The sequence below is a fragment of the Bradyrhizobium jicamae genome, assembly GCF_018130695.1.
Classification (GTDB): Bacteria; Pseudomonadota; Alphaproteobacteria; order Rhizobiales; family Xanthobacteraceae; genus Bradyrhizobium; species Bradyrhizobium jicamae_B.
The window spans coordinates 1-112,657 of sequence record NZ_JAFCJX010000028.1; the positions used below are offsets into that span (position 1 = coordinate 1).

Here is a 112,657-nt window from a genome sequence, read left to right on the forward strand (position 1 = left end):
CGTATAAGCCGTAAAGCCATCGCGCAGGGAAGGCCGGATGCCTCCGCCGAACCTGTATGCTCGTGCGCGCACTTCTTCTGTGCACAATGCGCACGGGACCGCGGGTGCGGCGCGCACCCGGTCTTCCCTGCGCCCTCGCTATCGAGAGAGGGCGGAACGAGATGAATACCTCGGGCAAATCATGTCGCGAGAATGCGGACACATGTCCGGCTGCCGTAGGGTGGGCAAAGCGATAGCGTGCCCACCATCACGGGCACGTCGTGGATGGTGGGCACGTCGCTATGCTCCTTTGCCCACACTACGGCAAGATCGCACGGGCCACATCAGTCAGACGCACTCACTCCGCCGTTTGCTCCCGCAGCCGCTGCGCGTAGACGTTGATCACCAGCGCCGCGAGCAGGATCAGGCCGCGGATCAGGATCTTCAGGAAGCTGTCGATATTGACGTGGTCGAGACCGTTGTTAAGCACGCCGAGCACGAACAGGCCGACGATGGTGTTGCCGATGCCGCCGCGGCCGCCGAACAGGCTGGTGCCGCCGACCACGACGGCGGCGATGGAGTCGAGCAGGTAGGTGTCGAACTCGTTCTGCTGGGCGCTGCCGAAATGCGCCACCCCGAGCATGCCGCCGATTCCGGAGCAGACCGCCGAGATCACCATCACGCTGCCGAGGATCAGCTTGACGTTCAAGCCGGCGAACTCCGCGGCCTCGCGGTTGCCGCCGACCATATAGACGTAGCGGCCGAAGCGCGTGTAGGTCAGCACCAGATGGCCGCCGAGCAGCATGATCGCCGCGACGATCACGATCCAGGGAATGCCGCCGATCGAGCCGGAGCCGAGCGTCGTGATCAGCGGTGGCACCTTGTAGGCGATCTGGCCGCGCACCAGCAGCGCCGAGATGCCGGCCGCGATCTGCATCATCGCGAGCGTCATGATGAAGGAGGGGATGCCGATCACGGTCAGGCCGAACGCGTTGACCGCGCCGAGCAGCGCGCACAGCGCGATCGCGAGCAGGATCGCCGCGATGCCGGGCAGCGGCACATTGGCGATGTTCACATAGGATTCCTGCAGCGTGAAATAGGCGACCGCGATGCCCGTGACATTGGCGATGCTGGCGATCGACAGGTCGATCTCGGCGCAGAGGATCACGAAGGTGAGGCCAACCGCGATGATGCCGGTGACGGAGACTTGCGTCAGGATGTTGCCGAGATTGTCCAGCGTCGCGAAGGAGGGGCTGGCGACGGCGAAGAACAGGCTCAGGAAGATCAGCGTCAGGAACGGCGCGATGTTGCGCATCTGCGAGCGCAGGAAACTGCCAACGCCGCGCGGCGCCTTGTGATCCGTCCGGGCGGCTGCGCCGTCAGTTGCCATCAATCCACTCCATCATGCCGCTTCCAGAAGGCGGTCCTTGCTGACCGCTTCGCCCTTGAATTCGCGCACGACCTCGCCGCGCTTCAAGACCAGGATCCGGTCGGCCAGCGACAGCACCGTTTCCGGCTCGGTCGACAGCACGATGATCGCCAGTCCCTTGGAGCGGAGATCGCGCACGATGTTGATCACGTCGTTCTTGGCGCCGACATCCATGCCGCGGGTCGGCTCGCACAGCACCAGCACCTTGGGCGGCCAGCTCAGCCATTTCGCCAGCGCCACCTTCTGCTGGTTGCCGCCCGAGAGCATGCCGAGGTCGAGGCCGACGACCGGCGGGCGGATCTGCAATTGCTCGACCTGGCGCTGGGCGATCGCGCGCTCCGTCGCCGGCTTGAGCAGCAGTGCGGAGATACGATCGAGGATGCTGATCGAGATGTTCTTGTAGACGGGCTCCTGGTGGAACAGCATCGCGCGCCGGCTCTCCGGCACCAGCGCCACGCCGGCGCGGCGGGCGGCGGCGGTGCTGCGGAACGCGCGCGTCGTGCCGCCGACGGCAAGCGTTCCGGCATCGGGCTTCAGCTTGCCGAACAGGATGCGCGACAGCTCAAGCTGGCCGCAGCCCATGAAGCCGTAGACGCCGACCACCTCGCCGGCGCGGGCTTCGAAGGAAACATCCCGCAAGCTGCGGCCGAGCGAAAGCTGGTCGACCTTGAGCACGGTCGATCCGTCTTTCGCCGGCGGCAGCATCAGATCCTCGGTGTAGCTGTGCTCCAGCGCCTCGCCGCCGCGGCCGATCATGGCCTCGATCAGCGCGCCCTTGGTGGTCGCGGCAGCCGCCGTCTCCGCGACCTTCCGCCCGTTGCGGAACACGGTCACGGTGTCGGAGACGCGCAGGATGTCCTCGATGAAATGCGAGATGAAGACGATGCTGGTGCCTTGCTCACGCAATTTTCGCAGCGTGGTGAAGAGCCGTTCGACCTCCGGCGGGGACAGCGCGGAGGTCGGCTCGTCCAGAATCACGATGCGCGCGCCGGAGAACAGCACGCGGGCGATCTCGATCAGCTGCTGCAGGCCGATCGGGAGATCGCCGAGCCGCGTCATCGGATCGACGTCGATGCCGAAGCGCGACAGCTGCTCGCCAGCCTCGCGCGCCATCCGCCGCCACTGCACGAGGCCCAGTGCATTGGTCGGCTGGTTGCCGAGGAAGACGTTCTCGGCGACGGTGAGATCAGGGGCGACGCTCAATTCCTGATGCACCATGGCGATGCCGGCCGCATGCGCATCGCGGGCGGAGCGGAAGCGCGTTTCCTTGCCGTCGATCGCGAAGCGGCCGGAGAATTCCGGGTGCACGCCGGCGATGATCTTCATCAGCGTGCTTTTGCCGGCGCCGTTCTCGCCGACGAGACCGTGAATCTCGCCGGGATAGAGCGCAAAGTCGACCCCACGAAGGGCTTCGACACCGCCGAAGGCCTTCGTGATCCCTGTCAACTCGAGGATCGGAGCGCGATCCTGCGACATCGGTTGCGCTCAGATCAGGAAGTGATCCTGCATCCACTGCATTCCCGCCGCATTCGCCTTGGTCACGACCGGACCGTCGGTGACGACGCTCTTCGGAATGCCCTGGCCGCTCTTCTCGCCGCCGACCACGGCCGCGACACCCGCGATGATCGCGCCGCCATGGATGCGGCAGGACGGATTGCGGACGGTCGCGTACATGCGGCCTTCGCTGACCGCCTGGATCGCCGGCGGCATGGCGTCGACGCCGCCGATCAGGATGTTGGTGCGGTTGCGCGCCTTCATGATGTTGTAGGCGGCGAGCGCCATGTCGTCATTGTGGAAGAACGCGGCGTCGATCTGCTGATACTTGGTCAGGTAGGTCTCCCAGAGGCGCGCGGTCTTGGAGACGTCCCAGTCGGCCGGCTGGGTGTCGAGCACCTCGATGTTGGGGAATTGCTTCACGACATTGGTGAAGCCCTTGGCGCGGCCCTGCGCGCCGGTGTGGCCGAGGGCGCCTTGCGTCATGATGATCTTGCCCTTGCCGCCCATCGCGTTGCACAGCGCCTGCGTCACGGAGGCGCCCATGAACTCGTTGTCGGGGGCGAGGAAGGAGTGGACGTTGATCTGGTCGAGCGGCGCAATCAGCGTGTCCATGTCGATCACGGGCGTGCCGGCGTCGATCATCTTCTGCACGGGCTGGGTGAGGGTGCCGATGCCGAAGGCCTGGATCGCGACGAAATCCCATTTCTGCGAGGCCATGTTGTCGATCGCGGCGCGCTGCTTCACCGCATCGAGCTGGCCGTCGAACCAGGTGACTTCGACGTTGAACAGCTTGCCCCAGAATTCCGCGGCCTGCTTGCCCTGCGCGCACCACGTCGCCTGCAGGCCGGCGTTGGAGAAGGCGGCCTTCAGCGGCTTCTCGGAGCGTCCGACTTCGGCTGCGAGCGCGGGGTTGATGCCCATCATGCCGAGCAATGCAGCCGCGGCGCCGCCGGCTGCCGCGCCCTGAAGAAGATCACGCCGTGTTGTCGAGGAATTGTCCGTCCCTGGCATCGTTTGCTCCCTCATTCATTTTTCGCCGTCGGCGTCAGTTGCACGCGCCGCGGATCAAGGGAGTGTGTCACAATCGGAATGCTTGCGCTACGCTTTCGCAGCTGCTGCGCGGCGAAACTATGTCGCGTGTTGCGAAACGACGGAATCGATGTCGCGGAGCAGCTTGTGCCACGCAGCATCGATGTCGTCGGACCAGTCGCTGCCGAGCAATTCGCGCAAGGCATCCCTGATCACGCCGAAGAAAGCGACGAACAATTCGCGCGGCGTGCCGTAGGCATCGTGCGACGACACCTCGCATTCGATCAGACGAAAGTGACCGGAGCGCGCGCCGGCGAAATCGAGCAGCGCTTCGATCGTGAGCGACAGCATCGATCCCTGCACCGTCGCGCTGCCTTCGCTGCGAAACATCGCGCGCGCTTCCGGATGCTCGCGAAACAAACGCGCATAGACGAGCGGTGTCAGGTCATCGCAGCGTTCGCTTGCGAGCTCGAAACTTCTCTCGATTGGATTTGACGATGGAGTCATTGCAAAGAACGATCGCCACATAAAAAAAGAGCAGGGCTCGTAGCCCTGCTCCAAAAATTGTGTCGACCCTGTTTTCCCCAAAAATGCGATTTGATCTTGGTTGATGGGGTGACGCTGCTTGTGCGCGTCGGGCTCCTCCCGAGACTTGGACCACCAGGACACGCCTTGCGGCTGGCCTGAGGCCGAATTGGTAGACCATCTTTTTCGACTTGTCACCATTTTCGGCAACGATTGTTCAAATTTAGAGCTTCCTGCGAAATGATTGGGATTTCACCACTATCGGTTGCAGAAAAGCGCGGAAAACGTGTGGCAGGGTACGGGAATACGGCGTCGTTGGGGCCGGCGTCGCCCGTTCGCCACAGCCGATTTATTCCCGCGATCGGGGCCAAAGTTGCGGAAACGCAATCTCGACTCCGGACTCCCATGGTGATTAGGTCGGATTCGGGACGGGTTTTGCGATGCGCCGGCGGCTCAAGCTCTTTTTGCCAATCTTCCTGGTTGCGCTCTTGGTGCAGATCTTCGCACCGATCGGCGCCTGCTGGGCGGCGAGCCTTGCCGGGTCGGACCCACTGGCCGGGGCGGTTATCTGCCACGGCAACATGGCGGCTGGAACCGGGCAGGGCGACCAGACCGGCCATGCGGCCTATCAGGGCTGCTGCTCCGTCTGCAGCGTCCTGCAAACCGGGGCCCCCGTCGATACGCCCGAGATCGCGGTGGTCGCGGTCGAACGGCAGGCCGTCGAAATGGCCTGGCTCGATTTCGCCCCCGACCTTGCCGGCGCCACGGCGTACTCCCACGCGCAGGCGCGCGGCCCTCCGATCGCTTCCTGACCATCCTCTCGCGGCCGTTAGCGGGCTTGCCCGCGCCGGCCTGTGCCATTGGAAGACCGGCTGCCGTGCCGGTGTTAGGGACGTTTCCCATGTTTCGATATCATGCCCTCGGCGGCGTGAGCGCGATCGCGATTCAGGCGGGCTTGGTGGCCGTGCCTGAGCCGGTCCATGCGCAGACCGGCAAGACCGAAGCGCTGCCGCCCGTCATCGTCGATGCGCCGCAGGCGGCTGCGCATCGTGCCGCGCGCAAACCGTCCCAACAGGCGGCCGCCGCGCGACGGCGAACCATGCCGGTCGTGGCCGCGGAGCAGAACCGGGCGAGGGTCGTCATCCCCACCGATGGTGACCATGCCTCGCTCGGCACGCCGGCTGCGGTGGCGCGGTTCCAGCTGCCGCAGAAGTCCACCAGCATCACGGCGAAACAGATCGAGGAGACCGTCAACCTCAAGGACGCCGAGGATGCGATCAAATACATGCCGAGCCTGTTCGTGCGGAAGCGCAATGACGGCGACAACCAGGCGGTGCTGGCGACGCGCAGCTGGGGCCTCAATTCGAGCGCCCGCTCGCTGATCTATTACGACGACCTGCTGATCTCGGCCCTGATCGGCAACAACAATTCGGGCGCCTCGCCGAAATGGAATCTGATCTCGCCCGAGGCGATCGGCCGGGTCGATTTCCTGAACGGCCCGTTCGCTGCGGCCTATCCCGGCAACTCGATCGGCGGCGTGCTGCTGATCAGCTCGAAGATGCCGGACAAGCCGTTTGCGGTCGCGAAAGAGACGGTCTCGGTGATGCCGTGGAATCAATACGGCACCAAGGACACCTATGTGACCAGCCAGACGAGTGCGGCGGCGGGCAATCGGGATGGGAAGCTGTCATGGCTGGTTAGCGCCAATTATCTCGACAGCTTTCAGCAGCCGCTGACCTATACGACCAACGCGACGATTCCGGCCGGCACCACCGGCGCATTCCCCGCGCTGAACAAGCAGGGCGTCCCGGCCAATGTGGTCGGCACCGGTGCGCTTGCGCATTCGCAGCAGACGTCGGCCAACTTACGTCTCGCCTATGACGTCTCGCCGCTGGTGCAGGCAACCTATTCGCTGGGTGTCTGGAATAACCATCAGGTCTCCGATCCCCAGACCTATCTGCGGTCGACCGCGACCGGCGCGCCGACATTTGCCGGCATCTCCGGCTTTGCGAATGGCAAGTACATCTGGGATCAGACCCATCTGAGCAACGCCGTGGCGCTGAAGAGCGACACCAAGGGCGTGTTCGACTTCGACCTCTCGGTCTCCAGCTACAATTACCTGCAGGACACCCAGCTCAATCCGTTCACGGTGGCTGCAGGTACCGCTTTTTCGCAGAACGGCAAGATCACCCGGATGGACGGCACCAACTGGCAGAATGCCGATGCCAAGGGCATCTGGCGACCGTTCGGTGCTGATGGGGCACACGAGATCAGCTTCGGCATTCACGGCGACCGCTACCGCCTGGAAAATCCCGTCTACGCGTCGGCGGTGTGGAACGCCACATCCTCGACCGGCACCGGCGCGCTTTATTCAAGCGGCATTGGCGAAACGCGGACCGGCGCGCTGTGGCTGCAGGATGCCTGGAAATTCGCGCCCGGTCTGAAGCTGACGCTCGGCGGACGGCTGGAGAACTGGCGCTCGCTCGACGGCTTCAACCTCGCCACCACGACGACGGGCGCTGGCGCCATCACGTCGGTCGCTGCGATCAACCAGCCGAGCCTGGGCTCGACGAACTTCTCGCCGAAGGCCTCGCTGTCGTTTGATCCGAACAAGGAGTGGAATGTCACTGCGAGCTTCGGCGAAGCCTATCGCTATCCGACTGTGACCGAGCTCTATCAGAACCTCACCGTCGGCGGCGTTGCGACCTTCGCAAATCCCTTCCTCAAGCCCGAGCACGATTTCACCGGCGAATTGAGCATCGAGCGGAAATGGACCGATGGTCGGGTGCGGCTGACCTTGTTCGCGGAGCGCACCGACAACGCGATCATCTCGCAGACCAATCTCGTGACCAATCCTGTGACGGGAGCGCAGACGCCGACCACCGTCATCAGCAATGTCGACGCCATCCGTATGCAGGGCGTCGAACTGTCAGCCGAGAAGGACAACGTGTTTGTGAGGCGCCTGCAACTGTTCGGCAGCGTCACCTATGTCGATTCCGAAATCCTGGCTGACGCGAGCTGGGCCGGCGTCAATCCGCTGACCAATGCAAAGACGACCGTCGTCGGCAAGCGTGTCCCTTATGTCCCCGACTGGCGCGCCAAGGTCGGGGCGACCTACCGGCCGAACGAGAGCTGGGCCTATACGGTCGCGGCGCGCTACAGCGGCAAGCAATATTCGACGCTCGATAACACAGATATTATCCCGCATGTGTACGGCGCCTTCGACAATTTCTTCGTCGTGGACATGAAAATCCATTACAACGCGACCAGGAATTTCGCGTTCGATTTCGGCATCGATAATCTCTTCAACCAGCAATACTTCCTGTTCCACCCGTTCCCCGGCCGAACCTACGTTCTCGCCGCGAAGTACACGTTCTAGACGCCAGAATGCGCGACCAGCAAAGACAAGGACAAAACTGATGAACGAACTTTTCCGCATCCTCTCTCTCTCCGCCGTCGCCATCACCGTGCTGGCCGCGCCCGCGCGTGCCGAGGACGTCAAGGCCGGCGATCTCGTGATCACGCAGGCCTGGACTCGCGCGACGCCGAACGGCGCCAAGATCGGCGGCGGCTATGTCACGATCGAGAACAAGGGCACGACGCCGGATCGGCTGGTCGGTGGTGCCGGCGACATCGCCGGCAAGGTCGAGATCCACGAGATGGCGATGGACAATGGCGTGATGAAGATGCGTCCGATCGACAAGGGCCTGACCATCGAGCCCGGCAAGACGGTGAAGCTCGCGCCCGGCGGCTACCATCTGATGATGTTCGACCTGAAGGCGCCGCTGAAGCAGGGCGACAAGGTGCCGGTCACGCTGCAGTTCGAGAAGGCCGGCAAGGTGTCTGTGACGCTCGACGTGCAGGGCGTCGGCGCGCAGGCCCCTGGCGGCGGTGACGATCATTCCGGCCACATGATGAAGAAGATGTGAGGCGGATGATGAGAGCATCCCTCCTCATCGCCGCCGCAGCGACGTTCGCAGCAGCGCCGGCGCTGGCGCATGTCACGCTCGAAGGCAAGCAGGCGACTGTCGGCGCCTCCTACAAGGCGGTGTTCGCCGTGCCGCATGGCTGCGCCGGCTCGCCGACGACAAAAATCCGCGTGCAGATTCCGGAAGGCGTGATCGCGGTGAAACCGATGCCGAAGGCCGGCTGGACGCTCGACACCGTGACCGGCAAATACGCCAGCGAGTATGACTATCACGGCGCCAAGATCACAGAAGGCGTCAAGGAGGTGGCGTGGAGCGGCGGCAAGCTTCTCGACCACAATTACGATGAGTTCGTGATCAGCACTTATCTGACACCCGGCCTGAAGCCGAACACGACGCTGTATTTTCCGGTGGTGCAGGAATGCGAGCAGGGCGTCAGCCGCTGGATCGATATTCCGGCCGAAGGGCAGGGCGGCGGCCATGATCACGGCAGCAAGACGCCGGCGCCCGGCGTCAAGCTGATGCCGAAGCCGTAAGAAGATCGTGATGCGGCTGATCGCGGGCCTGACTGCGCTGCTGCTGACGCTGTGCCTTGCGACCTCGGCCCATGCGCATGCGGTGCTGATCGGCGCCGAGCCGGCCGACGGCAGCGTGCAGGCGGAAGCGCCGAAGACGGTGGTGCTCCGCTTCAATGAGGCGGTGGCGCCGACCGCAGTCAGCCTGCTCGATGCCGCGGGCAAGCCGCGCAACGTCTCGATCCACGCGGTTGATCAATCCGTGATCGTGACGCTGCCAACTGAACTGCCTGAGGGCACGCAGGTCGTCAGCTATCGCGTCGTCTCGCAAGACGGCCATCCGGTCGCGGGCTCGCTGGTGTTCTCGGTGGGCAAGGTCACCGGGGCTGCGGTGCCATCCGGTGGCGGCATCCTCGATGCGTTGATCTGGCTCGCGCGGCTCGGCGTCTATTTCGGTCTGTTCGCCGGCGTCGGCGGTGTGTTCTTCGCGGCCTGGATCAGCCATGGGCCCGCGGGCGAACGGCTGATCATGCGGGCGCTCGCGATCGGCCTCGTCAGCGCGATCGCCTCGCTCGGCCTGCAGGGCGTCGATCTCCTGAACCTGCCGCTGTGGGGCGTCGTAACCTCAGCTGCATGGGCGACCGCGTTCAGCACCAGCCTGTTTCCGGCCATGCTGCTGGCGATCGCCGCCATGGTGATCGCGGCGATTGCCTGGCGCAGCCCGTCGATCGCTTCCTCATGGCGGCGCACGGCGGTCGCGATGATCTGCGTCGGGCTGTCGCTCGCGGTCAGCGGCCACGCCGCCACCGCCTCACCGCAATGGCTGACGCGAACGGCGCTGTTCATCCATGGCATTGGCCTGGCCTATTGGATGGGCGCGCTCGCACCGCTCGCGGTGCTGGCCTGGCTGCGCCATGAATCGCAGCTGCGGGTGCTCCGACGCTTTTCGACGCTTGCGCTGCCTGTCGTCGCCTTGATCGCGCTCTCCGGCCTGACGCTCGCCGTCATTCAACTCGAAAGCGTCAGTGCGCTGATCGACACACGCTACGGCAACATCCTCATTTGGAAGTTCGTACTCGTCTTGCTGTTGCTGTTGTTCGCCGCGCTGAACCGCTGGCTGTTCGTGCCCGAGATCGAGCGCGTGTTCCACCGGACGCGGCCATTGCAGCGATCGATCGCGATGGAATTCGTGCTGATGATCGCGATCCTCGGCCTGGTGTCGCTGTGGCGCTTCACGCCGCCGCCGCGGGCGCTTGCGATGTCGACGGATGTTCCGCTCGCGGTTCACATCCACACCGATGCGGCGATGTTCCAGGTGCTGATCGGGCCCGGCAAGGTCGGACAGAATGAGTTCACGCTGCAGCTGATGAACGGCGACGCCAGCCCCCTGATTGCCAAGGAGGCGACGCTGACCCTGAGCCTGCCGGCGCGCGGCATCGAGCCGATGGAACGCAGCGCCACGCTCGGGTCCGACGGCTACTGGCACGTCCGCAATGTCGCGCTGCCGGCCGCCGGCCGCTGGCACATGCAGATCGACGCGCTCGTCACCGACTTCCAGAAAGTGACGCTGGAGGACGATTTCGACGTGCAATAGTCCGGGATCTTCGATTGCGCGGTCAAATGCCCGAAATTCGGCCGAATTTGCCGGTCATTCAGACGCCGCGGCCTTGTATTTTCGCATCCGATCCGGTTTCACTGCAGCTCATTCCTCGTACCCCCTGATTCTCCGAGAAGCGCCCATGCGATTGTCGCGGTTTTTCCTGCCCATCCTGAAAGAGAACCCGAAAGAGGCGGAGATCGTCTCGCATCGGCTGATGCTGCGCGCGGGCATGATGCGGCAGGAGGCGGCCGGCATCTATGCCTGGCTGCCGCTCGGCTTCCGCGTGCTGAAGAAGATCGAGCAGATCGTGCGCGAGGAGCAGGATCGCGCCGGCGCGCTGGAGCTCTTGATGCCGACCTTGCAGCTCGCCGATCTCTGGCGCGAGAGCGGCCGCTACGACGCCTATGGTCCGGAGATGCTGCGCATCGCCGACCGTCACAAGCGTGAGCTGCTGTACGGGCCGACCAACGAGGAAATGATCACCGAGATATTCCGCGCCTATGTGAAGTCCTACAAGAGCCTGCCGCTCAACCTCTATCACATCCAGTGGAAGTTCCGTGACGAGCAGCGCCCGCGGTTCGGCGTGATGCGCGGCCGCGAATTCCTGATGAAGGATGCGTACTCCTTCGACATCGACGAGGCCGCGGCGCGCCGCGCCTACAACAAGATGTTCGTGGCCTATTTGCGCACCTTCGCGCGGATGGGCCTGAAGGCGATCCCGATGCGCGCCGAGACCGGCCCGATCGGCGGTGACCTCAGCCACGAGTTCATCGTGCTGGCCGAGACCGGCGAATCCGGCGTGTTCATCAATCGCGACGTGCTCGACCTGCCGGTGCCGGCCGAGGACGTCGACTATGACGGCGATCTGACCCCGATCATCAAGCAATGGACCTCGGTCTATGCCGCGACCGAGGACGTGCACGACGCTGCGCGCTTCGAGAGTGAGGTGCCCGCCGACAAGCGCGTCAACACCCGCGGCATCGAGGTCGGCCAGATCTTCTATTTCGGCACCAAATATTCCGACAGCATGAAGGCGCTGGTCGCCGGCGCCGACGGCGTCGACGTGCCGATCCATGGCGGCTCCTACGGCGTCGGCGTCTCGCGTCTGGTCGGCGCGATCATCGAGGCTTGCCATGACGATGCCGGCATCAAATGGCCGGAAGCGGTGGCGCCGTTCCGCGCCGCGATCCTCAACCTGAAGCAGGGCGATGCCGCGGTCGATGGCGCCTGCGAGAAGCTCTATGCCGAGCTCTCCGCGAAGGGCGTCGACGTGCTCTATGACGACACCGACCAGCGCGCCGGCGCAAAGTTCGCCGCCGCCGATCTGATCGGTATTCCCTGGCAGATCCTGGTCGGCCCGAAGGGGCTTGCCGAAGGCAAGGTCGAGGTGAAGCGTCGCAGCGACGGCTCGCGCGAGAACCTGAGCCCTGCCGACGTTGTGGCGAAACTCGCGGGTTAAAGTTTATTCACCACGCGGATATCGGCGGGGGTTTCCGGCCACATTTGGCCCGAATCATGGGATTATCGACAGATGGATGAGACCATGACCGAGCCAGTTGTCCGCACCCCGCCCTTTGCGCCCTTCGAGTGGCTGCTGTCCGGACGCTATCTGCGCGCGCGGCGCAAGGAAGGCTTCATTTCGGTCATCGCCGGCTTCTCGTTCCTCGGCATCATGCTCGGCGTCGCCACGCTGATCGTGGTGATGGCCGTGATGAACGGCTTCCGCAAGGAGCTGCTCGACAAGATCCTCGGCCTCAACGGGCACATCCTGGTGCAGCCGCTGGAATCGCCGCTGACCGACTGGAAAGACGTCGCCGATCGCATCAGCCAGGTCCCGGGCATCCGGCTTGCGGCGCCGGTCGTGGACGGGCAGGGGCTTGGCTCCTCGCCGTTCAACGCCGCCGGCGTGTTCATCCGCGGCATCCGCGCCGAAGACCTCAACAACCTCACCTCGATCGCCAAGAACATCAAGCAGGGCTCGCTCGAGGGCTTTGACGAGGGCCAGGGGGTCGCGATCGGCCGCCGGCTCGCCGACCAGCTCTCGCTGCATGCCGGCGACAGCATCACGCTGGTCTCGCCGAAGGGCGCCGTGACGCCGATGGGCACCACGCCGCGCATCAAGCCCTACAAGATATCAGCCGTGTTCGAGATCGGCATGTCCGAATACGATTCGACCTTCGTGTTCATGCCGCTCGCCGAGGCGCAGGCCTATTTCAACCGCAACAACGACGTCTCCTCGATCGAGGTGTTCACCAACAATCCCGATCGGATCGTGGCCTTCCGCACCTTGGTGACGGAGGCGGCCGGACGTCCGGTGTTCCTGGTCGACTGGCGGCAGCGCAACTCGACCTTCTTCAACGCGCTGCAGGTCGAGCGCAACGTGATGTTCCTGATCCTCACCATGATCGTGCTGGTGGCGGCGCTCAACATCGTCTCCGGCCTGATCATGCTGGTGAAGGACAAGGGGCAGGACATCGCGATTCTGCGCACCATGGGCGCCTCGCAAGGCTCGATCATGCGCATCTTCCTGATCACCGGCGCCTCGATCGGCGTGGTCGGCACGCTGGTCGGCCTGATGGTCGGGCTCCTGATCTGCTTCAACATCGAATCGATCAGGCAATTCCTGTCCTGGCTGACCAATACGGAATTGTTCGACCCGACGCTGTATTTCCTGTCCAAGCTGCCGGCGGAAATCGATTTCGGCGAGACGCTGGCAGTGGTGATCATGGCATTGACGCTATCTTTCCTGGCGACGCTGTATCCGTCGTGGCGCGCCGCGCGCCTCGATCCCGTCGACGCGCTTCGGTACGAGTGAGGCGCGCATGGCGGAGGGGGCGGAAGACACACCGGTCATCTATCTTCACGAGATCAAACGGCAATATCGGCAGGGCGAAGCGACGCTGACGATCCTGGACGGTGCCAAGCTCGCGCTGTGGCCGGGCCAGTCGGTGGCGCTGGTGGCGCCGTCGGGTTCCGGCAAGTCGACGCTGCTGCACATCGCCGGGCTCCTGGAAAGCCCTGACGACGGCGAGGTCTATGTCGCGGGCACGCCGACCTCGCAGCTCGCGGACGTCGATCGCACCCAGATTCGCCGCTCTGACATCGGCTTCGTCTACCAGTCGCACCGCCTGCTGCCGGAATTCTCCGCGCTCGAGAACGTGATGCTGCCGCAGATGATCCGCGGCCTGAAGCGCTCCGAGACGATCAAGCGCTCGACCGAGATCCTGGCCTATCTCGGTCTCGGCGACCGCATCACCCATCGTCCGGCCGAACTCTCCGGCGGCGAGCAGCAGCGCGTGGCGATCGCGCGTGCGGTGGCGAATGCGCCGCGGGCGCTGCTGGCGGACGAGCCGACCGGCAACCTCGATCCGGCCACGGCCGATCACGTCTTCAATGCGCTGATGCAGCTCGTGAAGGCGACGCGGGTTGCGATGCTGATCGCGACCCACAACATGGAGCTGGCGGCGCGCATGGATCGCCGGGTGTCGCTGGCGAACGGCCAGGTCGTCGAGATGGACTGACGGTCAGTAAGACCGGCGCGGCCTGGCCGGCCGCCGCACCGGGCCGACCGACGCATTCGCCGCGTAGGGATTGTTGACGCATATCGCCGACAGGCCCGACGCCGATGCCGCGCATTGCGCGAGCGAGGTGAAGCTGCAGTCGTAATCCTCGCCGCCCCAACGGTAATTGTGCTGACAGACCGGATAGCGCGGATCGAAGGTTTGTGCGTGCGCCGTTGCCGAAGCGGTCAGGGCCAGCATTCCAATGAGCAAAATGCGCATCTGCGGCTCCCGTCCAAACGAATAGATCATTCCGTGTGAATGAACAGGTCGAAGAAGGTCGGCTCGCGCGGCGGACGACGCGGTGCGTTGAGATAGGAGCGCGGGCTCGAGTCGCCGGCGTAATAGGGATTGGCGATGCAGTTCAGCGTGCGGCCCGACGCGGTAGCCAGACACTGCTCATAGGTGGAGTAGCTGCAGTTGCTGAGTCCCGGATAAGCGTCGCCCTGCAGACAGAAGGGATAGCGCACGCCCACGGCATGCGCGGGAGCGACGCAAAACGCTGCGAGTGCGATTGTCGATGCCGCCGCCAGAATCAGTTTGCGCATGTGCGCTCCTTCGTCGCGATGAATTCCTTTGAGATGATCAAAATCGGACAAGCAGGTTCCCGTCAACACGCGTCTCATGCGTCAATTGTGTAAGTGAATACCGCTGACTGTGCGCGCGAAGTTCGATTGTGAAAACATTGCGGCGACGAGGCGGCGGAAATGCAAAAAGCCCTTGTAACGCAACATTAACTTACATTTTCAGTAGAGTCGTTTGGCATCGTCTGTTGCGCTGAGGCTACAGCAATTCCGACGAAGACTGCTATGTCCGTGTCACGGCCTTGGGGGCCAGTAAAAGTTGGAACGGGAAAAAGAATGAAAAAGGTTTTGCTTGTGTCGGCCAGTCTGATTGCGCTCAGCGCAACGGCGCCGGCTTTCGCCGCTGATCTCGCTGCGCGTCCTTACACCAAGGCTCCGCCTCCGATGGTCGCCGCGATCTACGACTGGAGCGGGTTCTACATCGGCGTGAACGGCGGTTGGGGTTCGAGCCACAACAGCTGGGATTCGGTCGCACCGTTCCTGGTTGGTCCGGAAGGCAGCCATGACGCGACCGGCGGCACCGTCGGTGGTCAGATCGGCTATCGCTGGCAGGCCGGCACCTGGGTGTTCGGTCTCGAAGCGCAGGGCAACTGGGCTGACTTCTCGGGCAGCAACACCAGCCTGCTGTTCCCCGGCTTCGTCAACACCTCGAAGATCGACGCGTTCGGTCTCTTCACCGGTCAGATCGGTTACGCCTTCAACAACGCTCTGCTCTACGTCAAGGGCGGTGCGGCTGTGACCTCGAACAAGAACTACATCAACACCGCGGCTGGTGCTCGCTTCGGCACCGCAGGCGACGACACCCTCTGGGGCGGCACCGTCGGCGTCGGTCTCGAATACGCCTTCGCTCCGAACTGGTCGGCCGCGATCGAGTACGATCACCTGTTCATGCAGGATCGCACCGTTAACTTCACCTCGCCGGCCGGCGCGCTGGTCGCCAGCGATCGCATCGGCCAGGACGTCGATCTCGTCACCGTCCGCCTGAACTACAAGTTCGGCGGCCCGGTCGTCGCGCGCTACTGATCGTCTGCCTCCCAAGGCGATTTCGAAGCCCCGGGCGTTGCCCGGGGCTTTTTTATTTGCCCGGCCGTCGGAGAAGGGCAGGCCGCTTACATGTTGTGCTTGGCGAGTCGCTGCCAGCTCCCGCCACGATTAACCAAGGGAGTTCTTTCGGGGGCAGTTTTCAAACGGACCCACGACCATCGCTTGACTCCTGAAACAAAAAGAGAACAATGTTCTTCATATGTTCCGGTTGAGATTCAGTCTTGGGAGACGGTCATGTTGAAGATCTTCGTGGAAGAAGCGGCGGCCCTGGCATCGATCACGCTGTTCGTTGGAATGATCGCGGTCTGGGCTCAGCTGATTCCCCAGCTCTGAGAACTGAGCCTTGGGGAAAAGCAGGACGACTGCTGACAGCGCCGCGTTCCGCGTGGACTCCTCAATCCTGAGGCTCCACCATTGGGCGGCGAGTCGGGCCTGACTTTTCGAACGTCAGGGTTGGCGATCGCACCCATCCCTGATGCAAGTGACCTCCAATCAGCCATGTCGAATGCCGGCTTCGTTCATCTTCACGTTCATTCGGCGTATTCGCTGCTGAAGGGTTCCATCAAGATTGCCAAGCTCGGCGAGCTTGCCAAGAAAGACCACCAGCCCGCGCTGGCGCTCACCGACACCGACAACATGTTCGGTGCGCTGGAATTCTCCGACAAGATGGCGGGCTACGGCATCCAGCCGATCGTCGGCTGCGAGCTCGCGATCGATTTCGGTGATGTCGATCCGACCGCGCGCAACGTGCTCGCGAACGGGCCGGCGCGGATGGTGCTGCTGGCGGCGAAGGAGCGCGGCTATCGCAGCCTGATGCGGCTGAACTCGCGCGCGTTCCTGGAGACGCCGGTCAACCAGACGCCGCACATCAAGATCGACTGGCTGAAGGATGATGCCGAGGACCTGATCGCGCTGACCGGCGGGCCGGACGGGCCGATCGCGCTGGCGCTGCAGGCCGACCAGGCGGCGCTCGCGGCGACGCGCTGCGATCGCCTCGCCGAATTGTTCGGCGATCGCCTCTACATCGAGCTGCAGCGTCATGGCGTCGACAAGGAACGCCGCACCGAAGGCGGCCTGATCGACATCGCCTACGCCAAGGGCCTGCCGCTGGTTGCGACCAACGAGCCGTATTTCGCCAGCAACGACGACTATGAGTCGCACGACGCCCTGCTGTGCATCGCCGGAGGCCATCTGATCGCCGAGACCGACCGCACGCAGCTGACACCCGATCATCGCTTCAAGACCCGCGCCGAGATGGCCGTGCTGTTCGCCGACATTCCGGAAGCGCTGGCCTCGACGGTCGAGATCGCCGAACGCTGCTCGTTCCGGCCGCGGACGCGCAAGCCGATCCTGCCGTTCTTCACCGTCGGCGCCGCAGGCAGCTCGGACGCCGCCGCGGTCGAGGCCGCCGAGCTGAAGCGCCAGGCGGAGGAGGGGCTCGCCAACCGTCTGCGCGTGCACGGCCTATCGCCGCAGACGACGGAAGAGGACTACAACAAGCGCCTGGCGTTCGAGCTCGACGTCATCATGCGCATGAAATACGCGGGCTACTTCCTGATCGTGTCCGACTTCATCAAATGGGCGAAGTCGCAGGGCATTCCGGTCGGACCGGGCCGCGGCTCGGGCGCAGGCTCGCTGGTGGCCTGGGCGCTGACCATCACCGACCTCGATCCGATCCGCTTCGGCTTGCTGTTCGAGCGCTTCCTCAATCCCGAGCGTGTCTCGATGCCGGACTTCGACATCGACTTCTGCCAGGACCGCCGCGGCGAGGTGATCCAGTATGTGCAGCAGCGCTACGGCCGCGATCAGGTGGCGCAGATCATCACCTTTGGTACACTGCAGGCCCGCGGCGTGCTGCGCGACGTCGGTCGCGTGCTGCAGATGCCCTATGGCCAGGTCGACAAGCTGACCAAACTCGTGCCGCAGAATCCGGCCGCACCGGTGACCCTGGCGCAGGCGATCGAGGGCGAGCCGAAGCTGCAGGCGTTCCGTGACGAGGATCCGGTGGTGGCGCGCGCCTTCGACATCGCGCAGCGCCTGGAAGGCCTGACCCGCCACGCCTCGACGCATGCGGCCGGCATCGTGATCGGCGATCGTCCGCTCAGCGAGCTGGTGCCGCTCTATCGCGACCCCAAATCCGACATGCCCGTCACCCAGTTCAACATGAAATGGGTCGAGCCGGCGGGTCTCGTCAAATTCGACTTTCTCGGCCTGAAGACGCTGACCGTGCTCGACGTCGCGGTGAAGCTCTTGAAGCCGCGCGGCATCGACGTCGATCTGGCGACGCTGCCGATCGACGATGCGCCGAGCTATGCGATGCTGGCGCGAGGCGAGGTGGTCGGCGTGTTCCAGGTGGAAAGCCAGGGCATGCGGCGCGCGCTGGTCGACATGCGTCCCGACCGTTTCGAGGACATCATCGCGCTGGTGGCGCTGTATCGTCCGGGCCCGATGGCCAACATCCCGACCTATTGCGCGCGCAAGCACGGCGACGAGGAGCCGGAATATCTGCATCCGGTGCTGGAGCCGATCCTGAAGGAGACGTTCGGCGTCATCATCTATCAGGAACAGGTGATGCAGATCGCGCAGGTGATGTCGGGCTATTCGCTCGGCGACGCCGACCTGTTGCGCCGCGCGATGGGCAAGAAGATCCGCGCCGAGATGGACAAGCAGCGCGACATCTTCGTCGCCGGTGCGGTGAAGAACGGCGTGCCGAAGGGGCAGGCCGAGACCATCTTCGAGCTGCTGGCAAAGTTCGCCGACTACGGCTTCAACAAGAGCCATGCGGCGGCCTACGCGCTGGTGTCCTACCACACCGCCTACATGAAGGCGCATTATCCCGTGGAGTTTCTGGCGGCGTCGATGACGCTCGAGCTCAACAACACGGACAAGCTGTCGGAATTCCGTTCCGAGGCGCAGCGGCTCGGCATCAAGGTCGAGGCGCCCAACATCAACCGTTCCGGTGCGACCTTCGAGGTCGGCGAGAAGACCATCTATTACGCGCTCGCCGCGCTGAAGGGCGTCGGCATCCAGGCCATCGAGCAGATCATCGAGGAGCGCAACAAAAAGGGCGCTTTCACCTCGCTGGCCGATTTCGCTGCGCGCGTCAGCCCGCGCGCGATCAACAAGCGCATCATCGAAAGCCTCGCCGCCGCCGGCGCCTTCGACACGCTCGAGCCGAACCGCGCGCGTGTGTTCGCCGGCGCGGATGCGATCCTGGCCGCCTCGCAGCGCAGCCATGAGGCGGCAACCTCGGGCCAGAACGACATGTTCGGCAGCGCGCCGGATGCGCCGAGCATCATGCTGCCGCAGGTCGAGCCGTGGCTGCCGGCCGACCGGCTGCGCCGAGAGTATGACGCGATCGGATTCTTCCTGTCCGGCCATCCGCTCGACGATTACGCGACCGCCCTGAAGCGGCTGCGCGTGCAGTCCTGGGCGGAGTTCTCGCGCGCGGTGAAGACCGGCGCGACCGCAGGCAAGGTGGCGGCCACCGTGGTGTCGCGCATGGAGCGGCGCACCAAGACCGGCAACAAGATGGGCATCATGGGGCTCTCCGATCCGACCGGCCATTTCGAGGCGGTGCTGTTCTCCGAAGGGCTTGCGCAATACCGCGATGTGCTCGAGCCGGGCGCAGCCGTGCTGCTGCAGCTTGGCGCCGAGTTGCAGGGCGAGGACGTGCGCGCGCGCGTGCTGCATGCCGAGCCGCTCGACCACGCCGCGGCGAAGACGCAGAAGGGCCTGCGCATCTTCGTGCGCGACACCAAGCCGCTCGACTCGATCGCGCGCCGGCTGAACATGCCGGAGGCGGCAGCGCCCGCGCCTGCGAGCAAGCTGCCTGCGGCCAAGCAGGCCCCAGCGCCGGCACCGCTCGCGGGCTCCGACGGCGACGTGACGCTGGTGATGATGCTCGACCTGCAGACCGAGGTCGAGATGAAGCTGCCCGGCCGCTACAAGGTCTCGCCGCAGATCGCCGGCGCGATCAAGGCGGTTGCCGGCGTCGTGGACGTGCAGACGGTGTAGCGCGCGGTTTCATCCAAAGCCCTATTGCAACCGCACCGTGTTCCTCACTATGCTCGCTCCTGGGCATAGGGGACTGGGCATAAATGTTCTTGCGAAGTGTGGGTGCGTTACTCGTGGCCTTGCTACTTGCTGGCTGCGAGACCGAGCGGCATGGATTGGACTATTCGGAGTTCGTGCGGAAGATCGGGCCGCCGAGCGCCGGAAAGGCACGGATCGTCGTGCTTCGCGAAAAGGGCTACGCCGGGATCGCCGATCAAGGCTGGGACGTGAAGCTGGACGGCGGACCGATGGCCGATCTCAAGACCGGCACCTACGTTTTCCTCGATCGTCCGGCAGGCCAGCATCAGATCTCGGCGACTGCGGCGATGTTCCCGGGGACAAGCCAGGTGGACATTTCCGTCCAATCCGGGCGTACCTATTTCTATCTCGCCAGGCCGAGTGAACGGTCGAAGGTTCTCGGCGGGATGGCCGCGGCCGGTGGGGTCGCCGGCCTGCTGGTGGGCGCGGCGCTGACCTCCAACAACGGCAATCAGGGACCGCTGGACTTCTTTCCCCTGGAGGAAGACTCCGCGCGCATGACGATCACCGAGCTGAAGTTGGCAACCTAGGGCCGGTCAGGGCCGCTCTCGGGCCCAAAAGCAGTGTCTGGACGGGGTTTTGGGGCTGAAAACGTCCCCAAAACCGGCCTTATTTCCTTGCTTCTGGCCCAAATCGCGCTATATAGCGCGCCATCTCACACGGAAACATGGCTCTCAAAGGCCGTCCGGTGGCAACCGGGCCGATCAGGCTCGTTTGCTCACACGTTTCCGGAGGAACCAACCGGAGAATTGAACCTATGTCGCTGCCCGATTTCAATATGCGTCAGCTCCTGGAAGCTGGCGTTCACTTTGGCCACCAGGCCCACCGCTGGAACCCGAAGATGGCGGATTACATCTTCGGCGCCCGCAACAACATCCACATCATCGACCTCGCGCAGACCGTGCCGATGATGCACCGCGCGCTGCAGGCCGTCAGCGACACCGTCGCCAAGGGCGGCCGCATCCTGTTCGTCGGTACCAAGCGCTCGGCGCAGGACGGCGTTGCCGAGGCGGCGAAGCGTTCGGCGCAGTATTTCGTCAACTCGCGCTGGCTCGGCGGTACGCTGACCAACTGGAAGACGATCTCGGGCTCGATCAAGCGCCTGCGTCACCTCGACGAGGTGCTGTCCTCGGGCGAGGCCAACTCCTACACCAAGAAGGAGCGCCTGACGCTGCAGCGCGAGCGCGACAAGCTCGATCGCTCGCTCGGCGGCATCAAGGACATGGGCGGTCTTCCCGACATGATCTTCGTGATCGACACCAACAAGGAAGACATCGCGATCCAGGAAGCCCAGCGGCTCAACATCCCGGTCGCCGCGATCGTCGACACCAACTCGGACCCCAAGGGCATCACCTATGTGGTGCCGGGCAATGACGACGCCGGCCGCGCCATCTCGCTGTATTGCGACCTCGTCGCACGCGCCGCGATCGACGGCATTTCGCGCGCCCAGGGCGATTCCGGCATCGACATCGGTGCGTCGGCGACCCCGGTGCAGGAAGAGCTCCCGGCAGCCGCCACCGGCTTCCAGGGTCTCGCCGGTCCCCGCGGCACCGCCGACAACCTCAAGAAGCTCACCGGCGTGTCCGGTACGATCGAGAAGAAGCTGAACGACCTCGGCATCTTCCACTACTGGCAGCTCGCCGAGCTCGACCACGACACCGCCCACAAGATCGGCGAAGAAGTCGGTCTGCCGAGCCGTGCCGACGCCTGGGTGGCCCAGGCCAAGACGCTCGCCGAAGCGGAATAACGGTTACGCGGTGTGGCCGGGAACTCCCGGCCACCGCTTCTGTTCCAAGACAACGATTTCCCTGTCGCGAACCGGCGGCGTCATCAGGCGCCGCGGTTTCATTTCAGGCAAGAAGGACATTGAACGATGGCAACGATCTCTGCAGCGATGGTCAAGGAGCTCCGCGAGTCGACCGGCGCGGGCATGATGGATTGCAAGGCGGCGCTGACCGAGAACAACGGTGACATGCAGGCCGCCCAGGACTGGCTGCGCAAGAAGGGCCTGTCGAAGGCCGCCAAGAAGTCCGGTCGTGTCGCGGCCGAGGGCCTGATCGGCGCGCTGACCCAGGGCACCAAGGGCGTGCTGGTCGAGGTCAACTCCGAGACCGACTTCGTCGCGCGCAACGAGCAGTTCCAGGGGCTGGTCAAGATGGTCGCCCAGGTCGCGCTGCACAACAAGGCCGACGTCGACGTGATCAAGGCCGTCAAGGTCGGCGACGTCACCGTCGAGGCCGCGATCAATGATGCTATCGCCACTATCGGCGAGAACATGACGCTGCGCCGCGCCGCTTCACTCGAGGTCGGCAAGGGCGTGGTGGGCAGCTACGTCCATAACGCGGTGGTCGAAGGCGCCGGCAAGATCGGCGTGATCGTGGCGCTGGAGTCGGTCGGCAAGGCCGACGAGCTCGCCGTGCTCGCCCGTCAGCTCGCGATGCACGTCGCGGCTGCCAAGCCGCTGGCGCTGGATCCGGCCGGCCTCGATCCGGAGACCGTCAAGCGCGAGAAGGACGTGCTGGCCGACAAGTACCGCCAGCAGGGCAAGCCCGCGAACGTCATCGAGAAGATCGTCGATTCCGGCCTGAAGACCTACTACAAGGAAGTCTGCCTGCTGGATCAGGCCTTCATCCACGACAGCGGCAAGTCCGTTGCCCAGGCGGTGAAGGAAGCTGAGGGTAAGGTCGGCGGGCCGATCAAAATTGCCGGCTTTGTGAACTATGCTCTCGGTGAAGGAATCGAGAAGCAGGAGAGCGACTTCGCCGCCGAAGTCGCCGCCGCCAGCGGCAAGAAGTAATCGCTGACGATCAGCTTCCGGTGCAGAGTACCGGAAGCTTTGCCTGCCGCGGGACAAGGAAGCGATCGCATCATGGCTGAGCCGGTCTATCGTCGCGTGGTGATCAAATTGTCCGGCGAATATCTGGCCGGCAGCCATGGGTTCGGGATCGATCAGCCGACCATCGACCGCGTCGCCGACGATCTGATCGCAGCGCGCCAGCTCGGCGTCGAAGTCGCCGTCGTGATCGGCGGCGGCAATATCGTCCGCGGCGTCGAGGTCTCCTCCCGCGGGGTGTCGCGGCCGACCGGCGACACCATGGGCATGCTCGCCACCGTAATGAACTGCCTCGCGCTCGAAGCGGCAATCGAGCGCAAGGGAACCCCGGCGCGGACGCTGTCGGCGTTCGTGATGCCTGAGATTTCCGAGCTGTTCACCCGCAGTGCAACGCACAAATATCTGGCCGAGGGCCGGATCGTGCTGCTCGGTGGCGGAACCGGTAACCCGTACTTCACGACCGACACCACGGCCGTGCTGCGCGCCGCCGAAATCGGCGCCCAGGTGGTGCTGAAGGCCACCAACGTCGATGGCGTCTACAGTGCCGACCCGAAGAAGGACCCCAAGGCCAAGCGTTTCGACCGCCTGACGCATTCGCAGGCGATCGAGGGCGGCTACAAGGTCATGGATGCGACCGCTTTCGCGCTTGCCCGCGAGACGTCGCTGCCTATCATCGTGTTCTCGATCGCCGAACCGGGGTCGATCGGGGCGATTTTGCGCGGCACCGGCCACGGGACGGTGGTCGCCGGTTGACGCTGGCCGCGCAGGCTTCGCGTCGCCGACAGGTTTCTTGTGAAGGGAGAACGTCATGGCCACGCCTGGTTTTGACATCAATGAATTGAAGCGCCGCATGCAGGGCGCCACCGCATCGCTGAAGCACGAGCTCGGGGGCTTGCGCACCGGCCGCGCCGCGGCCTCGATGCTGGAGCCGGTGCAGGTCGAAGCCTACGGCTCGCATATGCCGCTCAACCAGGTCGCGACCATCAGCGTGCCGGAGCCGCGCCTGCTCTCGGTGCAGGTCTGGGACAAGTCCATGGTCAAGGCGGTGGAGAAGGCGATCGTCGATTCCAATCTCGGCCTGTCGCCGGCGACCGAAGGGCAGGTGCTGCGCCTGCGCATTCCTGAGCTGAACCAGGAGCGCCGCAAGGAACTCGTTAAGGTCGCGCACAAATACGCCGAAGCCGCCAAGGTCGCGGTCCGTCACGTCCGCCGCGACGGGCTCGACATCATCAAGAAGCTCGAGAAGAACCACGAGATCTCCGAGGATGATCAGGAGCGCCTCTCGAACGAGGTGCAGAAGGCGACCGACGGCGTGGTCACCGAGATCGATCAGTTGCTTGCCGCCAAGGAAAAGGAAATCCTGACGGTCTGAGTCGGAAATATCAGGATGTCGAAAGCCGCCGCCCCAGCATCAGACGGACCGGATCGCTCCGGTGCTCCCTTGCATGTGGCTGTTATCATGGACGGCAACGGCCGCTGGGCCGCCGCGCGCGGGCTGCCGCGGGCGGAAGGGCATCGCCGCGGCGTCGAGGCGCTGCGCCGCGTGGTGCGTGCCTCCCATGAGCTCGGCATCCAGTATCTGACGATCTTTTCTTTCAGCTCGGAAAACTGGTCGCGGCCGGCGACCGAGATCGGCGATCTCTTCGGCCTGCTGCGCCGCTTCATCCGCAACGATCTGGCGACGCTGCATCGCGACGGGGTGAGGGTGCGCGTGATCGGCGAGCGCGACGGGCTCGAGCCGGACATCTGCTCGCTGCTGAATGAGGCCGAAGAGCTGACGCGCGGCAACACCAAGCTGACGCTGGTGGTCGCCTTCAACTACGGCTCGCGCGCGGAAATCGCGGCTGCAGCGCGACGTCTCGCGCAGGAGGTGGCCGAGGGCAAGCGCGACGCCAGCTCGATCGACGCCGACGCGCTCGGGCAATATCTCGACGCGCCCGACATTCCCGATCCGGACCTGATCATCCGTACCAGCGGTGAGCAGCGGCTGTCGAACTTCCTGATGTGGCAGGCGGCCTATAGCGAATTGGTGTTCGTGCCGATCCATTGGCCTGACTTCGACAAGGCGGCGCTGGAGGGCGCGATCGCGGAATACGCCAGGCGCGAGCGCCGTTTCGGCGGTCTGGTCGCGAAAACCGGATCGTGACCGAGCGCGAAGCCGCGCCTGCGGCAGCCAGCGAGCCGGCGTCCCGCAACCTGTTGCTGCGCGTCGTCGCAGCCTTGGTGCTGGCGCCCGTCGCAATCGCACTGGCCTATGCCGGTGGTGTCGCCTGGACGTTGTTGGTGACACTGGTGGCGATTGGGCTGTTCGTGGAATGGCTTCTCGTCACCGGGCTCGGGCGCGATTTCAGTGTCGCGCTGCCTGGTGTGATCGCGCTGCTGCTTTCCGGCCAATACCTGGTGACCGGCAACCTTGATGCGGCCATGCGCGTCCTCGCCGTCGGCGTAATTGTCGTGGCGCTGACTTCGGGCGTACTGCGCAACTGGGCTGTTGCGGGATGGGCTGTTGCAGGATTGCTCTATGCGGCGGGGGCTGAGATCGCATCGGTGGTGCTGCGCCTCGATCCGGTAAAGGGCTTCGCCGCGCTGATGTTCGTGTTGCTCATCGTGTGGGTTACCGATATCGGCGGCTACTTCGCGGGTCGCAGCATCGGCGGGCCGAAGCTCTGGGAAAGGGTCAGTCCGAAGAAGACCTGGGCCGGCGCGGCTGGCGGCTTCATTGCCAGTCTGCTTGTTGCCGCCGGCTTTGCCGCCTTCGAGATCGGGACTACCGGACCGCTGTTGCTGCTCGGCGCTGCACTGTCGGTGGTTTCGCAGCTCGGCGATCTCTTCGAATCCGCGGTCAAGCGCCGGTTCGGCGTGAAGGATTCGAGCCAGATCATTCCCGGCCATGGCGGCCTGCTGGATCGCCTGGACGGTTTTGTCGCAGCCGTCGTTGTGGCGGCGATTGTTGGTTTTCTCCGTGGCGGTGCCGATGGCGTCGGCCGCGGTCTTATGGTTTGGTGATCAGATGAGCGCAGTTCCATTGCGTAACAACAAGGCCGCCGCCTCAGACGTGCGCGCCGTCACGGTCCTCGGTGCCACCGGCTCGATCGGCGACAGCACCATGGATCTGCTGCGCGGCGCGCCCGGGCGCTACCGCGTCGAAGCCCTGACCGCCAACAGCAATGTCGAGGGATTGGCCAAGCTCGCCAAGGAGTTCGGCGCGCGCTTTGCGGCGGTGGCCGATCCGGCGCGGCTCGCTGAATTGAAAGATGCGCTGGCGGGGACGCGAATCGAATGCGGCGCCGGCGAGAGCGCGATCATCGAGGCGGCGGCGCGGCCTGCGGACTGGGTGATGGCGGCCGTCAGCGGCGCGGCCGGTTTGAAGCCCGCGCTCGCGGCGGTCGATCGCGGCGCCTCAGTCGCGCTCGCCAACAAGGAGTGCCTGGTCTGCGCCGGCGATTTCTTCATGCAGCGCGCGCAAAAGGCCGGCGCCTGCATCCTGCCGGCGGATTCCGAGCACAATGCGCTGTTCCAGGCGCTGGCCTCGGGCAATCGCGAGGAGCTGGTGCGCGTGATCATCACCGCATCTGGCGGTCCGTTCCGCACCTGGGCGCCTGCCGACATCGAGCAGGCGACGCTGGAACAGGCGTTGAAGCATCCGAACTGGAGCATGGGGCAGAAGATCACGATCGATTCGGCCTCGATGATGAACAAGGGCCTCGAGGTGATCGAGGCGTCCTATCTGTTCGCGCTGACGCCGGACGAGATCGACGTGCTGGTGCATCCGCAGTCGATCATCCACGGCATGGTCGAATTCTCCGACCGCTCGGTGATGGCGCAGCTTGGCGCGCCCGACATGCGAATCCCGATCGCGCATTGCCTTGGCTGGCCCGACCGGATCGTCGGCCCGTCGGCCCGGCTCGATCTCGCCAAGATCGGCCAGCTCACTTTCGAGGCGCCGGATTACCAGCGGTTCCCGGGATTGCGGCTGGCCTATGAGGCGCTGCGGACCGGGCAGGGGGCGACCACCGTCTACAACGCCGCCAATGAGGTTGCCGTCGCCGCCTTCATCGGCGGCAAGATCAAGTTCGGTGCCATCGCCCGGCTGGTCGAGGCGACCATGAACGACTGGGTCCGGGCCGGAAATCTCGCGCCGCTGGAATCGGCGGACGATGCGATTTCCGTTGACCATAATGCGCGAAATAAAGCTGCCGCCCTATTGCCTCAAATTGCCTTAAAGGCATCCTAGAGGGTTGGGGGCGGAGCCATTGGCTCTTGCCGAGGGGAATTTGATGCTCGAATTTTTACTCCATAGTTTCAATACGTTGAGCAATGGGCTCATCGGCACCGTCGTCCCCTTCCTGATCGTCCTGACGGTCGTCGTCTTCTTTCACGAGCTCGGTCACTTCCTGGTCGCGCGCTGGGCCGGCGTGAAGGTGTTGACGTTCTCGCTCGGCTTCGGACCTGAGCTGGCCGGCTTCAATGACCGCCACGGCACCCGCTGGCGGGTATCGGCGATTCCGCTCGGCGGCTACGTGAAGTTCTTCGGCGACGACACCGAAGCCTCGACACCATCCACCGAGACCCTCTCGACGATGACGCAGGAGGAGCGCGCCAGCAGCTTCCATCACAAGAGCGTCGGCAAGCGGGCGGCGATCGTCGCGGCCGGGCCGATCGCAAATTTCATCCTTGGCGCCCTGATCTTCGCAGCCATGGCGCTGTATTTCGGCAAGCCGAGCACGGTTGCGCGGGTCGATGGCGTGCAGGCTGAAAGCGCCGCCTCCGCGGCAGGCTTCAAGGTGGGTGACGTCATCACCGCCATTGATGGAACCGAGATTCAGACCTTCAGCGATATGCAGCGAATCGTTGCTTCAAGTGCCGGATCGGCGCTGGTGTTCCAGGTGAAGCGGGACGGCGCGACGATTTCGGTCAACGCGACGCCGGCTCTCAAGGATGTGAAGGACGCGTTCGGCAATAGTCATCGGGTCGGCGTGCTCGGCATCGAGCACAAGCCCCAGACCGGGGAGGCGGTGAGCACGCCGGTCGGGTTCTTCGAGGCCCTGAAGATCGGGGTCGAGCAGGTCTGGTACATCATCTCCGGCACCTTCAAGTTCCTCGGATCGATCTTCACCGGGACCGGCAGCGCCAAGGAAGTCAGCGGCGTCATTGGCATCGCAAAGCTGTCCGGGCAGGCCGCAAGTGCCGGATTTCAGTTCATCGTAAACCTCTGCGCGATACTGTCGGTCTCGATCGGGCTTCTGAACCTGTTTCCAATCCCGCTGCTCGATGGTGGCCATCTTCTGTTCTACGGGGCGGAAGTCGCGCGCGGCCGGCCGCTCTCGGAGCGGACGCAGGAGGTTGGTTTCCGAATCGGTCTCAGTCTGGTGCTGATGTTGATGGTGTTCGCGACCTACAACGACCTCGTACGTTAGGCGCCATCCCAGAAGCGGGCTTTTTTGTGACGTTGCCGATGGGCAACGTCTTGGGATGAAATTGGAATTGCAGCGCGGTAGATCGTTTGCCCCTAGGGGGAAATTGGCTACAAGCTGGGCAGGTTGGGAATCTGTCGGTTCGTTGGGGAACGGTCCGACATCTAAGAGATAAGGGCGCGTTGCGCATGATGTTTGGAATGCGAGTTCGGGGGGGCTTGTTCGCGACCCTGATCATGTTCGCCGTGCCGGTGGCTGCCACCTTGGCGGCTACGCTTGTGTCTGTGCCGGCGGTCGCCCAGACCGTCGAATCGATCGCGGTTGAGGGGAACCGTCGCGTCGAGATCGAAACCATTCGCTCCTATTTCCGGCCCGGTCCGGGCGGGCGGCTGAGCCAGGCCAACATCGACGACGGCCTCAAGGCCCTGATCGAGACCGGCCTGTTCCAGGACGTGCGAATCGACCAGCGCGGCGGTCGCATCGTCGTGGTCGTGGTCGAGAACCCCGTGATCGGCCGCATCGCCTTCGAGGGCAACAAGAAGGTCAAGGACGAGCAGCTCACCGCTGAAATCCAGTCCAAGCCCCGCGGCACCTTCTCGCGCCCGATGGTGCAGTCGGATGCCCAGCGCATCGCCGAAATCTACCGCCGCTCCGGCCGCTATGACGTGCGCGTCAATCCGCAGATCATCGAGCAGCCGAACAACCGCGTCGACCTCGTGTTCGAGATCTCGGAAGGCGTGAAGACCGGCGTGCGCTCGATCGAGTTCGTCGGCAACGTCGCCTATTCGTCCTACCGCCTGCGCGACGTCATCAAGACCCGCGAATCGAATCTGCTGAGCTTCCTCGGCGGCAACGACGTCTACGATCCCGACCGCGTCGAAGCCGACCGCGACCTGATCCGCCGCTTCTACCTCAAGAACGGCTATGCCGACGTGCAGGTGGTCGCAGCCCTCACCGAATATGATCCGGAGAAGAAGGGCTTCCTGGTCACCTTCAAGATCGAGGAAGGCCAGCAGTACCGCGTCGCCTCCGTCAACTATTCCTCATCGATCGCGACCCTCGATCCGAACGCGCTGAGCTCGTACTCGCGTGTCCGCGTCGGCAATGTCTACAACGCCGAGGCGCTGGAGAAGTCGGTCGAGGAAATGCAGATCGAGGCCTCGCGGCGCGGCTACGCGTTCGCGGTGGTGCGGCCGCGCGGCGACCGGAACTTCGAGGCGCACACGGTCTCGATCACCTTCGCGGTGGACGAGGGCCCGCGCACCTATATCGAGCGCATCAACATCCGCGGCAACACCCGCACCCGCGACTATGTGATCCGCCGCGAGTTCGACATCTCGGAAGGCGACGCCTACAACCGCGCTCTCGTCGACCGCGCCGAGCGCCGCCTGAAGAACCTCGACTTCTTCAAGAGCGTGAAGATCGTCACCGAGCCCGGCTCGTCGAGCGACCGCGTCGTCCTGATCGTCGATCTCGAGGAGAAGTCGACCGGCGACTTCTCGATCTCGGGCGGTTACTCGACCACCGACGGTGCGCTGGCCGAAGTCTCGATCTCCGAACGCAACTTCCTCGGCCGCGGCCTGTTCGCCCGCGCATCGGTCACCTACGGCCAGTATGCGCGCGGCTATTCGCTGTCGTTCGTCGAACCCTATCTGCTCGACTATCGCGTCGCGCTCGGTCTCGACTTCTACCAGCGTCAGCAGCTCGCCAACAGCTACATCTCCTACGGCACCAAGACGCTGGGCTTCAGCCCGCGGCTCGGCTTCCAACTGCGTGAAGACCTCTCGCTGCAGCTGCGCTACTCGATCTATCAGCAGGAAATCACCCTGCCGTCGACGCTGGCCAACTGTAACATGAACACCTCGAACTCTCTGCTGGCGTTCAACCCGTCGCCGGCCTGGGTGAACACGCCTGGCAACGTTGTTCCTGCAGGCGTGACCGATGCCTCGGGCCAGGGCCTGTGGTGCTACAGCGACGGCGAAGCCTCGCTGCCGGTCCGCAAGGAGCTGGCAGGCGGCAGGACGCTGACCTCGGCGCTCGGCTACTCGCTGAACTACAACACGCTCGACAACAACAAGAACCCGACCGACGGCCTCTTGATCGACTTCAAGCAGGACTTCGCGGGTGTCGGCGGCGACGTCAGCTACATCAAGACCGCGATCGATGCGAAGTACTACACGCCGCTGGTGTCGGACATCGTCGGCATCATCCGTGGCCAGGCCGGTATCCTGAATCAGTTCGGCAACTCCGAGCTGCGCATGCTCGACCACTTCCAGATGGGCCCGAACCTGGTCCGCGGCTTCGCGCCGAACGGCATCGGTCCGCGCGACATCAATCCGTACGGCACGCAGGACGCGCTCGGCGGCACCAAGTATTGGGGCGTGTCGGCGGAACTGCAGATGCCGTTCTGGTTCCTGCCGAAGGAAGTCGGACTCAAGGGCGCGATCTACGCCGACGCCGGCGGCTTGTACGATTACAAGGGGCCGACCTCGTGGGCGCAGACGGGCGAAGTCAACGTGCCCGGCTGTATCAAGCCGACCAACAACCCGGCCACCCCGGGAACTTGCCTTGGTCTGCAGTATGACGACAGCAAGGTCATTCGCAGCTCGGTCGGTGTCGGCCTGATCTGGGCCTCGCCGTTCGGTCCGCTGCGCTTCGACTACGCAGTGCCGCTGACCAAGGGCCAGTACGATCGCGTGCAGGAATTCAGGTTTGGCGGCGGAACCACGTTCTAAGGTGGTTGCGCGGCCGGACTGCGACGGATGGAATGGCGCAGCCGATCTTCTTCAAGAGTCCTCCTTCGTCGACGCTGGCTGACATCGCCGCGTTGACGAAGGCGAATTTGGTCGACCCGTCACGGGCCGGTCACAGGATCCGGGGACTGGCCTCGCTCGACGAGGCCGGTCCGATGCATCTGGCCTTCTTCGACAACCTCAAATACGCCGACCAACTCGCGGCCACGAAGGCCGGCGCGTGCCTGGTCAGCCCGCGCTTCGAGGCCCAGGTGCCGAAGGGCGTGGCCGTGCTGCGGGCTGCCAAGCCGTTCCACGCCTTCGTCCAGATCGCCCGGGAATGGCACGGCGACGCGCTGCGGCCGCAAACCTGGTTCGGCACCGAGACCATTGCGCCGAGCGCCATCATCGATCCCTCCGCCCAGCTCGAGGACGGAGTTGTCGTCGATCCCCTGGCCGTGATCGGGCCGCGGGTCGAGATCGGTACCGGCACGGTGATCGGCGCAGGCGCAGTGATCGCCGCCGACGTGAAGATCGGCCGCGACTGCAATGTCGGCGCCAAGACCACGATCCAGTTTGCGCTGATCGGCAACAACGTGCTGATCCATCCCGGCTGCAATATCGGCCAGGACGGCTACGGCTTCATCTTCTTCGGCCCGTCGGGCCATCTGAAGGTGCCGCAGACCGGGCGAGTCGTGATCCAGAACAATGTCGAGGTCGGCGCCGGTTCCACCATCGACCGCGGATCGCTGCGCGACACCGTGATCGGCGAGGGCACCAAAATCGACAATCAGGTCCAGATCGGCCACAATGTGACCATTGGCAGGCACTGCCTGCTCGCGGCCCAGATCGGTCTCGCGGGCAGCCTGACGATCGGCGACAGCGTCGCGCTGGGCGCCAAGGTGGGCATCAACAACCACCTCAAGATCGGCGACGGCGCGCAGGTCACCGCAATGAGCGGGGTCAAGGACGACATCCCGCCCGGCGGTCGCTGGGGCGGTTTCTTTGCGAAGCCGACCAAGCAGTGGTTTCGGGAAATTCTCGCGGTGGAGCGCCTGGTGCGCGACAACGCCGCGAATACGAAGGATGAAGAGTGATGGAGGAGGCCGCGGTCAGGTTCGAGCTCGTGGATATCAACGATATCCTGAAGACGCTCCCGCACCGTTTTCCGATGCTGCTGATCGACCGGGTCGTCAAGATCCGCACCGATTACAGCGGCATCGGCATCAAGAACGTCACCTTCAACGAGCCGGCGTTCCAGGGACATTTCCCGGAGCGGCCGGTCTACCCCGGCGTGATGATGATCGAGGCGATGGCGCAGACCGCCGGCGTGATCGGCATCAAGTCGGTCGAGGGCACCGAGAAGCCGCGTGCGGTGTATTTCCTCACCATCGACAAATGCAAGTTCAGGAAGCCGGTGCTGCCCGGCGACACCATCGAGTATCACATGCGCTCGCTCGGTCGTCGCAAGGCGATGTGGTGGTTTCACGGCGACGCCAAGGTCAACGGCCAGGTCGTCGCCGAGGCCGATGTCGGCGCCATGCTGACGGACTGAACTGCAGCCTGTTGCGCGCTACGCCGGGCAGGCGTAGCGGCCGTCGGCGCCCGCGATCCGCAAGGTGCGATTGACGAACAGGCCCATCGATGGCGCATTCATCAGCGCATCGTAGGTCTCATTTGGCACGCTGCAATAGTGCTGGTAGGCGCCTCTGACAGCGACGAGCAAGGTGCGCCGGGCGGCGTCGTAGCAGACGCGCTGGACCATGCTGCTGCGGTTGATGTCGCAGCACGCGAAGGTCGCGAGGTCGACGCTCGCATTGCCGATCTCGATCGTCTCCGAACTGATCGGCGCGGCAAGCAGCTGGTAGATCAGCGCGACGGCCCGGACCATGGATGCCCTGTTTGGGATGCCCCTGTTTGCAACAGGCCGTCATGATACGTCACTGGACAGGCCGGGCATAGGCACGCTAACCACCGGCAAATGCGACGCTTTGGCGCTCTCGCGCTGTTAACTTTTGGATGTCCCCGAGATGAGCAAGATCGATCCCACCGCGCGGATTGCCGATGGCGCCGTGATCGGCGCGGGCACCGAGATCGGTCCGTACTGCATCATCGGGCCCGACGTCGTGATCGGCGAGAACTGCAAGCTGATCGCGCATGTCCACATCACCGCGCAGACCACGATCGGTGACGGCTGCATCATCTATCCCTTCGTCTCGCTCGGCACGCCGCCGCAGAGCTTGAGCTATCGCGGTGAACTCACGCGGCTCGAGATCGGCAAGGGCTGCACGATCCGCGAATCCGTCACCATGAACGCCGGCACGGTTGCCGGCGGCGGCGTGACACGGGTCGGTGACCGCGGTTACTTCATGAACTGCGCCCATGTCGGCCACGACTGCCAGGTCGGCAATGATGTGATCTTCGCGACGTCGGCGACGCTCGGCGGCCACTGCGAGATCGGCGATTTCGTCTTCATCGGCGGGCTGTCGGCGGTGCACCAGTTCACGCGGATCGGCCCGCAAGTCATGGTGGGCGGCGTCTGCGGCGTGCGTGGAGACGTCATCCCGTTCGGTCTCGTCAACGGGCAATATGCCGTCCTCGAAGGCCTCAACATCATCGGCATGAAGCGCCGGCAGTTCACCAAGCAGCGCCTCGCCACCGTGCGATCATTCTACCAACAGCTTTTCCATGGTCCCGGCATCTTTGCCGAGCGGCTCGCTTCCGTGCAGCCGTTGGCGGGGGAGGATCCGGCGATCGCCGAGATCCTGGCCTTCATCGATGGCGGCAAGCACCGCGCGCTCTGCCTTCCCGCCGACGGCAATTGATGATGCGATGGCCGCCAGCATGACGTCAGCGGCATCCGAAATCGTTTCACCGGTCGGCGTGATCGCTGGCGGCGGCGCGATGCCGTTCGCGGTGGCGGACTCGCTTGCGGCTCGCGGCATTACGCCGGTGCTGTTCGCGCTGCGCGGCGCCTGCGATCCCGCGCGCGCCGAACGCTTTCGCCATCGCTGGATCTCGGTCGGCCAGGTCGGCCGCGCCACGCAATTGTTTCGCGAGGAGGGCTGCCGCGACCTGATCTTCATCGGCACGCTGGTGCGTCCGGCGCTGTCGGAGATCCGCATCGACTGGGGCACGCTCAGAGTTCTCGGACGCATCATGCGGTCGTTTCGCGGCGGTGACGATCATCTGCTGTCCGGCATCGGCAAGATCTTCGAGCAGCAGGGCTTTCGCATGGTCGGGATCAAGGACGTCGCGCCCGACCTGTTGATGCCGGAAGGCGCAATCACCCGCGCCGTGCCGAAGGGGCCGGCCGTTGCCGACATCGCGCGGGGGCGGGCGGTGCTCGCAGCTCTCGGCCCGTTCGACATTGGTCAGGCCGCGGTCGTGATCGACGGCCACGTCGTGGCGGTCGAGGACATTGAGGGCACCGACGGACTGCTCGCCCGCGTCGCAAAGCTCCGTGCGGACGGCCGGATTCGTGCCAGCGGCGGCCGCGGCGTGCTGGTGAAGGCGCCCAAGAGTGGCCAGGATCTGCGCTTCGACCTGCCGACCATCGGCGCGCGCACCGTCGAGGGCGCGGCTAAAGCCGAACTTGCCGGCATCGCCGTGATCGCCGGCAACACGATCGCGGCCGAGCCGCAGGCCATGATCGAGGCCGCCGACAAGGCCGGCCTGTTCATCCAGGGGCTGCCGGCGTGATGGCGCCGCGTCCCACCGCTACGTCAGGGCGGAAGATCTTTCTGATCGCGACGGAAGAGTCCGGCGACCGGCTCGGCGCCAATCTGATGAAGGTGCTGCGCCAGCGCCTTGGCGATGCCGTCCGCTTCGAGGGCGTCGGCGGCCGGGCGATGGCGCAGGAAGGGCTGGCCTCGCTGTTTCCGATCGAGGAGCTCTCGATCATCGGCCTTGCCGCCGTCGTCAAGCAATTGCCAAAGATCCTGCGGCTGATCCGCGCGACCTCGGACGCCGTGATCTCGGCCAGGCCCGACATCCTCGTCATCATCGACAGCCCCGACTTCACCCATCGCGTGGCGCGGCGCGTCCGTAGCCTCGATCCAAATATCCCCGTTGTCGACTACGTCTCGCCGTCGGTGTGGGCGTGGCGGCCGGGCAGGGCGCGCGCGATGCTCGGCTATGTCGATCACGTGCTGGCGCTGCTGCCGTTCGAGCCGGAGGCCTACGAGCGGCTGAAGGGTCCGCCCTGCAGCTATGTCGGCCATCCCCTGACCGAGCAATTGGCCTCGCTGCGCCCATCGGCAACCGAGCAGGCGCGGCGGGACGCGTCTCCGCCGGTGCTGCTGGTCCTGCCGGGCAGCCGCCGCAGCGAGATCCGCCATCACATGGCGGTGTTCGGCGGGACGCTGGGCAGGCTCCGCGACGAGGGGACGTCGTTCGAGGCCGTGCTGCCGACCATGCCGCATCTCGAAGCCGCGGTCGCGGAGGGGCTGAGGGACTGGCCGGTACAGCCGCGCGTCGTGATCGGCGAGCAGGAGAAGCGCGCCGCGTTCCGCAGCGCGCATGCCGCGCTCGCCAAGTCGGGAACGGTGACGCTGGAACTGGCATTGGCCGGCGTGCCAATGGTGACGGCCTATCGCACCGGCGCGATCGAAGCGGCGATCCTGCGCCGCGCCATCAAGGTCAATTCGGTGATCCTCGCCAATCTCGTGATCGGCGACAACGTCATCCCGGAGTATTTGCAGGAGGACTGCACGCCGGAGAAGCTCGCGGCCGCCTTGCGAGATCTGCTCGGCGCCTCCGACCTGCGCCGGCGTCAGCTTGAGGCCTTCGCGACAATCGACGGCGTCATGTCGACCGGCAACCAATCGCCCTCTGGCCGGTCCGCGGAGATCGTGCTGGCCACGATGCGGAAGTCGCGGGACGCATAGCCGACAACGCGCCGACCGCGTCACTCTGCCACGTAAAGATGGCGTGAACACCGTGAGGTTGCATCAATTATAGATTGTACATTGCCACGACACTTTATAAGGTTGAGTCGTTGATGCCGATGCACGTCGCGGGGCGCAATGACAAACCAGCCATCCACAATCCAGCCATTCACGGTTGCCGACTATCTTCTCACCCGATTGAAACAGCTTGATGTCACCGAGGTCTTTCAGATCCCCGGTGATTATGTGAAGCATTTTACTCAAGCGCTGGAGCATTTCCCCGGCATCAATGCCATCGGCGCCATCAACGAGCTGGACGCCGCCTATGCCGCCGACGCCTATGGCCGCACGCGGGGGCTCGCCGCGGTCTCGCTGCAGTATGGCGTCTCCACCTTCAGCGCGCTCAACGCGATCGCCGGCGCCTATGTCGAATTCTCGCCGATCGTGGTGATCAGCGCGACGCCGGGTGCGGATGCCCGGCAGATCGGCAAGATGTATGACGTGCTGTACCACCACTCGACCGGCAATCTGCGGGCCGACCAGGAGGTCTTCCGGCAGGTCACGGTGGCGGCGGAGACGCTCTCCACCTCGGTCGGCGCGGCCGAGAAGATCGACAATCTGCTGATTGCGGCGATCACCTACAAGCGGCCGGTCTACATCGAGTGCTACAAGGAAGTCTGGGGCGAGCCCTGTCCGCGGCCGTCCCACGACAAGCTGCACCCGCTCAAATTCACCAGCGAGCCATTGGCGCTGGAGAACGCGGTGGATGCGGCCTGGGTCCAGATCACGACCGCGAAAAATCCCATGATCTTCGCCGGTGTCGAGGTGCTGCGTCACGGCCTGTCCGATCTGCTGCAAGAGATCATCGACGCCAGCGGCTTCCTCTACACCACCACGACGCTCGGCAAGACGGTGCTGGACGAGAAGGGCCCGAAATTCATCGGCACCTATTCCGACGCGGCCTCGATCGAGAGCGTGCATGATCTCGTTGCCGAGGCGGACTGCTTCCTGACGCTCGGCGCCATCATCACCGACGACTATCTCTGGTTCATCGAGAACAAGTACGCCGACATGGTGCTCGCAACCACCACGCAGATCCGCGTCGGCTATTTCATCTTCGACGGCGTGACCATGAAGGATTTCATGGAAGCCTTGCTCAAGCGCTTCAAGTCGACCAAGGGCTATCCGCTGTCCGCCGTCGCGCCGCCGCAGCCGGCCTATCCGGAGCCGTGGGCTTCCAATTCCGATCCGCAGTGGAACGACAAGCCGGAGATCATCACCTACAACCGTTTCTTCCAGCATTCGATGAAGTTCCTGCAGGATCACAAGATGCTGGATCAGATCGTGATGACCTACGGCGTCAGTTCGGCGCTGTATGTGGCGACCAATGCCTACGGCCTGTCCAAGGGCAGTTTCATCGGATCGGCGGCGTGGCAGTGCATCGGCTTCGAGACCGGTGCAGCTTCCGGCGCGCAGTTCGGCAGCGGCAAGCGCGCCTGGACCATCGCCGGCGACGGCGGCTTCATGATGGTCTGTCAGTCGCTGTCGACACTGGCGCGCAACAAGCTCAACGCCGTGATCTTCGTGATGAGCAACGCGGTCTACGCGATCGAGCAGGTCTATGTCGACATCACCGCGTTCGAGCCGGGCCCTGAGCACAAGTTCGATACGTTCGATATCCTGCCGAAATGGGACTATCTGGCGCTGGCCAAGGCCTTCGGCGCCAAGGGCTACCGCGTGACGACGATCAGCGAGCTGAACGCGGTGCTGCATGAGCTCAAGACGACGACCCACCAGCCTTCGCTGGTCGAGGTCGTCATCCCCGAGAAGGACTTGCCCCGGCAGATGCTCCGGCTGGGCGTGGAGTAGCAATCATGGCCAAGACCTATTCGATCTTCGGCGCCGGCGCGTCCGGCCTGTACACCGCCTGGCGCCTGCTCGATGGCAAGCCAGTGGGCGAGGGAGCCAAGGCGAAGCAGCTCGCCCATGGCGATACGCTCGAGCTCTACGATTGGGGCAAATACGATTTCTCCAAGGAGTATCCGGGGACGCGTGCCGCCGGCGCGCGGGTCTGCACCTGGCACTACAAGGACCAGAAGGACAGCTCCTACCTCGAGCTCGGCGGCATGCGCTATTCCGACTGGAACGGCGACAACGGCGGCGCTGCCGGCGGGCATCGGGTGGTCACGACCGTGATCAAGCAATTGGGCCTCGACCAATATGCAGTGCCGTTCAACACCTCGCCCAATCCGCTGTATTATCTGCGTACACGGAACATGTATCTGAACAGCATCACCTCGGCCAATCCGGCGCCGTACAAGGTCGATCACTACGGCGCCGACGATTCACCCGATACCGGCTTCACCACGGTGGAACTGCTGGCGGGCACCGCGAAGAATCTGCCGCAGACCCGTGCGGCCTGGTGCGAGTTCTACCAGGACGGCCACATCGTCGCCGACCTGCCGCAGACCGCAGTGTATCAAAAGGGCCAGCTGTTCAAGGACATCGGCTACTGGAACCTGATGTACGACCAGTTGGGATCGGAAGGTTTCAGCTATGTCGCCGACGGCAACGGCTACACCTCGAACGTCATCAACTGGAATTCGGCGGTCGCGCTGCAATCCAACAATGAATTTACGCCGGGCACCGAATACAAGACGCTGACCACGGGCTATTCCAGCATCTTCAACGCGCTGTTCGATGCGATCGTGGCGCTCGCAAAAGCCAGGGGCGTGCGCTTCGACTATCACCCCGACACGCGGCTGCATTCGATCCTCAAGACCGGCGACGGCATCCGCTATGCCATTGCGACGCGCAAGACACCGAACAAGAAATCGGCGACCCGGACCACGAACGCCGCCTGGCTCGCGATGCCGCGCTATGCGATCGACCTGGTGGCGCAGGCGACGCGCTATGAGGACCATGAGGGCCTCGACGTATTGAACCACCAGAAGGTCCAGTTCTTTCTGGAGTCGGCAATCATGCAACCGTCCTACAAGGTCGGCATGTTCTTCGACCAGGAATGGTGGACCGACACGACCAATCCGGCTCTGCAATATCCGGCCCCGATCCTGGCCTATGAGGTGACGCTGCAGGTGCTGGCTCGCCTCGCGAAGCAGGAGTTTCCGGCCCACTACATCGCAGCGATGAAGAACAGTCCGGCGATCCTCGAGACGCCGTACGCGTCGACGTCCGATTTCGTCCACGCGGTCGAGCATGCGATCCAGGAGCGGTTGACCGTGAAGCAGGAGGAGCAGCTGCTGGCTGCTGCCAAGCGCAACACCATCGGCCCGAGCGTCACCGACACGCCGATCCGCCAGGTCGTCTATTTCGGCAACAACGCGCGGGACCAGCATGCCAAGCCGGTGTTCGGCCTGCTCGCGAGCTATGACGACGAGATGTACACCGGCTTCTGGCAGGACCTCGAGCTCGGACCGGAGGCCGGGCGCAAGGTCCCGATCTCCGAGGACATGCAGCCGCTCGACGGGCCGCGCAAGGCACCCGACATCATGGTCAAGATGCTGCGTGCCCAGCTCGCGGCCGTGCATTTTGGTCCGCAATCCGATTATACGGCGGTGCCGGAGCCGCTCGAAACCAAATACATGGACTGGTCGCTGCCGCCGTTCAACGCCGGCTACCACGCCTATGCCGCGCATTACGACGTCTGCGACGTGCAGCAGAAGATCCGAAAACCTTCGCAACTGATCGATGGCGCGGACGCCGACATCTTCATCGTCGGCGAAACCTATTCCAACGACCAGGCCTGGGTGGAGGGCGCGTTCTGCACGGCTGAGTCGGTGCTGAACGACTTCTTCGGCATCGCGCCGATCATCGACGACAGCAACTATCCCTTCATCTGTCCGTCGCGCAAGAAGTAGGCGGTAGGGCCAAGCAAAACGAAAAAGCCGGACGCGGTGACCGCGTCCGGCTTTCTCATGGGCACCAGGTGCCGCGTGCTTTACTTGCGGTTCGCGATCTCGACGTAATCGCGGCGGCCGACGCCGGTGTAGAGCTGGCGCGGACGGCCGATCTTCTGCTGCGGATCCTCGATCATCTCGCTCCACTGGCTGATCCAGCCGACGGTGCGGGCGACCGCGAACAGCACGGTGAACATCGAGGTCGGGAAGCCCATCGCCTTCAGCGTGATGCCCGAGTAGAAGTCGACGTTCGGGTACAGCTTGCGGTCGATGAAGTAGGGATCGTTGAGCGCGATCTTCTCGAGCTCGAGCGCGACCTTCAGCATCGGATCGTCGCCATGGCCGGTCTCCTTGAGCACGGCATGACACATCTTCTGCATGATCTTGGCGCGCGGATCGTAGTTCTTGTAGACGCGGTGACCGAAGCCCATCAGGCGGACTTCCGAGTTCTTGTCCTTCACCTTGGCGATGAAGTCCGGAATCTTGTCGACCGTGCCGATGTCGGCGAGCATCGCGAGCGCTGCCTCATTGGCGCCGCCATGCGCCGGGCCCCACAGGCAGGCGATGCCGGCCGCAATGCAGGCGAACGGGTTGGCGCCGGAGGAACCGGCGATGCGCACCGTCGAGGTCGAGGCGTTCTGCTCGTGGTCGGCGTGCAGGATGAAGATCTTGTCGAGCGCGTCGGCGAGGACGGGGTTGATCTTGTAGTCCTCGCAGGGCACCGCGAAGCACATGTGCAGGAAGTTCTCGGCAAAGGAGAGCGAGTTCTTCGGGTACATGAAGGGCTGGCCGACGGTGTACTTGAAGGCCATCGCCGCCAGCGTCGGCACCTTGGCGATCATCCGCATCGACGCGATCATGCGCTGCTTCGGATCGTTGATGTCGGTCGAGTCGTGATAGAACGCGGCGAGCGCGCCGACGGCTGCGACCATGATCGCCATCGGATGGGCGTCGCGGCGGAAGCCCTGGAAGAAGCGGGCCATCTGCTCGTGCACCATCGTGTGGTGGATCACGCGATGGTCGAAGTCCTTCTTCTGCGCCGGGGTCGGCAGTTCCCCGTACAGCAGCAGATAGCAGGTCTCCAGGAAGTCGCCTTTCTCGGCGAGCTGCTCGATCGGATAGCCGCGGTACTCGAGCACACCGGCGTCGCCGTCGATGTAGGTGATCTTGGACTGGCAGCTGCCGGTCGAGGTGAAGCCGGGGTCGTAGGTGAAGACACCGGCCTGGCCGTAGAGCTTGCCGATGTCGATGACGTCAGGCCCGACCGTGCCGCTCAGGATCGGAAAATCGTAGTTCTTGTTGCCGATAGTGAGGGTGGCAGTCTTGCTGGATTTTGCGTCCATCGTGAAATCCCCGATGAAATCGTTGCGAAAACCGACCTTGCCCGGCGGCCGATGTGCGGCGCATGGCGGGGCGGGACGGCTTGTCTAGAAGGCGTCGGATGATGCGTAGCTTATTGCAATGTGCACTGCAAGATGGACCCTGGGCGGGATCCCGCCGGGCTCATCCGGCGGCCTGATCGGCCAGCCGGTCGAGGCATTCCTGGCGTCCCAGCACGGCCAGAACGTCGAAAATTCCCGGCGATGTCGTGCGTCCGGTGAGCGCCACCCGCAGCGGCTGGGCGACCGCGCCGAGCTTCAGATTGTTCGCTTCCGCGAAATTCCGCATGGCGGCCTCGGTCGTCTCCGCGCTCCAGTCGGTCACGGCCTCCAGCGCCGTCCGCAGCTGCCCGATCAGCTTGCGCGTCTCCGGCGTCAGCAGGGCTACGGCCTTCGGCTCGAGCTCGAGCGGACGGTCGGCGAAGATGAAATAGGCGCCCGCGATCAGCTCGATCAGCGTCTTGGCGCGCTCCTTCAGGCTCGGCATCGCGCGCAGCAATTGCGCGCGCGTGGTGTCGTTGAGCTTGGCTTTCAGCGCCGCGCCGTCGGGCACGTAGTCCAGCACATTCTCGAACTGGGTCACGAGGGATTGATCGTCGCTATGGCGGATATAATGGCCGTTGAGGTTCTCCAGCTTGGCAAAGTCGAACCGCGACGCGGAGCGGCCGATCGCCGACAGGTCGAATGCGGCGATCATCTCCTCCGTCGAGAAGATCTCCTGGTCGCCATGGCTCCAGCCGAGCCGGACCAGATAGTTGCGCAGCGCCGCGGGCAGGTAGCCCATGGCACGATAGGCCTCGACGCCGAGCGCGCCGTGGCGCTTCGACAGCTTGGCGCCGTCAGGCCCGTGGATCAGCGGGATGTGGGACATGCTGGGGATGGTCCATTCCAGCGCATCGTAGATCTGCTTCTGGCGTGCGGCATTGATCAGATGGTCGTCGCCGCGGATCACATGGGTGACGCCCATGTCGTGGTCGTCGACCACGACGGCCAGCATGTAGGTCGGCGTGCCGTCGCCCCGCAGCAGCACGAGATCGTCGAGGTTCTCGTTCTGCCAGACCACACGGCCCTGGACGTGGTCCTCGATCACGGTCTCGCCGGTCTGCGGCGCCTTCAGGCGGATGGTCGGCTTGACGCCATCAGGCGCCGTCGCGGGATCACGGTCGCGCCACATCCCGTCATAGAGGCGGGTGCGGCCTTCCGCGCGCGCCTTCTCGCGCATCGCGGTCAGCTCTTCGGCGGTGGCGTAGCAGTGATAGGCGCGGCCCGAGGCCAGCAGGCTCTCGGCTACCTCGCGGTGGCGGGCGGCGCGACTGAACTGGTAGATCACCTCGCCGTCCCAATCGAGCTCCAGCCACTTCAGGCCGTCCAGGATGGCGGCGATCGCAGGCTCCGTGGAGCGCTCGCGGTCGGTGTCCTCGATCCGCAGCAGCATCTTGCCGCCGTGCTTCCTGGCATAAAGCCAGTTGAACAGCGCGGTGCGGCCGCCCCCGATATGGAGGAAGCCGGTCGGCGAGGGGGCAAAGCGGGTGACGATGGAATCGGTCATGATCGGACTGGACATATGCGGGAACGGGCGTGGCTTATAGCAGGAACCGGGCATAACTAAAGCCTGCCGGCCCAGAAAGCAGGCTTGGCTCAAACGGGCGAATTTGGCAGAAGGTCCGCTCAGAGCTTCCAGGGAACCCTTTGATGACGAACGACACGGCGACGGCAGAGGCAGGGCGCGACTTCATCCGCGACATCGTCCAGGCTGATCTCTCCTCCAGGAAGCACAGCCTGATCGTGACGCGCTTCCCGCCGGAGCCGAACGGCTACCTGCATATCGGCCATGCCAAGTCGATCGCCCTGAACTTCGGCATCGCCCAGGAGTTCGCCGGCAAGTGCCATCTGCGCTTCGACGACACCAACCCGACCAAGGAAGAGCAGGAATATATCGATTCCATCCAGGCCGACGTGCGCTGGCTCGGCTACGATTGGGGAACCGACCTCTATTACGCCTCGGACTATTTCGAGCGGCTGTATGACTGGGCCGAAGGCCTGATCAAGGCCGGCCACGCCTATGTCGACGACCAGACCCAGGACCAGATCCGCGAGACGCGCGGCACGCTGACCGAGCCCGGCAAGAACTCGCCGTTCCGCGACCGCTCGGTCGAGGAGAACCTCGACCTGTTCCGCCGCATGAAGGCCGGCGAGTTTCCGAACGGCACCCGCGTGCTGCGCGCCAAGATCGACATGGCCGCCGGCAACATCAATCTGCGCGATCCCGTCCTGTACCGCATCCTGCACGCCCATCATCCGCGCACCGACGACGCCTGGTCGATCTATCCGAGCTACGACTATGCCCACGGCCAGTCGGACGCGATCGAAGGCATCACGCATTCGATCTGCACGCTGGAGTTCGAGGATCACCGGCCGCTCTACGAGTGGCTGCTCGACAAGCTGCCGGTGCCGTCGAAGCCGCGGCAGTATGAATTCGCCCGGCTCAACCTGACCTACACGCTGCTGTCGAAGCGCGTGCTGACCAATCTGGTGCGCGACGGCCATGTCTCCGGCTGGGACGATCCGCGGATGCCGACGATCGCGGGCCTCAAGCGGCGCGGCGTGCCGCCGGCCGCCGTGCGCGAATTCGTCAAGCGCATCGGTGTTGCCAAGGCCAACAGCGTGGTCGACGTCGGCATGCTCGAATTCTGCATCCGCGAAGAGCTGAACCGCACGGCGCTCCGCCGCATGGCGGTGCTGCGGCCGCTCAAGGTCGTGATCGAGAACTATCCGGAAGGGCAGGTCGAGGAGCTCGAGGCGATCAACCATCCGGACAATCCCGACGCCGGCACCCGCAAGATCGCCTTCAGCCGCGAGCTCTACATCGAGCGCGACGATTTCATGGAGAACCCGCCGAAGAAGTTCTTCCGCCTTTCGCCGGGCAACGAGGTGCGGCTCCGCTACGCCTACTTCGTCAAGTGCACGAGCGTGGTGAAGGACGCCTTGGGCGAGGTCGTCGAGCTCCGCTGCACCTACGATCCCGCGACCAAGGGCGGCAACGCGCCCGACGGCCGCAAGGTCAAGGCGACCATGCACTGGCTGTCGGCGGCGCAGTCGAAGCCGGCCGAGATTCGCGTCTACAACCAGCTGTTCTCGAACCCTAGCCCGAATGCCGGCAATTTCGTTCCCGACCTCAATCCGCAGTCGCTCGAGGTCCTGACCGACGCGCGCGTCGAGCCCGCGATCGCCGAGAGCAATTCGCTGGAAGCCATGCAGTTCGAGCGCCAGGGCTATTTCGTCCGCGACAAGGATTCGACCGCGGACAAGTTCGTCTTCAACCGCACCATAGGCCTGCGCGACACCTTTGCGAAGGAAGTCGGCGGCAAGGCATAGCGTCCGCGAGCGCGACGAACTGGAGGGGATGATGCCAAGCAACGCCGACGACATCGCCTCCGGGATGATCGCAAAGTGGTCCGCAGGCTTCGGCAAGCTCGATGCCGAGGTGCTGTCATCGCTCTACTCGAAGCACGCCTTCTTCTTCGGATCGAACCCGACGCTCTATCGCGGTCGCGACGGCGTGAAGAGCTACTTCAACGGCCTGCCGCGCTGGACCTCGCAACGTGTCGCATTTAGCGAGGTCAGTGCCGAGCAGGTCACGCTTGACCTCGTCAACATGGCGGGGATCGCGTCGTTCGATCTCGACGGCGGCACATCGTCGCTGTCGGTGAAGATCACCTGGGTGATCGTGCGCGAGGACGGCGACTGGAAGATCGCCTGCCATCACGTGTCGTCGCGGACGCCGTTGATTGACGGGGCGGGCCGGTAGTTCTTGTCGAACCAACAAACCCGCCTGTCGTCGCGCCTTCACTTCATTACTTGGTGCAGGTTTTCTCGGCAGTCATGGCTGTTTGTGCTTCTGCCTGTGTCCGATGCGCCATGCCGATGACCTTCATGTTGCCGCCAGCGGCAGGCTGGGCGCTGACAATCTGACATTTCATCGTCGTGGTATCTTGAGCCAGGTAGAACGAGGAACCTGATGGCGGAGCCTGACCGGTTGTTTTGTCCTGCTGCGCGAAAGAAGGTGCCGAGAATGCGAGGATAGCGACCGTCGCTAGAAGAATTTTCGTCATGGTGTCTACCTCCTGGTCTTGGACAGCGGGCAAATGGAGGCAGCCGATAATGGTTCCTGCGACGCGGGATTTATTTTCTGCGCGCTCCGTGGGCCGCTCTCGGGCCTGTCTCATGCGCCGCTGAGCCGTCGCGGCCTGGCTCGCAGGTATGAATCGCCTTGGCTGTCGCCGAATGTCGTGCGCGCTCGATCTCGATGGCGCACCCCCTTCAGGATCTCGGCACGAAGCTACGGGATCGTCCCACGTCCTGGCGAGTTGGTAGGGTCCCTAGGGCGTTCGGGGAGTATCAGGACTTCCGTCTGTACGTGTGATCAGCTCGAAAATGGCGACATGGGTGTTTTCCACCCAATACTCCAGCGTGTCACCGCAGATCGTACAGGATGCGTGACCGGTATGCGGCACCAGGAACTTCTCGTCAGTGCGATGATACTCGGCGCCGCAATTGTTACATCTGACAATCGCCATTTCGGAAGTATGCGCCTCCGCTCGCCCGTTTTCCAGTACGGATGGCTGCCATATTCAAACTCTCCACGCTGGACACTTCACCGCGCAGCAGGAAGACGTGATCGCACTTGAGTGCATGCGTCGCCGCGCCTGCGGTCTCAGCTCTGGCGCAGCCCGTGCATCAGCTTCATGGCGTCTGCTGCCAGGTTTTGGCCAGTTCGGCTTCGCCTTTGGTCTCAAGCTCGATGGCGTTCTGGGCCGCTTCCGCAATGGCCGGGCAGGGAGGCCGGCTGCCGGATCGCGAGGGGCAGCGGCAACACAACGCAGGCTGGACGGATGCCTTTTCCATCGGCGGCCCACCATATCCATGGAAGAGGGAGGTGAGCATTATGCGCATTCAACACTGGCAGGACGCTGCCAGCCTCTTGGTCGGCGTTTGGTTGGTCGTGTCGCCGTTTGCCCTGGGATTCTCCGGGGTAGCGCTCTGGATCTCAATCGCGCTCGGGCTTGGCGTCGTGCTGTTTGCCGTCGAGGCATTCATCGTTCCATCCTATCTGGAGGAATGGGGCGAGATGCTGATGGGACTGGCTCTGATACTGGCGCCCTGGACGTTCGGTTATGAAGCTGGATCGGTCACGACGAGCAGCGTGCTGGCCGGCATCGTGGTGATCCTGCTCGCTGGCTGGGAACTGCTGACGGATTGTGATTTCGCCACCTGGTGGCATGATCGCTGGCATCACCGGGCCGGCTGAGAAGCAAAGCCGATCGAACTATCGACCTGACCGCCATCAACTGGCGGCCGGAGACGGGGGATTGGCGTGGGGCTTCGGACGAAATCACGGCCGAAGGAAGAGGCAGAGCGGCACGACGTTGCAAAAACGCCGTCCGCTCTTGCCGAAGGCGAACAGTGACACTGGCAGCAGGCGGGTGACTCCTGCAGCGGCGTATTTCCTCACGCTGCCGTTCTCGCCTCGATCTGCTCCCAGATCCTGGTCCGGCGCGTCTCCGGCATCAGGAAGACGGCAAGCACGAAGCAGACGGCGGGGACGACGATCGGATAGATCAGCGCATAGCCGATGCTGCCGGTGGCTGCGAAAGCGGCAGACGTGATGAACGGGACCAACCCGCCGCCCCAGCCGTTGCCGATGTGATAGGGCACCGACACTGACGTGTACCTGATCCTGGCGGGGAAGTATTCCGCCAGGAACGCGCCGACCGGCCCGTACACCATCCCGACATAGCAAACCAGGATGAAGATGATAAAGACCGCGATCGGATAGTTGATGTTGCCGGGCTGCGTGACCGTTCCGAGCCACAGATACAGCGGGTAGTAAGTGAGCGCGGCTAGCAGCATGCCGCCCAGGATCACCGGCTTGCGGCCGATCTGATCGGACAGCCAACCGAAGAAGATCAGGCTCGGGGTGGCGATCAGCAACGCTGCGCCCACGATGTAGGCTGACGTCACGGGGTCGACCTTGGAGACCTGCTGCAGGAAGTACAATGCCCAGAACTGGCCGCTGTACCAGACCACGCCTTGTCCGATCAGGACGATGATGGCGATCCCGATGTATTTGATGTTGGCGCTGAGGAAGGCCTCCCTCCAGGGATTCCGGGTCATCTGGCCGCGCGCCTTGATCTCCTGGAAGATCGGGGTCTCCTGCAGTTGCAGGCGGATGTAGATCGCGATGGCCACCAGCAGGAACGACAGCAGGAATGGAACGCGCCATGCCCACTCGTCGAAGGCCTTGTTGCCGAACCATGTCCGGGTCAGGACGATCACGGCCAGCGACACCACGATCCCGAGCGTCGGCGAGGTCTGCAGCCAGCCAGTGTAGTAGCCGCGTCGGTCGTCGGGCACATGTTCGGCGACATAGGTGATGGCGCCGCCATATTCGCCGCCCAGGCACAGACCCTGGATCATTCGCAAGCCGAACAAAAGGAAAGCGGCCGTGAGACCGATCGATTGGTAGGTCGGGATCAAGCCGATCGCGCCCGTTCCCAATCCCATGCCGGTGAGCGTGATAAGGAAGGTATACTTGCGCCCCACCCGGTCGCCCATCCATCCGAACAGGAATGCTCCGAGCGGACGGATCAGGAATCCTGCGGTGAACAGCGCGATCGTGCTCAGCAGGGCTGCAACGGGATGGGATTGCTCGAAGAACTTGACCGACAGAACTGCGGCCAGGCTGCCAAAGATATAGAAGTCATACCATTCGATGATGTTTCCCACGGATGCTGCGACAATCACGCGGCGAAAATCCCTCGGTACTTGAACTGCCATGTGCGTCTCCCATCAAATCAAACGTCAATCCGCGCGTTTTGAGCGCTCTATTCGCTCGCGGAATGCGCTTGGGCGCGACGCGACAGGCGAGAGTTGCGAGTTGCGTCCGCAACGCCTTGTCTCAGGGGAATTCTGAGCCACCTGAGAAGAGCTCCAGCGGTCATCCGTACCGCGAGCTATGACCGCCTCTCGCCCGACTGTCCGGGAACGGAGGCGCAGGATCAGTCTAATCCCGATGGTCCTGGCGTCTTATGAGACTTTCGGCTCGATTGCTTGGCTGCAGGCCGAAGTTTGCCGACGCCAGCGCTGCATTCCGCTTCTGTTCCGCTAGCCCGGACGTGACACCTTCCGGTAGCTTTGGGTCTCGACAGGGATCGCAAGGCGAGGGATGGCAGAGCAGGGCACGACGCCGGGCGGCAAACGCGGCTATGCCGGCACGTGGCCGCCGCGCGCGGTTGCGCCTGCCGGCGGCTATGTGCCGGCGCCCGTCAGCATCTGGTCGCCCTTCGTCGAGACGTTGCGGCAATGGGCGAAGGCCGAGGCCGGCGCCGGCCGGCTGTTGCCGTGGGTGCCGGTGGCGTTCGGATCAGGCATTGCCTTGTACTTCGCGGCCGAGCACGAGCCGGTGCTGTCGGCCGCGGCCGTCGTTGCGATCACGCTGTGCGGTGTTGCGCTGCTGCTCCGGCGGCAGAAGCTGTTTCCGGCGCTGGTGATGCTGGCCGCGGTTGCGGCGGGCTTTGCCACCGCGACATGGAAGACGGCGCGCATTGCGCACACCGTGCTGGCGCGGCCGATCTTCTCGGCCTCGCTGACTGGTTTCGTCGAGACCCGCGACATCAGGGAGAAGACGGATCGGTTCGTGCTGCGTGTCGTCAGCATGGAGAGCCAGCGCGATGCGACAAGGCTCGTGCGCGTGCGGCTGTCGGTGAAGAAGGGCACGGCGCCCGACGTCGGCAGCTTTGTCGAATTGAAGGCGCGGCTGTTGCCGCCGCTCGGGCCGCAGCGGCCGGGCTCCTATGATTTCGGCCGCGATCTCTACTTCCAGGGCATCGGCGCCTCCGGCTTCGTAATGGGCGCGATCAAGGTCAGCGAGCCCCCGGCCAGCGGCGGCCTCGCGCTGCGTTACGCCGCGTTCATGCAGGGCCTGCGCGACGCCATCGATGCGCGCATCCGCGCCACGCTCGACGGCGACAAGCGTGCGATTGCAACCGCGCTCTTGACCGGCCGGCGCGATGCGATCTCCGAGCCGGTCAACGATGCGATGTTCATCTCCGGGCTCGGCCACGTGCTGTCGATCTCGGGCTACCACATGGCGGTCGTCGCAGGCGTCGTGTTCTTTGCGGTCCGCGCGCTGCTGGCGCTGTTTCCGGCGCTGACGGTGAGCCATCCGATCAAGAAATGGTCGGCGATGGCTGCGCTGGTCGCCGCGGCGTTCTATCTGCTGCTGTCGGGGGCGGAGGTCGCGACCCAGCGCTCGTTCTTCATGACGGCGGTGGTGCTGATCGCGGTCATGGTCGATCGCCGCGCGGTGACGTTCCGCACGCTGGCGGTGGCCGCGCTGATCGTGCTCGCGATCGCGCCGGAGGCACTGGTGCATCCGAGTTTCCAGATGTCGTTCGCGGCGACGCTCGGGCTCGTCGCGCTGGTGCAGATCGGAATGCCGAACCTGTTCGCCTCGCCCGATCACTCCGCGACCGCGCGCGTCGCGCTGTGGGGCGGGCGGGAGATCAGCATGCTGGTGCTGGCCTCGCTGGTGGCGGGGCTTGCGACCACGCCCTATGCCGCGTTCCACTTCCACCGCGTCACGCCCTATGGGCTGCTCGCCAATCTGGCGGCGATGCCGGTGGTCTCCGCGATCGTGATGCCGGCCGGCCTGCTTGGGCTGGCGCTTATGCCCTTCGGTTTTGACGGCATTTGCTGGACCGTGATGGGGTGGGGCATCGACTGGATGATCGCGGTCACGCAATGGGTAGCTAGCCTGCCCGGCGCCGTCGGCCGGGTCACGGCGTTCGGCATCGGCCCGCTGATTGCGGCAAGCGCGGGGCTGATCCTGCTCGGCCTGCTGCGGACGCCGCTGCGCTGGTCCGGCGTGGCGCTACTGGTGGTCGCCGCCGTGTGGGCCGCGCGTGTCCCGCAGCCGGACATCCTGATCTCCGGCGACGGCCGCAACGTCGCGGTGCGCGGCACCGACGGGCGGCTGCATCTGATGCGGACGGGCAAGGACGCGTTCCTGGTGAAGGAGTGGCTGGCGGCAGATGCCGATGCGCGCACCGCAAGCGATGCCTCGCTGGCGGAGGGGGTCTCCTGCGATGACGGGGGCTGCGTGACGCAGACGACCTCTGGTGGCTTCGTCGCCCTGGCGGGTCGCCCTGAGGCGCTGGCGGAGGATTGCGAGCGGGCGGCGCTGATCGTCACCGCGCGCCCCGTGCCGCAGGGCTGTGCGGCCGCCGTGATCGACGCCGCACGGTTGCGCCGGCAGGGCGCGCTGGCGCTCAAGAGGGGCAGGGATGGCTTTGTGGTCGACGCCGTCAAGCCCGGCGGGATCGACCGGCCGTGGTCGCCGGCGGTTCCCGGCGATGGCGAGCCTGAGACCACGCTGCGGATTCCCGGGGCGGCGCGGCCTGCCGTTGATGCGACGCCGGCGGAGACCGACTTGCAACCGGATGACTAATTAGGTGTCAGAAGGGCCGCTCGGGAGATCGAAGGCGCCGAGGTGGTACTCGTCGGAATCGGGCCCGCCGCCGGGGAGCTTGACCAGGGTGAAGGCGGCGTCGGGGTATTGCTCCCAGATCTTCAGGTCGTCGGCCGTCACCGTCAGCCAGCCGAACCGGAACATGTACCGGCCCGGCTCGGTGACGCGTCCGGCGCGTTGCCATGTGACCTTTTCGACCATCATGTCCCTCGATCGGACGCGATGATGCGCCAAGGCCGCGATCGACGCAATTTCTTCATTTGCCCCGGAACGCGCGCTCCGGGGCCAGTTCGAAATCGCTTTGGTCATGCGCTGCGGGATCGTTGCCGCAGCCAAGACGGTCTCAACTCAAAAACAGCGATGCGAATGCGGATGGCCTGGTCTCGACCGCCTTCGGCTTCTGTTCGGCGGGCTGACCCTGCACTGGCAGTTGCAGCACGGTGACCTTCTGTCCCTCGCAGAGCTGCGTCACCAGCACGTGGCTGCCATCGGGGAATTCGACGGCGTCGTGATGGCGGTCGGGCACGTCGGGCTGCACCTCGTTGAACACGCCGACGCGATAGCCGACGGTCTTGGTCCAGATCCAGCGGCTGTCGTAGCGGACGTTTTCGGCGAAGGCGAGCTCAGTGCCCGGCAGCATGCAGACTGCGACAGCGCGATCGCTCTCGGATGCGAAACCGCGCGTCGAGGTGCCGCGGAAGGTGGTGGTGACCAGCGTCTCGCCGACAACGGCAGGGCGCGATTGCACCGCATGCAGGCTATAGTCACACATCGGATGGCTCCTCGGTTCGAGATAGCGACCCGTGCCTCTCTCCGAGGCGCAGGCCTCTACCAGAGTGGACAATAGCATCTAAGCATCACCCTGCTTCTTGGCAATTGTGGGGTACTTGACGCCTGTGAAATCACAAACGCGCTAACGACGTGTTGGTTCAAAAACTGCGGGCCAATGCAAACAAGCCCCAGCTTGGGGCCGGGGCTTGTTGGTGCTGAAGTAAAGTGCAGTCGCGGCAGCGCGCTCAGTATTTGCGGTACAGCCCGATCAGCTTGCCCTGGATGCGGACGCGGTTGGGCGGCAGGATGCGCACCTCATAGGCGGTATTGGCGGGCTCGAGCGCGATCGAGGCGCCGCGGCGGCGGAAGCGCTTCAGGGTGGCTTCCTCCTCGTCGATCAGGGCCACCACGATGTCGCCGGTGTTGGCGACGTCGTTGCGCTGGATCAGCGCCATGTCGCCGTCGAGGATGCCGGCATCGACCATGGAGTCGCCGCGCACCTCCAGCGCATAATGCTCGCCGGAGCCGAGCATGTCGGGCGGCACGCTGATGGTGTGGCTGCGGGTCTGCAGCGCCTCGATCGGGGTACCGGCGGCAATCCGGCCCATCACGGGGACGGCGACCGGGCGGTTGCCGTCATCCTCGGCGATCGGCGGCGTGCTGGCGCGCTTGCCCAGCGTGCCCTCGATGACGCTCGGCGTGAAGCCGCGGCGGTTGCCGCCGGCGGCCGACAATTCCGGCAGCTTGATCACCTCGATCGCCCGCGCGCGGTTGGGCAGGCGGCGGATGAAGCCGCGCTCTTCCAGCGCGGTGATCAGACGGTGGATCCCCGACTTCGAGCGCAGGTCGAGCGCGTCCTTCATCTCGTCGAAGGAGGGCGGCACGCCGGCCTCTTTCAGCCGTTCATTGATGAAACGCAGAAGCTCGTACTGTTTGCGCGTAAGCATCGCGAGTATTCCCCCGGTTGGTATCGGTCTTCGGTGTCCGAGCGTTCATTCCGAGTGTTCGACTGACTCAACCTCGGGAGCGGCGCTCCCACTTTTGGACACTAGGGCTCGAAACAAATCATGAACGGACACTATATGTTCGATACATGTTCCGCAACCACTTAATTTCAGGTGAATGCGATCAGGTTTCCCTATGGCACACGCGACGCGCGGCTCATTCCGGGAGCGTCAGGATCTCGCAAACCGAGCCGCGCGCGGTGGCCTTCGCAAACGGCGGACGCACGAGAAGTGCCCGTGCCGCAGCGAGATTTCCCAACAACGAGCTGTCCTGCTTGTCGACGGGCGTTGCGATCAAATGGCCGTCGTCGCGCTTCTCGATGGTGGCGCGCAGATAGTCCTCGCGCTGGTCGTTGGGGCCAAGGTCGCGGCCGAGCAGGGCGCTCTTTCTGACGTGATGGACGTCGCTTTGGCCGCTCAAAGCCCGAATCAACGGCACCAGAAACAGGTAGGCGCAGACGTATGACGACACGGGATTGCCGGGCAGGCCGATCACCCGCATGGCGCCGAGCCGGCCGTGCATCATCGGCTTGCCCGGCCGCATCGCGATCCGCCAGAACGCCATCCTGACGCCCTCGGCTTCCAGCGACTGCTTGACCAGATCGTGGTCGCCGACCGAGGCGCCGCCGGTGGTGATCAGGATATCGGCGCCCGACTCAGAGGCGCGGCGGATGCCTGATGTGGTGGCCGCGACGGTATCGGCGGCAACCCCGAGATCGATGGTGTCGGCGCCTTCGGCCCGCGCCAGAGCGCGCAGCGCATAGCCGTTGGAATAGATGATCTGGCCGGGACTAGGCTCGGAGCCCGGCATCACCAGTTCGTCGCCGGTCGCGAGCACGGCGACCTTGGGCCGGCGCCGCACCGGCAGTTCCGGATAATTCATCGAGGCCGCCAGCGACAGTGCGCGGTCGGAGAGGCGGCTGCCTTTGGCGAGCAGCACGTCGCCTTCCCGAAAATCGACGCCGGCGGGGCGGATGTGCCGTCCCTTGGCGGCAGCCTCGGTGATGGTGATGTGGTCGCCGTCGGTGGCGGTGTCTTCCTGGATGATCACGGCATCCGCACCATCGGGGATCACGCCGCCGGTGAAGATGCGCACGGCTTCGCCTGCGCCGACCTTGCGCTCGAACGGCCGGCCGGCTGCGACCTCGCCGATCACCTTGAGCCGCGCCGAGAGGTCGGCGGCGTCGGCGGCGCGCACCGCGTAGCCATCCATCGCCGACATCGCCTGCGGCGGCTGGGTGCGCTTGGCGGCGAGGTCGCGCGCCAGCGTGCGGTGATAGGCGGCATCGAGCGCGACCATTTCTTCAGGCATCGGCTCGGCGCCGGCCAGGATCGCAGCTAACGCATCGGCAACCGGCATCAAGGCCACGGGCGCACTCGCTTTTTCTGGGAGCATGATCTCAACGGAAAACCGGTACCCACTTTTCCGGATCACGCTCCGCGTGGAAGTATCTCTAGCTCAGTCAGTGCCCGTGCCACGTCATCCATCGATGTCACGTGGACGGCACAAAGGCCACGCGCCCGTGCGCCCTCGATATTGGCGGCCGAGTCGTCGAAGAACAGGATCCGCGACGCCGGCACGCCGATCGCTTTGACCACGTGATCATAGGCCTCGGCGTCGGGTTTTCTCAAGCCGATCGAAGAGGACAGGAAGATCTCGCGGAAATGGCTCAGGACCTCGGCATATTCTTTCGAGAAATGCGCGATATGGGCCGGGTTGGTGTTGGAGAAGGCGTACAGTGGCAGCCGCTGGCCGGCCGCGGCCAGCATCTGCGCAATGCCGGGCATCTCGCCGGTGAAGATCGAATTCCAGCCGCTCAGGAACTGCGCATCCGTGATGCCGATGCCGAGCGAGCCGCGCAGATTGTCGAAGAAGGTGGCGTCGTCGATCCGACCGGTCTCGTGATGCCTGAAACTGTCGTCGACGACGAAGCGCGTTGTCAGGTCGGTGGCGGCGCAGCCGGCATGCGCCGCCCATGTCGCCATCACCTGGTCGAAGCTGATATCGATCACGACGCGGCCGATGTCGAACAGCAGCACGTCGATGGAGCCGGGGGAGATTTGCGCGGTCATTGCTGCACGGTGTTACGAAAATTGCGGGCAGGCGGCAATGGGTGGAGCAGGGCAGTCTCAGCATCGTCATCCTGGCGGAAGCCAGGGGATCCATTACCACCGAGTTGTGAAAGGGGTCGTGGCCCCAGCGTCGCGTAGCAATTCGCATTCGGGGTAATGGGCTTTCGCCAGGACGACGAATGTGTGGCACGCGCCAATCTCGACAACTCGCAGTTCCGCATTCTCGCGACATGATTTGTCCGAGGTTTTCCGTTCGTTTCGCCCTCTCTCTAGATCGAGGGCGCAGGGAAGACCGGGTGCACGCCGCACCCGCGGTCTCGTGCGCAATGAGTAGAAAGTTGCGCACACGAGCATACAGGTTTGGCTGAGACATCCCGGCCTTCCCCGCGCGATGGCTTTACGGCTTATACGTGCTCGCCCTGGTGAGACTCTGCTTTTGTGCCACCATCATCCGCGATCGGCTTTGGACCTCTCGCGGGCTTACCACCAACATCGGGGCGGCAGGCCCACACGACTTCGCCGTACGCCTTGCGCGCGCACATCTATCGCACGTTCGGCGTCCACCGCATCCCGACCCGCGTTCCGGACGTTGCGCAACGCCCCTCGTGTCGGGTGAGACGGGAGGAATTATACGTCTGATTTGGCCTTCGGATAAAGAGAAATATTTTTGCGTTCGGGGCTTGACACGATTCCGTCATTCCGAACTGATTTGCCCGTCGTGTCGAAATTGTCACAGTCCGGTGTGCTCGGCAGGGAGCCAACGGGGCATCTGCACCGTGCTCTGCAAGCCTACTTGCCGGTCAGGGACAGGCTGATGCGCGTGACAATGCCGTCCCATTTTCGCTCTTCTCGCGCCGGATAGTTGATCAAGACGCAGTGGATCAACTCCTTTGAGAAGTTGCATCTGTCGTACCAGACCTTGTCCCCCTTGTAGCTCGAAACGACAAAGAAGCGGGGAGTCACACGTTTGTACTGGATATTCGGTGGAGGATTCTTCTTCGCAAGATACGCTGCCGGCGAGTCCTGCGAGACATTGGCGACGGACTGTATCGTCAGATCGGCTCGCCCGTCCGCGGTCCGAAAGCGCTGCCCATAACCCTCCGGCCTGTCCACGGCTTCCGTAAAGATCGATGAGGGAAAATCGACCGAGGTCGCCGTCTGCGGGATCGTGAAGGTCGTCCACGTTACAGTCTCCGCTCGCGCGGTCGGACCTGGGATCGTGAGCGAAACAGTCAGGCCGAACAGCGCGAGAAGGCGACGACGCCGATTTGCCGCGCCGTCGCAGTCATCGGCGACACGGCTGGACCAATCGGTATCGACGGCTCTTCGCAGCGGTGCAGTATCGGCCATCCCTGATGCTCCGAGAGGCATATTTGCTGGCAACTCAGCATACCCGTGAAAGTTTCCAATTCCTCCCGCGGGGGCTCTCCCTGCTTCGCTCCGCCTTCGATCGATTGCGACTTGTTGCTACCCGCCCGGATCGGAACGGACCGGCGCGCTCGCGCGTTCGCAGGAGGTTACCTTGGCTGTGTGTCGAGCATGCACAACGAAGCACTTCAGGATGAGTTGAGGCGGCTGGAGCGCGAGGTCGTTGAAGCCGAGCGTCGGCTTGCGGAGCAGGAAACGCTGCTCGTCGACTTGAAGAGGCAAGGCCAGGATACCAACAAGGCCAGCGCCGAGCTCGAAATGATGCGCGACCAGCAGCGTCGTCGCCAGGCAGACCGGCTGCGCCTTCTCTCGCTGCTGCAGCCATAGCCTTCTGTTTGGCATTCTGTTTGGAACGAAGACTCCCTCTCACGAATCTATTCGGCGCCGACCGGCTCAATTCGGACTCCTCAGCCCATTGGGCAGGCGGCCGGCGGCCCTGGCACGTTGCGCAAGGCCGGGGCCGTTGGCATTCGGAAGACTGTACGGTGATCAAGATGGCCGACCGGCTAAAACTCTATCACTTGTTTGCGGTTGACGCCGCCGGCGTTGCGACCGCGACCTATGAATTCAATTGCAGCGACGAGGAAGAAGCCAGGATCCGCGCCAGGACGTATTTGGGGCGACATGACATGCTCGAGCTCTGGATCGCCCACAAGAGGATCGCGCGGTTGAACCGCGGCGAATGACTGCCGAGCAAGGTCTGTCTGTCGCTCATGCCAGCCGTCGGCACGTCACCGAATTAGGCTAGCGTTTTGGGGCGCGGCGTCCTCAGCCCCAAATCTTAGATTGCCGCGCGCCTCCCAACGGCCCCGGCCGGCCTAGGCCCGGGCCTTTTTTCTGCCCGATGTCGGCAGCTAGGGGGCGATCACTGCCAGGAGCACAATGACGGCGAGCGACATAAGGATCATAAGCAGATCGATTGTGAGCCAATTGGGCATGCCGTCTTGAGGATCTTCCATGGCATGAGCCTCCATGTGGAATGGATGCTGAAACGGAAGAACGCGGAGCGATATGATCTGCTTCACCTTGTGAGACCTTTTGAAGTGAAAATAGTATACGCGGATTCACATGGGTGATGGATCGGAAGGGGGTATCGGGAAAAGCTGGAAAGTCCGGGGAGCTGGGTCTTTTCATCTCGCAGGTTTTTCAACCCGGAGGGCCGTTGCGGAAGCACCGGCCCTTTCGCTCTAAGGCTGATCGGCGGTTGGATGCCGTTCACGCCGCGCGTCCAAGAGACGGTCCCGGCAAACGCCCCCCGGCCGGGGCCGTTCCCGCGCGCGCCACTCACTCGCGAGAGCGAATTACGGCAACGGCTCTTTTGAAGTGCTCCTTCAGAGCAGTCATCGGTTCCGCGGCACATGGCTAAACTCCCTTGGCCGACCGGGCCTAGCTACCCAGCCCCGGACCCGGAGAGCAGGCGGCCCCGTTTTCGCGATGCAAAGCGGGGCCGCTTTGGCGCATTTGCGCAAATTGTGGTCTTGGCCGACTTATCGTGCTGACTATTTCTGTAGAGGCTCTGATGCTTCACTGAGCCGAATAAAAACCGCCTTCTGCGTGATCGCCTTTGCGGGACGGCAGGAGGCGGTGGGGTTAGACGGCATTCCATGCGCGAGCGCCTCATGCTGACGCTCGGACGAATTCTGATATTGTCGGGAAGAAGTGGAAATCGACGCCCGCGCGAAACTAGCTAGCTGGCGGATCGTTAGCTGATCGGGTGCCCCGACCGCATCGGCATCCAAGGACGGCCCCGGCCACCAAGCCCCCCCAACCCCAAGCCGGGGCCGTTTCTTTTAGACAAAGAGAGACCGCCAACGTGGTGACCTCTGAATCTATTCAGGCGGGCGCAGCGGGGACTTGGTGTAATCGGGAGAGGAGTGGCTGTCAGCACCAGCTGATCGCAGCCATACAGACCGCGAAAGTAAAAAAGTCCTGGCCCCAGCGAAATCGCCAGAATGGTTGCCGTGCCTCCCAACGCAGGAACCTCGGCGCGGGTCCTATGCCCTTGCCCGGCGATCGGATAACTGGAATTGCGATGAACCAGCGATGTTGGACCGCCGGGGTGCCTGCTTTTCAAAGGGACAGTGAGGGATGGATCATTCGTGGATCGTCGCAATACTGATTGGTCTCGCCGTGGCGCTAGGGCTCGCCATCGATTTTTTGCTTCACCCTGAAGTTATCGGCGGCTAGTGCCTCCGATCCTCCACTGAGAATTATGCCGCGCGCGCCGCAGGCCTTGCAAACGAGCCGAGGCCCCAGGTCCGACACCCGATCGGGTCAGCGGTCGACGTCGTCCGACGGCAGGCTGATGTTGCAGCTGCACCTTTAATCGACGCAGAGCGCGATCGGGCCGCGAACGCCGGTCGCGCGCATCTCGCCCAGCGTGATCTTGACCGGGCGGCCATCGGGCAGGGTGGTGCGGTTTTCAGGCGGGCAATGCGCATGGCGCGATGATTGCGCTGCGAGCGGTGAGAGTGGAGCCGCTGCAAGTCGGGCCACGGTCCGCAATTGTCACGAGATATTGGTGAAGCGTTCCGAAATCGCCTCGGTTTTCGCTGTTACGGAAGATCGCGACAGCCGCGGGGAAGCGGCCCCAGCTGGGGCTGGGGGCTTCTGGGGCCGCCCATTTCAACCGCTGGCGACCTAGGACAAGCAAGCCAACGGTGAGTCACGTTACCGCGGCTCGGTTGAATCGCTCCGAACTAGTTTGGATTACCTCTGTGGGCGGTGCCGCTGAATGCCGATGTGGCGCGCGCATCCAGCGTCGTCATGGCAAAGTTCTCGTGGCAGCAATGCGGAAGTCGCGCGCCAAGCTGGCGCGGCCGCAATAACGCATGTTAAGATTGCCAAATTTTCCTGGATTCAGAACCTCTGCCGCACTGCACACTCGGTCCGCCGGTTCAGTTACGTGGGAGCTCGCAGGAGTGGCCCTGCCGCAAGGCAGATGCATGACAATGTTCAATAGTGAACTGACTGGGGTGTGCCTAAGCCGTAAAGAACGGGCATTGCCCAAACATGTGAAATTGCTTGTTGGACTTCGAGCCCGGCCCCTGTGCCGGGCTTTTTGTTGACCCGCGTCGGTGCCGGCGTTTCCGGTCGTTCGGGCGTACTGACTTACTGGCGCCGCCGGAGTTGCAGCAGCGGCGTTGGACGATCTTGGCGTGGTTGTCGAGCGCGTCTGCGCTCGGTATCTTCCGCTGGTGCAGAGTCGAGGTGTGGAATGCCGCGGCTTCTTCCGTCAAAATCCTGCTCGAAGTGCCAAGGTCCGCTCCGCCGCGAGCCGTGCCTGCTGGGTGCGATCTATGTTTGCGAGCGATGCGATCGCGGCGATCCGATGGACAGTGCCGATCCGTGGATCAACGGTGAGCTCAAGCCTCCAGCTACATCTCTGGCGCAACGTTCTGAAGCGCGCACGCAAATGGGCGGAGGAGATCTGTCGGCTCGGCACTCGAGTTAGCTGCAATTTCTTCTCCTTCCCCTTGAGCGCGCAAGATCGGGATGAGGAGGGCCATGCCCTGCGGCTTGGCCGCGCCCCGGTCGAGAGCTCCGCCCACCATCGTCGGAGCTACACGTTTTTACCGCTTGTTAGAAACCTAATGCCCGCTTCCGCAATTGTTGGAGATGCAGAGCGCTCATGACATCCACGTGGTGCGCGTCACGACCGACGACGGAGAACGCCAGCTCTGGCTCGCGGCGACCGAGCGCGACGAAGCCGTGGACCGGGTGCTTGACGCGATCCCGGAAGGGTGGACGGCCACACTGATCGAGCGGAAGCTGAGCGACGAGCACGCTGCGAGCCTGAACATGGCGCCCGGAGAAATCCGTCACCATCAACTGTCGTGAGGGCGGCCGTCATCCCGGCGGCATCTGCCAATTTCGCAGGCCAGACCAACTTAAGTTAGCGCTGGATCCGGCGCCATGGCACAAGCTGGCGGCCATGAACAGCACCGGCCTGCACGTCGCGCTTGCATTGATCTGGGTCGCGATCCTCGCGCTCAGCCTGGCCTGGATCCTCGTGAGCTAGCCGCCTCTGCGGGGAGATCCTCAATCACTGCCGGTTGCCTCGCTTGGTCCGTTGCGGGGCCGGTGCGGAGCTCTCGGCTTTCGCGGATTCCAGGGAGTTGACCCGCGCGCTGAGCGCACCGAGTTGGTCAGACAGCAGCTTTTGCTCGCCCCGCTGGGCTGACGTCTTCTGTTGGACGTCATTGATTTGAGCCGTCAGCTTTTCCTGGGCCGACCGGATTTCCTGCAACGCCTGTTGAACCGACGACAGGCTCTGCTTGATCTGGTCGATCGCCGGGTCTGGAGCAGCGGCGACCGCGGCGTGGTCTTGCGAGTCGGCCAGCCTTGTCGCGCTGCTGTAGCTCATCCACAGCGCGGCTGAGGCGATGAGGAGGGCGAGGAGCGCCACGAGGAGTGCCGGCAGTGCCGCGCGTGGCCGTGGGTCGGCGAACATTGAATGGTCGGTCATGGCGAGGCTCCAATTGCCGAAGAGCCCGGTCCGTTCGGACCGGGCTCGTAGTTGAGCTGAGTGCACGTGCGCCAACCGATATCCGGCGCCAACGTCCACGATGACGGCAGGAATCGCCCAAAGCAAAATCACGGGCATTGTCGAAAGGCGTTCGTGCGTGCTCAGTCGACCTCGTGCACCACGGTGCGCGACGCGGGATCAACCAGCATCACGCGATCGCCGGAATACACATAGCGATACTTGGTGACGGTGGGACCCCAATCCGACGGCACGGCCTGCAGCTCGACATCGGCCGGGACCTTGGCGCCGACGATGATCCTCTCACGTGACTCGACCGGGCGGATCTTGTGCTCGGTGACGTAGCTCTTGATCTTGGTGCGGTATTGCGGCTCGATCTGGATCGACGACGTCGCCGCGCCGGTGGTCACAGTGGTCTGCGCGTGGGCGGCCATGGGACCCGCGAGCGCCGTTGCCATGGCGAGCATGACGATTTTCTTCATGAGTGTCCTCCTGTTGCCGCATCAGATGCGGTGCCGGGCACAACAGGTCGGCTCCAACATGGTTCCTATGGAACTTCAGAGATCGGGAAAATGCGGCATGCGGATACGCAGAAGCGCGAGGTCACGTCCGAAGCGAATGGTTCAGTATCGATCTGTGCGATGAGACTTCAGCGCTTCTTCAGCGTGCTGCGAAACGCCCACCTCAGCCCGAGGCGCAGGGCCAGAATGAGAATGGCGAGCACGACAATAATGCCCAGCATGATTTCGAATGCGATCTCAAACATAACGAAATCCATTTTTGTCTAGATGGTGCGGAACCTACCTTGCAATCGATGCCTGCTTGTTCGTCGGCCGCACAGGCGTCGCCTGCAGCCCCGATCTCCTGTGCAGCATCCAGGCGGCGCGGTCACAACATGCGCGCACGATCGGGGTTCCCCTAAGGGTGGGAAAAAGATGTAGCAGCTTTGGCGCAAGCGCAACTGAGCGATGGCGGCGCACCTCCATACCTGCTCTCCGTCGATAGGCCGCGCGATGGGCATCCGCGGCGCGCCGCCGGCGACGAAACACGTTTGAAACAGAGCTGAAACCAGATTGCGTGAACCCAGCCAAATCTTCGCCCGTCTAACGGGGGTGATTGAGGAGATAGCCATGCGCAAGATGATTCAGGTTGGTTCCAAGGAAGAAGTCGAATTGCTGCTCGCCCTGTTCGGTTCGCGCAACGAGCCGTCCAAGGAAAAGGCGCCGCGGTCGCCGCGCTGACATCGCTTTCGGAGGTTTGCTCTGCGCATCGTTTCGACGCGACGCGCGGAGCGAGGCGTTACGGCGTCGGTTCGCTCATTGGCTTGCCCTTGTCGATGATGGGCCGTCAGCATCTTGAGCGGCTTGTCGCCGCCAATCTTGTAGCGCGCATGCGCTACGTCCCGCACGTTGATCACGGCGCACCGGCCGGAAACGGTACTTCCATGCCGTCTGGCATGACGCGTGTGGCGCCTTCCAGAACATAGACGCGTAATCGCTCATTCGGGCGACGGCACCGTTCCTTGGCTTAAAGCCCGTGGCGGCGGCTGCGTTCAGCGCGCAGCGAGGTGGCGACGAAGCCGACGTCCTCGAGGCCGCGACGCATGTCGTTGGAGCAGGCGAGCAGGGTGACCGCAGCCGCGCCGAGCGCGACCACCGCTGTCACGAGCAGGGGGCTGGCGCAGAAGCTGCTGACGAAATCGTCGATCGGCGCGGCGCCGGTCGACCGCTGCATCACGCAGGCAGCGGAGGATAGTAGCCAGCCGCCGAGCAGCAGGCCCGCCGCGTTCGCCGCCGCAAGCGCGATCACGGTGATGGCGAGGCCTTTCCTGATCGAGAGCACGAGGTCGGTCAGCTTGACGACGACGCAAAACGCGACGGTGAAGGCGATAGCCGCAACGCCTGCGGATGCGCCGCCACCGATCGCCCGCGCCAGACCGCTCAGGATCACGAGCGCAGCGGCGATCGCGAGCAGCAGCAGGTTGACCTTGACGAATTCGGGGAATTTGCAGCGCAGCCAGCGGCCGTTCAGCTTCTCGATGAGGTCGAGCACGGCGCAGGCGATCAGACCCACGGCGAATCCGCCGAGATGGATCTGCCAGTTGATGCCGGAGTTGCTGAGCGCGAATGCGACGTTCAATCCGATGTTGATCACGAAGAAGTCGGCGCGAACCTCGAGCTTGCCGAGGATGTACAGACAGAGCAGCGCGCCGAGCAGGCCCGAGGTCGCGCCGGAGGCGCCGACGGTCAGATATGGGCTGTGATGCAGGGCGTCACCGATGATGGCGCCGAGAATCATCGAGGCGAGATAGATGAACAGGAAGTAGGCCGCGCCGACGCGCCGCTCCAGATGCGCGCCCCACAGCACCAGGCACAGCATGTTGGTGGTGAGGTGCACGAAATTGACGTGCAGGAAGCCGTAGGCGACGAGCCGCCAATAATCATGCCGCGCCAGCGCCGTCGAATACATGCCGCCGTAGCGAAACAGCAGATCCGACGATGCCGACGGACCTTCGGACTGGATGAAGCAAAAACCCGACAGCAGCACGGTCGCCGTCATCAGGGCGTAGACCGCGGCGTGAGGGGTTTCGAAGAAGCCGGGGCTGGCGCGGTACGATGCCATCGGGGAATCGCGAGCAGGAGGCGGGAGCTTGAGCGTAGCGGAGTTGTCGCGCGATTGCAGCCGAAGGTGCGCGGCGGGGAATGGTGCGGGGCTACTGGCCCGATCACAAGCCGTTGTTCGCGTGGTTCTTCTGTCGGGTGCCGCTTCCGGAATATGTCCGCCGGCAGGCCGATATCATGACCATGGCGGTCGGCCTGATCGTCCATGGTGATCGGCTTGAACAGGTCGTGAGGGAAAACAAGCGGATTTGATCGCCATCGGCCGGAAAATCCTCAATGATCTCAATTGGCCGAAGGGGTGTGGCGCGGGACTTCGGAACCGGCCGTCGGCCTCGCAAAACGGGCTCCAAAATTGGCTCGACCGGGCCGAAAAGGCTTTCCTGACGGGCCGTAATGGTCCGGGGCGGTCGGCCTTGATCCGACCAAAAAGCCAGTGTGAGTTGCCGATACCGGGGTGGGTGGCCGATTTGTGTTTCAGAACATTGCCGGCCCGAGCGCAAAAAGGACGCGGATAATGCGGAAGAATGTCGGCTTTCTCCTGGGTACGGTTGCGGGCGCGTGTCTCACTCTCCTCGTTACCGCGCCGCAGGGGGCGAACCTCGTCGCCGTCGCCAAGGCCGCCGTCCGATCCGACACCTATTCGCAGCTCAATCTGTTCGGCGAGGTGTTTGAGCGCGTCAAAACCGACTACGTCGAAAAGCCCGAGGATTCCGCGCTGGTCGAGGGCGCCATCAACGGCATGATTTCCTCGCTCGATCCGCATTCGCGCTACATGAACGCGAAGGGCTGGGCCGACATGCAGGAGACGACGCGAGGCGAGTTCGGCGGGCTCGGCATCGAGGTCACGATGGAGGACGGCCTCGTCAAGGTCGTCGCGCCGATCGACGATACGCCGGCCTCACGCGCGGGCATCATGTCCGGCGACGTCATCACTGCGATCGACGACGACTCGATCCAGGGCATGACGCTGGACCAGGCCGTCAACAAGATGAAGGGCGCGCCCGACAGCAAGATCAAGCTGAAGATCATCCGCAAGGATGCCGACAAGCCGATCGATGTCGCCATCGTCAGAGAGATCATCCGCGTCCGCCCGGTGCGCTTCCACGCCGAGGGCAACGACATCGGCTATATCCGCATTACCTCGTTCAATGAGCAGACTACCGACGGCTTGCGCAAGGCGATCACCGAAATCTCCAAGCAGATCCCGCAGGACAAGCTCGCCGGCTACGTCATCGACCTCCGCAACAATCCCGGCGGCCTGCTCGACCAGGCGGTGTCGGTCACCTCGACGCTGATGCAGCGGGGTGAGGTGGTCTCGACCCGCGGCCGCAATCCCGAAGAGACCCAGCGCTTCACCGCGCGCGGCGGCGACATGACCAAGGGCAAGCCGCTGGTGGTGCTGATCAACGGCGGCTCGGCCTCGGCCTCCGAGATCGTGGCCGGCGCGCTGCACGACCACAAGCGTGCGACGCTGATCGGCACCCGCTCGTTCGGCAAGGGCTCCGTGCAGACCATCATTCCGCTCGGTAGCGGCAACGGCGCACTGGCGCTGACCACCGCGCGCTACTACACGCCGTCGGGCCATTCGATCCAGGCGCTCGGTATCAAGCCCGATATCGAGGTGCTGCAGGACGTGCCTGACGAGTTCAAGACCCGCTCAGAGATCAAGGGCGAGATCTCGATGCGCGGACACCTGGCCGGAGAAAGTCCCGAGCAGAGCGGCTCGCCGGTCGGCTCGCAATCCTACGTCCCGCCGGACGAGAAGAACGACAAGGCGCTGATCGCCGCCTACAACCAGCTCCGCGGCGTCAGCGTCAATGCCGACGCCAAGGCCGCCGACACGAAGACGGCCACCAAGCGGCCGGTTCCGAACTAGGTCCGGCGCCGGGCTCTCTGCTGAGGTTTACGTATCGCGATGGCCGGGCTTGTCCCGGCCATTTGCTTTTTTTGCGCACAGCGAATGCAACCCGGATGAGCGAGCGCAATATCCGGGGACGGACCGATCCCGCATGTCGCTTCCGCCTTCGCTCTCTGAGCTGCGGCGGACAAGCCGCTATGCAGTCACCGCAGTTTTCGGAAGCGCGGTCTGGGCGAGTTGCGTGTTTGCATTGAGCACAAGCGGACGCGACCTGCGCTCTGCAAGATAGTCGTTGCCCCAACTCCAGAGCATGCGCACGACCGGTTCGAGCGATCGCCCGAGCGTCGTCAGCGAATACTCCACGCGCAGCGGCACCTGCGCGTAGATCTCGCGATGGATCAGCCCGTCGGCTTCGAGCTCGCGCAGTTGTCGCGTCAGCATGCGCTGGGTGATGCGTGAGAGGCGGCGTCGGAGCTCGTTGAAACGGACGGTGTCGTCGAGCAGATGATAGAGGATCACCGCCTTCCACTTGCCGTCGATCAGATCGAGCGTCGCCTCCACGGGACAGCCGGCCGTGCAGTCATAGGTCTTGGCGCCGAGCTTCGTCATGGTGGTTCACTCCGTGATACCAGGGGACAGAACAGTGCGTAATTGTCAGTGTTTAAAATAGCGCGCAACGTCGCGCTCGCAAAGGTCGATGTGAGCGGCGAGCGCGACATGCGTGATGCCGATCATGCGACCTCGCAAAAAAATCCCTCGCACCCACAGCCGGCGAAAGACCGGCCGAGTGCGCATGGGATCTTCAATGGGAAACACAAGGAGAGAGCAACGTGAGAAGCGCGGGACGAGGGATTCGATTTGCGAGCTTTGCGGTCGCAGCCGTGATGGCGACGTCGGCGCAAGCCGACAACGGCGGCCCCAAGGCGGAGGTGTTTGCGAAACTGCCGCAGTCGGTCGGCAATATCGCGTTCACGCCGGACAACCAGCTGATCTTCAGCCACCATCCATTCTACAGCCCCGACGTTCGCGTCGCGCGGCTGACCTCGCCGACGACGTTCGAGCCGTTCCCGAACGCCGAATGGAATACGCCGCGCAAGGGCACCGACCAGTATCTCGACAACGTGCTTGGCCTGCGTTCCGACGAAGCCGGTGTGGTCTGGATCATCGACATGGGCTTCCGGACGAACATTACGCCAAAGCTGGTCGGCTGGAATACCCGCACCAACAAGCTCGAACGCATCTACTACATGCCGGAGCCGGTCACCGTGAAGGGATCGCAGCCGCAGGACCTCGTGATCGACCAGAAGAACCGCAAGTTCTACATCGCCGACGAGAATATCGGACCGGGCGGCGATGGATCGCACGCTGCGATCATCGTGATCGACATGGACACCGGCATCGCCCGCCGCGTGCTTGACGGCGACAAGTCGACCGTGCCGGAGAACGTTCCGATCACCGTCGACGGCAACGACCTGACCGTGCCGGGCAAGGACGGCAAGCCAGGGATCATCAAGGTCGGCTGCGACGGCATCACCATGGACGTCAGATCCGAGTGGGTCTATTTCGCGCCGCTCAGCGGCAAGTCGCTGTACCGCATCAAGACGGCCGATCTTGCCAATGACAAGCTCGGCTCGGAGGAATTGAGCGCCAAGGTCGAGCGCTACTCGGACAAGCCCAACAATGGCGGCCTGTCGATCGACTATGCCGGCAACATCTATCTCACGGCCGTGGAAACCAAGTCGATCGGCATCATCGGAGCGGACCGCAAGTACCGCACCTATCTCAGCGACCGCGACATGGTCTGGCCCGACGGCATCACGGCCTCGGCCGACGGATACATGTATGTCTCGGCGTCCCAGGTGTCGGCGGCGGCGATGTTCCACGGCGGGAAAGCCGAGAACAAGACGCCGTATCTGATCTATCGGTTCAAGCCGGAGGCGGCGGGATATATTTCGCGTTAGGAGTCTTGGGATGGGTGGAGCGCCTGCTTCCGCCTTCGCTCTTTGAGCTACGGCGGACGAGGCGCTCCATCCGTCAGGGGGAAGACCCTCCAAGTGCCTCGTGTGCGGCACATGAGAGCATTGCAGGCAGCGCCGATCACATTTCGATCGCGCGAAATCGCGGGACGTTCACGTCGATTTGCTGCGTCGAATGGACGCGGTCGGTGTTTTGTTGAGCGGGTCGGCAATGCTGCCGGACCGTACAACAAGAAAAGGACAGGACAATGCTCAGGAAGTCGTTCGGTGCAGCCGCCGTGGCTGCAGCCGTCTTTGCCTTTGCGCCCGCACAGGCGAAGCACGTCCATCATCATGCAGCTAATGTCGGCGTCGGATGCAGTGGCGATAATTTCGCCAAGGCTGAAGGTGACGTCGAGACGATGGCCGACAGTCCCGGCAAGTTCATGGCGGAACGGGAGATCGCCGAGGCGCAAGACGACATGCTCGGCGGGAAGATGGGTGGGTGTGCCATTCATCTCAGCCGGGCTTTGCGTGACGAAAGCGTGGCGCAAGCGCCTTATCCGGGGACGATTGCTCCGGCGCCGTTCGCAGCCATCTCCGCACCAGCCCCGGCCGCCGTGCAAGGCACGCCATCGCAGTGGAATTGGACCCCGCTGCAAGGCGCGTATTGAGCGCGCGTCGCGACGATCGGTGGAGCGATATCGGGAGTGACGTTCGTCCCCGCATGTCGCTTCCGCTCAGGCGGTTTGCGAACTGCTCCCGTCATTCAAGCCTACGATCCCGTTGATCGCCAGCTGCCGAAACATCGCATCGACGCGGTCGGGCGGCAGCTTGGCGCCGCCGTCGAGCCACCAGGTCATCACGGCCATCAGGGCGCCGACCACGTACCGGACGGCAAACTCGCGCGGCACCGTGTCCGGCGCCGTCTTGTCGGTCGTCGCCGCGAGCTCGTTGCGCACGAGATCGGCAAGGATCTTGCGGATCGTCCCGAGCGCAATCTCGCCACCGCGGCCACCGATCAACGCCTTGTAGAGATCGATGTGATCGCGGGCATGCTCGAACATGGCGAGGCTGAAACCGAGGCGTCGATCCCGGCCGTTCTCCGGTTGCGCCAGCGCAGCCTTCTGCCGATCGAGCAGCGCCTTGCGCAGATGGTCGAGGCCGCTGCGGCGCAAATCGTCCTTGCCGGCGTAATGCGCGTAAAAGGTCGAGCGCCCGACATTGGCGGCGCTGCAGATGTCATCGACGGTGGTCGCCTCGTATCCCTTCGTCAGGATCAGTGAAATATGGGCTTGCTGCAGCATCGCCCTGGTGCGCGCGACGCGACGGTCGATCGGCTTGCTGGTCATCGCGGCATTTTTCCCGGTCAAGTCGGCCAAAGTGTCCGGTAACGGACGCCTGCGCCGGATCGTTCATTGACGGATTCCGGACAGGTTGTCTTTTATCGCACATTGCGTTCGTTTCGAAAATGCGAGGAAGCTCCGCTTGTCCGATCCGCGCTCTTACCCCGGCATGCCGCGCTGGTTGCGGGTCTCCGGCATTGCCGTCGCGATCGTGGTCCTGCTGCTGGTCGTGTTGCTGCACGCCAGCCGATCGCATCACCTCCTGCCATTCGCAGGACACCCCGATCACGACGCCGCGCACGCCATGCCCGAGAGCGGCCGATGACGATGCCGGTCCGCCTGCGCAAGTTTGCGTTGATCTTGCACGTGACAAGTTCGGTGGGCCTGCTGGGCGCGATCGCGGCCTTCCTGGTCCTCGCGGTCACCGGCGTGACCAGCCAGAACCTGCAGGTGGTCCGCGCGGTCTATCTCGCGATGCAGCCGATCGCCCGCCTCGTCATTGTCCCGATGGCGTTGGCGTCGCTGCTGACGGGGCTCGTCCAGTCATTGGCCACGCCCTGGGGGTTGTTTCGACACTATTGGGTGCTGGTCAAGCTGCTGCTGACCGTCGTCGCAGTGACGATCCTGCTGCTGAAGCTCGCGCTGATCGATCGCGCGGCCGAGCTCGCCACAGCAACGATCCTGCCGGCTGTCGATCTGCGCGAGGCGGGAGTTCAGCTCGCGGTCCATGCCGGCGGCGGCCTGCTGGTGCTGGTCGTGCCCGTGGTGCTCTCGATCTACAAACCACCGGGCCTGACACGCTACGGATGGCGAAAGCAAGCGCAGTCCCGATGAGCGCAACGACGAACCCATCCCAACATGTCGCGCGGCCGGGGGCGCTGCGTCGGCAACTGCCGGATTCTCGACGGCCGGCTTAGGTGCGCTGAACAGATAGCCTTGCATCTCTGAGATGCTTGACCTTGAGCTCCGCCGAGCAGGGCGCGGTATGGAGCGAGGAACAGAGGCTTAAAGAAGTTCGACGAACTCCTCCACGGTCAGGCCGGCCTGTCGAATGATCGAACGAAGTGTACCAGGCTTGAGATCGCGCCCAGCATGCACGGGAACGGTGACGGTTCGCGTCGGATCTCCAGGATAGACCAGCACATGATGGCTGCCGGTGACTCTGTTAACGACAAATCCAGCTTTCGTTAGAGCCTGGATGACACGCCTGCCATTGACGACGGGCAGCTTGTTGCCGCCCATACCTAGGCGGCGACCGTGACGCGGCGGATTTCGGGAAGAGCATCGACCGGAATCGTCATGCCCTGCTCTTGTCGATACTCGAGGACCGCTCGGATGGCTTCCTCGGCATTGGCAAGAGCTTCCCGCTCATCGTCTCCCTCGGTCACCACTTCCGGCAAGGCGGGTACGAGCACCGTAAAACCGCCGCCTTCCTGAGGCTCAAGGATGACGGAATAACTGTAGCTCGACGCCATGATGTGACTCCGGTAGCTCATACAATGCGTTGAGGTGCCGTCTATGGTATCAAACCCGCGGACTGCGTCAATTCGAGGTGATGAAACACCTCATCTGGAACGGGATCATCACAATGCCGTCGCGCTCATGCTGGCGACTTGCTGTGCCTGTCGGTCAGGACCGGCGATCGGCATCGGCGACTTGCTCAAGCCGTGCCCGCAACAGGCTTGCGCTTGCGGGTGCGTGGGGCCGCGGCAGCCGGGCCGCGGCGGTGCGTCAGCAACAGCTCGCGGATTTCCGCCGCGGGCTTCGGCGGGCTGAACAGATAGCCCTGCATTTCCGAGCAGCCGAGCTCGCGCAGCAATTGCTGCTGCTCCACGGTCTCGACGCCTTCGGCCGTTGTGGCCATCCGCCGCTCGGTCGCGATGTCGACCACCGCGCGGACGATGCCCGCTGATCCCTGCGGTTCGGCGATGTCGGTGACGAAGCAGCGGTCGATCTTGATCTTGTCGAAGGGAAAACGCTGCAAATAGCTCAGCGAGGAATAGCCGGTGCCGAAATCATCCAGCGCGATCCGCACGCCGACGGTGCGGAGCTGGTGCAGGATCGATAGCGCTGCCTCGTCGTCGCGGATCAGCACGGCCTCGGTGATCTCGAGCTCGAGGCGGCTCGCCGGCAGGCCGGAGGCAGCGAGCGCTGCGATCACCTTGAGCGCCAGCGTGCCGCTCCTGAACTGCACCGGCGAGACGTTGACCGCGAGGCGGATATTGTCCGGCCAGCTCGCGGCCTCCTTGCAGGCGGTCGTCAGCACCCATTCGCCGAGCTGATTGATCAGGCCGGTTTCTTCCGCAATCGGCACGAAATCCGCCGGCGAGATCATGCCGCGCTCGGGATGACGCCAGCGCACCAGCGCCTCGCAGCCGTTGATCGCGCCGGTCCTGAGCCCGAGGTAAGGCTGGTAATAGACTTCCAGCCCCGTGCCGTCGGCAATCGCGCGGCGCAAGTCCATCTCCAGGACGCGGCGGGCGCGCGCTTCGGCATCCATCGAGGCTGCGAAGAAGCGCGAGGTGCGGCGGCCGGCGGATTTCGCCGAATACATCGCCAGATCGGCGTTCTTCAGGATCTGGTCGAGATCGGTGCCGTCCTGCGGCGCCAGCGCGATGCCGATGCTGGCGTCCGTCGTCACCTGATGGCCGAGGCACTGATAGGGCGGGCGGATCGCGGCGTAGATGCGCGCGACGAGCTCGGTGACCTCGCTCGTGTTCTTCACGCCGGTCTGGACGATCGCGAACTCGTCGCCGCCGAGGCGAGCGACGAAATCGCCCTCCTGGACGATGCCGCTAAGGCTGCGCGCCACCGATTTCAGGAGCTCGTCGCCGACCATGTGGCCGAGCGAGTCGTTGACGCCCTTGAACTCGTCGATGTCGATATAGAGCACCGCGAGCTGGCGGTCTGGCGTGACATGGCGCAGCTCGCGCTTGATCTGTTCGTGGAACAGCGCGCGGTTCGGCAGGTCGGTCAGTGCGTCGTAATGGGCGAGGTGGGTGATGCGCTCCTCGGCGCGGCGGCGCTCGGTGATGTCCTCATGGGTCGCGACCCAGCCGCCGTCGGCAAGCGGCTCGTTGACGACCTGGATCGAGCGGCCGTCGGGCGTTGCGATCACCATCATGTTGCGCGTGGTGATGTCGCGCAGCACCAGGTTGACGTAACGGTCGACGTCGCCGGTGAACGAGCCGGTCTGCCGCCGATGCTCGATGACGTCGTGGAAGCTGCAGCCGGGCCTGACGATGTCGGCCGACAGTCCGTACATCTCGATATAGCGCTGGTTGCAGATCACCAGACGCTGCGATGAATCGAACAGCAGCAGGCCCTGCGTCATGTTGTTGACGGCGGTGTCGAGGCGGAGCTTCTCGATGGTCAGTCGCCGCTGCTGCGCCTGATGCTGCTGTAGCAGCTTGCGCACCACGAAATAGAGCAGGAGCGCGATCGCCAGCACCGAGGCACCGGCGACCGCGATCAGGATGTTGATCTGCTCGCGCCAGTCGGCGAGCGCGGCCTCCGTCGTGGTGGCGGCGACGATCACGATCGGAAATTTGGTCAGCGCACGCGACGAGATCACGCGGGCCTTGCCATCGAGCGGACTGATCAGTCGCTGGGTGGTCTGCGCCATCTCGAAGACGCGTTGCTGGCTCGCCGGTCCCGTGCGGTAGTTCTTTCCGATCAACTCATCGACATGCGGGTAACGGGCGATCAGCGTGCCGTCGCGGTGATGCATCGCGATCGCGGCACCGTCGCCGAGGGCTACGGTGGCAAAGAACTTCTCGAAATTGGCCGGCTCGATGCCGCGGCCGACCACGCCGAGGAACTCGCCGTTCGGACCGGTGACTTTGCGGGCGACCACGGTGGTCCAGACGCCGGTGACACGGCTGTAGACCGGCTCGACCAGCATGTCCGGCGAATAGGGGCTCGATTTGAAGATGCGGAAATAGGTGCGGTCGGCGGTCGTGACCTGCGGCGTCGGCCAACTCACCGACGTATTGATCAGATTGCCGTCGGCGTCGAACACACTCAGCGCGCCGACATAGGCCAGCGCGTCCATCTTGGACTTCAGCATCTGGTGGATGCCCTGGCCGGACATCCGCTGCTTGAAATTCTCCGGCGTGGTCGCTATTCCGTTCGCCTGCATGAAGGCGATCAGGTCCTTCTGGACGACGCCGAAATCCTCGAGCTGCTGGTCGAAATGGCGGGCCAGCAGCAGCACGGTGTTCTCCAGCTCGCGCTCGCTGTTGTGCAGCGCGCGTTCGCGGAAATTGCCGGCCATGATGGTGGCGCCGATCGCGATCGCGGCGATCAGCAGCGTGCCGCCGAGGATCAGCCAGCGGATCGGGCCGCCGCGCAAAACCGACGGGACGTGGAACGAGGCGATGCCGTTTGAATTCATAGACCAGGTCGCTTCCAGGCTTCTCTTCCGGAAGCAGGTCACAGCGCACCTCCGGCCAACGCCAATCGGTACCGGAATGAGATGGAGTTGGTGTTAGTAATCCTGGTTAATGAATGCTTAGCGGTGGTGGCGCGCTGCGATCACCACCGGCGCGCGACGAGAAAACCGTGCCACTACGGAGGCTGGCAACATCGCGACATCGATTTGTGCAAAATCGAAACACGTTGACGCTCTGAGAGACGGAACTCGCGCAAAAAAGTTCCGCAACGGGAACTGCAAATTTTGCCGCGTCAACGCGTCGCCCGGAATCCCTTGCCGAGTCCGAGATCGATGCAAGTTTCGATTCACAATCTAAGCCTATGCAAATGCTCAAAGCCGCAGCTGGCACGCAGCTTGCGAAGCGTTGGCACCAGTTCAGTACATGTGAGAGTTCAAAATGAAAAACCTTCTGCAGAAATTCATTGCTGATGAATCCGGCGCCACCGCGATCGAATACGGTCTGATCGCCGCCGGCATCGCCATCGCGATCATCAGCGCAGTGAAGGGTGTGGGCACGAAACTCTCGACGAACTTCGCGACGATCTCGACGTCGCTGAAATAGCAGCACTTCGTGCCAGGTGGGCGCGATCAATCGCCGGCGCGATAATGGCCGGACTTGCCGCCGAGCTTTTCCACCAGGTGGATGCCGTCGATGCGCACGCCGCGCTCGACGGCTTTGATCATGTCGTAGATGGTCAGGCAGGCGACCGACACGGCCGTCAACGCCTCCATCTCGACACCGGTCGGTCCCGTCACCTTCACGGTGGCGCGCACGATGCAGCCGGGCATCTTCTTGTCGGCCTCGATATCCAGCGTCACCTTCGATAGCGCCAGCGGATGACAGAGCGGGATCAGCTCCGAAGTCCGCTTCGCGGCCATGATGCCGGCGATGCGCGCGGTGCCCAGCACGTCGCCCTTCTTGGCATTGCCTGAAACGATCAAGTCCAGCGTCTGCTTGCTCATCAGCACGCGGCCTTCGGCGACCGCGGTGCGCTCGGTCGCGGGCTTGGCCGAGACGTCGACCATGCGCGCTTCGCCCTTGGCGTCGATATGGGTGAGGGCGCCGCTTTCGCCTGATACTTTTTTGGCCATGCCCTAGCGCGTTCCGGTCGCCCGCGGCGCGTCCTGGCGCGCCAGCAGCGTCCGCGTGGCCGCGGTGACGTCCTGCTGCCGCATCAGGCTCTCACCGACCAGGAAGGTCGACATGCCCACGCGTTCGAGGCGGGCGAGATCGTCAGGCGTGAAGATGCCGCTCTCGCCGACCATGACGCGTTCGCGCGGGATCAGCGGCGCCAGCGCCTCGCTGGTCGCAAGCGTCGTCTCGAAGGTGCGCAGATTGCGATTGTTGACGCCGATCATCGGCGAACGAAGTTTGAGGGCGCGATCGAGCTCGGCGCGGTCGTGGATCTCGATCAGCACGTCCATGCCGAGCGCAATCGCGGCGTCTTCGAGATCCTTGGCCACGGCATCGTCGAGCGCGGCCATGATGATCAGGATGCAGTCGGCGCCATGGGCGCGGGCTTCCACCACCTGATAGGTGTCGAACAGGAAATCCTTGCGCAGCACCGGCAGCGCGGTGGCGGCGCGCGCGGCGACCATGAAATCGAGATGGCCCTGGAACGACGGCGTGTCCGTCAGCACCGACAGGCAGGCCGCGCCGCCGGCCTCATAGGCCTTGGCCAGCACGGGCGGATCGAAATCGGCACGGATCAGGCCCTTGGAAGGCGAGGCCTTCTTGACCTCGGCGATCAGCGCGAAGTCGCCGCGCGCAAGCTTGTCCTTGATGGCGCGCAGGAACCCGCGTGGCGCCGACGCCGCCTTGGCCTGCGCCTCCACCTCGGCGAGCGGACGCGCGCGCTTGGCGGCGACGATCTCCTCCCGCTTGTAGGCCTCGATCTTGGTGAGGATGTCCGACATTGTCACGCCTCAGCTGTTCGAAACCGCAATCAAGTGTTTCAGCTTCGCGGCAGCCGCGCCGCTGTCGAGCGACCTGGCGCCGATCGCAACGCCTTCCTTCAAATCCTTGGCGCGGCCGGCGACGATCAGCGCCGCGGCGGCGTTGAGCAGCGCGACGTCGCGATAGGCGCTCGGCTTGCCGTTCAGCACGCTTTGCAGCGCGATCGCGTTGGCCTCGGCATCGCCGCCTTTCAGCGCATCGCCGCTGGCATGCTCGAGGCCGGCCTCCGCCGGCGTCACCTCGAACGTCCTGATCTCGCCATTCTCCAGGCTCGCGACAAAGGTCGGGCCGGTGAGGGTGATCTCGTCGAGCCCGTCGGAGCCGTGCACCACCCAGACCTTGTCGGAGCCGAGGTTCTTCAGCACCTGCGCCAGCGGCTGCACCCATTGCCGCGAGAACACGCCGACCATCTGCCGCTTCACGGCGGCCGGATTCGACAAGGGTCCGAGCAAATTGAAGATGGTGCGGGTGGCGAGCTCGACCCGGGTCGGGCCGACATTCTTCATCGCCGGATGATGGGCGGGCGCGAACATGAAGCCGATGCCGGCTTCGGCCACGCAGCGCCCGACGCGCTCCGGCGTCAGGTCGATCCTGACCCCGAGCGCGGCCAGCACGTCGGCGGCGCCCGATTTGGACGACAGCGCGCGGTTGCCGTGCTTGGCGATCGTGACGCCTGCGCCGGCCGCGATGAAGGACGCGCAGGTCGAGACGTTGACCGAGCCGGAGCCGTCGCCGCCGGTGCCGACGATGTCGACGGCGTCAGCGGGTGCCTTCACCGGCAGCATCTTGCCGCGCATCGCCGCCACCGCGCCGGTGATCTCGTCGACGGTTTCGCCGCGCACCCGCAGCGCCATCAAAAGGCCGCCCATCTGCGAGGGCGTGGCCTCGCCGGACATCATGCTGTCGAAGGCGCTCGAGGCCTCCTCACGCGTCAGCGTGGCGCCGGTGGCGACTTTGGCGATGATCGATTTCAGGTCATCCATGTGCGTACTTGCTCAGTTTGTCTTTGGAGCATGATCTTGTCGGAAAACCGGTTCCCACTTTTCCGGATCATGCTCAGTTCTGATTTGCACCTGTGACCTGCGCGAACACGGCCTGGTTGATGGTGACACCGATGTTGGATTCGATCTTGGTGACGTATTGCGCGAGCTGCTCGTCGTTCATCGCGCGCTGCAGCGTCTCCTTGAGCTGCTTCACCTCGTTGGAGGCCATGTCGACCGGCGGCACCGTGATGTCGGTGACGCGGAAGACAATCCACTCGCTGCCGCCGGCGGCCGGGGTCTGGCCGACGCCGTCCTTGGCGGTGCGGAAGGCCGCGGTGATCGCAGCCGTGGGCACGCCGGGCACGGTGCCGTCGCGGCGGAAATTCGCCGCTGTCTCGAGCTTGACGCCGAGCGAGGTCGCCTCATCGGCGAGCTTGCCGCCGGCTTCGAGCTTCTGCGCCAGCTCGGTTGCCTTCGCCTTCAGCTTGGTCGAGATCTGGTCCTCGCGCCATTTCGCCTCGACCTGGTCGCGGACCTCGTCGAGATTGCGCTCGCGCGACGGCGTGACGGAGAGCACGTCGAACCAGGCGTAGCCGCTGCCGAACTGGATCGGATCATTGTCGGCGCCGACGTCGCTGGAGAAGGCCTGCGACACGACGTCCAGACCGGCCGGGATTCCTGCGACCGGCTGACCGTTCGGCCCGCGGCCCGAGCGGTCGACCGCCTCGATGGTGACGGGGGCGAGGCCGAGCTTCTGGCCGGCCTCGGCGACGCTGGCGCCGCCGCCGCGCTCGTCTTCCATCTTGTTGTGCAGCTCGGACACCTTGGAGCGGGCGCGTTCCAGCGCCACCTGACGCTTAATCTCGCCGGCGAGGCTCTCATAGCTCGGCGTCGTCGAGGGCTCGATCTTGCCGACCTTGACCAGCGCGATGCCGAAGCTGCCCTTCACGGGCTCGGAGACCTCGCCCGAATTCAGCTTGAACGCGGCGTCACCGACCGCGGGATCGAGGATCGCCGATTTGGCGACCAGGCCGAGATCGACGTCGGCGGCGCTGAGGTTGCGCTCCTTGGCGATGTCGTCGAACGACGTGCCCGAGGTGATCTTGCTGCGCGCCGCCAGCGCCTCGTCCATGTTCGGGAACACGATCTGCGACACCTCGCGCTTCTCGGGCGAGCCGAGCTGGCCGCGGCGCTGCTCGTACAGCTTCCTGGCGTCCTCATCGGACACCGTCTCCCACTTGCCGATCTCTTCCGGCGTCACGACGACGAAGGAGATTTTGCGATACTCGGGCGCGCGGAACTGGACCTTGTGATCCTCGAAATAGGCGGCGAGCGCCTCGGGCGAGGGCGCCTCGATGGTGCCGGCCTGGGCGGCCTCGAGCTTGACGTATTCCATCGAGCGCTGCTCGTTCTGGAAACGCGTCAGCGCCTCGATCTGCGTCTTGGTCGGCTCGAGCCCGGCCTGGATCGAGGTCGCGATCTGCCGGCGCAGGCCGACCTTGCGCTGCTCGGCGATGTAGCGGCCTTCGGTGTAGCCGAAATTGCGGATCGTGGCCGCGAAGCGGTTCGGATCGAACTTGCCATCCAGGCCCTTGAAGTTCGGATCGGCGTAGATGGTGCGCAGCGTCTCGGCGTCGGACTGGCCAAGGCCCATCCGGCGCGCTTCCTCGTCCAGCGAGGCTTCCGCAAGCGTCTGCTGCAGCACCTGGCGGTCAAGGCCGAAGGCGCGGGCCTGCTCCGGCGTCAACGGCCGGCGCATCTGGCGGCCGATCGCCTGCAACCGTTCGGTGTAGATCTGGCGGAACTGCTCGGCCGAAATCTCGGTGCTGCCGACCTTGGCGAGCGATCCCTGGCCGTAATTCCTGAAAATGTCGGCAATGCCCCAGATTCCGAAACTGACGATCAAAACGCCCATCACCACGGCCATTACAGTCTTGCCGAGCCAGTTTGATGACGCTTTCCGCATTCCTCGAAGCATGGGTCCAACTTGTCTATTCAGGAGGGGAACCGGGTCGTGCCCAAGGCTAAGGCGATTGCTTCGCGAACAGGGCGTCACCGAATTGAAAAGCCATCATAAAGTGGCCGTCGCGCGGTCGCAACCTCAGCGGCCGGGCGGATTGACCCAGTTAACGTTTGGTCATGCACTGGAAGTGGCGGCCAGCCTCTGCTAGCGGATGGCCTCCGCCAGATTCTTGCTTTGACGCGTTTTCTTCACGCGAACCGGCATCCACTTCGCTCGAAAACGCTATGGAATTAGGATTCCCGCCATGACCGACGCCATCCGGCCGCTGATTGCCGGCAACTGGAAAATGAACGGCCTGAAGGCCTCTTTTGCCGAATTCGAGGCCATGCTGGCCGGCGCTGGCGCCGTGGCTGGAAAGGCCGACCTGCTGGTCTGCCCGCCGGCGACGCTGGTGGCGGCGTTTGCGGACAAGGCGCGGGGCGGGACGGTTGCCGTCGGGGCCCAGGATTGCCATCCCAAGGCCTCGGGCGCCCATACCGGCGACCTCTCGGCGGAGATGTTTGCGGATTCGGGCGCCAGCGCCATCATTGTCGGCCATTCCGAGCGGCGGGCCGACCATGGCGAGAGCGACGCGCTGATCCGCCAGAAGGCGGAGGCGGTCTGGCGCGCCGGCCTGACCGCGATCGTCTGCATCGGCGAGACCCGCGAGCAGCGCGACGCCGGCAAGACGCTGGATGTCTGCGGCACCCAGCTGAAGGGCTCGCTGCCTGACGGTTCGACCGCGGCCAATCTGATCGTGGCCTATGAGCCGGTCTGGGCGATCGGCACCGGGTTGACGCCGACCGCAGAGGATGTTGAGGACGTTCATCGCTTTATCCGGGGTCAGCTCACCGAGCGCTTCAAGGGCGAGGGTGCCAAGGTGCGCATCCTCTACGGCGGCTCGGTCAAGCCGTCGAATGCGGCCGAGCTGATGGGGGTCGCCAACGTCAATGGCGCCCTGGTCGGCGGTGCCAGCCTGAAAGCGGCCGATTTCCTTGCGATTGCGGCCGGGTGTCCCTAAGTCATCCTGCGACGGTTTCAGGGGTGGCCATGGCCGCCCCGATCGTGTAACACCGCGCAACTTCAGGAAAACCCGCAAAGCTTCGACGCGCAGCCGTATCAGGCGCCGTTGGCTCGTGACGGAAGGTTTGAGATGCAGACTGTCGCTATCGTCATTCACCTCATGATCGTCGCCGTGCTGATCGGCGCGGTTCTGCTTCAGAAGTCCGAAGGCGGCGGGCTGGGCATGGGCGGCGGCGCCGGCTTCATGTCGAGCCGTGGCACCGCGAACCTGCTGACCCGCACCACCGCGATCCTCGCGGTCGGCTTCTTCCTGACCAGCCTGTTCCTGTCCTGGCACGCGGGCTATGACCGCAAGCCGGCCTCGATCATCGGCACCGGCGCGCCCACGCAGCAGGGCGGAACTCCGGTCACCGCGCCGACCTCCGGCGGTGTCCTGGATACGCTGAAGAAGACCGACGAGCAGCAGGCCCCGTCCGGCCCGCAGGCGCCGAATTCCCGATAAAGCAGGGTGGCTATGCAGGATGACACCCTGTCGTCCTGCATCAGAACCCTCTATCAAGACGCTGACATCGCTTTCATTTTAACGTCACCCACAGCCCGGTGAATTGTTTGCCGGGAACAGGCGATTCGTTTTGCGAATCGCCTGAGTCGGATTAAAGGTTAAGTCCCATGGCGCGGTACATATTCATCACCGGCGGCGTGGTTTCTTCGCTCGGAAAGGGTCTGGCATCAGCAGCACTCGGTGCGCTGCTGCAGGCTCGCGGGTACAAGGTCCGTCTCCGAAAGCTCGACCCCTATCTCAACCTCGATCCCGGAACGATGTCGCCGTATCAGCACGGCGAAGTGTTCGTGACTGATGACGGCGCGGAGACCGATCTCGATCTCGGTCACTATGAGCGCTTCACCGGACGTCCCGCGACCAAGCAGGACAACATCACGACCGGGCGGATCTACCAGGACATCATCTCGAAGGAGCGCCGCGGCGATTATCTCGGCGCGACCATCCAGGTGGTCCCGCACGTCACCAACGCGATCAAGGAATTCGTGCTCTCCGGCAACGAGGACTACGACTTCGTGCTGGTCGAGATCGGCGGCACCGTCGGCGATATCGAAGGCTTGCCGTTCTTCGAGGCGATCCGCCAGCTCAAGAACGAGCTGCCGCGCGATCATGCCGTCTACATTCACCTGACGCTTTTGCCGTACATTCCAAGCGCCGGCGAGCTCAAGACAAAGCCGACCCAGCACTCCGTGAAGGAGCTGCGCTCGATCGGCATCCAGCCGGACATCCTGTTGTGCCGCACCGATCGCGAGATCCCGAAGGAGGAGCGGCGCAAGCTCGGCCTGTTCTGCAACGTGCGCGAAAGCGCCGTGATCGAGGCGCGCGACGTCGACAACATCTATGCAGTGCCTGAGGCCTATCACGCCGCCGGCCTCGACGACGAGGTGCTGGCCGCGTTCGGCATCACGGCGAAGATTCCGCCGGCGCTGCAGAGCTGGAACGTGATCAACGAGCGCGTCCGCAATCCGGAAGGCGCGGTGACCATTGCCATCGTCGGCAAATACACCGGCATGAAGGATGCCTACAAATCGCTGATCGAGGCGCTGTCCCACGGCGGCATCGCCAACAAGGTGAAGGTCAATCTCGACTGGATCGAGAGCGAGGTGTTCGAGAACGAGGACCCGGCGCCGTTCCTCGAGCACGTCAACGGCATCCTGGTGCCCGGCGGTTTCGGCCAGCGCGGCGCCGAGGGCAAGATCAAGGCGGCGCAGTTCGCGCGTGAGCGCGACGTGCCGTATTTCGGCATCTGCTTCGGCATGCAGATGGCCGTGATCGAGGCGGCGCGTAACCTCGTCGGCATCGAGGACGCGAATTCCACCGAGTTCGGCCCGACCAAGGAGCCCCTGGTCGGCCTGATGACGGAATGGCTGCGCGGCAACGAGCTGGAGAAGCGCTCAAAGACCGGCGATCTCGGCGGCACGATGCGGCTCGGTGCTTACCCGGCGGCGCTGACGCGCGGCAGCCGCGTCTCCCAGGTCTATGGCGGCGCCCTCGAGATTTCCGAGCGCCACCGCCACCGTTACGAGGTCAACACCGCCTACAAGGACCGCCTCGAGCAGCACGGCCTGCGCTTCTCCGGCCTGTCGCCGGACGGCGTGCTGCCTGAGATCGTCGAATACGAGGACCATCCCTGGTTCATCGGCGTGCAATTCCACCCCGAGCTGAAGTCGCGGCCCTTTGAACCGCATCCGCTCTTTGCCTCGTTCATCGAGGCGGCGGCGAAGCAGAGCCGGCTGGTGTAGTCATGCGCACGGGGCCATGCGCCGTGCGTGACCCGATCAAGACAGCCAACGGGCTCCCGGGTATAAACCTCCCGTCATAACAATTCGGGAGAACCGCCCAATGATCTACGAGATGCGCGTCTATCGCTGTCTGCCCGGCCGCTTGCCGGCGCTGATGAAGCGCTTCGATACACTGACGCTGAAACTTTGGGACAAGCACGGCATCAAGCAGGCTGGCTTCTACACGACGCTGATCGGCACCTCCAATCAGGAACTGACCTATTTCGTCGCGTGGGAATCGCTCGCCGAACGCGAAAAGAAGTGGACCGCATTCCAGAGCGATCCCGACTGGATCGCCGGCCGCGCGAAGAGCGAGGAGGACGGCCAGATCATCGACAATATCGTCAGCCAGCTACTTGTGCCGACGGCGTTCTCGTCGGTCAAGTAACCACGCAACCCTGATATTTGGGGGCTCAACAGGGTTGATCCTGACCGCGCGGGCCGGCATGGTCCGCGCGAATTGAGGGATACCCAGTGAACACGAAAACCTCTGCTGCACCTGTGGTGAGCGTTGGCCCGGTCAGGTTCGGCAACGACCTGCCGATCTCGATCGTCGCCGGTCCCTGTCAGCTGGAAAGCCGTGCGCATGCGCTGGAGGTGGCCTGCGCGCTGAAGGAGATCGCTGGCCGTCTCAAGGTCGGCCTCGTCTACAAGACCTCGTTCGACAAGGCGAACCGCACCAGCGCGTCGGCTGCGCGAGGCATCGGGCTCAAGCAGGCGCTGCCGATCTTTGCCGAAATCCGTTCCTCGCTCGGATTGCCTGTGCTGACCGATGTGCACGAGGCGGGCCAGTGCGCCGAGGTTGCGCAAGCCGTGGATGTGCTGCAGATCCCGGCCTTCCTGTGCCGGCAGACCGATCTCTTGCTCGCGGCGGCGGCGACGGGGAAGGTCGTCAAGGTCAAGAAGGGCCAATTCCTGGCGCCGTGGGACATGGCCAATGTGGTCAACAAGATCACCGGCGCCGGCAATCCCAATGTGCTCGTCACCGAGCGCGGCGCATCGTTCGGCTACAACACGCTGATCTCCGACATGCGCGCGCTGCCGATCCTGGCGCGCACCACCGGCGCGCCTGTCATTTTCGATGCCACCCATTCGGTGCAGCAGCCGGGCGGGAAGGGCGCATCGTCAGGCGGCGAACGCGAGTTCGTGCCGGTGCTGGCACGCGCGGCCGTCGCGGTCGGCGTCGCCGGTGTCTTTATCGAGACCCATCCCGATCCGGATCATGCACCATCCGACGGTCCGAACATGGTGCCGCTGCGCGAATTCGAAGCCCTGGTTGCGCGGCTGATGCAGTTCGACGCGATCGCCAAGCAAAAGGTCTGATGGAGCGCATGCTGCCGTGACCGCAACGAGCGGCATGCCGCCAGCCCTTAACATCATCACGCTGGCGACGTTTGCCGCGAGCCTATCGGCGCGCGCGCTCGATCCGGTGCTGCCGCATGTCGCCGAGGATTTCGGCATCAGCATCGCGACCGCCGCGAGCTTTGCCGCGGTGTTCGCCTTCACCTTTGCGATCATCCAGCCCGCGCTTGGCGCGGCCGCCGATTTGTTCGGCAAGGCGCGGCTGATGATCATTTGCCTGGCGCTGCTCGGCCTCGCCAGCATCCTCGGCGCACTCGCGACCTCGTTCCCCATGCTGTTCGTGACACGGATCCTCGCCGGCATCGGCTCGGGCGGCGTGTTTCCGGTGGCCCTGTCGCTGACCAGCGATCTGGTCGGTCCCGAGAAGCGGCAGCTTGCGATCGGACGGACGCTCGCGGGCTCGATGACCGGCAATTTGCTCGGCGCCTCGCTGTCGGGGCTGATCGGCGACTTGCTCGGCTGGCGCGGCGTGCTCGCGTTCCTCGGCGTGCTCGTGATCATCGCGGCGATCGCGGTTGCCGCCGGCTTCCGCGGCGCGGCGCTGTCGCGTCCGCCGAAGACGACGCTGTCGGCGCTCGCGTCCGGCTACCGCACCATCTTCACCAACCCGAACGCGCGGATCTGCTACTCGGCGGTCTTCATCGAAGGCTGCTGCGTGCTCGGGCTGTTTCCGTTCATCGCCTCGTTCCTGTTCGAGCTCGGCGAGACCTCGCTCTCGATCGCCGGCATCGTGATCGCGGGCTTTGCGGTCGGCGGCCTGTTCTATACGCTGACCGTCTCGCGCTTCCTGCCATGGCTGGGGGTGCGGGGCATGATGATCGCCGGCGCCACCCTGGTCGGCATGCAGCTCGGCGTCGCCGCCTTCGGTCTCGGCTGGAAGCTGCAGATGGCGAGCCTGCTGCTGATGGGCTGGGGCTTCTACATGATCCACGGCTGCCTGCAGGTGTTCGCCAGCGAGCTCTCGGTTGAAGCGCGCGCCACCGCGCTGTCGCTGCACTCGTTCTTCTTCTTCATGGGCCAGACCGTCGGCCCGATTGCCTACGGCTTTGGGCTCGCGCATGCCGGCAAGACCGGGACGCTGATTGCAGCGGCGATGGTGATCATCGCGCTCGGCTTTGTTTGCGCCAAATTCCTCAAGCAGCGTGCACCGGCGGATGCGGCCGCGCGGCCTGACGTGAAGCCGTAATTTAGCCTCGCCCGCGATACGGCGCGACGCCCTGATCGGGGACCCAGACGCCCTTCGGCAGTCGTCCCGTCTGGAAGAACACGTCGATCGGGATGCCGCCGCGCGGATACCAGTAGCCGCCGATGCGTAAGAATTTCGGGTTGATCTCGTTTGCGATGCGCTTGCCGATCATCACGGTGCAATCCTCGTGGAAGGCGCCGTGGTTGCGGAAGCTCGCGGCGTAGAGTTTCAGCGACTTCGACTCCAGCAGGAAGCGGTTCGGCACATAGTCGATCACGAGATGGGCGAAATCCGGCTGTCCCGTCACCGGGCAGATCGAGGTGAATTCGGGGATCGCGAAGCGCACCAGATAGTCGGTGCCGGCCTGCGGATTGGGGACGCGATCGAGCACCGCCTTGTCGGGGCTGTCGGGCCATTCGACGGCGCGGCCGAGTTGCAGGGATTTCTTCGCCATGAGCCTCTTCCTCATCAGAAGCGGCCGACATGGACGCAAGCGGGCCGTTCGTCAACCCGTGAGGCTCACGCCGGCGCCGCGGTCTGGATCAGCACCAGGCGGTCCAGTCCGGACTCGCAGCCCCAAACCTCGCCGGGCCGGCCGTCGAGCTGGCGCACATTGGCGCCGGTGCGGTCGCTCGGAAAGACGTCGAATTTTTCGCTGCCGGGATCGAAGCGCACGATCGCATTGGCGGAGAAGTCGGTGAGCCAGACCATGTCCTTGTCGTCGACATAGACCGCGTAGGTATGGGGGCTTTTGCCCGGCAGCTTCCAGGCCTTCCAGGATCCGGCGGCGGGATCATGCATCGAGACGTTGCCGCTGTTCCATTCGCTGACCCAGATCCGGCCCTTCGAGTCCGACCAGACGCGCCGCGCGCCTTGGCTCTGTGTCGGCGGTTCGACGATGATGGCCTTGCCGGTCTCGCGGTCAATCCGCGCAATGTGATTGCCGGCGAGCGAGGCGTACCAGACATCGCCCTTCGGCGTGACCGTAATGCCGTAGGGGCCGACGCCGCGCGGCGCCTCGAACACCTTCAACTCGCCGGACTTCGGATCGAGCCGTCCATAGAAGCCGGACAGGCCGGTGAACCAGTAGATGCCTGACTGGTCGAACACGCCGGTGTTGAGGTTGGCGTTGGCGGCCTTCTCGGGCAGTGGGAACAGCGTCACCTTGTGATCGCCGGGGTCGACGCGGGCGATGGCGTTTTGGCCGCCCTCGGTCACCCAGGGCGCGCCGTCGGGCCCGATGGTGACGCCATGGGGCGCAGCACCCTTGCCGAGGCCAACCGGCTTCACCGCGCCGTCGCGCGGGTCGAGGCGGCCGAGCGTGCCATTGCGCTGGCCGGTGAACCACACGCTGCCATCGGGGGCGGGCGTGACGTCATGCGGACCGGTGCCCGTGGGGAGGTCAAAATATCTGACGCGGAACGAGGCGCTTTGCGCGAGAGCCGGCGTGACCACAATTGCGGCAGCGGTGGAGGCGAGAAACTGGCGGCGATTCATGGCGTTACCCCAGCTTTGTGAAACGATGGGCGAGCACGCGAAGATCCGACCTGAAGCAGCATAAACCTACCACATTGCCTCGCCAGACCGGCGGCTCCGGTGGGCCGTTCACATTTGCTTGCCCGCCGTGTATGACGCACCGCATCCAGCCACCCCATCCGCCAGAAAGAGCTTAAGCCATGACCGCCATCATCGACATCATCGGCCGTGAAATCCTTGATAGCCGCGGCAACCCGACCGTCGAAGTGGACGTCGTGCTGGAAGACGGTTCGATCGGCCGCGCCGCGGTGCCGTCGGGCGCCTCGACCGGCGCCCATGAGGCTGTGGAACTGCGCGACGGCGACAAGTCGCGCTATCTCGGCAAGGGCGTGCAGAAGGCGGTCGCCGCCGTCAACGGCGAGATCTTCGACGCGCTGAGCGACCATGCGGTCGAGGACCAGGTCCAGATCGACCAGATCATGATCGGTCTCGACGGCACCCCGAACAAGAGCCGGCTCGGCGCCAACGCCATCCTCGGCGTCTCGCTGGCCTGCGCCAAGGCGGCCGCTGAATCCTTCGACATGCCGCTCTATCGCTACGTCGGCGGCACCTCGGCTCGGACGCTGCCGGTGCCGATGATGAACATCATCAATGGCGGCGTGCATGCCGACAATCCGATCGATTTCCAGGAATTCATGATCCTGCCCGTCGGCGCCGACAGCTTTGCCAACGCGTTGCGTTGTGGCGCGGAGGTGTTCCACACGCTGAAGAGCGAGCTGAAGAAGGCAGGCCACAATACGAACGTCGGCGACGAGGGCGGCTTTGCGCCGAACCTGCCGTCGGCCGATGCGGCGCTGGACTTCGTCATGAACGCCATCAACAAGGCAGGCTACAAGGCCGGCCACGACGTCATGATCGGGCTGGACTGCGCCTCGACCGAGTTCTTCAAGGACGGCAAGTACGTCTATGAAGGCGAGGGCAAGACCCGCTCGATCTCCGAGCAGGCGAAGTATCTCGCCGATCTCGTCGCGCGCTATCCGATCGTCACCATCGAGGACGGCATGTCCGAGGACGACATGGACGGCTGGAAGGAGATCACCGACCTGATTGGCAAGAAGTGCCAGCTTGTTGGCGACGATCTCTTCGTCACCAACGTGAAGCGCCTCGCCGACGGCATCAAGGCCGGCCGCGCCAACTCGATCCTGATCAAGGTCAACCAGATCGGCACGCTGACCGAGACGCTCGCCTCGGTCGAGATGGCGCACAAGGCCGGCTACACCTCGGTCATGTCGCACCGTTCCGGCGAGACCGAGGATTCCACCATCGCCGATCTCGCGGTTGCCACCAATTGCGGACAGATCAAGACCGGCTCGCTGGCGCGCTCCGACCGCACCGCCAAGTACAACCAGCTGCTGCGCATCGAGCAGCAGCTCGGCCCGCAGGCAATCTATGCCGGCAAGGCCGCGCTGAAGGCGCTGGCGTAGAGCATGATCCGGAAAAGTGTGAAGCGGTTTCCGAAGAGATCATGCTCAAAAAATAAGACTCAGTTGGGCCTGGCGACGTAAAACGCGTCGCCGGGTGGCGGCGAGAGCCCGGGCTTCCAGCCGGTCAGCTCCTGCAGGCTGTAGACGTCGTAGCGGAAGCCGCGCCAGCTCAGGTCGGCTTCCCCGACCGGCTTGAGGACCGCACTGGTCCTGTCCCACAGCTCGCGGTGGGGCTTTTCCTTGGGCGCCACATAGAGGCCAATGGGGCCGTCGAGTTTCATGTCATTGAATCCGATATAGCGCGCACGCTCGTTGATCTGGACGACGGGCACCTGATCCCTCAGGTGCCAGCGCAGCATGGCCGACATCCGGTAATCGGTCGTGGCGAACCAGTTCGCGCCGATCGCACGACGCTTGACCTCGGCCTCGCGGACCACGGCGGCGAAGCCGGCCTCCTTGCCGATCGGATCATCGTTGGTCAGATAGTTTTGCGTGCCGACGAGATAATACAGCTGGACCGTCACCACGGCGGCAACGCCCGAGGCGACGGCTGCGACCATCACGGCGGGCCCGATCCGCGGCAGCAGCGCGGCGGATTGCTTGCGCCATTGCTTCAGATTGATCACGGCGCAGAGGATGCCGAACGGCCAGGCAAACAGCAGCCAGCTGTCGCCGACGCGGGTGTCGGTGCCGTGCTCGAGGAAGAAGCCGAGCGGAAACAACAGCGACGTCGACAGCAGGATCGGCACCGGATCGCGCGCGCGATAGCCGCGGACGGCCAGCATGACAGTGCCGATCAGGGCGATCGGCAGCAGCAGGATGCCGACCATCAGGAATTGCTGGCCGAGGAAGTCGGCGAGGAAGCGCGGCGACCAGCCGGAGACCTGCGGCGGGCGATCGAGCTGGAAGCGGAACGACGCCCAGTCATGCAGCGCATTCCAGTACAATAGCGGCGAGATCACGATCAGCACGAGACACGCCGCAGCCCAGAGCCAAGGGCTCGCCAACTGCCGCCCGCGCCACGCCGGGACGAAGGCGAAGGCGAGCACCGCCGGCAGCAGCAGGATCGCGGTGTATTTCGACATCAGGGCGAAGCCGCCGAACAGTCCGGCCGGCAGCCACCAGCGCAAATCGTCCGACTGCCACAATCGCACCAGCGACCACACCATCGCCATCTCGCAGGGGATCACGGCGACATCAGGCGTGATCTTGGCCATGCCGAGCCCGTAGTCGAGCGAGGCCTCCGGCAGCAGCATGACGAGCACGACGTATCTGAGATCGCCCACCAGGCGGCGGACGATGTCGGCCTGCACCAGCTGCATGATCAGCATCGCGGCCAGGCCGGTGAAGCGGACGCCGAAATTGTCGTCGCCGAACAGCGCGGTGGTGGCGCGGATGCACCAGGCGATCACGGGCGGGTGGTCGAGATAGGAGATCACATGCTCGCGCGACCACGACCAGTAATAGGCCTCGTCGACCCGCAGATCGATGCCGGCGGCGAACACGCCGCGCAAGACGGTGAGGGCACCGAGGGTGACGATGCAGAGCACGAGGAGCGTGCGGGCAGGCAGGCGCAATGCGCGAGACGTCATATACAATCACGGCGTGAGGAAAAATGCCTACTTCAGGCAGTCTTTTTGAAACGATTTTCTTGAAATAAGGCGTCGCTGGACATCATCACCGCGCAGGCCCATATCGGCAAGGGTTTTGGCGCAAGAGTCCTGATAGCCCGTCCGACGGCCCGGCGCCAAGAGCCTTGAAATGATGCAATCAAGCGTTGAGGGAGGTTGGGAATGAGCGACGGCAAGAGCGGCCTGCAGCTGCGATCGTTGATCAAGAAGAGCGGCGAGCTGGAAATCTCGCTGGTGAACGTCCCGACCCCCGAGCCCGGGCCTGACGAGGTCGTGGTCCGCGTCGAGGCGACGCCGATCAATCCGTCCGACCTCGGTCTGCTGACCGGTCCGGCTGATTTGTCGACCGCGAAGGCCTCGGGTTCAAAGGAGCTCCCGGTCATCACCGCAAAAGTGCCCGAGGCTGCGATGGGCGGAATGGCCGCGCGGCTCGACGAGTCCATGCCTGTCGGCAATGAGGGCGCGGGCGTCGTGATCAAGACCGGCTCGTCCGATGCGGCAAAGGCGCTAATGGGCAAGACGGTGGCGATGATCGGCGGCGCCATGTATGCCCAATACCGCACGCTGCGAGTGAATGAATGCCTGCCGCTGCCCGACGGCACCACGCCGGCCGAGGGCGCCTCCTGCTTCGTCAACCCGCTGACCGCGCTCGGCATGACCGAGACGATGCGGAGGGAAGGCCACAAGGCGCTGGTCCACACCGCGGCCGCCTCCAATCTCGGCCAGATGCTGAACAAGATCTGCCTCAAGGACGGCATCGGTCTCGTCAACATCGTGCGCAGCAAGGAGCAGGCCGAGATCCTGCACAAGATCGGCGCCAAACATGTGGTCGATTCCACCGCGCCGAGCTTCTTCGACGATCTCACCAATGCATTGGTCGAGACCGGTGCCACCATTGCCTTCGACGCCATCGGCGGCGGCAAGCTCGCCGGCCAGATCCTGACCGCCATGGAAATCGCGATCAACAAGACCGCCAAGGCCTACAGCCGCTACGGCTCCAGCGTGCACAAGCAGGTCTATGTCTATGGCGCGCTCGACGTGCGGCCGATCGAACTGCCGCGCGGCTTCGGCATGGCTTGGGGCGTCGGCGGCTGGCTGCTCTTCCCGTTCCTGATGAAGATCGGCCCGGTCGACGGCGCCAAGCTGCGCCAGCGCGTGGTCGCCGAGCTCAAGACCACTTTCGCCAGCCACTACACCAAGGTGGTGTCGCTGCAGGAGGCCTTGTCGCTCGACAACATCTCGGCCTACGCCAAGCGCTCGACCGGCGAGAAATTCCTGATCAATCCGAACAAGGCCGGGTAGGGGCAGGCGCTGCTGCATCGGGTGGCCCAAGAGCAATTCCGGGAAACGCTGAGTTTCCGGAATTGCTCATTTCATGCACTTGCATGATTCCGGCCCAATGGCTTATGTCAGCCCGCGCCCGTTCAGCCAGCAAGGACAATCCATGGCCCATACCATCGTCACCATCGTCGGCAGCCTCCGCAAGGAGAGCTTCTCGCTCAAGATCGCCAACGCGATCGCCAAGCTTGCACCCAGCTCGCTGAAGCTCGACGTCACCACGCTGCACGGCATTTCGTTCTTCAACCAGGACCTCGAGGCGGCGCCGCCGGCGGACTGGCTGGCCTTCCGCGAGAAGCTGCAGAAGTCGAGCGGCGTGCTGTTCGTCACCCCCGAATACAATCGCGGCATCCCGGGTGTACTGAAGAACGCCATCGACGTCGGCTCGCGGCCCTATGGCAAGAGCTCGTTCCTTGGCAAGCCGACCGGCATCATCTCGAACTCGCCGGGCCCGCAGGGCGGTGTCAGCGCGGCCAAGAACCTGCAGAACATCCTGCCGGGCATCACCGGTCCGATCCTCGGCCAGCCCGAGACCTATCTGAACGCCGTGGGCGATGCCTTCAACGAGCAGGGCGAACTGACCAAGGACTCGCTCAAGTCCGTGTTGCAGCAATACATCGACGCCTTCGCGGCGTTCGTCGAGAAGCAGGGCCGCTAAGCGGTTTTTAGCATTCCGTTAACCCCATGGCCGCATGCTCGCGGCCATGGTCTCCCGCACCCGCCTCAAATCGATTCTGACCGGGCTCGCCCTCTATACGATGGCGGCACTGATCGTCAGCTATTTCGGCGTCAACGCCTACACCGGCAAATACGGTTTGAACGCGCGGCAGGAGCTCGACCAGGAGATCATCGCGCTGACCTCGGAGCTGGCGCGATTGAAGAAGGAGCGGGCCGAGGGCGAGCAGCGCGTCTCGCTGCTGCGCACCAGCCGGGTCGATCCCGACATGCTGGACGAGCGCGCCCGGTTCCAGCTCGATTATGCCAACCCGCGGGATCTGGTTCGGATCAACAAGCCGAACTGATTGCCCGCAACTCCCGATCCTCGTAATCTGTCCCGAGGTCCGTGGCGACGGTCCTTTGGTAGCGCCTGCCTGTTTGATGGAGATCAAGTAAGGCTTGGTGCATCTGCCCTAACATCGGGCACAAAGGGAGGGAGTGTCGCCGCCATGAGAGGGCTTGAGCTCGTTCGCCATGCGGACCGCGTCGAGGCCGCGATCGAATCCGGACAGGCCGCCAAATCCGCGCTCGTCGCCTCGTGGCGACGCTCGTCCAAGCTGCATCATCTCGATCCCGCCGGCGCGCGGCCGCCGATGCGGCTGTCTGACGGCGAGCTTCGCGAGGCGCGCGAGCGTATCGCCCCGCTGCTGCGCGCGGCGCAACCGAGCATGGACCGTCTCTACCAGGCCGTCGGCGCCGCCGGCTGCTGCGTGCTGTTGGCCGATCGCGATGGCATCCCGCTGGAGCGGCGCGGCTGTCCTGCCGACGATCACACTTTCGAGGACTGGGGATTGTGGACCGGCGCGGTCTGGAGCGAGCAGCGTGAGGGCACCAACGGCATCGGCACCTGTCTCGTCGAGCAGCGCCCGCTGACGATCGACCGCGACCAGCATTTCTTCACGCGCAATACGGCTCTCAGCTGCACCGCCGTGCCGATCTACGACGCGCATGCGCAGCTCGCCGGCGTGCTCGATGTCTCCTCCTGTCGCGCCGACCGCACCGATGCCTTCGCCAGCCTGATCCTGCTCGCCGCCGGCGAGGCGTCGCGGCGGATCGAGGCTGAGTTGTTCCGCGACACTTTTGCGAAAGCGCGGATCGTGCTGACGCCGTCGACCGAGGTGCATGGCAGCGGTCTGCTCGCGATCGACGGCGACGACCTCGTGATCGGCGCCACGCGCGCCGCGCGGCTGGCGCTGGGGATGGCGCCCGATCGTCCGCTGCGGCCGGTGCCGGCGGCGGATCTGCTGTGCGGCAGCGAGCCCCGCACAGAGCATCTCGGCGATGCCGAACGCGCCACCGTGCAGCGTGCGCTGGCGCGCGCGCAGGGCAACGTCTCCGCGGCGGCGAAAGCACTCGGCGTCAGCCGCGCCACGCTCCACCGCAAGCTGAACCGCTTCGGCCTCAAGGCGCATTAGGACATGCAGGCTGGCGTCCGCTGCTGAGAGCCGTCATCACCGGCTTATGACCCGGAGCGGTCATCTGGTTGTCCCAATTTCGAACTCCAACCTTAAAGGTGACAAATTTCGGACCTTGAGACGGGTGGCCGAGAATTGTTGCATGACGTCGGAGTGCATGAATGAGCCCTTCCGGATCCTTGATCGCGATCCTGCCGTGTAACGACCTTGATGCGTCGGAGCGGTTCTACAATCGACTGGGCTTCGCGCGCGCGGACAGCCAAAGGCCTGCTCCGGGAGAACCCGACGCCTATCGCATGCTGTCGAACGCGAACGGCGGATATCTGCATCTGACGGATGCGGTCGAGGGATGGCTGACACCGGGCAGGAACCCTTTCGGGCTTTATCTTTACCTCGAGGATGTCGACGCTGCGGCGCGTGAATTTCAGCAATCACCCGAAGACAAGCCGTGGGGAATGTACGAATTTGCGATCTCTGATCCGGATCAAACGTTGGTCCGTGTCGGATGGCCAACCCGCCTCCGCGCCGTAGGGTGATCTTGCTCCCGCCTGCGAGCTAAAGGTAACAGCCGATGAAATGTCTTCGGATATATGCGACCCCGGACGGTGAATCTCACTTTGATGAAGTGGAAATCCCCATGACGGCAAAGCTGACCGTCGCTCCTGGTGCCAAGCCGTTTCAGGTGTCCAATCGTTATCTCGCGTCAAGCCTGGAGTTCACTCAAATCCCTGCCGGTATGCGGCAGGTTGGTTGGCATACCGTTCCGGCGCGGAATTTGTCTGTCAGACTGACCGGGTCGGTCGAATACGAGACCAGCGACGGCGAGGTGCGGCACGTCTCTGCGGGCGAGTTCGTGCTGGTGGAGGACACGCACGGAAAGGGCCATCTGTCCCGTCACTCCCCAGACGAGCAAATCGTTCTTTGGATCAGGCTACCCGACGGCCTCGATTTGCCGCCCGCATAGTCCGCAGGGAGCGCTAAAGCATGATCCGGAAAAGTGTGAAGCGGTTTTCCGAAAAGATCATGCTCAAACAAAGAGCTAAAGCGCGATGACGATTCAACCTAATCTCATCGCGCTTTAGCGTCCACGACGCTGAAAATCTGCGGTGCGCATGCTTTGCTCCACTGTGTGAATTCATGACGCGATTGACCCGTTCCGGACATTGGCAGTGCATGCAACCGACGATTGACAGCGATACGTCAGTAGGCCACATTCCTTCTGGGTAGATACGACCTGCCGCTTGCACCCTTTGAGGTACGGTGAACGTATCAGCAGCCTTCGCAACCCTTTGCCCGAACGACGGGTCAGCAACGCAAGCCCTGGCATTCCCGTAGCGTTCAAGCAAAGGATGACAATATGCGCGACTTTCGCGATGCCAAAGTCATGGCGCGCACGCTGCGCGCCGCCCTGGCCGCCAAGGGACTTAAGGTTACAATCAGTCAGAGCCTCGAACTGGTCGCTGAGATATTCGGCGTGACCGATTGGAATACCCTCGCGGCCGCGATCCGCCGAGAGGAGCCTGCTTCCCACGAGAAAGCTTCTCAGAAGAGGGAGCCGGCCACCGAAGAAGTTCCAGCACTGGAGTTCGGTCAGTTCACCAAATTTTCCGCCGCACTCGAGCGAACACTGCATCGGGCACTTACCAATGCCCAGCAGCGAAAACACGAGTACGCGACGCTGGAGCATCTTGTACTTGCCTTGAGCGACGACGCGGACGCCTCGGAAGTGATGAAGGCTTGCGAAGTCGACATCGCCGCGCTGAAAGCGGATCTGGTCTATTATATCGACAATGACCTGAAAAAACTGGCCACCGTGGATGGCCGTACCTGCCGGCCAACGGCTGGCTTCCAGCGCGTCGTGCAGCGCGCGGAGCACCATGCACAGAACCTGGGCCGCGCCATGACCGGCGGGGACCTCTTGAGCGCGATATTTTACGAGAAGGAGAGCCCTGCCGCGTGGCTTCTTGGAGAGCAGGGCATGTCTCACCAAGACGCGACAAACTTCATTCTCCACAGGATCAAGAAAGCAAGCGGAAGACCGGCAACTTAGGTTGAAGGCTGGTACCGCCAAGCGCGGTAAACAACCGCGAAAGACAGGCCGACGTCGCTTTGACCCGTAGGCGACGTTACGACCACGTGGCATTTTGAAAGAGACGAAATCCTGCGGTGGAGAAAATCGTGGTGGAGCCGCTAGAGTTATTGACTGAGCGTTTGCGATTGCGAACGCCTCGCATTGAGGATGCCGACGCAATCGAATCGATCGTGGCGGACCCGCGTGTTGCTCTCACCACAGCATCGATCCCACATCCTTATCCGGATGATGGAGCTAAAGGCTTCATCCTGCATGTCCAGAACGTGGCGAGCCGCGACAGACGTAATCTGGCTATAGTCCTCCGTGACCGAAACAAATTGATCGGAATGGTCGGATACCAGACCGAGGACCTGGAGGCGGAGTTGGCTTACATGGTGTCTCCAGTCCATTGGCGACGAGGATATGCAAGCGAAGCTTGCATGGCGATTATCGCTCACATCTTCAGCGCCACGGAGGCCAAGGCAGTCACTGCCCGGGCGATGACTGACAACAAGGCTTCAGAAACTGTGCTTCGTAAGGCGGGGTTGCGATGGCAGTCCGAATTGCCCGTAGAGCTTCCAGTACGCTCCGGTACTTTTCTAACTTCATTTTGGCGCCTCTCTCGTGAGGAGTTCCAAAGCCTGTGACGCATATCTCCGCGCATTCCGAGCGCATGAGGTTGCGGAAATCGTCTTCAGCGATTGAAATACCGACTCGTCCAAAAAGTATACCGGTTGTCCCGGCCAGGTGTCGCAGTTCTGCGACAGGTGGCCGTGACCATCGCCTGTCACCCCGCTGACATCTTTCATGCCCGCAGACATCTTCCCGCCATCGGCGCGGACATGACGTCGCGACGATGGGCAATCAGAATCCAACAGCGGGAGTGAATCATGAACAAGCCGGAATTCCTCACGACCACGACCAATCCCTTCAAGGAACGCTACGACAATTTCATCGGCGGCAAATGGGTGGCGCCGCGCGCCGGTCAGTATTTCGAGAATTCATCGCCGGTGACCGGCAAGGTGGTCTGCCAGATCGCGCGGTCGGATGCGCATGACATCGAAGCCGCGCTCGATGCAGCCCATGCCGCCAAGGACGCCTGGGGCCGCACCAGCGTCGTCGAGCGCGCACTGATCCTCAACCGCATCGCCGACCGCATGGAAGAGAATCTCGAGCGTCTTGCGATTGCCGAGACCTGGGACAATGGCAAGCCGATCCGCGAGACCCGCGCCGCCGACCTGCCGCTGGCGATCGACCATTTCCGCTATTTCGCGGGCGCCGTGCGCGGGCAGGAGGGCAGCCTCGCCGAGATCGACAACGACACCGTGGCCTATCATTTCCATGAGCCGCTCGGCGTGGTCGGCCAGATCATTCCCTGGAACTTCCCGCTGCTGATGGCCTGCTGGAAGCTGGCGCCGGCACTGGCCGCGGGCAACTGCGTGGTGCTGAAGCCGGCCGAGCAGACCCCGGCCTCGATCATGGTGCTAATGGAGCTGATCGGCGATTTGCTGCCGGCGGGCGTCCTCAACATCGTCAACGGTTTTGGCCTCGAAGCCGGCAAGCCGCTGGCGTCGAGCCCGCGGATCGCAAAAATCGCCTTCACCGGCGAGACCTCGACCGGCCGGCTGATCATGCAATATGCCAGCCAGAACCTGATCCCGGTGACGCTCGAGCTCGGCGGCAAGTCGCCGAACATCTTCTTCAAGGACGTCGCGGCCGAGGACGACGACTTCCTCGACAAGGCGATCGAGGGCTTCGTCATGTTCGCGCTCAACCAGGGCGAGGTCTGCACCTGTCCGAGCCGGGCGCTGGTGCAGGAATCGATCTATGACCGCTTCATGGAGAAGGCTCTGAAGCGCGTCGCCGCGATCACCCAGGGCGACCCGCGCAACGCCGCCACCATGATCGGTGCTCAAGCTTCCGGCGAGCAGCTGGAGAAGATCCTGTCCTATATCGACATCGGCAAGAAGGAGGGCGCGAAGGTGCTGGCTGGCGGTGCGCGCGCCGATCTCGGCGGCGATCTCTCCGGCGGCTTCTATGTCCAGCCTACCGTGTTCCAGGGCAACAACAAGATGCGGATCTTCCAGGAGGAGATCTTTGGCCCCGTGGTCTCCGTCACCACCTTCAAGACCGACGACGAGGCGCTCGCGATCGCCAATGACACGCTCTACGGCCTCGGCGCCGGCGTCTGGAGCCGCGACGCCAACCGCTGCTACCGGTTCGGCCGGGCGATCCAGGCCGGCCGCGTCTGGACCAACTGCTACCATGCCTATCCGGCGCATGCGGCGTTTGGCGGATACAAGCAGTCGGGTATCGGCCGCGAGACCCACAAGATGATGCTCGACCATTATCAGCAGACCAAGAATCTCCTGGTCAGCTACAGCCCGAAGAAGCTCGGCTTCTTCTAAAGCGCGATGAGGTTGAGTTGACGCCGCATCGGAAATCCACCTCTCCCTTGGGAGAGGTCGGCGCGTAGCGCCGGGTGAGGGGTTACGGTCTCTCGTTGGAGCTGCGGCCCCTCACCCGATTTGCTGCGCAAATCGACCTCTCCCCGATGGGGAGAGGTGAACCGAGCCCGCGGTCAGATCGATTCAACCAATATTCATGATGCTTTAAAATTAGCGGCGAGCAGACACTCACGACGGCGCGACGGTTCTCGTCGCGCCGTTTGCGCAATGAAATTCCGGAGAGGTGCATTTCAACGCAACATTTTGAATCGGGTTGCAGTGCGGCAAAGCATTATTCCGTGAAACGAACGCGATCCTTCCAAGGCGATTTGAGTTGGGTTAGAGAGGGCTCATCGACTTCTCTCATCCGGAATTGCCATGGCTGCTGCACCCAAGAAAAGCGTCGCGAAGGAAGCTGGACAGGACACTGCAAGTTCTTCGGCGGGTTCTCCTCCGGAATTCACGAAAGAGCAGGAACTCAAGGCGCTGCGCGAGATGCTGCTGATCCGGCGTTTCGAGGAAAAGGCCGGCCAGCTCTACGGCATGGGTGCGATCGGCGGCTTCTGCCATCTCTATATCGGCCAGGAAGCGGTCGTGGTCGGCATGCAGATGGCGCTGAAGCAGGGCGACCAGGTCATAACCGGGTACCGTGATCACGGCCACATGCTGGCCTGCGGCATGGAAGCCAACGGCGTGATGGCCGAGCTCACCGGACGCCGCGGCGGCTATTCCAAGGGCAAGGGCGGCTCCATGCACATGTTCAGCATGGAGAAGAATTTCTACGGCGGCCATGGCATCGTCGGCGCCCAGGTCTCGCTCGGCACCGGGCTTGCCTTCGCCAACCGCTATCGCGGCAATGATTTCGTCAGCGTGGCCTATTTCGGCGACGGCGCCGCTAACCAGGGCCAGGTCTACGAAAGCTTCAACATGGCGGAGCTGTGGAAGCTCCCGGTGATCTACGTCATCGAGAACAACCGTTACGCCATGGGCACCTCGGTGTCGCGCGCCTCCGCCCAGCAGGATTTCTCCAAGCGCGGCGCCTCCTTCAACATTCCCGGCAAACAGGTCGACGGCATGGATGTCCGCGCCGTCAAGGCCGCCGCCGACGAGGCGGTGGCCTGGTGCCGCGCCGGCAAGGGCCCGTTCATCCTGGAGATGCAGACCTATCGCTATCGCGGCCACTCGATGTCCGACCCGGCGAAGTATCGCACGCGCGAGGAGGTCGAGAAGGTGCGGCACGATCAGGACCCGATCGAGCAGGTGCGCAACCGCCTGCTGAAGGCCGGCGTCAGCGAGCAGGACCTCAAGGCTGTCGACGCCGAGGTGCGCGAGATCGTTAACGCGTCCGCCGATTTCGCCCAGCACGATCCGGAGCCCGATGTCTCGGAGCTCTACACCGACATCTACCGCTGATCCCATCCGCGCAGAAGAAACTCCAAAGACCGATATTCGGGAGCTGATATGCCCATTCAAGTGCTGATGCCTGCGCTGTCGCCCACCATGGAGAAGGGCAACCTCGCCAAGTGGCTGAAGAAAGAAGGCGAGACCATCAAGTCCGGCGACGTCATCGCCGAGATCGAGACCGACAAGGCGACCATGGAGGTCGAGGCGACCGATGAAGGCACGCTCGGCAAGATCCTGATTCCGGAAGGCACCGCCGACGTCGCGGTGAACACGCCGATTGCGACCATTCTGTCGGATGGCGAAAGCGCCGCCGATCTCGCCAAGGCGCCGGCACCGGCCGCGCCGAAGCAGGAGGCTGCACCGGCCGCCGAAGCCAAGTCCGAAACCAAGGCGGAGGCACCCGCCGCCGCACCGGCAGCACCCGCTGCTGTCGCCGCGCCCGATCCGGAAATTCCCGCCGGCACCGAGATGGTTACCCAGACCATCCGCGAAGCGCTGCGCGATGCGATGGCTGAAGAGATGCGCCGCGACGGCGATGTCTTCATCATGGGTGAGGAGGTCGCCGAATATCAGGGCGCCTACAAGATCACGCAGGGCCTGCTGCAGGAGTTCGGCGCGCGGCGGGTGATCGACACGCCGATCACCGAGCACGGCTTTGCCGGCGTCGGCGTCGGCGCTGCGATGACGGGCCTGAAACCGATCGTCGAGTTCATGACCTTCAACTTCGCCATGCAGGCGATCGACCAGATCATCAACTCCGCAGCCAAGACGCTGTACATGTCCGGCGGCCAGATGGGCTGCTCGATCGTGTTCCGCGGACCCAACGGCGCCGCCGCACGCGTTGCCGCCCAGCACAGCCAGGACTATGCCGCGTGGTACTCGCAGATCCCGGGCCTCAAGGTGATCGCGCCGTATTCGGCGGCCGACTACAAGGGCCTGCTCAAGGCCGCGATCCGCGATCCCAACCCGGTGATCTTCCTCGAGAACGAAGTGCTCTACGGTCACAGCGGTGAGGTGCCGGTGGGCGATTTCGTCGTGCCGATCGGCAAGGCGCGGGTGGCGCGTTCTGGCAAGGACGTCACCATCGTCTCCTGGGCGATGGGCATGTCCTATGCGCTGAAGGCGGCCGATGAGCTCGCCAAGGAAGGCATCGAGGCCGAGGTCGTTGATCTCCGCACCATCCGTCCGATGGACACCGAGACCATCATCGCGTCGGTCAAGAAGACCGGCCGTGCGGTGACGGTGGAGGAGGGCTGGCAGCAGAGCGGCGTCGGCGCCGAGGTTGCCGCCCGCATCATGGAGCACGCCTTCGACTATCTCGATGCGCCGGTCGCCCGCGTCTCCGGCAAGGACGTGCCGATGCCTTACGCGGCCAATCTGGAAAAGCTCGCTCTGCCCTCCGTCGCCGAGGTGGTCGCGGCCGCCAAGGCCGTAGCCTATCGGTAGCGCCATGGCCGCTGGTCCCAAGGAAGGCCCCAAGGAACAGCCGCTGCCGCCTGATGTGATGGGACGCGACGACGCGGTGGAGGTGCTGCGCGCCTTCGTCGTCGACGGCGGCCTGTCGATCGCGTTCCAGCGGGCATTTGAAGAGCCCGACATGTGGGGGCTGCTGCTCGTCGACATCGCCCGCCACGCCGCGCGCGCCTATTCGCGCGAGAGTGAATTCACCGAGGACGAGGCGCTGCAGCGCATCGTCGAGATGTTCGAAGCCGAAATCGCCCGGCCGACCGACATGGGCAAGACCATGCCGCGCTCGCAACAGGAACACTGACAATGCCGATCAACATTCTCATGCCCGCGCTGTCGCCCACGATGGAGAAGGGCAATCTCGCCAAGTGGCTCAAGAAAGAGGGCGACAAGGTCAAGTCCGGCGATGTGATCGCCGAGATCGAGACCGACAAGGCCACGATGGAAGTCGAAGCCGTCGACGAAGGCACGATCGCGAAGATCCTGGTGCCCGAGGGCACGCAGGATGTCGCGGTCAACGACGTCATCGCGGTCATGGCCGGCGACGGCGAGGACGTGAAGGCGGCCGCGAGTGGTGGCGGTGGAGCTGCGCCCGCAGCGAAACCTGCCGAGGCACCGAAGCCTGCCGCGGCACCGGCAGCAGCTGCAGCGGCTCCCGCTGCGGCGCCTGCCGCAGCGCCGGCAGCCGCGCCCGCACCGGCGCCGCAGGCTGCGGCGGCACCTGCGAAGAGCAACGGCCACGCCCGCATCTTCTCGTCGCCGCTGGCACGTCGTCTCGCAAAGGATGCCGGCATCGATCTCGCCCGCATCACCGGCACCGGCCCGCATGGCCGCGTCGTCGCCCGCGACGTCGAGGGCGCAAAGTCCGGCAAGGGCCTGAAGGCGCCGGCGGCTGCGCCCGCAGCAGCAGGGCCGAGCATCGCGCCGTCGATGTCGGACAAGCAGATCCTCGCGCTGTTCCAGGAAGGCTCCTACGAGATCGTGCCGCATGACGGCATGCGCCGCACCATCGCGCAGCGCCTCACCGCGTCCGTGCAGACGGTGCCGCACTTCTATCTCACCATCGACTGCGACATCGGCAAGCTCCTGGTCGCGCGCGAGGAGATCAATGCGGCCGCGCCGAAGGACAAGGAGAAGAAGCCGCTCTACAAGATCTCGGTCAACGACTTCGTCATCAAGGCGATGGCGGTGGCGCTGCAGAAGATTCCGAACTGCAACGTCAGCTGGACCGAAGGCGGCATGGTCAAGCACAAGCATTCCGACGTCGGCGTGGCGGTTGCGATGCCCGGCGGCCTGATCACTCCGATCATCCGCAAGGCCGAGACCAAGACGCTGTCGACGATCTCCAACGAGATGAAGGATTTTGCGACCCGCGCGCGGTCTCGCAAATTGAAGCCGGAAGAGTACCAGGGCGGCACCACCGCGGTGTCCAACCTCGGCATGTTCGGCATCAAGGATTTCACGGCGGTGATCAATCCGCCGCATGCGACGATCCTTGCAGTCGGTACCTCGGAGGAGCGCCCCGTCGTGCGCGCCGGCAAGATCGAGATCGCGCAGATCATGAGCGTGACGTTGTCCTGCGATCACCGTGCGATCGACGGCGCGCTCGGCGCCGAGCTGATCGGTGCCTTCAAGCAGCTGATCGAGAACCCCGTGATGATGATGGTCTGACGCGGGGAGGCGCGGGGTGAATGCGAACACGCTGGCCCTGGATCTCCCTGCTGTTCTCGATCGCGGTCATCGTCAGCCCGCTCGGCCGCGAGGTCATTCACGGCGCCTTCCTCTCCGGCGAGCAGCTGTCGCGAAACATCGCCCAGCCGATCTTCTTCATCGGCTTGGCCATCCTCGTCCTGATCGCCGCGCTCGAATGGCTGGTCAGGGTTTTGATTTTCAGGCGCCGCGCCCGCGGCGCAACGACCTGAGTTGAACGGGAGCCACCATGGCCGACACATCCTTCGACGTCATCATCATCGGCTCCGGCCCCGGCGGCTACGTCACCGCGATCCGCGCGGCGCAGCTCGGCTTCAAGACCGCGATCGTCGAGAAGAACTATCTCGGCGGCATCTGCCTGAACTGGGGCTGCATCCCGACCAAGGCGCTGCTGCGCTCGGCCGAGATCTACCATTACATGCAGCACGCCAAGGATTACGGCCTGTCGGCCGAGAAGGTCTCCTACGATCCGAAGGCCGTGGTGCAGCGCTCGCGCGGCGTGTCGAAGCGCCTCAATGACGGCGTCGGCTTCCTGATGAAGAAGAACAAGATCACGGTGATCTGGGGCGATGCGTCGATCGACGCGCCCGGCAAGATCACGGTGAAGAAATCCGCCGTCGAGGCGCCAAAGGGCGCGGCCGGCGAGGGCGCCTATACGGCAAAACACATCATCATCGCCACCGGCGCGCGGCCGCGCGTGCTGCCGGGGCTGGAGCCCGACAAGAAGCTGGTCTGGACCTATTTTGAAGCGATGGCGCCGGAGAAGATGCCGAAGTCGCTCTTGGTGGTCGGCTCCGGCGCGATCGGCATCGAGTTCGCCTCGTTCTTCCACACCATGGGCGCCGACGTCACCGTGGTCGAGGTGCTGCCGCAGGTGTTGCCGGTCGAAGACGCCGAGATTTCGAAGCTCGCCCAGAAATCGTTCGAGAAACAGGGCATCAAGATCCTCACCAGCACCAAGGTGACGAAGCTCGAGAAGAAGAGCGACAGCGTGGTTGCGACGCTGGATGACGGCAAGGGCAAGACGCAGACCATCGAAGTCGATCGGGTGATTTCCGCGGTCGGCGTGGTCGGCAACATCGAAAACCTCGGCCTCGAAAAGCTCGGCGTGAAGACCGACCGCGGCTGCGTCGTGATCGACGGCTACGGCAAGACCAACATCCCCGGCATCTACGCGATCGGCGACGTCGCCGGTCCCCCGATGCTCGCGCACAAGGCCGAGCATGAGGGCGTGGTCTGCATCGAGGCGATCAAGGGCCTGCATCCGCATGCCATGGACAAGAACCTCATCCCGGGCTGCACCTACTGCCATCCGCAGGTGGCGTCCGTCGGTCTCACCGAAGCCAAGGCCAAGGAAGGGGGCCGCGAGATCCGCGTCGGCCGCTTCCCCTTCGTCGGCAACGGCAAGGCGATCGCGCTCGGCGAAGACCAGGGCCTGGTCAAGGTGATCTTCGACAAGAAGACCGGACAGCTGCTCGGCGCCCACATGATCGGCGCCGAGGTCACCGAGCTGATCCAGGGCTATGTCGTCGCGATGAACCTGGAGACCACCGAAGAAGAGCTGATGCACACCGTGTTCCCGCATCCGACTTTGTCGGAGATGATGAAGGAAGCCGTGCTGGATGCTTACGGACGTGTGCTGAACATCTGATCCCCCAACAACACGAGAGCATAATCGTGAAAGACAACGACAACCTCACCATCGAACGCCCGACCTTCGTCACCCATCTCGAATGCGCGATGGAGGGCGATCATTACCCGGCGGACCAGGTCCACAACCTCTCCAAGGCCGGCAAGCCGCTGCTGGTGCGCTACGACCTCGCGGGCGTGAAGAAGGCGCTCACCAAGGACGCGTTGGCGCAGCGCCCGGCCGACATGTGGCGCTATCGCGAGCTGCTGCCGGTGCGCAAATGCACGGACATCGTCAGCCTCGGTGAGGTGACGACGCCGCTGATCCGGCTGCCGAAACTCTCGCGAAAGCTCGGCGGCGGCGAGATCATCGTGAAGGACGAGGGGCGGCTGCCGACCGGCTCGTTCAAGGCGCGTGGCCTGGTGATGGCGGTGTCGATGGGCAAGGCGCTCGGCATCAAGCACATGGCGATGCCGACCAACGGCAATGCGGGTGCTGCGCTCGCGGCCTATGCGACGAGCTGCGGCATCAAGACCACGATCTTCTGCCCGGCGGATACACCTGAAGTGAATGTCTCGGAGATCGAGCTGCAGGGCGCCACCGTCTATCGCGTCAACGGCTATATCGACGATTGCGGCAAGATCGTCGGCGAGGGGAAAGCAAAAGTCGGCTGGTTCGACACCTCGACGCTGAAGGAGCCGTATCGGATCGAGGGCAAGAAGACGATGGGGCTCGAGCTCGCAGAGCAGCTCGGCTGGGACGTGCCCGACGTGATCTTCTATCCGACCGGCGGCGGCACCGGCCTGATCGGCATGTGGAAGGCCTTTGATGAGCTCGAGAAGATCGGCTTCATCGGCTCGAAGCGCCCGCGCATGGTCGCCGTCCAGGCCTCCGGCTGCGCGCCGATGGTGCGGGCCTATGACGCCGGCACCGAGCACGCCGCGCGCTGGGAGGACGCCCACACCATTGCGTCGGGCATCCGCGTGCCGCAGGCGATCGGCGATTTCCTCATCCTGCGCGCGGTGCGCGAGAGCAAGGGCTTTGCCATCGCCGTCGACGACGACAAGATCTCGGCCGCGCTGAACGAGGTCGCGCGCGAGGAGGGGCTGCTGCTGTGCCCCGAGGGCGCTGCGACCTACGCCGCCTACACGCAGAGCCTCGCCGACGGCCGCGTCAGCAAGACCGACCGCGTCATGCTGTTCAACTGCGCGACCGGATTGAAATACCCGCTGCCGCCGGTCACGCGGACGCTGGACCGGCACAAGCCGATTGATTTTGCGCAATTCTGACGCATCATCCGAAGGGCCATCTGTCAAAGGGTGGCCCTTCAAGCTTATAGAACAAGAAAATATTTGGGAGAGCGTGATGCGGAAGCTGCTTCTGGCCGTGCTGGCGATGGTTACATTCACCGGAGCGGCGCCAGCACAAACCTATCCGACGCATCCCATCACCATCATCGTACCCTTTGCCGCCGGCGGGCCGTCGGACGCGATGGCGCGCATCCTCGGCGAGCGCATGAAGCAGTCGCTCGGCGAGGTGTTTGTGATCGAGAACGTCACCGGCGCAGGCGGCTCGATCGGCGTCGGCCGCGCGGTGCGTTCGCCGCCTGACGGCTACACCGTCTCGTTCGGCCATCTCGGCACCCATGTGGCGAACGGTGCGATCTACAAGCTCGGCTACGATCTCGTCGCCGATCTCGAGCCGGTGGTGCTGCTGCCGAGCAATCCGATGATCATCGTCTCGAAGAACGCGGTGCCGGCAAAGTCGCTGAAGGAGCTGCTGGACTGGCTGAAGTCGCGCCCGTCGCCACCGACCGCGGGCACTGCGGGCGCCGGTTCAGGCAGCCACATCGCCGGGCTCTACTTCGAAAATGTCTCCGGCGTGAAGCTGCAATACGTGCCGTATCGCGGCACCGGTCCGGCGCTGAACGATCTCGTCGCCGGGCAAATCGACATCATCGTCGACCAGACCTCGAACTCGATCAACCAGGTCCGCGCCGGCAACATCCGCGCCTACGCCGTCAGCGACGACAAGCGCGTCGAGACCGCGCCCGACGTGCCGACCGTGGATGAAGCGGGCCTGCCGGGCTTCCACATGACGCTGTGGTCCGGCCTCTGGGTGCCCAAGGGCACGCCGAAGGATATCGTCACCAAGCTCAATGCCGCCGCCGTCGAGGCGCTGAACGATCCCGCCGTGAAGAAGCAGTTCGAAAACCTCGGCCTGCAGATGCCGCCCAAGGACAGACTGACCCCGCAAGCACTCGGCGATTGGCAGAAGGCCGAGATCGCAAAATGGTGGCCGATGATCAAGGCGGCGAATGTGAAGGTGGATTGAGCCACACCGTCGTCCTGGCGAAAGCCAGGACGCATTACCACAAATGCCAATTGTTGCACGGCGTTGGGGCCACGATCCCTTCACAACGGGGCTCGGTGGTAATGGGTCCTGGCTTTCGCCAGGACGACGATCACTACTGCGACGGCACCGCGGCGGCAGCCGCCGGCAACAGCGCGTCGCTTACCTGCGGCTCGACGCGGTCGCCGCTCTTTGCCACCACCGTCGCATCGTCGCCGCCGAACCGCGCGCGATAGACCAGCAAATTCTCCATCACGCGCTGCACGTAGTTGCGGGTTTCCGACAGCGGGATGCGTTCGACCCAGTCGACGGGGTCGACGTTGGGATCCCTGGGGTCGCCATAGGCCTTGATCCAATCGCGCACCCGGCCGCGGCCGGCGTTGTAGCCGGCGAAGGTCATGATGTGGTTGCCGCGATATTCGGCGAGCAGCGCGCTGAGCTCGGCGGCGCCCATCTGGGTGTTGTAGACGGGATCCCTGACCATCTTGTCCCAGTCGTAGCTGACCTTGAAACGCTTGGCGGTGTCGCGGCCGGCCTCCGGCGTCACCTGCATCAGGCCGACGGCGTTGGCGGCGGACTTGTCGCGCTGGTCGAATGCGCTCTCGGTGCGCGCGATCGAATAGGTCATGCTGCGGCCGATGTCGGGCGCGATCGGCGTGTGCCTGGGGATTCCGATGGTCGGGAAGGCGTAGGTGTCGAGCGCAAGGCCGCGGGCGAGCGCGATCTTGCCGATCTGCAGCATCGCCTTCGCATCATTGCGGCGGCCGGTCAGCTCGCCGAGCGATTGCAGCACCGCGACATTGTTGCTTTCGCCGGCGAGGTCGGCGGCGAAATACAGCACGACGTCGGGCTCGCCGATTTCGTACAACATGTCGGCGGCGCGGACGCGCTCGTCGGCCGGCATCGCCGTCGTGTCGGCGGATGCGAGCATCGGCGAGGGCGCACGCAGCTCGATGCCGTCGATGCCGAGTTTCGCGCGCGCCAGCTGCCCGTAATAGGCGGTCGGATAGCGCGCCGCCTTGCGGAAGCCGGCCTGCATCGCCGCGCCATTGCCGAGCGCTTCCGCTGCACGGGCCTGCCAATAGGCGGCGCGCGACAGCACGGTCGGGTTGGTCTGGCCCTCGTCGATGCGGGCGAAATGCGCCGCCGCCGCCTTGGCGTCGTCGAGATAGCGCAGCGCGATCCAGCCGCACATGAAATGCAGGTCGGAGCGGTAATACTCATTGTCGGGCAGCGCCGCCGGACGGATCACGTCATAGGCGGTCTGGAACTTGCCCTGGTCCATCAGCTTGCGCGCCAGCGAGCGCCGCTCGCGCCACCATTGGTCGGTGTCCTGCTGGTCCATGGTCGCGGGATCGGCCGCGATCGTCACGCGGGCCGCGTCGTCGATCCTGTTCTGTGCGACCAGGTACTGGATTCGGCACAGCGTGTAGCCGAGGTCGCCGCGCATCTCCGTCGCGACGTCGTCGAGCGCGCTCTGCGCCTTCGACGACTCGCCGCGGACGGCGCCGCAAGCCTTCACGATCGCCACTGCGTCGCTGCCAATATGCTGCGCGGCGCGCCTGGCGCCCACGAGATCCTTGGCGCCGATGCGGCGGTCCATCCGCGCGCGATGGTCGTCGCTGGTCAGGAGATCGCGGAAGGCGTCATAGGCGTCGCTCTCGGTCTTCTCGGAGAGTTCCTCGGAGCGCCAGACCTCTCGCACCAACAACGTGGCGCGCTCGCGGTCGCCCTCGGCAAGCAGCACGCGGGCCAGCGCGAACTTGCCCTTTAGGCTGGTCGGCCGGTCGGCGGTGAAGGCGTGCACCTTGGCAGCATCGGCGCGCTCCTGCCACAGCCGGGCCTCGGCGCGGCGGCGCAGCATCGGAATGCTCGGCCAGTCCGGATTGGCCGCGATGAAGGCGGCATAGCGGTTGAAGCTCGCGTCGCTCTCGGAATGGCGCAGCATGTACCACTCGACGAGCTTTTGCCCGACGGGGTCTGATATCTTCGCCCTGATATCGTTGGCGTCGCTGTTCTTGCCCTTGCGCGCGGCCAGGATCGCATCGCGGACCAGCGCGAGATCGCCGGTGAGCTGCGGCTTGCCTGAGTCCTCGGACTTTGCCTCGTCGGATTTGTCCTTCTTCGCTTTCGCGGATTTGCGCTCTTCGCCGCGCTTGGCGTGCTTGCGCTTGCCCGCGGCTGCGCTGTGCGAATGGCGCGCTTCCTTCTTGGCGTCCGTGGTCTTCTTGCCAGCGTCGCTACTCTTCTTGCCGGCGTCAGCGCTCTTCTTGCCGGCGTCCTGGGTCTTTTTGGCCTGGTGATGGCTGGGCTTGGCCAGCGCACTGGTTGAGATGAGCGCAAGCGCAGTCATGGCTGCGAAACACGCCAGCGGACGTCGGCACCGGTTCATTCCGTGGTCCCCCTGCGAAAACCATCAGGCAGAATCAAAATCACATCACGCGGCACAACGGGCCGCGACTATCCCAATCCCCGATTCACAAATCGTTAACGCGGTGCAACTCAACAGGGAAACATGGCGAAAGCTGGAATTTGGGCGGGAACCCGGCCCCGGTGAAATACCGGCTGGGTTCCGTTGCGTGACCACGGGTCACAGAGACCGGTGATCAGTTTGTAGCCCGCATTGCGCGCTACAAGATCAGCGTCGGCCGCTGAGCACGCGGTCGACCATCTCGCCGCAAAGCCCGAGATAATTGGCGGGATCGCAATGCCTGCGAATGGCCTCGCGGCCGCCGAGCGCATCCACGATCTCCGGCACGCCGGACAAGATATCGGCAAGATCGCCGCCACCTTCGATCGCCTTGCGGCAGGAATCGTAGACGACGTCATGCGCATGCTGCCGGCCGAGTTTTGGCGCCGCCGCCATCATCACGGCTTCGGCGACGATCAGCCCGTGCGTCAGGTCGAGATTCTCGCGCATGCGTTTCTCGTGTACGACGAGCCCCGCCAGCATGAATTTCGCGTTCGCGAGCGAGGACGCCGTCAGCAGAAAACTCTCCGGCAGCGACACCCATTCCAGATGCCACGGACCGGTGGCGCGCTCGAAATCATGGATCATGCCGTCGAGCATGGTGGCGACGTGCTGGCGTACGGCTTTCGCTGCCGCGAGCATCAGCTCGCTGGAGATCGGGTTGCGCTTCTGCGGCATGGTCGAGGAGGCGCCACGGCCGGGCAAGAAGGGCTCGGACAGCTCGCCGAATTCGGTGGCGCACATCAGCATCACGTCGGTCGCGATCTTGCCGAGCGTGCCCGTGATCAGGCCGAGCAGGCTCACCGCTTCGGCAATGCCGTCGCGCGCGACATGCCAGGTGATCGAAGGCTGGTTGAGACCAAGCTCCTCGCAGAACAGCCGCTGCATCTCGAGGCCGCCGTCGCCGACCGAGGCGAGCGTGCCGGCGGCGCCGGAGAATTCGCCGAGCAGGACACGCGGCCGCGCTTGCTCGACCCGCTCGATATGGCGATCGATCGACGACAGCCAGACCGCAACCTTGTAGCCGAAGGTGACAGGCAGGGCCTGCTGCAGATGCGTGCGCCCGGCCATCGGCGTGTCGCGATGCTTCCTCGCAAGACCCGCGAGGATGCCGCGCAGCTCCTTCAGGTCGCGCGCGACGATGTCGAGCGCGGCGCGGATCTGCAGCACGTTGGCGGTGTCCATGATGTCCTGCGTGGTGGCGCCCCAGTGCACATAGCGGCCGGCGTCGCCGGCGGCCTTCGACAGCTGATGGACGAGGGGGAGGATCGGATAGCCGACGATCTCGGTCTCCCGGCGCAACGCCTCGTAGTCGATCGTGATGCTGCGCGCGGCGGCGTCGATCGTAACAGCCGCATCCTTCGGCACCACGCCGGCGCGCGCCTGCGCCCGGGCCAGCGCCGCCTCGGTCTCCAGATAGCGGCCGACCAGGGCTTCATCTGAAAACACCGCGCGCATCTCGGCAGTGCCGAACATGTCGCGGAACAGGGCCGAATCGAACACGGTGCTCGCCATGGGATTTCCTCTTGATTATGCTCGTACCCAGTTTAGGCGGACCCGCGCGGATGTCACTGATCGATCACTCGATTCGCGCCATCGCCGGGAAGCGCGCAATCACGGCTGCGGCATGACTGAGCTCAAGACCATCCACGACGGCGGCCGCTATTTCGAGGCGCCGCGATGGCACGACGGCCGCCTCTGGTTCGTCGACTGCATGGCGCGCACGCTGCTCAGCGTCAGCCTGGACGGTGAACTGCAAACGCACACGTCGGTGCCCGACGACACGCCCTGCGGTCTCGGCGTGCTGCCGAACGGCGACATCATCGTGCTGACGATGTTCAAGAAGAAATTGCTGCGGTTCTCCGACGGCAAGCTGTCGCCCTACGCCGACCTGTCGCAGATCGCGACCGGCACGATCGACGACATGATCGTCGACGGGCAGGGCCGTGCCTATGTCGGCGATCTCGGCTTCAACCTGCCACCGCCGGAGGGCCGCGGCGCGGTCGGACGGATCATTCTGGTGCTGCCCGACGGCACGATGCGCGTGGTCGCAGACGGCCTGCGCTTCCCCAACGGCATCGCGATCTCGGAAGACCACGCGCGGCTCGCCGTCGCCGAGATGGATGGCGCTGGTCTCGCCGACTACGACATATTAGCCGACGGCAGCCCGCGCTTCTGACAATCCCCGCATCGGTCGCGCAGATGCGATATTGCGAACTTGTACTCAAAGACTTGAGACGGCCACTACGCCTCCGATGGCGGCATGAGCCTGAATTTCCCGAAAAAGCTACTGGATGCGGGTGGTAGCCAAGCCTGCTTTCGTCGCAAAGAACTCAACGTCTGTGACACTAAGTAAGTAAGTGGGGTTTCTTCTGCGTTCTTTGTTTATATGTCGTTCTGCCCAGAACTGCATATTGCCAAACCGCCAAGGGAAACCGGGCATTCGGTAGTTCGCAATTGCGAGACGAGTGGCGTGGGCTATGGCCTCCGCATCGATCTTACTCGCTTCCATCAAATCGCGAAGACGTCGGATATTGCGCCCAAACGACCACTCTCTGGAGGCCTTCGAGTGAGATAGCTTCTCGATTCCATCTTCGGAAGGAGCGGATCCCATGTTGTTGCAAGTAAGATTCAAAGTCTGACGTGAGCAGCCGCACCGCGCCCAAATCTCATTTTTGTCGCGAGGGGGAAAGCCGCACGAAAGATGATCAACATCGAACCAGTGTCTAATATGTTCCTGCCGTCTGGCGGCGCACATGGCCGGGCCCTTGCCGGCCGGGAATGGCACGCCACATTCACTGTCATAGCTCACAGTTTCTCTAATCCAGACCATCGCACTCGCGTGAGTGCAGTTTTCGCCGCATAAAGCGTGCGTCTGCTGCTGGCTATACTCCTGCAAACCGCATTTTGAGCTTCTCTCACTTGCAAATAACGCCATAACGATCGGAACGTATGCATTTCTCATAGTGCTCTGATCAAGAGCGGAAATGCTGGCTCCGCCAACTTTGTCCCGCTGGCATCCTACAGGCCAGATTGTCTGCGTGCCAAACGTAGTTTCATCGCACGGAAAGTTACTAAACAAGCAGTTGCCATAGTGCATAATTGAATCGTAATCGTAATCGCTGGCGGAAGTATACGCCATTGTCACAAAGTTCGGCTCTGCTCCTGCAATTACGTTCCCGAAATTGATTTCCACATAGCCACCGCGATTCGAGCGCTGATGCTCGTGGATTAAGCCAAGTGCGTGCCCAATTTCATGTATCAATACGTACGGCACACCCCAGTGGTTGACATGAACGCTTAAATTCTGAGCCTTGCCAACCATGCCTATGTACGAGCAGCTAACAGAGACTGTCGTGCTAGGAGGAAAACATCCATCGCCCATATGTTCTCGAACCAAGACGTAATCGACTTCGTTTGATCTCAACCGACAGATGATCGGAGTATTGACGGTCCAGGCGTTACATGCGGAGACAAACGCACTGCGTTTAGTAGGATCGGTTAAGGCGGCATCGAAGGCATAGACTAAGATGCCATTTGGCCAAAGTGCGCCCCCTACGGCTCCAAGTGTCGTGTCGCCAGGTTGACGTGCTTTGAAGATCATATCTCCAAAATGAATGTCATTACCCACACGAGCCAAATACTGAGGAGGAATGCCCTCTAGAGGATCACGGTCGGAGGGTGGGATTTCGCCGCTACGTGCTGGCAGTGTGAACAAAAGTGAGCTGAAAATTGCGACTAAGCGAAGTGCTCTGGCGCGCATCTGAAAGCTCCTTGTATGAGACGACGAAGAGTCAGTGCAACCACAACTTGCAGAATGCATCATCGAGGTCGGCTTGGGCAAAATCGTCGATGCTCTAATTGAACAAGATTCTGCTCAGACAGCCGTCTTCTGGGCGTTTATACGCGCCCCTCCAAACTGACCAAAGCTATCAACTTCTTTAGAACTCCTACCTCCGCCTCAGCTTCCTCGCCGTTTTCTGATAGGCGAGGCGAGCCTGGAGAGCATTTGCGCGGTACAAGCAATCTTTCAATTGCTCTCCGGTTCTTAGGGCCAACGCCTGGTCGACTGGGAGCAAGCATGCGGCTAGGGGCCGATGGTGAGCCGGGCACGGATGAAATGGCGGGTCCGGCGCGACAGGTGCTCTGCACGCAGCCTTCTTGCTTCGCAAACTGGGTCGTTCCACTTTCCTGGCACCTGCCGAATGCTGAGACACAACCTCTGCAATTCTCATTTGGATCGCGTGCGTATGCGACCGAGGCAGTGTAAGCGAACGAAATTAGCGCCAGAAGTAGTTCTTTGACGTCCGCGCCCATCGCGCAGCGCAAACACCGAGAGACTAACCGTAGGTCGTCCTCCACGGCTTTAGGCAATATTTCTGTATCCAAGCTCAACCTTGAGATGAGGACAAGAGACGGATTGTCGCGCCCAACCTGTAGTTACTTACAGCGTTGGTACCGCGTGGACCGGCGGAGCCACCTGAAGGCGACCGGAAGACTGCGACCGACAGGCCAAGAAAACTCCGGACGCAATGGTCATTCCGATTGGATGTCCGCTGTGGGCCAGGAGCGGCGGTCACCTTAACCATCATACATCGTCTGGTCTCCCGCCAGACAGCCGACATGGCGGCGGCTGCGTTGTTCAGCTTGGGAGGGACCGCGGAGTCCTTGCTGCATCATAGGTGGTCGCCAGACGAAGCCCTCTTGAATCGCTTTATGTACCGGAAGGTGCCGCGGGGCTCGAGGATTGACTGGATGACGGCCTACTAGCCGACGCCCTGGAAGTCGCCCCTGCGCTTGACCCAGACCGCACGAGTGGCGTGCCAGTGCTGTGGGTGCCGGAGAAATCGACGTGCAGCTTCACGTACAGCCTTGCCGCCGATGTAACCGAGCTTTTGGACGTCAGCGGCCGCGTGCGCCGTGCTCAGGCGCGAACGATGCCGTTGGTAATCGTTACCGACGCCAGCGAGTCCCTTGATGACGTCAGTATCGGTGACGCTCGCGTAGGTCATGTCGTCGTCCGAGTGCGTCAGCCGCGGCAAGCTCGGACATATCCACGATCCCGACGGCGGCGCTGAGCGCGGCGCACAGCTGCACCTGACAACCGCGCTTAGCACTGAAATGTGTTACTACGGCGGTGCAACTACTTGTATGCCTCTTGCCGAACCAGCAAGATTGAGCGAATCACTCAAGCTAGGCCTTGGAGCCCCTTCTGATGCCCACCCTTGGCAGCCTCTGCTTCTTCAACAATAAAGGAGGCGTCGGCAAAACCACTTTGGCATGCAATGTTGCCTCATACATCGCTGAAACAGAGCGCCTTAGTGTTTTGCTGATTGATGGTGATCCTCAGTGCAACGCAACACAGTTGGTGTTGCAGGACGAGACGACGGAGGCCCTCTACGGTAGTCCCTCAGGCCTGCCCGAAATGGACACGCTCAAGCAGGTGCTACTGCCGCTTTTGAAGGGTGATGCATCGCTTTAGAGGACCCATAAGGTTGCGGGGCCAGAGACGAATCGATTCGGTATCTCTGTGATACCGGGTCACCCGCATGTTGCGCTACTCGAAGATCGCCTTAGTACCGCCTGGACACAGTTCATGGGCCGCGATCTCGGCGGGGCACGCGTTTCGAATTGGAACACTCAGTTTCTTAGTCATCTCAAGGTATCCCTCCGGCGTCGGCCGCCTTGTGTAGTTTGAGAGGCGGCCCGAGGATTTGACCTTAAGTCTAGCTTTAAGGT

105 protein-coding genes are annotated in these 112,657 nt (G+C 63.8%); 67 read left to right on the forward strand and 38 right to left on the reverse strand.

Annotation, left to right across the window (positions count from 1 at the left end):
* Positions 1 to 337: 337 nt before the first annotated feature.
* The 4 genes from JQ604_RS31810 to JQ604_RS31825 form a co-directional block, all read right to left on the reverse strand.
* Positions 338 to 1,369, reverse strand: a complete 1,032-nt coding sequence (locus JQ604_RS31810; RefSeq protein WP_212364662.1) for an ABC transporter permease — start codon at positions 1,367 to 1,369, stop codon at positions 338 to 340.
* Between the two features lie 12 nt (positions 1,370 to 1,381).
* Entirely contained in the window at positions 1,382 to 2,884 is a 1,503-nt protein-coding gene (locus JQ604_RS31815) for a sugar ABC transporter ATP-binding protein (protein WP_212364663.1), read from the reverse strand.
* Positions 2,885 to 2,893: 9 nt separating this feature from the next.
* Positions 2,894 to 3,916: a sugar ABC transporter substrate-binding protein gene (locus JQ604_RS31820; protein WP_212364664.1), complete on the reverse strand. Its 1,023-nt coding sequence runs from the start codon at positions 3,914 to 3,916 to the stop codon at positions 2,894 to 2,896.
* Positions 3,917 to 4,033: 117 nt separating this feature from the next.
* A complete protein-coding gene (locus JQ604_RS31825; protein WP_212364759.1) occupies positions 4,034 to 4,441 on the reverse strand; it encodes a globin in 408 nt (135 codons plus the stop codon).
* 458 nt (positions 4,442 to 4,899) lie between these two features.
* Here JQ604_RS31825 and JQ604_RS31830 point away from each other — a divergent pair, with 458 nt between their 5' ends.
* From JQ604_RS31830 to JQ604_RS31865, 8 genes are all read left to right on the forward strand, one after another.
* Complete coding sequence (locus JQ604_RS31830; RefSeq protein WP_212364665.1) at positions 4,900 to 5,271, forward strand: DUF2946 domain-containing protein; 372 nt, start codon at positions 4,900 to 4,902, stop codon at positions 5,269 to 5,271.
* An 89-nt stretch (positions 5,272 to 5,360) separates the two neighbouring features.
* On the forward strand, positions 5,361 to 7,838 hold the full coding sequence (locus JQ604_RS31835; protein ID WP_212364666.1) for a TonB-dependent receptor: 2,478 nt from the start codon (positions 5,361 to 5,363) through the stop codon (positions 7,836 to 7,838).
* 40 nt (positions 7,839 to 7,878) lie between these two features.
* Complete coding sequence (locus JQ604_RS31840; protein ID WP_212364667.1) at positions 7,879 to 8,388, forward strand: copper chaperone PCu(A)C; 510 nt, start codon at positions 7,879 to 7,881, stop codon at positions 8,386 to 8,388.
* 5 nt (positions 8,389 to 8,393) lie between these two features.
* Positions 8,394 to 8,921, forward strand: a complete 528-nt coding sequence (locus JQ604_RS31845) for a YcnI family copper-binding membrane protein (RefSeq protein WP_212364668.1) — start codon at positions 8,394 to 8,396, stop codon at positions 8,919 to 8,921.
* Between the two features lie 10 nt (positions 8,922 to 8,931).
* Positions 8,932 to 10,494 (forward strand): copper resistance CopC/CopD family protein, encoded by a 1,563-nt coding sequence (locus JQ604_RS31850; RefSeq protein ID WP_212364669.1) that lies wholly within the window; start codon positions 8,932 to 8,934, stop codon positions 10,492 to 10,494.
* 145 nt (positions 10,495 to 10,639) lie between these two features.
* Positions 10,640 to 11,959: a proline--tRNA ligase gene (gene proS, locus JQ604_RS31855; protein WP_212364670.1), complete on the forward strand. Its 1,320-nt coding sequence runs from the start codon at positions 10,640 to 10,642 to the stop codon at positions 11,957 to 11,959.
* A 72-nt stretch (positions 11,960 to 12,031) separates the two neighbouring features.
* Positions 12,032 to 13,315, forward strand: coding sequence for a lipoprotein-releasing ABC transporter permease subunit (locus JQ604_RS31860; protein ID WP_212364671.1), 1,284 nt, complete (start codon positions 12,032 to 12,034; stop codon positions 13,313 to 13,315).
* 7 nt (positions 13,316 to 13,322) lie between these two features.
* Positions 13,323 to 14,021, forward strand: a complete 699-nt coding sequence (locus tag JQ604_RS31865) for an ABC transporter ATP-binding protein (RefSeq protein WP_212364672.1) — start codon at positions 13,323 to 13,325, stop codon at positions 14,019 to 14,021.
* A 3-nt stretch (positions 14,022 to 14,024) separates the two neighbouring features.
* Here the strand turns inward: JQ604_RS31865 and JQ604_RS31870 are convergent, their stop codons facing one another.
* Positions 14,025 to 14,282, reverse strand: coding sequence for a DUF3551 domain-containing protein (locus JQ604_RS31870; protein WP_212364673.1), 258 nt, complete (start codon positions 14,280 to 14,282; stop codon positions 14,025 to 14,027).
* A gap of 26 nt (positions 14,283 to 14,308) precedes the next feature.
* Positions 14,309 to 14,608, reverse strand: a complete 300-nt coding sequence (locus tag JQ604_RS31875) for a DUF3551 domain-containing protein (RefSeq protein WP_212364674.1) — start codon at positions 14,606 to 14,608, stop codon at positions 14,309 to 14,311.
* Positions 14,609 to 14,920: 312 nt separating this feature from the next.
* On the opposite strand from JQ604_RS31875, the gene JQ604_RS31880 reads away from it, so the two are divergent.
* The 14 genes from JQ604_RS31880 to fabZ all read left to right on the forward strand — a co-directional run bounded on the left by JQ604_RS31880 (position 14,921) and on the right by fabZ (position 32,317).
* Complete coding sequence (locus JQ604_RS31880; RefSeq protein WP_212364675.1) at positions 14,921 to 15,667, forward strand: outer membrane protein; 747 nt, start codon at positions 14,921 to 14,923, stop codon at positions 15,665 to 15,667.
* A gap of 519 nt (positions 15,668 to 16,186) precedes the next feature.
* Positions 16,187 to 19,705: a DNA polymerase III subunit alpha gene (gene dnaE, locus JQ604_RS31885; protein ID WP_212364676.1), complete on the forward strand. Its 3,519-nt coding sequence runs from the start codon at positions 16,187 to 16,189 to the stop codon at positions 19,703 to 19,705.
* Between the two features lie 155 nt (positions 19,706 to 19,860).
* Positions 19,861 to 20,313: a DUF2846 domain-containing protein gene (locus tag JQ604_RS31890; protein ID WP_249158963.1), complete on the forward strand. Its 453-nt coding sequence runs from the start codon at positions 19,861 to 19,863 to the stop codon at positions 20,311 to 20,313.
* A gap of 227 nt (positions 20,314 to 20,540) precedes the next feature.
* Positions 20,541 to 21,530 carry a 30S ribosomal protein S2 gene (locus JQ604_RS31895; RefSeq protein WP_212364678.1) on the forward strand — a complete coding sequence of 330 codons (990 nt, stop codon included), beginning with the start codon at positions 20,541 to 20,543 and terminating at the stop codon, positions 21,528 to 21,530.
* Positions 21,531 to 21,656: 126 nt separating this feature from the next.
* On the forward strand, positions 21,657 to 22,580 hold the full coding sequence (gene tsf / locus JQ604_RS31900; protein WP_212364679.1) for a translation elongation factor Ts: 924 nt from the start codon (positions 21,657 to 21,659) through the stop codon (positions 22,578 to 22,580).
* A 72-nt stretch (positions 22,581 to 22,652) separates the two neighbouring features.
* A complete protein-coding gene (pyrH, locus tag JQ604_RS31905; protein WP_212364680.1) occupies positions 22,653 to 23,369 on the forward strand; it encodes a UMP kinase in 717 nt (238 codons plus the stop codon).
* Between the two features lie 55 nt (positions 23,370 to 23,424).
* Positions 23,425 to 23,988 (forward strand): ribosome recycling factor, encoded by a 564-nt coding sequence (frr, locus tag JQ604_RS31910; RefSeq protein ID WP_212364681.1) that lies wholly within the window; start codon positions 23,425 to 23,427, stop codon positions 23,986 to 23,988.
* 15 nt (positions 23,989 to 24,003) lie between these two features.
* A complete protein-coding gene (locus JQ604_RS31915) occupies positions 24,004 to 24,762 on the forward strand; it encodes an isoprenyl transferase (RefSeq protein ID WP_212364682.1) in 759 nt (252 codons plus the stop codon).
* Positions 24,759 to 25,622, forward strand: a complete 864-nt coding sequence (locus JQ604_RS31920; RefSeq protein ID WP_212364683.1) for a phosphatidate cytidylyltransferase — start codon at positions 24,759 to 24,761, stop codon at positions 25,620 to 25,622. The genes JQ604_RS31915 and JQ604_RS31920 overlap by 4 nt, the downstream gene beginning before the upstream one ends.
* Before the next feature lie 4 nt (positions 25,623 to 25,626).
* Positions 25,627 to 26,850 carry a 1-deoxy-D-xylulose-5-phosphate reductoisomerase gene (dxr, locus tag JQ604_RS31925; RefSeq protein WP_212364684.1) on the forward strand — a complete coding sequence of 408 codons (1,224 nt, stop codon included), beginning with the start codon at positions 25,627 to 25,629 and terminating at the stop codon, positions 26,848 to 26,850.
* 43 nt (positions 26,851 to 26,893) lie between these two features.
* Positions 26,894 to 28,033 carry an RIP metalloprotease RseP gene (gene rseP, locus JQ604_RS31930; protein ID WP_212364685.1) on the forward strand — a complete coding sequence of 380 codons (1,140 nt, stop codon included), beginning with the start codon at positions 26,894 to 26,896 and terminating at the stop codon, positions 28,031 to 28,033.
* A 185-nt stretch (positions 28,034 to 28,218) separates the two neighbouring features.
* Complete coding sequence (bamA, locus tag JQ604_RS31935) at positions 28,219 to 30,765, forward strand: outer membrane protein assembly factor BamA (RefSeq protein WP_212364686.1); 2,547 nt, start codon at positions 28,219 to 28,221, stop codon at positions 30,763 to 30,765.
* A gap of 32 nt (positions 30,766 to 30,797) precedes the next feature.
* On the forward strand, positions 30,798 to 31,859 hold the full coding sequence (gene lpxD / locus JQ604_RS31940) for a UDP-3-O-(3-hydroxymyristoyl)glucosamine N-acyltransferase (RefSeq protein WP_212364687.1): 1,062 nt from the start codon (positions 30,798 to 30,800) through the stop codon (positions 31,857 to 31,859).
* Positions 31,859 to 32,317, forward strand: a complete 459-nt coding sequence (fabZ, locus tag JQ604_RS31945; protein ID WP_212364688.1) for a 3-hydroxyacyl-ACP dehydratase FabZ — start codon at positions 31,859 to 31,861, stop codon at positions 32,315 to 32,317. Before lpxD ends, fabZ begins: the two co-directional genes overlap by 1 nt.
* 18 nt (positions 32,318 to 32,335) lie before the next feature.
* Here the strand turns inward: fabZ and JQ604_RS31950 are convergent, their stop codons facing one another.
* A complete protein-coding gene (locus JQ604_RS31950) occupies positions 32,336 to 32,653 on the reverse strand; it encodes a KTSC domain-containing protein (protein WP_212364689.1) in 318 nt (105 codons plus the stop codon).
* Positions 32,654 to 32,792: 139 nt separating this feature from the next.
* On the opposite strand from JQ604_RS31950, the gene lpxA reads away from it, so the two are divergent.
* The 5 genes from lpxA to JQ604_RS31975 all read left to right on the forward strand — a co-directional run bounded on the left by lpxA (position 32,793) and on the right by JQ604_RS31975 (position 39,529).
* Positions 32,793 to 33,587: an acyl-ACP--UDP-N-acetylglucosamine O-acyltransferase gene (gene lpxA, locus JQ604_RS31955; protein ID WP_212364690.1), complete on the forward strand. Its 795-nt coding sequence runs from the start codon at positions 32,793 to 32,795 to the stop codon at positions 33,585 to 33,587.
* 19 nt (positions 33,588 to 33,606) lie between these two features.
* Positions 33,607 to 34,464 (forward strand): LpxI family protein, encoded by an 858-nt coding sequence (locus JQ604_RS31960; RefSeq protein ID WP_212364760.1) that lies wholly within the window; start codon positions 33,607 to 33,609, stop codon positions 34,462 to 34,464.
* Positions 34,464 to 35,651 (forward strand): lipid-A-disaccharide synthase, encoded by a 1,188-nt coding sequence (gene lpxB, locus JQ604_RS31965; RefSeq protein WP_212364691.1) that lies wholly within the window; start codon positions 34,464 to 34,466, stop codon positions 35,649 to 35,651. The genes JQ604_RS31960 and lpxB overlap by 1 nt, the downstream gene beginning before the upstream one ends.
* Positions 35,652 to 35,789: 138 nt before the next feature.
* On the forward strand, positions 35,790 to 37,520 hold the full coding sequence (locus JQ604_RS31970) for an alpha-keto acid decarboxylase family protein (RefSeq protein WP_212364692.1): 1,731 nt from the start codon (positions 35,790 to 35,792) through the stop codon (positions 37,518 to 37,520).
* A 5-nt stretch (positions 37,521 to 37,525) separates the two neighbouring features.
* On the forward strand, positions 37,526 to 39,529 hold the full coding sequence (locus tag JQ604_RS31975; RefSeq protein WP_212364693.1) for a hypothetical protein: 2,004 nt from the start codon (positions 37,526 to 37,528) through the stop codon (positions 39,527 to 39,529).
* 80 nt (positions 39,530 to 39,609) lie between these two features.
* On the opposite strand, the gene gltA is transcribed toward JQ604_RS31975, so the two are convergent.
* Both gltA and gltX read right to left on the reverse strand, forming a co-directional pair.
* Positions 39,610 to 40,911, reverse strand: coding sequence for a citrate synthase (gene gltA / locus JQ604_RS31980; RefSeq protein WP_212364694.1), 1,302 nt, complete (start codon positions 40,909 to 40,911; stop codon positions 39,610 to 39,612).
* Between the two features lie 160 nt (positions 40,912 to 41,071).
* On the reverse strand, positions 41,072 to 42,496 hold the full coding sequence (gene gltX / locus JQ604_RS31985) for a glutamate--tRNA ligase (protein WP_212364695.1): 1,425 nt from the start codon (positions 42,494 to 42,496) through the stop codon (positions 41,072 to 41,074).
* A gap of 143 nt (positions 42,497 to 42,639) precedes the next feature.
* Between gltX and JQ604_RS31990 the strand changes: the two genes are divergently transcribed.
* Together JQ604_RS31990 and JQ604_RS31995 are read left to right on the forward strand one after the other, a co-directional pair.
* Positions 42,640 to 44,322 carry a glutamine--tRNA ligase/YqeY domain fusion protein gene (locus tag JQ604_RS31990; protein WP_212364696.1) on the forward strand — a complete coding sequence of 561 codons (1,683 nt, stop codon included), beginning with the start codon at positions 42,640 to 42,642 and terminating at the stop codon, positions 44,320 to 44,322.
* 31 nt (positions 44,323 to 44,353) lie between these two features.
* Entirely contained in the window at positions 44,354 to 44,755 is a 402-nt protein-coding gene (locus tag JQ604_RS31995; protein WP_212364697.1) for a YybH family protein, read from the forward strand.
* 46 nt (positions 44,756 to 44,801) lie between these two features.
* Here the strand turns inward: JQ604_RS31995 and JQ604_RS32000 are convergent, their stop codons facing one another.
* On the reverse strand, positions 44,802 to 45,059 hold the full coding sequence (locus tag JQ604_RS32000) for a hypothetical protein (RefSeq protein WP_212364698.1): 258 nt from the start codon (positions 45,057 to 45,059) through the stop codon (positions 44,802 to 44,804).
* Between the two features lie 689 nt (positions 45,060 to 45,748).
* On the opposite strand from JQ604_RS32000, the gene JQ604_RS32005 reads away from it, so the two are divergent.
* Positions 45,749 to 46,255 (forward strand): SPW repeat domain-containing protein, encoded by a 507-nt coding sequence (locus JQ604_RS32005; protein ID WP_249158966.1) that lies wholly within the window; start codon positions 45,749 to 45,751, stop codon positions 46,253 to 46,255.
* Positions 46,256 to 46,455: 200 nt separating this feature from the next.
* Here the strand turns inward: JQ604_RS32005 and JQ604_RS32010 are convergent, their stop codons facing one another.
* The gene (locus JQ604_RS32010; RefSeq protein WP_212364699.1) at positions 46,456 to 47,784 is read right to left on the reverse strand and encodes an MFS transporter; all 1,329 of its coding nucleotides are present in this window, start codon (positions 47,782 to 47,784) and stop codon (positions 46,456 to 46,458) included.
* 388 nt (positions 47,785 to 48,172) lie between these two features.
* Here JQ604_RS32010 and JQ604_RS32015 point away from each other — a divergent pair, with 388 nt between their 5' ends.
* Complete coding sequence (locus tag JQ604_RS32015) at positions 48,173 to 50,455, forward strand: ComEC/Rec2 family competence protein (RefSeq protein ID WP_212364700.1); 2,283 nt, start codon at positions 48,173 to 48,175, stop codon at positions 50,453 to 50,455.
* Here JQ604_RS32015 and JQ604_RS32020 read toward each other — a convergent pair whose 3' ends face one another.
* From JQ604_RS32020 to JQ604_RS32045, 6 genes are all read right to left on the reverse strand, one after another.
* The gene (locus tag JQ604_RS32020; RefSeq protein ID WP_212364762.1) at positions 50,456 to 50,677 is read right to left on the reverse strand and encodes a hypothetical protein; all 222 of its coding nucleotides are present in this window, start codon (positions 50,675 to 50,677) and stop codon (positions 50,456 to 50,458) included.
* Between the two features lie 142 nt (positions 50,678 to 50,819).
* A complete protein-coding gene (locus JQ604_RS32025) occupies positions 50,820 to 51,248 on the reverse strand; it encodes a hypothetical protein (protein WP_212364701.1) in 429 nt (142 codons plus the stop codon).
* Positions 51,249 to 51,492: 244 nt separating this feature from the next.
* Positions 51,493 to 52,194 (reverse strand): transcriptional repressor LexA, encoded by a 702-nt coding sequence (gene lexA / locus JQ604_RS32030; protein ID WP_212364702.1) that lies wholly within the window; start codon positions 52,192 to 52,194, stop codon positions 51,493 to 51,495.
* 214 nt (positions 52,195 to 52,408) lie between these two features.
* Complete coding sequence (locus JQ604_RS32035) at positions 52,409 to 53,620, reverse strand: molybdopterin molybdotransferase MoeA (RefSeq protein ID WP_212364703.1); 1,212 nt, start codon at positions 53,618 to 53,620, stop codon at positions 52,409 to 52,411.
* 62 nt (positions 53,621 to 53,682) lie between these two features.
* Positions 53,683 to 54,324: an HAD-IA family hydrolase gene (locus tag JQ604_RS32040; protein WP_212364704.1), complete on the reverse strand. Its 642-nt coding sequence runs from the start codon at positions 54,322 to 54,324 to the stop codon at positions 53,683 to 53,685.
* A 789-nt stretch (positions 54,325 to 55,113) separates the two neighbouring features.
* A complete protein-coding gene (locus JQ604_RS32045; protein WP_249158967.1) occupies positions 55,114 to 55,674 on the reverse strand; it encodes a hypothetical protein in 561 nt (186 codons plus the stop codon).
* A 189-nt stretch (positions 55,675 to 55,863) separates the two neighbouring features.
* Here JQ604_RS32045 and JQ604_RS32050 point away from each other — a divergent pair, with 189 nt between their 5' ends.
* Positions 55,864 to 56,079 carry a hypothetical protein gene (locus JQ604_RS32050; RefSeq protein ID WP_212364705.1) on the forward strand — a complete coding sequence of 72 codons (216 nt, stop codon included), beginning with the start codon at positions 55,864 to 55,866 and terminating at the stop codon, positions 56,077 to 56,079.
* A gap of 158 nt (positions 56,080 to 56,237) precedes the next feature.
* Positions 56,238 to 56,438 (forward strand): hypothetical protein, encoded by a 201-nt coding sequence (locus JQ604_RS32055; RefSeq protein ID WP_433996304.1) that lies wholly within the window; start codon positions 56,238 to 56,240, stop codon positions 56,436 to 56,438.
* 1,636 nt (positions 56,439 to 58,074) lie between these two features.
* Here the strand turns inward: JQ604_RS32055 and JQ604_RS32060 are convergent.
* A complete protein-coding gene (locus JQ604_RS32060) occupies positions 58,075 to 58,248 on the reverse strand; it encodes a hypothetical protein (RefSeq protein ID WP_212364706.1) in 174 nt (57 codons plus the stop codon).
* 1,122 nt (positions 58,249 to 59,370) lie between these two features.
* On the opposite strand from JQ604_RS32060, the gene JQ604_RS32065 reads away from it, so the two are divergent.
* Positions 59,371 to 59,592, forward strand: coding sequence for a hypothetical protein (locus JQ604_RS32065; protein ID WP_212364707.1), 222 nt, complete (start codon positions 59,371 to 59,373; stop codon positions 59,590 to 59,592).
* 205 nt (positions 59,593 to 59,797) lie between these two features.
* Here JQ604_RS32065 and JQ604_RS32070 read toward each other — a convergent pair whose 3' ends face one another.
* The 3 genes from JQ604_RS32070 to JQ604_RS32080 all read right to left on the reverse strand — a co-directional run bounded on the left by JQ604_RS32070 (position 59,798) and on the right by JQ604_RS32080 (position 62,860).
* Positions 59,798 to 60,220 (reverse strand): hypothetical protein, encoded by a 423-nt coding sequence (locus JQ604_RS32070; RefSeq protein ID WP_212364708.1) that lies wholly within the window; start codon positions 60,218 to 60,220, stop codon positions 59,798 to 59,800.
* 161 nt (positions 60,221 to 60,381) lie between these two features.
* Positions 60,382 to 60,720: a DUF1236 domain-containing protein gene (locus JQ604_RS32075; protein ID WP_212364709.1), complete on the reverse strand. Its 339-nt coding sequence runs from the start codon at positions 60,718 to 60,720 to the stop codon at positions 60,382 to 60,384.
* Positions 60,721 to 61,765: 1,045 nt separating this feature from the next.
* Positions 61,766 to 62,860, reverse strand: a complete 1,095-nt coding sequence (locus JQ604_RS32080; RefSeq protein ID WP_212364710.1) for a rhomboid family intramembrane serine protease — start codon at positions 62,858 to 62,860, stop codon at positions 61,766 to 61,768.
* A gap of 80 nt (positions 62,861 to 62,940) precedes the next feature.
* On the opposite strand from JQ604_RS32080, the gene JQ604_RS32085 reads away from it, so the two are divergent.
* Positions 62,941 to 63,111 (forward strand): hypothetical protein, encoded by a 171-nt coding sequence (locus JQ604_RS32085; protein WP_212364711.1) that lies wholly within the window; start codon positions 62,941 to 62,943, stop codon positions 63,109 to 63,111.
* A 262-nt stretch (positions 63,112 to 63,373) separates the two neighbouring features.
* Positions 63,374 to 64,735 (forward strand): S41 family peptidase, encoded by a 1,362-nt coding sequence (locus JQ604_RS32090; RefSeq protein ID WP_212364712.1) that lies wholly within the window; start codon positions 63,374 to 63,376, stop codon positions 64,733 to 64,735.
* A gap of 177 nt (positions 64,736 to 64,912) precedes the next feature.
* Here JQ604_RS32090 and JQ604_RS32095 read toward each other — a convergent pair whose 3' ends face one another.
* A complete protein-coding gene (locus JQ604_RS32095; RefSeq protein WP_212364713.1) occupies positions 64,913 to 65,326 on the reverse strand; it encodes a winged helix-turn-helix transcriptional regulator in 414 nt (137 codons plus the stop codon).
* 221 nt (positions 65,327 to 65,547) lie between these two features.
* Here JQ604_RS32095 and JQ604_RS32100 point away from each other — a divergent pair, with 221 nt between their 5' ends.
* Together JQ604_RS32100 and JQ604_RS32105 are read left to right on the forward strand one after the other, a co-directional pair.
* Positions 65,548 to 66,678 (forward strand): L-dopachrome tautomerase-related protein, encoded by a 1,131-nt coding sequence (locus JQ604_RS32100; protein ID WP_212364714.1) that lies wholly within the window; start codon positions 65,548 to 65,550, stop codon positions 66,676 to 66,678.
* 263 nt (positions 66,679 to 66,941) lie between these two features.
* Positions 66,942 to 67,346 (forward strand): hypothetical protein, encoded by a 405-nt coding sequence (locus JQ604_RS32105; RefSeq protein WP_212364715.1) that lies wholly within the window; start codon positions 66,942 to 66,944, stop codon positions 67,344 to 67,346.
* A gap of 66 nt (positions 67,347 to 67,412) precedes the next feature.
* On the opposite strand, the gene JQ604_RS32110 is transcribed toward JQ604_RS32105, so the two are convergent.
* Complete coding sequence (locus JQ604_RS32110) at positions 67,413 to 68,024, reverse strand: TetR/AcrR family transcriptional regulator (protein ID WP_212364716.1); 612 nt, start codon at positions 68,022 to 68,024, stop codon at positions 67,413 to 67,415.
* Positions 68,025 to 68,160: 136 nt separating this feature from the next.
* Here JQ604_RS32110 and JQ604_RS32115 point away from each other — a divergent pair, with 136 nt between their 5' ends.
* Together JQ604_RS32115 and JQ604_RS32120 are read left to right on the forward strand one after the other, a co-directional pair.
* Positions 68,161 to 68,343 (forward strand): hypothetical protein, encoded by a 183-nt coding sequence (locus JQ604_RS32115; protein WP_212364717.1) that lies wholly within the window; start codon positions 68,161 to 68,163, stop codon positions 68,341 to 68,343.
* Positions 68,340 to 68,852 (forward strand): hypothetical protein, encoded by a 513-nt coding sequence (locus tag JQ604_RS32120; RefSeq protein ID WP_212364718.1) that lies wholly within the window; start codon positions 68,340 to 68,342, stop codon positions 68,850 to 68,852. Before JQ604_RS32115 ends, JQ604_RS32120 begins: the two co-directional genes overlap by 4 nt.
* Before the next feature lie 171 nt (positions 68,853 to 69,023).
* On the opposite strand, the gene JQ604_RS32125 is transcribed toward JQ604_RS32120, so the two are convergent.
* From JQ604_RS32125 to JQ604_RS32135, 3 genes are all read right to left on the reverse strand, one after another.
* Positions 69,024 to 69,260: a type II toxin-antitoxin system HicA family toxin gene (locus tag JQ604_RS32125; protein WP_212364719.1), complete on the reverse strand. Its 237-nt coding sequence runs from the start codon at positions 69,258 to 69,260 to the stop codon at positions 69,024 to 69,026.
* Between the two features lie 2 nt (positions 69,261 to 69,262).
* Positions 69,263 to 69,493 carry a type II toxin-antitoxin system HicB family antitoxin gene (locus JQ604_RS32130; protein ID WP_212364720.1) on the reverse strand — a complete coding sequence of 77 codons (231 nt, stop codon included), beginning with the start codon at positions 69,491 to 69,493 and terminating at the stop codon, positions 69,263 to 69,265.
* 185 nt (positions 69,494 to 69,678) lie between these two features.
* Positions 69,679 to 72,414 (reverse strand): bifunctional diguanylate cyclase/phosphodiesterase, encoded by a 2,736-nt coding sequence (locus tag JQ604_RS32135; RefSeq protein ID WP_212364721.1) that lies wholly within the window; start codon positions 72,412 to 72,414, stop codon positions 69,679 to 69,681.
* Between the two features lie 436 nt (positions 72,415 to 72,850).
* Between JQ604_RS32135 and JQ604_RS32140 the strand changes: the two genes are divergently transcribed.
* Positions 72,851 to 73,015, forward strand: a complete 165-nt coding sequence (locus JQ604_RS32140) for a Flp family type IVb pilin (protein WP_212364722.1) — start codon at positions 72,851 to 72,853, stop codon at positions 73,013 to 73,015.
* Positions 73,016 to 73,041: 26 nt separating this feature from the next.
* On the opposite strand, the gene moaC is transcribed toward JQ604_RS32140, so the two are convergent.
* The 4 genes from moaC to JQ604_RS32160 all read right to left on the reverse strand — a co-directional run bounded on the left by moaC (position 73,042) and on the right by JQ604_RS32160 (position 77,371).
* Positions 73,042 to 73,545, reverse strand: coding sequence for a cyclic pyranopterin monophosphate synthase MoaC (moaC, locus tag JQ604_RS32145; RefSeq protein WP_212364723.1), 504 nt, complete (start codon positions 73,543 to 73,545; stop codon positions 73,042 to 73,044).
* A gap of 3 nt (positions 73,546 to 73,548) precedes the next feature.
* Positions 73,549 to 74,370 carry an indole-3-glycerol phosphate synthase TrpC gene (gene trpC, locus JQ604_RS32150; protein WP_212364724.1) on the reverse strand — a complete coding sequence of 274 codons (822 nt, stop codon included), beginning with the start codon at positions 74,368 to 74,370 and terminating at the stop codon, positions 73,549 to 73,551.
* 9 nt (positions 74,371 to 74,379) lie between these two features.
* Positions 74,380 to 75,393 carry an anthranilate phosphoribosyltransferase gene (gene trpD / locus JQ604_RS32155; RefSeq protein ID WP_212364725.1) on the reverse strand — a complete coding sequence of 338 codons (1,014 nt, stop codon included), beginning with the start codon at positions 75,391 to 75,393 and terminating at the stop codon, positions 74,380 to 74,382.
* A 73-nt stretch (positions 75,394 to 75,466) separates the two neighbouring features.
* Complete coding sequence (locus JQ604_RS32160; RefSeq protein ID WP_212364726.1) at positions 75,467 to 77,371, reverse strand: peptidyl-prolyl cis-trans isomerase; 1,905 nt, start codon at positions 77,369 to 77,371, stop codon at positions 75,467 to 75,469.
* A 289-nt stretch (positions 77,372 to 77,660) separates the two neighbouring features.
* Between JQ604_RS32160 and tpiA the strand changes: the two genes are divergently transcribed.
* The 6 genes from tpiA to JQ604_RS32190 all read left to right on the forward strand — a co-directional run bounded on the left by tpiA (position 77,661) and on the right by JQ604_RS32190 (position 83,306).
* Positions 77,661 to 78,416, forward strand: a complete 756-nt coding sequence (gene tpiA, locus JQ604_RS32165; protein WP_212364727.1) for a triose-phosphate isomerase — start codon at positions 77,661 to 77,663, stop codon at positions 78,414 to 78,416.
* Between the two features lie 132 nt (positions 78,417 to 78,548).
* Positions 78,549 to 78,920, forward strand: a complete 372-nt coding sequence (gene secG, locus JQ604_RS32170) for a preprotein translocase subunit SecG (RefSeq protein ID WP_212364728.1) — start codon at positions 78,549 to 78,551, stop codon at positions 78,918 to 78,920.
* 167 nt (positions 78,921 to 79,087) lie between these two features.
* Complete coding sequence (locus JQ604_RS32175) at positions 79,088 to 80,719, forward strand: CTP synthase (RefSeq protein WP_212364729.1); 1,632 nt, start codon at positions 79,088 to 79,090, stop codon at positions 80,717 to 80,719.
* Positions 80,720 to 80,819: 100 nt separating this feature from the next.
* Positions 80,820 to 81,146: an NIPSNAP family protein gene (locus tag JQ604_RS32180; protein WP_212364730.1), complete on the forward strand. Its 327-nt coding sequence runs from the start codon at positions 80,820 to 80,822 to the stop codon at positions 81,144 to 81,146.
* A gap of 86 nt (positions 81,147 to 81,232) precedes the next feature.
* The gene (gene kdsA / locus JQ604_RS32185) at positions 81,233 to 82,081 is read left to right on the forward strand and encodes a 3-deoxy-8-phosphooctulonate synthase (protein WP_212364731.1); all 849 of its coding nucleotides are present in this window, start codon (positions 81,233 to 81,235) and stop codon (positions 82,079 to 82,081) included.
* Positions 82,082 to 82,115: 34 nt separating this feature from the next.
* On the forward strand, positions 82,116 to 83,306 hold the full coding sequence (locus JQ604_RS32190) for an MFS transporter (protein WP_212364765.1): 1,191 nt from the start codon (positions 82,116 to 82,118) through the stop codon (positions 83,304 to 83,306).
* A gap of 1 nt (position 83,307) precedes the next feature.
* On the opposite strand, the gene queF is transcribed toward JQ604_RS32190, so the two are convergent.
* Positions 83,308 to 83,760 (reverse strand): preQ(1) synthase, encoded by a 453-nt coding sequence (gene queF / locus JQ604_RS32195; RefSeq protein WP_249158968.1) that lies wholly within the window; start codon positions 83,758 to 83,760, stop codon positions 83,308 to 83,310.
* A gap of 65 nt (positions 83,761 to 83,825) precedes the next feature.
* Positions 83,826 to 84,803 (reverse strand): Vgb family protein, encoded by a 978-nt coding sequence (locus JQ604_RS32200; RefSeq protein WP_212364733.1) that lies wholly within the window; start codon positions 84,801 to 84,803, stop codon positions 83,826 to 83,828.
* A gap of 179 nt (positions 84,804 to 84,982) precedes the next feature.
* On the opposite strand from JQ604_RS32200, the gene eno reads away from it, so the two are divergent.
* A complete protein-coding gene (gene eno, locus JQ604_RS32205; protein WP_212364734.1) occupies positions 84,983 to 86,266 on the forward strand; it encodes a phosphopyruvate hydratase in 1,284 nt (427 codons plus the stop codon).
* A gap of 59 nt (positions 86,267 to 86,325) precedes the next feature.
* On the opposite strand, the gene JQ604_RS32210 is transcribed toward eno, so the two are convergent.
* Entirely contained in the window at positions 86,326 to 87,858 is a 1,533-nt protein-coding gene (locus JQ604_RS32210) for a glycosyltransferase family 39 protein (protein ID WP_212364735.1), read from the reverse strand.
* A gap of 201 nt (positions 87,859 to 88,059) precedes the next feature.
* Between JQ604_RS32210 and JQ604_RS32215 the strand changes: the two genes are divergently transcribed.
* The 17 genes from JQ604_RS32215 (at position 88,060) to JQ604_RS32295 (ending at position 104,430) form a co-directional block, all read left to right on the forward strand.
* The gene (locus JQ604_RS32215) at positions 88,060 to 89,199 is read left to right on the forward strand and encodes a zinc-binding dehydrogenase (RefSeq protein ID WP_212364736.1); all 1,140 of its coding nucleotides are present in this window, start codon (positions 88,060 to 88,062) and stop codon (positions 89,197 to 89,199) included.
* 142 nt (positions 89,200 to 89,341) lie between these two features.
* On the forward strand, positions 89,342 to 89,893 hold the full coding sequence (locus JQ604_RS32220) for an NADPH-dependent FMN reductase (protein WP_212364737.1): 552 nt from the start codon (positions 89,342 to 89,344) through the stop codon (positions 89,891 to 89,893).
* 46 nt (positions 89,894 to 89,939) lie between these two features.
* Entirely contained in the window at positions 89,940 to 90,257 is a 318-nt protein-coding gene (locus tag JQ604_RS32225) for an FtsB family cell division protein (RefSeq protein WP_212364766.1), read from the forward strand.
* Between the two features lie 144 nt (positions 90,258 to 90,401).
* On the forward strand, positions 90,402 to 91,367 hold the full coding sequence (locus JQ604_RS32230) for a GAF domain-containing protein (RefSeq protein ID WP_212364738.1): 966 nt from the start codon (positions 90,402 to 90,404) through the stop codon (positions 91,365 to 91,367).
* Between the two features lie 161 nt (positions 91,368 to 91,528).
* Positions 91,529 to 91,903: a VOC family protein gene (locus JQ604_RS32235; protein WP_212364739.1), complete on the forward strand. Its 375-nt coding sequence runs from the start codon at positions 91,529 to 91,531 to the stop codon at positions 91,901 to 91,903.
* Positions 91,904 to 91,938: 35 nt separating this feature from the next.
* Positions 91,939 to 92,331 carry a hypothetical protein gene (locus tag JQ604_RS32240; RefSeq protein WP_212364740.1) on the forward strand — a complete coding sequence of 131 codons (393 nt, stop codon included), beginning with the start codon at positions 91,939 to 91,941 and terminating at the stop codon, positions 92,329 to 92,331.
* 393 nt (positions 92,332 to 92,724) lie between these two features.
* A complete protein-coding gene (locus JQ604_RS32245; protein ID WP_212364741.1) occupies positions 92,725 to 93,417 on the forward strand; it encodes a glyoxalase superfamily protein in 693 nt (230 codons plus the stop codon).
* Between the two features lie 116 nt (positions 93,418 to 93,533).
* On the forward strand, positions 93,534 to 94,085 hold the full coding sequence (locus tag JQ604_RS32250) for a GNAT family N-acetyltransferase (RefSeq protein ID WP_212364742.1): 552 nt from the start codon (positions 93,534 to 93,536) through the stop codon (positions 94,083 to 94,085).
* A 243-nt stretch (positions 94,086 to 94,328) separates the two neighbouring features.
* Positions 94,329 to 95,846, forward strand: a complete 1,518-nt coding sequence (gene adh, locus JQ604_RS32255) for an aldehyde dehydrogenase (protein WP_212364743.1) — start codon at positions 94,329 to 94,331, stop codon at positions 95,844 to 95,846.
* 417 nt (positions 95,847 to 96,263) lie between these two features.
* Positions 96,264 to 97,298, forward strand: a complete 1,035-nt coding sequence (pdhA, locus tag JQ604_RS32260; protein WP_212364744.1) for a pyruvate dehydrogenase (acetyl-transferring) E1 component subunit alpha — start codon at positions 96,264 to 96,266, stop codon at positions 97,296 to 97,298.
* A 48-nt stretch (positions 97,299 to 97,346) separates the two neighbouring features.
* On the forward strand, positions 97,347 to 98,735 hold the full coding sequence (locus JQ604_RS32265; protein ID WP_212364745.1) for a pyruvate dehydrogenase complex E1 component subunit beta: 1,389 nt from the start codon (positions 97,347 to 97,349) through the stop codon (positions 98,733 to 98,735).
* Positions 98,736 to 98,739: 4 nt separating this feature from the next.
* The gene (locus JQ604_RS32270) at positions 98,740 to 99,060 is read left to right on the forward strand and encodes a DUF5076 domain-containing protein (RefSeq protein ID WP_212364746.1); all 321 of its coding nucleotides are present in this window, start codon (positions 98,740 to 98,742) and stop codon (positions 99,058 to 99,060) included.
* Between the two features lie 2 nt (positions 99,061 to 99,062).
* Complete coding sequence (locus JQ604_RS32275; protein WP_212364747.1) at positions 99,063 to 100,427, forward strand: pyruvate dehydrogenase complex dihydrolipoamide acetyltransferase; 1,365 nt, start codon at positions 99,063 to 99,065, stop codon at positions 100,425 to 100,427.
* Positions 100,428 to 100,447: 20 nt separating this feature from the next.
* Positions 100,448 to 100,678, forward strand: coding sequence for a hypothetical protein (locus JQ604_RS32280; RefSeq protein ID WP_212364748.1), 231 nt, complete (start codon positions 100,448 to 100,450; stop codon positions 100,676 to 100,678).
* 17 nt (positions 100,679 to 100,695) lie between these two features.
* Positions 100,696 to 102,117, forward strand: a complete 1,422-nt coding sequence (lpdA, locus tag JQ604_RS32285) for a dihydrolipoyl dehydrogenase (protein WP_212364749.1) — start codon at positions 100,696 to 100,698, stop codon at positions 102,115 to 102,117.
* 26 nt (positions 102,118 to 102,143) lie between these two features.
* Positions 102,144 to 103,385, forward strand: a complete 1,242-nt coding sequence (locus JQ604_RS32290) for a threonine synthase (RefSeq protein WP_212364750.1) — start codon at positions 102,144 to 102,146, stop codon at positions 103,383 to 103,385.
* A 76-nt stretch (positions 103,386 to 103,461) separates the two neighbouring features.
* The gene (locus JQ604_RS32295) at positions 103,462 to 104,430 is read left to right on the forward strand and encodes a tripartite tricarboxylate transporter substrate binding protein BugD (protein WP_212364751.1); all 969 of its coding nucleotides are present in this window, start codon (positions 103,462 to 103,464) and stop codon (positions 104,428 to 104,430) included.
* Between the two features lie 133 nt (positions 104,431 to 104,563).
* On the opposite strand, the gene JQ604_RS32300 is transcribed toward JQ604_RS32295, so the two are convergent.
* Together JQ604_RS32300 and pcaB are read right to left on the reverse strand one after the other, a co-directional pair.
* On the reverse strand, positions 104,564 to 106,840 hold the full coding sequence (locus tag JQ604_RS32300) for a lytic transglycosylase domain-containing protein (protein ID WP_212364752.1): 2,277 nt from the start codon (positions 106,838 to 106,840) through the stop codon (positions 104,564 to 104,566).
* Positions 106,841 to 107,086: 246 nt separating this feature from the next.
* Positions 107,087 to 108,433 (reverse strand): 3-carboxy-cis,cis-muconate cycloisomerase, encoded by a 1,347-nt coding sequence (gene pcaB / locus JQ604_RS32305; RefSeq protein ID WP_212364753.1) that lies wholly within the window; start codon positions 108,431 to 108,433, stop codon positions 107,087 to 107,089.
* 112 nt (positions 108,434 to 108,545) lie between these two features.
* Between pcaB and JQ604_RS32310 the strand changes: the two genes are divergently transcribed.
* On the forward strand, positions 108,546 to 109,097 hold the full coding sequence (locus JQ604_RS32310) for an SMP-30/gluconolactonase/LRE family protein (protein WP_212364754.1): 552 nt from the start codon (positions 108,546 to 108,548) through the stop codon (positions 109,095 to 109,097).
* Between the two features lie 108 nt (positions 109,098 to 109,205).
* On the opposite strand, the gene JQ604_RS32315 is transcribed toward JQ604_RS32310, so the two are convergent.
* Together JQ604_RS32315 and JQ604_RS32320 are read right to left on the reverse strand one after the other, a co-directional pair.
* Positions 109,206 to 110,681, reverse strand: a complete 1,476-nt coding sequence (locus JQ604_RS32315) for a M12 family metallopeptidase (RefSeq protein WP_212364755.1) — start codon at positions 110,679 to 110,681, stop codon at positions 109,206 to 109,208.
* A 1,003-nt stretch (positions 110,682 to 111,684) separates the two neighbouring features.
* The gene (locus JQ604_RS32320; protein ID WP_212364756.1) at positions 111,685 to 111,930 is read right to left on the reverse strand and encodes a hypothetical protein; all 246 of its coding nucleotides are present in this window, start codon (positions 111,928 to 111,930) and stop codon (positions 111,685 to 111,687) included.
* Between the two features lie 203 nt (positions 111,931 to 112,133).
* Here JQ604_RS32320 and JQ604_RS32325 point away from each other — a divergent pair, with 203 nt between their 5' ends.
* Positions 112,134 to 112,400 (forward strand): ParA family protein, encoded by a 267-nt coding sequence (locus JQ604_RS32325; RefSeq protein ID WP_212364757.1) that lies wholly within the window; start codon positions 112,134 to 112,136, stop codon positions 112,398 to 112,400.
* A gap of 75 nt (positions 112,401 to 112,475) precedes the next feature.
* Here JQ604_RS32325 and JQ604_RS32330 read toward each other — a convergent pair.
* Positions 112,476 to 112,657: hypothetical protein (locus JQ604_RS32330; protein ID WP_212364758.1), on the reverse strand; the 182-nt coding region annotated here is incomplete at its 5' end.

What these genes read in the sequence shown, in the direction of transcription:
- JQ604_RS31810 (WP_212364662.1), bottom strand. Translation starts at nt 1,369, where the DNA reads ATGGCAACTGACGGCGCAGCCGCCCGGACGGATCACAAGGCGCCGCGC.
- JQ604_RS31815 (WP_212364663.1), bottom strand. Translation starts at nt 2,884, where the DNA reads ATGTCGCAGGATCGCGCTCCGATCCTCGAGTTGACAGGGATCACGAAG.
- JQ604_RS31820 (WP_212364664.1), bottom strand. Translation starts at nt 3,916, where the DNA reads ATGCCAGGGACGGACAATTCCTCGACAACACGGCGTGATCTTCTTCAG.
- JQ604_RS31825 (WP_212364759.1), bottom strand. Translation starts at nt 4,441, where the DNA reads ATGACTCCATCGTCAAATCCAATCGAGAGAAGTTTCGAGCTCGCAAGC.
- JQ604_RS31830 (WP_212364665.1), top strand. Translation starts at nt 4,900, where the DNA reads ATGCGCCGGCGGCTCAAGCTCTTTTTGCCAATCTTCCTGGTTGCGCTC.
- JQ604_RS31835 (WP_212364666.1), top strand. Translation starts at nt 5,361, where the DNA reads ATGTTTCGATATCATGCCCTCGGCGGCGTGAGCGCGATCGCGATTCAG.
- JQ604_RS31840 (WP_212364667.1), top strand. Translation starts at nt 7,879, where the DNA reads ATGAACGAACTTTTCCGCATCCTCTCTCTCTCCGCCGTCGCCATCACC.
- JQ604_RS31845 (WP_212364668.1), top strand. Translation starts at nt 8,394, where the DNA reads ATGATGAGAGCATCCCTCCTCATCGCCGCCGCAGCGACGTTCGCAGCA.
- JQ604_RS31850 (WP_212364669.1), top strand. Translation starts at nt 8,932, where the DNA reads ATGCGGCTGATCGCGGGCCTGACTGCGCTGCTGCTGACGCTGTGCCTT.
- proS (WP_212364670.1), top strand. Translation starts at nt 10,640, where the DNA reads ATGCGATTGTCGCGGTTTTTCCTGCCCATCCTGAAAGAGAACCCGAAA.
- JQ604_RS31860 (WP_212364671.1), top strand. Translation starts at nt 12,032, where the DNA reads ATGGATGAGACCATGACCGAGCCAGTTGTCCGCACCCCGCCCTTTGCG.
- JQ604_RS31865 (WP_212364672.1), top strand. Translation starts at nt 13,323, where the DNA reads ATGGCGGAGGGGGCGGAAGACACACCGGTCATCTATCTTCACGAGATC.
- JQ604_RS31870 (WP_212364673.1), bottom strand. Translation starts at nt 14,282, where the DNA reads ATGCGCATTTTGCTCATTGGAATGCTGGCCCTGACCGCTTCGGCAACG.
- JQ604_RS31875 (WP_212364674.1), bottom strand. Translation starts at nt 14,608, where the DNA reads ATGCGCAAACTGATTCTGGCGGCGGCATCGACAATCGCACTCGCAGCG.
- JQ604_RS31880 (WP_212364675.1), top strand. Translation starts at nt 14,921, where the DNA reads ATGAAAAAGGTTTTGCTTGTGTCGGCCAGTCTGATTGCGCTCAGCGCA.
- dnaE (WP_212364676.1), top strand. Translation starts at nt 16,187, where the DNA reads ATGTCGAATGCCGGCTTCGTTCATCTTCACGTTCATTCGGCGTATTCG.
- JQ604_RS31895 (WP_212364678.1), top strand. Translation starts at nt 20,541, where the DNA reads ATGTCGCTGCCCGATTTCAATATGCGTCAGCTCCTGGAAGCTGGCGTT.
- tsf (WP_212364679.1), top strand. Translation starts at nt 21,657, where the DNA reads ATGGCAACGATCTCTGCAGCGATGGTCAAGGAGCTCCGCGAGTCGACC.
- pyrH (WP_212364680.1), top strand. Translation starts at nt 22,653, where the DNA reads ATGGCTGAGCCGGTCTATCGTCGCGTGGTGATCAAATTGTCCGGCGAA.
- frr (WP_212364681.1), top strand. Translation starts at nt 23,425, where the DNA reads ATGGCCACGCCTGGTTTTGACATCAATGAATTGAAGCGCCGCATGCAG.
- JQ604_RS31915 (WP_212364682.1), top strand. Translation starts at nt 24,004, where the DNA reads ATGTCGAAAGCCGCCGCCCCAGCATCAGACGGACCGGATCGCTCCGGT.
- dxr (WP_212364684.1), top strand. Translation starts at nt 25,627, where the DNA reads ATGAGCGCAGTTCCATTGCGTAACAACAAGGCCGCCGCCTCAGACGTG.
- rseP (WP_212364685.1), top strand. Translation starts at nt 26,894, where the DNA reads ATGCTCGAATTTTTACTCCATAGTTTCAATACGTTGAGCAATGGGCTC.
- bamA (WP_212364686.1), top strand. Translation starts at nt 28,219, where the DNA reads ATGATGTTTGGAATGCGAGTTCGGGGGGGCTTGTTCGCGACCCTGATC.
- lpxD (WP_212364687.1), top strand. Translation starts at nt 30,798, where the DNA reads ATGGCGCAGCCGATCTTCTTCAAGAGTCCTCCTTCGTCGACGCTGGCT.
- fabZ (WP_212364688.1), top strand. Translation starts at nt 31,859, where the DNA reads ATGGAGGAGGCCGCGGTCAGGTTCGAGCTCGTGGATATCAACGATATC.
- JQ604_RS31950 (WP_212364689.1), bottom strand. Translation starts at nt 32,653, where the DNA reads ATGGTCCGGGCCGTCGCGCTGATCTACCAGCTGCTTGCCGCGCCGATC.
- lpxA (WP_212364690.1), top strand. Translation starts at nt 32,793, where the DNA reads ATGAGCAAGATCGATCCCACCGCGCGGATTGCCGATGGCGCCGTGATC.
- JQ604_RS31960 (WP_212364760.1), top strand. Translation starts at nt 33,607, where the DNA reads ATGACGTCAGCGGCATCCGAAATCGTTTCACCGGTCGGCGTGATCGCT.
- lpxB (WP_212364691.1), top strand. Translation starts at nt 34,464, where the DNA reads ATGGCGCCGCGTCCCACCGCTACGTCAGGGCGGAAGATCTTTCTGATC.
- JQ604_RS31970 (WP_212364692.1), top strand. Translation starts at nt 35,790, where the DNA reads ATGACAAACCAGCCATCCACAATCCAGCCATTCACGGTTGCCGACTAT.
- JQ604_RS31975 (WP_212364693.1), top strand. Translation starts at nt 37,526, where the DNA reads ATGGCCAAGACCTATTCGATCTTCGGCGCCGGCGCGTCCGGCCTGTAC.
- gltA (WP_212364694.1), bottom strand. Translation starts at nt 40,911, where the DNA reads ATGGACGCAAAATCCAGCAAGACTGCCACCCTCACTATCGGCAACAAG.
- gltX (WP_212364695.1), bottom strand. Translation starts at nt 42,496, where the DNA reads ATGACCGATTCCATCGTCACCCGCTTTGCCCCCTCGCCGACCGGCTTC.
- JQ604_RS31990 (WP_212364696.1), top strand. Translation starts at nt 42,640, where the DNA reads ATGACGAACGACACGGCGACGGCAGAGGCAGGGCGCGACTTCATCCGC.
- JQ604_RS31995 (WP_212364697.1), top strand. Translation starts at nt 44,354, where the DNA reads ATGCCAAGCAACGCCGACGACATCGCCTCCGGGATGATCGCAAAGTGG.
- JQ604_RS32000 (WP_212364698.1), bottom strand. Translation starts at nt 45,059, where the DNA reads ATGACGAAAATTCTTCTAGCGACGGTCGCTATCCTCGCATTCTCGGCA.
- JQ604_RS32005 (WP_249158966.1), top strand. Translation starts at nt 45,749, where the DNA reads ATGGCGTTCTGGGCCGCTTCCGCAATGGCCGGGCAGGGAGGCCGGCTG.
- JQ604_RS32010 (WP_212364699.1), bottom strand. Translation starts at nt 47,784, where the DNA reads ATGGCAGTTCAAGTACCGAGGGATTTTCGCCGCGTGATTGTCGCAGCA.
- JQ604_RS32015 (WP_212364700.1), top strand. Translation starts at nt 48,173, where the DNA reads ATGGCAGAGCAGGGCACGACGCCGGGCGGCAAACGCGGCTATGCCGGC.
- JQ604_RS32020 (WP_212364762.1), bottom strand. Translation starts at nt 50,677, where the DNA reads ATGGTCGAAAAGGTCACATGGCAACGCGCCGGACGCGTCACCGAGCCG.
- JQ604_RS32025 (WP_212364701.1), bottom strand. Translation starts at nt 51,248, where the DNA reads ATGTGTGACTATAGCCTGCATGCGGTGCAATCGCGCCCTGCCGTTGTC.
- lexA (WP_212364702.1), bottom strand. Translation starts at nt 52,194, where the DNA reads ATGCTTACGCGCAAACAGTACGAGCTTCTGCGTTTCATCAATGAACGG.
- JQ604_RS32040 (WP_212364704.1), bottom strand. Translation starts at nt 54,324, where the DNA reads ATGACCGCGCAAATCTCCCCCGGCTCCATCGACGTGCTGCTGTTCGAC.
- JQ604_RS32045 (WP_249158967.1), bottom strand. Translation starts at nt 55,674, where the DNA reads ATGGCCGATACTGCACCGCTGCGAAGAGCCGTCGATACCGATTGGTCC.
- JQ604_RS32050 (WP_212364705.1), top strand. Translation starts at nt 55,864, where the DNA reads ATGCACAACGAAGCACTTCAGGATGAGTTGAGGCGGCTGGAGCGCGAG.
- JQ604_RS32065 (WP_212364707.1), top strand. Translation starts at nt 59,371, where the DNA reads ATGCAGAGCGCTCATGACATCCACGTGGTGCGCGTCACGACCGACGAC.
- JQ604_RS32070 (WP_212364708.1), bottom strand. Translation starts at nt 60,220, where the DNA reads ATGACCGACCATTCAATGTTCGCCGACCCACGGCCACGCGCGGCACTG.
- JQ604_RS32075 (WP_212364709.1), bottom strand. Translation starts at nt 60,720, where the DNA reads ATGAAGAAAATCGTCATGCTCGCCATGGCAACGGCGCTCGCGGGTCCC.
- JQ604_RS32080 (WP_212364710.1), bottom strand. Translation starts at nt 62,860, where the DNA reads ATGGCATCGTACCGCGCCAGCCCCGGCTTCTTCGAAACCCCTCACGCC.
- JQ604_RS32085 (WP_212364711.1), top strand. Translation starts at nt 62,941, where the DNA reads ATGGTGCGGGGCTACTGGCCCGATCACAAGCCGTTGTTCGCGTGGTTC.
- JQ604_RS32090 (WP_212364712.1), top strand. Translation starts at nt 63,374, where the DNA reads ATGCGGAAGAATGTCGGCTTTCTCCTGGGTACGGTTGCGGGCGCGTGT.
- JQ604_RS32095 (WP_212364713.1), bottom strand. Translation starts at nt 65,326, where the DNA reads ATGACGAAGCTCGGCGCCAAGACCTATGACTGCACGGCCGGCTGTCCC.
- JQ604_RS32105 (WP_212364715.1), top strand. Translation starts at nt 66,942, where the DNA reads ATGCTCAGGAAGTCGTTCGGTGCAGCCGCCGTGGCTGCAGCCGTCTTT.
- JQ604_RS32110 (WP_212364716.1), bottom strand. Translation starts at nt 68,024, where the DNA reads ATGACCAGCAAGCCGATCGACCGTCGCGTCGCGCGCACCAGGGCGATG.
- JQ604_RS32120 (WP_212364718.1), top strand. Translation starts at nt 68,340, where the DNA reads ATGACGATGCCGGTCCGCCTGCGCAAGTTTGCGTTGATCTTGCACGTG.
- JQ604_RS32125 (WP_212364719.1), bottom strand. Translation starts at nt 69,260, where the DNA reads ATGGGCGGCAACAAGCTGCCCGTCGTCAATGGCAGGCGTGTCATCCAG.
- JQ604_RS32130 (WP_212364720.1), bottom strand. Translation starts at nt 69,493, where the DNA reads ATGGCGTCGAGCTACAGTTATTCCGTCATCCTTGAGCCTCAGGAAGGC.
- JQ604_RS32135 (WP_212364721.1), bottom strand. Translation starts at nt 72,414, where the DNA reads ATGAATTCAAACGGCATCGCCTCGTTCCACGTCCCGTCGGTTTTGCGC.
- JQ604_RS32140 (WP_212364722.1), top strand. Translation starts at nt 72,851, where the DNA reads ATGAAAAACCTTCTGCAGAAATTCATTGCTGATGAATCCGGCGCCACC.
- moaC (WP_212364723.1), bottom strand. Translation starts at nt 73,545, where the DNA reads ATGGCCAAAAAAGTATCAGGCGAAAGCGGCGCCCTCACCCATATCGAC.
- trpC (WP_212364724.1), bottom strand. Translation starts at nt 74,370, where the DNA reads ATGTCGGACATCCTCACCAAGATCGAGGCCTACAAGCGGGAGGAGATC.
- trpD (WP_212364725.1), bottom strand. Translation starts at nt 75,393, where the DNA reads ATGGATGACCTGAAATCGATCATCGCCAAAGTCGCCACCGGCGCCACG.
- JQ604_RS32160 (WP_212364726.1), bottom strand. Translation starts at nt 77,371, where the DNA reads ATGCTTCGAGGAATGCGGAAAGCGTCATCAAACTGGCTCGGCAAGACT.
- tpiA (WP_212364727.1), top strand. Translation starts at nt 77,661, where the DNA reads ATGACCGACGCCATCCGGCCGCTGATTGCCGGCAACTGGAAAATGAAC.
- secG (WP_212364728.1), top strand. Translation starts at nt 78,549, where the DNA reads ATGCAGACTGTCGCTATCGTCATTCACCTCATGATCGTCGCCGTGCTG.
- JQ604_RS32175 (WP_212364729.1), top strand. Translation starts at nt 79,088, where the DNA reads ATGGCGCGGTACATATTCATCACCGGCGGCGTGGTTTCTTCGCTCGGA.
- JQ604_RS32180 (WP_212364730.1), top strand. Translation starts at nt 80,820, where the DNA reads ATGATCTACGAGATGCGCGTCTATCGCTGTCTGCCCGGCCGCTTGCCG.
- JQ604_RS32190 (WP_212364765.1), top strand. Translation starts at nt 82,116, where the DNA reads ATGCCGCCAGCCCTTAACATCATCACGCTGGCGACGTTTGCCGCGAGC.
- queF (WP_249158968.1), bottom strand. Translation starts at nt 83,760, where the DNA reads ATGGCGAAGAAATCCCTGCAACTCGGCCGCGCCGTCGAATGGCCCGAC.
- JQ604_RS32200 (WP_212364733.1), bottom strand. Translation starts at nt 84,803, where the DNA reads ATGAATCGCCGCCAGTTTCTCGCCTCCACCGCTGCCGCAATTGTGGTC.
- eno (WP_212364734.1), top strand. Translation starts at nt 84,983, where the DNA reads ATGACCGCCATCATCGACATCATCGGCCGTGAAATCCTTGATAGCCGC.
- JQ604_RS32210 (WP_212364735.1), bottom strand. Translation starts at nt 87,858, where the DNA reads ATGACGTCTCGCGCATTGCGCCTGCCTGCCCGCACGCTCCTCGTGCTC.
- JQ604_RS32215 (WP_212364736.1), top strand. Translation starts at nt 88,060, where the DNA reads ATGAGCGACGGCAAGAGCGGCCTGCAGCTGCGATCGTTGATCAAGAAG.
- JQ604_RS32220 (WP_212364737.1), top strand. Translation starts at nt 89,342, where the DNA reads ATGGCCCATACCATCGTCACCATCGTCGGCAGCCTCCGCAAGGAGAGC.
- JQ604_RS32225 (WP_212364766.1), top strand. Translation starts at nt 89,940, where the DNA reads ATGGTCTCCCGCACCCGCCTCAAATCGATTCTGACCGGGCTCGCCCTC.
- JQ604_RS32230 (WP_212364738.1), top strand. Translation starts at nt 90,402, where the DNA reads ATGAGAGGGCTTGAGCTCGTTCGCCATGCGGACCGCGTCGAGGCCGCG.
- JQ604_RS32235 (WP_212364739.1), top strand. Translation starts at nt 91,529, where the DNA reads ATGAGCCCTTCCGGATCCTTGATCGCGATCCTGCCGTGTAACGACCTT.
- JQ604_RS32240 (WP_212364740.1), top strand. Translation starts at nt 91,939, where the DNA reads ATGAAATGTCTTCGGATATATGCGACCCCGGACGGTGAATCTCACTTT.
- JQ604_RS32245 (WP_212364741.1), top strand. Translation starts at nt 92,725, where the DNA reads ATGCGCGACTTTCGCGATGCCAAAGTCATGGCGCGCACGCTGCGCGCC.
- adh (WP_212364743.1), top strand. Translation starts at nt 94,329, where the DNA reads ATGAACAAGCCGGAATTCCTCACGACCACGACCAATCCCTTCAAGGAA.
- pdhA (WP_212364744.1), top strand. Translation starts at nt 96,264, where the DNA reads ATGGCTGCTGCACCCAAGAAAAGCGTCGCGAAGGAAGCTGGACAGGAC.
- JQ604_RS32265 (WP_212364745.1), top strand. Translation starts at nt 97,347, where the DNA reads ATGCCCATTCAAGTGCTGATGCCTGCGCTGTCGCCCACCATGGAGAAG.
- JQ604_RS32270 (WP_212364746.1), top strand. Translation starts at nt 98,740, where the DNA reads ATGGCCGCTGGTCCCAAGGAAGGCCCCAAGGAACAGCCGCTGCCGCCT.
- JQ604_RS32275 (WP_212364747.1), top strand. Translation starts at nt 99,063, where the DNA reads ATGCCGATCAACATTCTCATGCCCGCGCTGTCGCCCACGATGGAGAAG.
- JQ604_RS32280 (WP_212364748.1), top strand. Translation starts at nt 100,448, where the DNA reads ATGCGAACACGCTGGCCCTGGATCTCCCTGCTGTTCTCGATCGCGGTC.
- lpdA (WP_212364749.1), top strand. Translation starts at nt 100,696, where the DNA reads ATGGCCGACACATCCTTCGACGTCATCATCATCGGCTCCGGCCCCGGC.
- JQ604_RS32295 (WP_212364751.1), top strand. Translation starts at nt 103,462, where the DNA reads ATGCGGAAGCTGCTTCTGGCCGTGCTGGCGATGGTTACATTCACCGGA.
- JQ604_RS32300 (WP_212364752.1), bottom strand. Translation starts at nt 106,840, where the DNA reads ATGAACCGGTGCCGACGTCCGCTGGCGTGTTTCGCAGCCATGACTGCG.
- pcaB (WP_212364753.1), bottom strand. Translation starts at nt 108,433, where the DNA reads ATGGCGAGCACCGTGTTCGATTCGGCCCTGTTCCGCGACATGTTCGGC.
- JQ604_RS32310 (WP_212364754.1), top strand. Translation starts at nt 108,546, where the DNA reads ATGACTGAGCTCAAGACCATCCACGACGGCGGCCGCTATTTCGAGGCG.
- JQ604_RS32315 (WP_212364755.1), bottom strand. Translation starts at nt 110,681, where the DNA reads ATGCGCGCCAGAGCACTTCGCTTAGTCGCAATTTTCAGCTCACTTTTG.
- JQ604_RS32320 (WP_212364756.1), bottom strand. Translation starts at nt 111,930, where the DNA reads ATGACCTACGCGAGCGTCACCGATACTGACGTCATCAAGGGACTCGCT.
- JQ604_RS32325 (WP_212364757.1), top strand. Translation starts at nt 112,134, where the DNA reads ATGCCCACCCTTGGCAGCCTCTGCTTCTTCAACAATAAAGGAGGCGTC.